The 115,002-nt window shown below is 65.0% G+C and carries 102 protein-coding genes, 1 other RNA gene and 1 riboswitch (2 of these 104 cut by a window edge); of the genes, 49 read left to right on the top strand and 54 right to left on the bottom strand.

The window, feature by feature from the left end; translation table 11 throughout:
- Positions 1-1,565: the 5' portion of an ABC transporter substrate-binding protein gene (locus KW832_RS02310; RefSeq protein ID WP_121422332.1), read on the bottom strand. The gene continues 16 nt to the left of window position 1, outside the view; 1,565 of the gene's 1,581 nt are visible here — the first part of the coding sequence; its start codon is at positions 1,563-1,565; its stop codon lies off the left edge, out of view.
- A gap of 361 nt (positions 1,566-1,926) precedes the next feature.
- A complete protein-coding gene (locus tag KW832_RS02305; RefSeq protein ID WP_176888350.1) occupies positions 1,927-3,015 on the bottom strand; it encodes a porin in 1,089 nt (362 codons plus the stop codon).
- A 315-nt stretch (positions 3,016-3,330) separates the two neighbouring features.
- Between KW832_RS02305 and coq7 the strand changes: the two genes are divergently transcribed.
- Positions 3,331-3,948 (top strand): 2-polyprenyl-3-methyl-6-methoxy-1,4-benzoquinone monooxygenase, encoded by a 618-nt coding sequence (coq7, locus tag KW832_RS02300; protein WP_218298783.1) that lies wholly within the window; start codon positions 3,331-3,333, stop codon positions 3,946-3,948.
- Positions 3,949-4,124: 176 nt separating this feature from the next.
- On the opposite strand, the gene KW832_RS02295 is transcribed toward coq7, so the two are convergent.
- Complete coding sequence (locus tag KW832_RS02295; RefSeq protein ID WP_218298784.1) at positions 4,125-4,574, bottom strand: OsmC family protein; 450 nt, start codon at positions 4,572-4,574, stop codon at positions 4,125-4,127.
- 354 nt (positions 4,575-4,928) lie between these two features.
- Between KW832_RS02295 and ilvA the strand changes: the two genes are divergently transcribed.
- The 3 genes from ilvA to KW832_RS02280 all read left to right on the top strand — a co-directional run bounded on the left by ilvA (position 4,929) and on the right by KW832_RS02280 (position 7,952).
- Positions 4,929-6,491 (top strand): threonine ammonia-lyase, biosynthetic, encoded by a 1,563-nt coding sequence (ilvA, locus tag KW832_RS02290; RefSeq protein WP_218298785.1) that lies wholly within the window; start codon positions 4,929-4,931, stop codon positions 6,489-6,491.
- Between the two features lie 82 nt (positions 6,492-6,573).
- Positions 6,574-7,380 carry an adenosylcobinamide-GDP ribazoletransferase gene (gene cobS / locus KW832_RS02285; RefSeq protein ID WP_218298786.1) on the top strand — a complete coding sequence of 269 codons (807 nt, stop codon included), beginning with the start codon at positions 6,574-6,576 and terminating at the stop codon, positions 7,378-7,380.
- Positions 7,371-7,952, top strand: coding sequence for a histidine phosphatase family protein (locus KW832_RS02280; protein ID WP_370628625.1), 582 nt, complete (start codon positions 7,371-7,373; stop codon positions 7,950-7,952). Before cobS ends, KW832_RS02280 begins: the two co-directional genes overlap by 10 nt.
- Before the next feature lie 31 nt (positions 7,953-7,983).
- Here KW832_RS02280 and KW832_RS02275 read toward each other — a convergent pair whose 3' ends face one another.
- Positions 7,984-8,439, bottom strand: coding sequence for a type II secretion system protein N (locus KW832_RS02275; RefSeq protein ID WP_218298788.1), 456 nt, complete (start codon positions 8,437-8,439; stop codon positions 7,984-7,986).
- Between the two features lie 72 nt (positions 8,440-8,511).
- Here KW832_RS02275 and gspG point away from each other — a divergent pair, with 72 nt between their 5' ends.
- The 10 genes from gspG to KW832_RS02225 all read left to right on the top strand — a co-directional run bounded on the left by gspG (position 8,512) and on the right by KW832_RS02225 (position 18,519).
- Entirely contained in the window at positions 8,512-8,952 is a 441-nt protein-coding gene (gene gspG, locus KW832_RS02270; protein ID WP_121422325.1) for a type II secretion system major pseudopilin GspG, read from the top strand.
- 31 nt (positions 8,953-8,983) lie between these two features.
- Positions 8,984-9,499: a prepilin-type N-terminal cleavage/methylation domain-containing protein gene (locus tag KW832_RS02265; protein WP_255484830.1), complete on the top strand. Its 516-nt coding sequence runs from the start codon at positions 8,984-8,986 to the stop codon at positions 9,497-9,499.
- A complete protein-coding gene (gspI, locus tag KW832_RS02260; protein WP_055398542.1) occupies positions 9,496-9,882 on the top strand; it encodes a type II secretion system minor pseudopilin GspI in 387 nt (128 codons plus the stop codon). Before KW832_RS02265 ends, gspI begins: the two co-directional genes overlap by 4 nt.
- Positions 9,883-9,964: 82 nt before the next feature.
- A complete protein-coding gene (locus KW832_RS02255) occupies positions 9,965-10,642 on the top strand; it encodes a type II secretion system protein J (RefSeq protein ID WP_370633120.1) in 678 nt (225 codons plus the stop codon).
- Between the two features lie 128 nt (positions 10,643-10,770).
- Entirely contained in the window at positions 10,771-11,757 is a 987-nt protein-coding gene (gene gspK / locus KW832_RS02250; RefSeq protein WP_255577465.1) for a type II secretion system minor pseudopilin GspK, read from the top strand.
- An 82-nt stretch (positions 11,758-11,839) separates the two neighbouring features.
- Entirely contained in the window at positions 11,840-13,108 is a 1,269-nt protein-coding gene (gene gspL, locus KW832_RS02245; protein ID WP_218298791.1) for a type II secretion system protein GspL, read from the top strand.
- Positions 13,105-13,662, top strand: a complete 558-nt coding sequence (gspM, locus tag KW832_RS02240) for a type II secretion system protein GspM (protein ID WP_055398546.1) — start codon at positions 13,105-13,107, stop codon at positions 13,660-13,662. The genes gspL and gspM overlap by 4 nt, the downstream gene beginning before the upstream one ends.
- A 28-nt stretch (positions 13,663-13,690) precedes the next feature.
- Complete coding sequence (gene gspN / locus KW832_RS02235; protein ID WP_370628604.1) at positions 13,691-14,500, top strand: type II secretion system protein N; 810 nt, start codon at positions 13,691-13,693, stop codon at positions 14,498-14,500.
- A gap of 4 nt (positions 14,501-14,504) precedes the next feature.
- Positions 14,505-17,117, top strand: a complete 2,613-nt coding sequence (gspD, locus tag KW832_RS02230; protein WP_218298792.1) for a type II secretion system secretin GspD — start codon at positions 14,505-14,507, stop codon at positions 17,115-17,117.
- Positions 17,118-17,130: 13 nt separating this feature from the next.
- On the top strand, positions 17,131-18,519 hold the full coding sequence (locus tag KW832_RS02225) for a GspE/PulE family protein (RefSeq protein ID WP_218298793.1): 1,389 nt from the start codon (positions 17,131-17,133) through the stop codon (positions 18,517-18,519).
- A gap of 248 nt (positions 18,520-18,767) precedes the next feature.
- Here the strand turns inward: KW832_RS02225 and KW832_RS02220 are convergent, their stop codons facing one another.
- The 4 genes from KW832_RS02220 to lpxC form a co-directional block, all read right to left on the bottom strand.
- On the bottom strand, positions 18,768-20,423 hold the full coding sequence (locus KW832_RS02220) for a methyl-accepting chemotaxis protein (protein WP_055398550.1): 1,656 nt from the start codon (positions 20,421-20,423) through the stop codon (positions 18,768-18,770).
- A gap of 197 nt (positions 20,424-20,620) precedes the next feature.
- The gene (gene thiC, locus KW832_RS02215) at positions 20,621-22,513 is read right to left on the bottom strand and encodes a phosphomethylpyrimidine synthase ThiC (protein ID WP_218298794.1); all 1,893 of its coding nucleotides are present in this window, start codon (positions 22,511-22,513) and stop codon (positions 20,621-20,623) included.
- Positions 22,514-22,628: 115 nt separating this feature from the next.
- Positions 22,629-22,752, bottom strand: a riboswitch (TPP riboswitch).
- Between the two features lie 42 nt (positions 22,753-22,794).
- A complete protein-coding gene (locus KW832_RS02210) occupies positions 22,795-22,971 on the bottom strand; it encodes a hypothetical protein (RefSeq protein ID WP_218298795.1) in 177 nt (58 codons plus the stop codon).
- A gap of 7 nt (positions 22,972-22,978) precedes the next feature.
- Positions 22,979-23,902 carry a UDP-3-O-acyl-N-acetylglucosamine deacetylase gene (gene lpxC / locus KW832_RS02205; RefSeq protein ID WP_055398552.1) on the bottom strand — a complete coding sequence of 308 codons (924 nt, stop codon included), beginning with the start codon at positions 23,900-23,902 and terminating at the stop codon, positions 22,979-22,981.
- Positions 23,903-24,117: 215 nt separating this feature from the next.
- Between lpxC and KW832_RS02200 the strand changes: the two genes are divergently transcribed.
- A complete protein-coding gene (locus KW832_RS02200; protein ID WP_218298796.1) occupies positions 24,118-25,905 on the top strand; it encodes a methyl-accepting chemotaxis protein in 1,788 nt (595 codons plus the stop codon).
- A gap of 122 nt (positions 25,906-26,027) precedes the next feature.
- Here KW832_RS02200 and ftsZ read toward each other — a convergent pair whose 3' ends face one another.
- The 20 genes from ftsZ to KW832_RS02100 all read right to left on the bottom strand — a co-directional run bounded on the left by ftsZ (position 26,028) and on the right by KW832_RS02100 (position 50,320).
- On the bottom strand, positions 26,028-27,269 hold the full coding sequence (gene ftsZ / locus KW832_RS02195) for a cell division protein FtsZ (protein ID WP_055399554.1): 1,242 nt from the start codon (positions 27,267-27,269) through the stop codon (positions 26,028-26,030).
- Between the two features lie 235 nt (positions 27,270-27,504).
- The gene (gene ftsA, locus KW832_RS02190; protein WP_008903721.1) at positions 27,505-28,734 is read right to left on the bottom strand and encodes a cell division protein FtsA; all 1,230 of its coding nucleotides are present in this window, start codon (positions 28,732-28,734) and stop codon (positions 27,505-27,507) included.
- A gap of 107 nt (positions 28,735-28,841) precedes the next feature.
- On the bottom strand, positions 28,842-29,657 hold the full coding sequence (locus tag KW832_RS02185; protein ID WP_121422313.1) for a cell division protein FtsQ/DivIB: 816 nt from the start codon (positions 29,655-29,657) through the stop codon (positions 28,842-28,844).
- The gene (locus KW832_RS02180) at positions 29,657-30,646 is read right to left on the bottom strand and encodes a D-alanine--D-alanine ligase (protein ID WP_055399558.1); all 990 of its coding nucleotides are present in this window, start codon (positions 30,644-30,646) and stop codon (positions 29,657-29,659) included. Before KW832_RS02180 ends, KW832_RS02185 begins: the two co-directional genes overlap by 1 nt.
- Positions 30,643-32,076 (bottom strand): UDP-N-acetylmuramate--L-alanine ligase, encoded by a 1,434-nt coding sequence (murC, locus tag KW832_RS02175; RefSeq protein ID WP_218298797.1) that lies wholly within the window; start codon positions 32,074-32,076, stop codon positions 30,643-30,645. Before murC ends, KW832_RS02180 begins: the two co-directional genes overlap by 4 nt.
- Positions 32,073-33,137: an undecaprenyldiphospho-muramoylpentapeptide beta-N-acetylglucosaminyltransferase gene (gene murG / locus KW832_RS02170; RefSeq protein WP_218298798.1), complete on the bottom strand. Its 1,065-nt coding sequence runs from the start codon at positions 33,135-33,137 to the stop codon at positions 32,073-32,075. Before murG ends, murC begins: the two co-directional genes overlap by 4 nt.
- Positions 33,134-34,408: a putative lipid II flippase FtsW gene (gene ftsW, locus KW832_RS02165; protein ID WP_055399564.1), complete on the bottom strand. Its 1,275-nt coding sequence runs from the start codon at positions 34,406-34,408 to the stop codon at positions 33,134-33,136. The genes murG and ftsW overlap by 4 nt, the downstream gene beginning before the upstream one ends.
- Entirely contained in the window at positions 34,405-36,429 is a 2,025-nt protein-coding gene (murD, locus tag KW832_RS02160) for a UDP-N-acetylmuramoyl-L-alanine--D-glutamate ligase (RefSeq protein ID WP_218298799.1), read from the bottom strand. Before murD ends, ftsW begins: the two co-directional genes overlap by 4 nt.
- Entirely contained in the window at positions 36,426-37,604 is a 1,179-nt protein-coding gene (mraY, locus tag KW832_RS02155) for a phospho-N-acetylmuramoyl-pentapeptide-transferase (protein ID WP_121507542.1), read from the bottom strand. Before mraY ends, murD begins: the two co-directional genes overlap by 4 nt.
- A 51-nt stretch (positions 37,605-37,655) precedes the next feature.
- The gene (gene murF / locus KW832_RS02150; protein ID WP_218298800.1) at positions 37,656-39,119 is read right to left on the bottom strand and encodes a UDP-N-acetylmuramoyl-tripeptide--D-alanyl-D-alanine ligase; all 1,464 of its coding nucleotides are present in this window, start codon (positions 39,117-39,119) and stop codon (positions 37,656-37,658) included.
- Positions 39,116-40,621 carry a UDP-N-acetylmuramoyl-L-alanyl-D-glutamate--2,6-diaminopimelate ligase gene (locus KW832_RS02145; protein WP_218298801.1) on the bottom strand — a complete coding sequence of 502 codons (1,506 nt, stop codon included), beginning with the start codon at positions 40,619-40,621 and terminating at the stop codon, positions 39,116-39,118. Before KW832_RS02145 ends, murF begins: the two co-directional genes overlap by 4 nt.
- Positions 40,618-42,363 (bottom strand): penicillin-binding protein 2, encoded by a 1,746-nt coding sequence (locus KW832_RS02140; RefSeq protein WP_176888333.1) that lies wholly within the window; start codon positions 42,361-42,363, stop codon positions 40,618-40,620. Before KW832_RS02140 ends, KW832_RS02145 begins: the two co-directional genes overlap by 4 nt.
- Entirely contained in the window at positions 42,360-42,680 is a 321-nt protein-coding gene (gene ftsL, locus KW832_RS02135) for a cell division protein FtsL (protein WP_055399574.1), read from the bottom strand. Before ftsL ends, KW832_RS02140 begins: the two co-directional genes overlap by 4 nt.
- Position 42,681: 1 nt before the next feature.
- Positions 42,682-43,608: a 16S rRNA (cytosine(1402)-N(4))-methyltransferase RsmH gene (rsmH, locus tag KW832_RS02130; RefSeq protein ID WP_218298802.1), complete on the bottom strand. Its 927-nt coding sequence runs from the start codon at positions 43,606-43,608 to the stop codon at positions 42,682-42,684.
- An 8-nt stretch (positions 43,609-43,616) separates the two neighbouring features.
- On the bottom strand, positions 43,617-44,045 hold the full coding sequence (gene mraZ / locus KW832_RS02125) for a division/cell wall cluster transcriptional repressor MraZ (protein ID WP_008903734.1): 429 nt from the start codon (positions 44,043-44,045) through the stop codon (positions 43,617-43,619).
- Between the two features lie 253 nt (positions 44,046-44,298).
- A complete protein-coding gene (gene hslU / locus KW832_RS02120) occupies positions 44,299-45,624 on the bottom strand; it encodes an ATP-dependent protease ATPase subunit HslU (protein WP_176888331.1) in 1,326 nt (441 codons plus the stop codon).
- 107 nt (positions 45,625-45,731) lie between these two features.
- Positions 45,732-46,298 carry an ATP-dependent protease subunit HslV gene (gene hslV / locus KW832_RS02115; protein WP_218298803.1) on the bottom strand — a complete coding sequence of 189 codons (567 nt, stop codon included), beginning with the start codon at positions 46,296-46,298 and terminating at the stop codon, positions 45,732-45,734.
- Between the two features lie 181 nt (positions 46,299-46,479).
- Positions 46,480-48,243: an STAS domain-containing protein gene (locus KW832_RS02110; protein ID WP_218298804.1), complete on the bottom strand. Its 1,764-nt coding sequence runs from the start codon at positions 48,241-48,243 to the stop codon at positions 46,480-46,482.
- A gap of 42 nt (positions 48,244-48,285) precedes the next feature.
- A complete protein-coding gene (gene dksA, locus KW832_RS25835) occupies positions 48,286-49,083 on the bottom strand; it encodes an RNA polymerase-binding protein DksA (RefSeq protein WP_082437502.1) in 798 nt (265 codons plus the stop codon).
- Positions 49,084-49,264: 181 nt separating this feature from the next.
- Entirely contained in the window at positions 49,265-50,320 is a 1,056-nt protein-coding gene (locus KW832_RS02100; protein WP_218298805.1) for a GTP-binding protein, read from the bottom strand.
- A gap of 219 nt (positions 50,321-50,539) precedes the next feature.
- Here KW832_RS02100 and KW832_RS02095 point away from each other — a divergent pair, with 219 nt between their 5' ends.
- The 3 genes from KW832_RS02095 (at position 50,540) to KW832_RS02085 (ending at position 54,749) form a co-directional block, all read left to right on the top strand.
- The gene (locus KW832_RS02095) at positions 50,540-51,463 is read left to right on the top strand and encodes a helix-turn-helix domain-containing protein (protein WP_218298806.1); all 924 of its coding nucleotides are present in this window, start codon (positions 50,540-50,542) and stop codon (positions 51,461-51,463) included.
- Between the two features lie 171 nt (positions 51,464-51,634).
- Positions 51,635-52,618 carry a Bug family tripartite tricarboxylate transporter substrate binding protein gene (locus tag KW832_RS02090; protein WP_218298807.1) on the top strand — a complete coding sequence of 328 codons (984 nt, stop codon included), beginning with the start codon at positions 51,635-51,637 and terminating at the stop codon, positions 52,616-52,618.
- A gap of 25 nt (positions 52,619-52,643) precedes the next feature.
- The gene (locus KW832_RS02085; RefSeq protein WP_218298808.1) at positions 52,644-54,749 is read left to right on the top strand and encodes an acetoacetate--CoA ligase; all 2,106 of its coding nucleotides are present in this window, start codon (positions 52,644-52,646) and stop codon (positions 54,747-54,749) included.
- A 43-nt stretch (positions 54,750-54,792) separates the two neighbouring features.
- On the opposite strand, the gene KW832_RS02080 is transcribed toward KW832_RS02085, so the two are convergent.
- Together KW832_RS02080 and KW832_RS02075 are read right to left on the bottom strand one after the other, a co-directional pair.
- A complete protein-coding gene (locus KW832_RS02080) occupies positions 54,793-56,028 on the bottom strand; it encodes a class I SAM-dependent rRNA methyltransferase (RefSeq protein ID WP_218298809.1) in 1,236 nt (411 codons plus the stop codon).
- 18 nt (positions 56,029-56,046) lie between these two features.
- The gene (locus KW832_RS02075; RefSeq protein WP_218299116.1) at positions 56,047-56,259 is read right to left on the bottom strand and encodes a hypothetical protein; all 213 of its coding nucleotides are present in this window, start codon (positions 56,257-56,259) and stop codon (positions 56,047-56,049) included.
- A 45-nt stretch (positions 56,260-56,304) separates the two neighbouring features.
- Here KW832_RS02075 and KW832_RS02070 point away from each other — a divergent pair, with 45 nt between their 5' ends.
- On the top strand, positions 56,305-56,757 hold the full coding sequence (locus KW832_RS02070; protein ID WP_255577464.1) for a chemotaxis protein CheW: 453 nt from the start codon (positions 56,305-56,307) through the stop codon (positions 56,755-56,757).
- 49 nt (positions 56,758-56,806) lie between these two features.
- Positions 56,807-58,591 carry a methyl-accepting chemotaxis protein gene (locus KW832_RS02065; protein WP_218299090.1) on the top strand — a complete coding sequence of 595 codons (1,785 nt, stop codon included), beginning with the start codon at positions 56,807-56,809 and terminating at the stop codon, positions 58,589-58,591.
- A 225-nt stretch (positions 58,592-58,816) separates the two neighbouring features.
- On the opposite strand, the gene KW832_RS02060 is transcribed toward KW832_RS02065, so the two are convergent.
- Both KW832_RS02060 and KW832_RS02055 read right to left on the bottom strand, forming a co-directional pair.
- Positions 58,817-59,554, bottom strand: a complete 738-nt coding sequence (locus tag KW832_RS02060) for a response regulator (RefSeq protein WP_218298811.1) — start codon at positions 59,552-59,554, stop codon at positions 58,817-58,819.
- Between the two features lie 8 nt (positions 59,555-59,562).
- Complete coding sequence (locus KW832_RS02055) at positions 59,563-60,276, bottom strand: response regulator (RefSeq protein ID WP_218298812.1); 714 nt, start codon at positions 60,274-60,276, stop codon at positions 59,563-59,565.
- Between the two features lie 76 nt (positions 60,277-60,352).
- Between KW832_RS02055 and KW832_RS02050 the strand changes: the two genes are divergently transcribed.
- Genes KW832_RS02050 through KW832_RS02030 form a run of 5 tightly spaced genes read left to right on the top strand, consistent with a single transcriptional unit; the run spans position 60,353 to position 66,575 of the window.
- Positions 60,353-60,739 carry a response regulator transcription factor gene (locus tag KW832_RS02050; RefSeq protein ID WP_055399596.1) on the top strand — a complete coding sequence of 129 codons (387 nt, stop codon included), beginning with the start codon at positions 60,353-60,355 and terminating at the stop codon, positions 60,737-60,739.
- On the top strand, positions 60,736-61,503 hold the full coding sequence (locus tag KW832_RS02045; RefSeq protein ID WP_370628605.1) for an HD-GYP domain-containing protein: 768 nt from the start codon (positions 60,736-60,738) through the stop codon (positions 61,501-61,503). Before KW832_RS02050 ends, KW832_RS02045 begins: the two co-directional genes overlap by 4 nt.
- Entirely contained in the window at positions 61,500-62,303 is an 804-nt protein-coding gene (locus KW832_RS02040) for an ABC transporter substrate-binding protein (RefSeq protein ID WP_218298813.1), read from the top strand. Before KW832_RS02045 ends, KW832_RS02040 begins: the two co-directional genes overlap by 4 nt.
- A gap of 10 nt (positions 62,304-62,313) precedes the next feature.
- Positions 62,314-64,809, top strand: a complete 2,496-nt coding sequence (locus KW832_RS02035; RefSeq protein WP_218298814.1) for a PAS domain S-box protein — start codon at positions 62,314-62,316, stop codon at positions 64,807-64,809.
- A complete protein-coding gene (locus KW832_RS02030) occupies positions 64,806-66,575 on the top strand; it encodes an ATP-binding protein (RefSeq protein WP_255577463.1) in 1,770 nt (589 codons plus the stop codon). The genes KW832_RS02035 and KW832_RS02030 overlap by 4 nt, the downstream gene beginning before the upstream one ends.
- Positions 66,576-66,637: 62 nt before the next feature.
- On the opposite strand, the gene KW832_RS02025 is transcribed toward KW832_RS02030, so the two are convergent.
- The 5 genes from KW832_RS02025 to dapF form a co-directional block, all read right to left on the bottom strand.
- Positions 66,638-68,386 carry an IPTL-CTERM sorting domain-containing protein gene (locus tag KW832_RS02025; RefSeq protein ID WP_218338449.1) on the bottom strand — a complete coding sequence of 583 codons (1,749 nt, stop codon included), beginning with the start codon at positions 68,384-68,386 and terminating at the stop codon, positions 66,638-66,640.
- Between the two features lie 231 nt (positions 68,387-68,617).
- Positions 68,618-69,289 (bottom strand): signal peptidase I, encoded by a 672-nt coding sequence (gene lepB / locus KW832_RS02020; protein ID WP_218298816.1) that lies wholly within the window; start codon positions 69,287-69,289, stop codon positions 68,618-68,620.
- Between the two features lie 192 nt (positions 69,290-69,481).
- A complete protein-coding gene (locus KW832_RS02015) occupies positions 69,482-70,459 on the bottom strand; it encodes a tyrosine recombinase XerC (protein WP_218298817.1) in 978 nt (325 codons plus the stop codon).
- 45 nt (positions 70,460-70,504) lie between these two features.
- Positions 70,505-71,194, bottom strand: a complete 690-nt coding sequence (locus KW832_RS02010) for a DUF484 family protein (RefSeq protein WP_055399608.1) — start codon at positions 71,192-71,194, stop codon at positions 70,505-70,507.
- Complete coding sequence (dapF, locus tag KW832_RS02005) at positions 71,191-72,072, bottom strand: diaminopimelate epimerase (RefSeq protein WP_218298818.1); 882 nt, start codon at positions 72,070-72,072, stop codon at positions 71,191-71,193. Before dapF ends, KW832_RS02010 begins: the two co-directional genes overlap by 4 nt.
- Positions 72,073-72,188: 116 nt before the next feature.
- Here dapF and KW832_RS02000 point away from each other — a divergent pair, with 116 nt between their 5' ends.
- The 6 genes from KW832_RS02000 (at position 72,189) to KW832_RS01975 (ending at position 78,804) form a co-directional block, all read left to right on the top strand.
- Complete coding sequence (locus KW832_RS02000; protein ID WP_218298819.1) at positions 72,189-72,893, top strand: glutathione S-transferase N-terminal domain-containing protein; 705 nt, start codon at positions 72,189-72,191, stop codon at positions 72,891-72,893.
- Between the two features lie 126 nt (positions 72,894-73,019).
- The gene (locus KW832_RS01995) at positions 73,020-73,217 is read left to right on the top strand and encodes a hypothetical protein (RefSeq protein ID WP_055399614.1); all 198 of its coding nucleotides are present in this window, start codon (positions 73,020-73,022) and stop codon (positions 73,215-73,217) included.
- Positions 73,218-73,312: 95 nt separating this feature from the next.
- The gene (locus KW832_RS01990) at positions 73,313-74,986 is read left to right on the top strand and encodes an MBL fold metallo-hydrolase (protein WP_218298820.1); all 1,674 of its coding nucleotides are present in this window, start codon (positions 73,313-73,315) and stop codon (positions 74,984-74,986) included.
- A 158-nt stretch (positions 74,987-75,144) separates the two neighbouring features.
- Positions 75,145-75,930, top strand: coding sequence for an rRNA pseudouridine synthase (locus KW832_RS01985; protein WP_218298821.1), 786 nt, complete (start codon positions 75,145-75,147; stop codon positions 75,928-75,930).
- Between the two features lie 370 nt (positions 75,931-76,300).
- Positions 76,301-77,569, top strand: coding sequence for a YjgN family protein (locus KW832_RS01980; RefSeq protein ID WP_370628606.1), 1,269 nt, complete (start codon positions 76,301-76,303; stop codon positions 77,567-77,569).
- A gap of 2 nt (positions 77,570-77,571) precedes the next feature.
- A complete protein-coding gene (locus KW832_RS01975; protein ID WP_218298822.1) occupies positions 77,572-78,804 on the top strand; it encodes a M48 family metallopeptidase in 1,233 nt (410 codons plus the stop codon).
- A gap of 111 nt (positions 78,805-78,915) precedes the next feature.
- On the opposite strand, the gene rnpB is transcribed toward KW832_RS01975, so the two are convergent.
- An RNA gene (gene rnpB, locus KW832_RS01970) (RNase P RNA component class A) lies at positions 78,916-79,255 on the bottom strand.
- A 327-nt stretch (positions 79,256-79,582) separates the two neighbouring features.
- Here rnpB and KW832_RS01965 point away from each other — a divergent pair.
- Complete coding sequence (locus KW832_RS01965) at positions 79,583-80,248, top strand: peptidoglycan recognition family protein (protein ID WP_158603839.1); 666 nt, start codon at positions 79,583-79,585, stop codon at positions 80,246-80,248.
- Positions 80,249-80,250: 2 nt separating this feature from the next.
- Entirely contained in the window at positions 80,251-80,592 is a 342-nt protein-coding gene (locus tag KW832_RS01960; protein ID WP_218298823.1) for a hypothetical protein, read from the top strand.
- Positions 80,593-80,704: 112 nt separating this feature from the next.
- Here the strand turns inward: KW832_RS01960 and rtcR are convergent, their stop codons facing one another.
- On the bottom strand, positions 80,705-82,363 hold the full coding sequence (gene rtcR / locus KW832_RS01955) for an RNA repair transcriptional activator RtcR (protein ID WP_218298824.1): 1,659 nt from the start codon (positions 82,361-82,363) through the stop codon (positions 80,705-80,707).
- Between the two features lie 700 nt (positions 82,364-83,063).
- Here rtcR and KW832_RS01950 point away from each other — a divergent pair.
- From KW832_RS01950 to KW832_RS01900, 11 genes are all read left to right on the top strand, one after another.
- The gene (locus KW832_RS01950; RefSeq protein WP_218298825.1) at positions 83,064-84,203 is read left to right on the top strand and encodes a slipin family protein; all 1,140 of its coding nucleotides are present in this window, start codon (positions 83,064-83,066) and stop codon (positions 84,201-84,203) included.
- A gap of 9 nt (positions 84,204-84,212) precedes the next feature.
- Positions 84,213-85,019, top strand: coding sequence for a hypothetical protein (locus KW832_RS01945; RefSeq protein WP_218298826.1), 807 nt, complete (start codon positions 84,213-84,215; stop codon positions 85,017-85,019).
- Positions 85,020-85,046: 27 nt separating this feature from the next.
- Positions 85,047-86,267: an RtcB family protein gene (locus KW832_RS01940; RefSeq protein ID WP_218298827.1), complete on the top strand. Its 1,221-nt coding sequence runs from the start codon at positions 85,047-85,049 to the stop codon at positions 86,265-86,267.
- A 5-nt stretch (positions 86,268-86,272) separates the two neighbouring features.
- Positions 86,273-86,773: a DUF4275 family protein gene (locus KW832_RS01935; RefSeq protein WP_218298828.1), complete on the top strand. Its 501-nt coding sequence runs from the start codon at positions 86,273-86,275 to the stop codon at positions 86,771-86,773.
- A gap of 75 nt (positions 86,774-86,848) precedes the next feature.
- Complete coding sequence (gene rtcA, locus KW832_RS01930; protein WP_218298829.1) at positions 86,849-87,913, top strand: RNA 3'-terminal phosphate cyclase; 1,065 nt, start codon at positions 86,849-86,851, stop codon at positions 87,911-87,913.
- A gap of 255 nt (positions 87,914-88,168) precedes the next feature.
- The gene (gene cysK / locus KW832_RS01925) at positions 88,169-89,086 is read left to right on the top strand and encodes a cysteine synthase A (protein ID WP_176888302.1); all 918 of its coding nucleotides are present in this window, start codon (positions 88,169-88,171) and stop codon (positions 89,084-89,086) included.
- Between the two features lie 219 nt (positions 89,087-89,305).
- Positions 89,306-90,079: an endonuclease/exonuclease/phosphatase family protein gene (locus KW832_RS01920; RefSeq protein ID WP_121507563.1), complete on the top strand. Its 774-nt coding sequence runs from the start codon at positions 89,306-89,308 to the stop codon at positions 90,077-90,079.
- Positions 90,076-91,314: a cardiolipin synthase ClsB gene (gene clsB / locus KW832_RS01915; protein WP_218298830.1), complete on the top strand. Its 1,239-nt coding sequence runs from the start codon at positions 90,076-90,078 to the stop codon at positions 91,312-91,314. Before KW832_RS01920 ends, clsB begins: the two co-directional genes overlap by 4 nt.
- A 21-nt stretch (positions 91,315-91,335) precedes the next feature.
- Positions 91,336-92,412 carry a lysylphosphatidylglycerol synthase domain-containing protein gene (locus KW832_RS01910; protein ID WP_218298831.1) on the top strand — a complete coding sequence of 359 codons (1,077 nt, stop codon included), beginning with the start codon at positions 91,336-91,338 and terminating at the stop codon, positions 92,410-92,412.
- 177 nt (positions 92,413-92,589) lie between these two features.
- Positions 92,590-94,308, top strand: coding sequence for an NAD(P)/FAD-dependent oxidoreductase (locus tag KW832_RS01905; protein WP_218298832.1), 1,719 nt, complete (start codon positions 92,590-92,592; stop codon positions 94,306-94,308).
- Positions 94,308-94,847, top strand: a complete 540-nt coding sequence (locus KW832_RS01900; protein WP_218298833.1) for a VUT family protein — start codon at positions 94,308-94,310, stop codon at positions 94,845-94,847. Before KW832_RS01905 ends, KW832_RS01900 begins: the two co-directional genes overlap by 1 nt.
- 30 nt (positions 94,848-94,877) lie before the next feature.
- Here KW832_RS01900 and KW832_RS01895 read toward each other — a convergent pair whose 3' ends face one another.
- Positions 94,878-96,221 (bottom strand): amidohydrolase, encoded by a 1,344-nt coding sequence (locus KW832_RS01895; RefSeq protein ID WP_218298834.1) that lies wholly within the window; start codon positions 96,219-96,221, stop codon positions 94,878-94,880.
- 126 nt (positions 96,222-96,347) lie between these two features.
- On the opposite strand from KW832_RS01895, the gene KW832_RS01890 reads away from it, so the two are divergent.
- A complete protein-coding gene (locus KW832_RS01890; RefSeq protein ID WP_218298835.1) occupies positions 96,348-97,427 on the top strand; it encodes a GlxA family transcriptional regulator in 1,080 nt (359 codons plus the stop codon).
- A gap of 91 nt (positions 97,428-97,518) precedes the next feature.
- Here KW832_RS01890 and KW832_RS01885 read toward each other — a convergent pair whose 3' ends face one another.
- The 6 genes from KW832_RS01885 to KW832_RS01860 form a co-directional block, all read right to left on the bottom strand.
- Positions 97,519-99,087, bottom strand: coding sequence for a methyl-accepting chemotaxis protein (locus tag KW832_RS01885; RefSeq protein WP_121422284.1), 1,569 nt, complete (start codon positions 99,085-99,087; stop codon positions 97,519-97,521).
- A gap of 195 nt (positions 99,088-99,282) precedes the next feature.
- Positions 99,283-100,164, bottom strand: coding sequence for a protease HtpX (gene htpX / locus KW832_RS01880; protein ID WP_010462430.1), 882 nt, complete (start codon positions 100,162-100,164; stop codon positions 99,283-99,285).
- A 195-nt stretch (positions 100,165-100,359) separates the two neighbouring features.
- Positions 100,360-101,130, bottom strand: coding sequence for a DUF3025 domain-containing protein (locus KW832_RS01875; protein WP_218298836.1), 771 nt, complete (start codon positions 101,128-101,130; stop codon positions 100,360-100,362).
- Complete coding sequence (pyrC, locus tag KW832_RS01870; RefSeq protein WP_370628607.1) at positions 101,115-102,182, bottom strand: dihydroorotase; 1,068 nt, start codon at positions 102,180-102,182, stop codon at positions 101,115-101,117. The genes KW832_RS01875 and pyrC overlap by 16 nt, the downstream gene beginning before the upstream one ends.
- 98 nt (positions 102,183-102,280) lie before the next feature.
- Entirely contained in the window at positions 102,281-103,270 is a 990-nt protein-coding gene (locus KW832_RS01865; RefSeq protein WP_218298838.1) for a tripartite tricarboxylate transporter substrate binding protein, read from the bottom strand.
- A gap of 46 nt (positions 103,271-103,316) precedes the next feature.
- Entirely contained in the window at positions 103,317-104,498 is a 1,182-nt protein-coding gene (locus KW832_RS01860; protein ID WP_218298839.1) for a M20 family metallopeptidase, read from the bottom strand.
- Between the two features lie 99 nt (positions 104,499-104,597).
- On the opposite strand from KW832_RS01860, the gene KW832_RS01855 reads away from it, so the two are divergent.
- Positions 104,598-105,518 (top strand): MurR/RpiR family transcriptional regulator, encoded by a 921-nt coding sequence (locus KW832_RS01855; protein WP_218298840.1) that lies wholly within the window; start codon positions 104,598-104,600, stop codon positions 105,516-105,518.
- Positions 105,519-105,624: 106 nt separating this feature from the next.
- Here KW832_RS01855 and KW832_RS01850 read toward each other — a convergent pair whose 3' ends face one another.
- The 6 genes from KW832_RS01850 to KW832_RS01825 all read right to left on the bottom strand — a co-directional run bounded on the left by KW832_RS01850 (position 105,625) and on the right by KW832_RS01825 (position 110,971).
- Positions 105,625-106,362: an amino acid ABC transporter ATP-binding protein gene (locus tag KW832_RS01850; RefSeq protein WP_055400819.1), complete on the bottom strand. Its 738-nt coding sequence runs from the start codon at positions 106,360-106,362 to the stop codon at positions 105,625-105,627.
- A 40-nt stretch (positions 106,363-106,402) separates the two neighbouring features.
- The gene (locus KW832_RS01845; RefSeq protein ID WP_055400821.1) at positions 106,403-107,068 is read right to left on the bottom strand and encodes an amino acid ABC transporter permease; all 666 of its coding nucleotides are present in this window, start codon (positions 107,066-107,068) and stop codon (positions 106,403-106,405) included.
- A 1-nt stretch (position 107,069) separates the two neighbouring features.
- A complete protein-coding gene (locus KW832_RS01840) occupies positions 107,070-107,828 on the bottom strand; it encodes an amino acid ABC transporter permease (protein WP_055400823.1) in 759 nt (252 codons plus the stop codon).
- A 108-nt stretch (positions 107,829-107,936) separates the two neighbouring features.
- Positions 107,937-108,836 carry an amino acid ABC transporter substrate-binding protein gene (locus tag KW832_RS01835; protein WP_121507575.1) on the bottom strand — a complete coding sequence of 300 codons (900 nt, stop codon included), beginning with the start codon at positions 108,834-108,836 and terminating at the stop codon, positions 107,937-107,939.
- Positions 108,837-108,949: 113 nt separating this feature from the next.
- Positions 108,950-109,846 (bottom strand): amino acid ABC transporter substrate-binding protein, encoded by an 897-nt coding sequence (locus tag KW832_RS01830; protein WP_121422279.1) that lies wholly within the window; start codon positions 109,844-109,846, stop codon positions 108,950-108,952.
- A 192-nt stretch (positions 109,847-110,038) separates the two neighbouring features.
- Positions 110,039-110,971 (bottom strand): LysR family transcriptional regulator, encoded by a 933-nt coding sequence (locus tag KW832_RS01825; RefSeq protein WP_055400828.1) that lies wholly within the window; start codon positions 110,969-110,971, stop codon positions 110,039-110,041.
- Between the two features lie 261 nt (positions 110,972-111,232).
- Here KW832_RS01825 and KW832_RS01820 point away from each other — a divergent pair, with 261 nt between their 5' ends.
- The 3 genes from KW832_RS01820 to KW832_RS01810 are packed head-to-tail and all read left to right on the top strand — an operon-like array spanning position 111,233 to position 114,163.
- The gene (locus KW832_RS01820; protein ID WP_218298841.1) at positions 111,233-111,790 is read left to right on the top strand and encodes a TRAP transporter small permease; all 558 of its coding nucleotides are present in this window, start codon (positions 111,233-111,235) and stop codon (positions 111,788-111,790) included.
- Complete coding sequence (locus KW832_RS01815; protein ID WP_218298842.1) at positions 111,787-113,085, top strand: TRAP transporter large permease; 1,299 nt, start codon at positions 111,787-111,789, stop codon at positions 113,083-113,085. The genes KW832_RS01820 and KW832_RS01815 overlap by 4 nt, the downstream gene beginning before the upstream one ends.
- A 40-nt stretch (positions 113,086-113,125) precedes the next feature.
- The gene (locus KW832_RS01810) at positions 113,126-114,163 is read left to right on the top strand and encodes a DctP family TRAP transporter solute-binding subunit (protein WP_121422276.1); all 1,038 of its coding nucleotides are present in this window, start codon (positions 113,126-113,128) and stop codon (positions 114,161-114,163) included.
- 147 nt (positions 114,164-114,310) lie between these two features.
- Here KW832_RS01810 and KW832_RS01805 read toward each other — a convergent pair whose 3' ends face one another.
- Entirely contained in the window at positions 114,311-114,667 is a 357-nt protein-coding gene (locus KW832_RS01805) for a nucleotide pyrophosphohydrolase (RefSeq protein ID WP_218298843.1), read from the bottom strand.
- A 71-nt stretch (positions 114,668-114,738) separates the two neighbouring features.
- Positions 114,739-115,002, bottom strand: partial view of a 2-hydroxyacid dehydrogenase gene (locus KW832_RS01800; protein ID WP_218298844.1) — the 3' end only. Its footprint extends 669 nt past the window's final position; the window shows 264 of its 933 coding nt (coding positions 670-933); its start codon lies off the right edge, out of view; the stop codon is at positions 114,739-114,741.

The raw sequence follows: 115,002 nt of genomic DNA, 5'->3' as shown, positions 1-115,002 counted from the left end.
GTGCGCATGTCCACGCGGTTATCCGCGCGGTGAACCAGTTCAATGTTCTTCTTCACGGCCCATGGGATCACCTGGTCATGCAGAGGAATGTGGGACACGGTGTCGTTGGACAGTTGCAGCGCTTCCGTCAGCATGCGGGCGCGCACGGGTGCATCGGTTTCTGCCTTGATGCGGTCCACCAGATAGTCCATGCGCTGGTTGCTGTAGCGGCCCACGTTGTAGTTACCGTCACCACCTTGGCCCACAGTGCGGACCAGCGATTGCAGGCTGTACAGCGCATCGAAGGTCGGCACTCCCCAGCCCAGCATGTAGATGCTGGCTTCGTAGCGCTGGATCATCGGGAAGTAATTGACCAGGGGCAGCGTGCGCAGCTTGGCCTTCACGCCCACACGCGACCACATGGCAGTTACGGCCTGGCAGATGGCTTCGTCATTGATGTAGCGGTTGTTGGGGCAGGCAAAGTCCACCTCAAAACCATCGGGGTAACCAGCCTCGGCCAGCAGCTTCTTGGAGGCTTCAACGCTGTAGGGGAAACGCTTGCCAACGGCCTCGGTATAACCCGCCACCTGTGGGGCCACGATGGTGCCCGTGGGCTTGCCCAGGCCACGCATGATGTTGCGGGAAATGGTTTCTGCGTCAATCGCCTGGTACAGGGCCTTGCGCACGCGCACGTCCTTGAGCGGATTTTTGCCCTTGATGTTGGAGCCTGGCAGTTCGTCGCGGAACTGGTCCATACCCAGGAAGATGGTGCGGTTCTCAATGCCGTCAATCACCTTGAGGTCGGGGCTGGCGCGCAAGCGGCCCAGATCCTGGGGAGTGGGGTCGAGCACCATGTCCACTTCGCCCGACAGCAGGGCTGCAATGCGTGTGGCAGCAGACTTGATCGGGGTGTAGACGATTTCGGTCACGTTCCCGTCCATCTTGCCCCACCAGTTGGGGTTACGCTTGAACACCATCTTCACATCAGGCTGCCAGGATTCCAGCGTGTAAGGACCGGTGCCCATGGCATTGCGGTGGGCAAAGTTTTCGTCGGTACCCTTGATGTCTTTGGGTTCGACCGACTTGTTCTTTTCCGCCCAGGCCTTGCTCATCATGCGCAGTTCGGTCATCTGACGCAGCAGCACAGGGTTGGGAGCGGTCAGGATGACGTCGATGGTTTGCGCATCCACCTTGTTGATCTTGCTGATGCCCTGGATGTAGGGGGTGAAATTCGATGTCTTGGCCATCGCGCGCTGCAGCGAATACACCGCATCGTCAGCGGTGAAGGCCGAACCATCATGGAACTTCACGCCTTGGCGCAGCGTGAACCGCACCTGCGTGGGGCTGATTTCTTTCCAGGCCGTTGCCAGCACGGGTTCTACGTCAAAGGTCTTGCTGTTGTAGTAAACCAGGCTTTCATACACATTCGCATGGATGCCATTCTGGAGCGCGTTGTTCTGGGAATGGATATCCCAGGTCGCGATTTCCCCCTGGCTTGCCCATTTGAAGGGCTTGGCATGCAGGGCTGGTGCTGCAAGCAGTGCAGCAGCCGCAGCCACCGACAAAAGACTGTATTTGAGTTTCATGGAACCCTCTTGAATAAAAGTTTTACTATGCAGTAAAGGTTGCTCTATAGCCAACGGGAAATCCCTGAATCCCGGGCACTACGAAGGGCCTCTAAGGGCTGATTTTGTATGGAAGCAGCACGCAAGGATGGTGCCAAGAATCTGCACCAAAGCAAACAGGAGGAAGAAACCTCGGAGACAGTGCGAAGGACGCCATTGCCCGACGTCAACCGACCGATCCGCATTGCGGATGTACCCGGAGTTACATACAGGAAGTCCGCACAACCAACCACCAAGCACAAATCAGCAGACAAAAAAAAGCCGCCCGAAGGCGGCTTTTTTAGCTTTGATACCGGTAACTGGCCAGAAGCCAGTCTCGATATTAGAAGCTGTGACGGATACCGAAGTCGTAGCCGTTGGAGTTGTCGTTTGCCGAGGTCAGCGAAGCGCCGTTCAGAGCAGTACCAGCACCGTTCTTGTTGCTCACGTGAGCGTACGTAGCGTACAGAGCCGTGCGCTTGGACAGGTTGTGGACATAACCCAGAGCAAGCTTGTTCGTGCGTGGGTCAGCACCAACAACTTCTGCCTTGTAGGTGGAGTAAGACAGACGAACTTCGCCAGCGCCCACTGGAATCAGGCCACCAATCAAGAACCCCTTGCCGTCTGCACGGTCTGCACGGTTGTTGTTGTCTTGGTTGTAGTGGGCCATGATCTTGGCAACGCCCAGATCGTACTGACCACCGATGTTCACCGTTTTGATGTTGCCGAGCGCAACATTCTTCGTGTCAGAGAAAGCCAATGCAACATTGATGGGACCGTTGGCATAACCAGCGCGCAAGGCCAAGCCATTGCCGTCCTTCTTGGTGGCCGTACCGCTCAGGTTTTCACCCATGTAGTACTGAACTTGGCCGTAGAAGCCACCCAGATTGCCGGGCAAAAAGTAGCCAATGGAGTTCGAAGCGCGAACGTTCGTGTATCCGCCGCCAGCGTAAGCTGCGGGAGTAGCGATAGAGCCAATACCCATAGTTTGGGTGGTGCCAACGCCATTCGTGCCAAACGGATCAAAAACGGTCAGGTTCCAGAATTGGGGGGTGTAGTCACGACCCAGACGCACTTCACCGAAGCCGCCGTTCAGGCTGACGGTCGAACGACGGTTGAAGGTCAGGCCGCCACCGCCAGTGGAGCCGCTAGCTTGGTTGTTGGTGCTGGTGTTAGCGCCGGAACCGTTGTCATTGTTCACGCCAGCTTCGAGCCAGAACGAAGCGGACATGCCGCCACCCAGATCTTCAACACCGCGGAAGCCCAGACGGCTGCTGTTGTAGCCGGAGTTCGTCAGTTGGGACTTATTGCCGGCACTACCGGAACCGTATGCGTAGGTAGCGTCAACGATACCGAACAGGGTTACGGACGATTGAGCCATTGCAGCGCCGGAAGCAGCCAGCACAGCCAGGGCAATCAGGGATTTTTTCATTGCGAGTTACTCCAAGGTTAAACATCGGGCTCCGGTACGGGGGGTCTATGGTGAAAGCACCTGCACAGTCCCGCCGGTTCCCCGGGCCAACCTCCTGGTGGGGAAGTTGCTCTTATTGCACCAGACCCGGCCAGGTTTCGCAAAGGAATTCACCCACAATCGACCCGAAAGGGAAAAATCGTTGCAGTGTTGCAACATTTCCATGAACCCCGGCAAAATCGATCTGCTGCGCCTTGTGGCGGCTCCTGCCAGCGCCTGAGATTTGTATCCAAGTGAAAATTGTGTTTCTGCGCTCTTGCCAACCTGAAAGCCTCCATGGACTCTTTGCTTATTGCGGCTGACACCGCACTGCGCACACTTTTTGCAACACCCCGCGCATCCGAGCCCACGCCGGCGCGCGGCATGGACGAAGGAGCGCTCGACCCCACCCAGAAGAAGCTGGCGGGGGCGCTGATGCGTGTCAACCACGTGGGCGAAGTCTGCGCACAAGCCCTGTACACCGCGCAGGCAGCCATCACGCGCGACCCCGCGCTCCAAGCCCACCTGCTGGAGGCCGCCCGCGAAGAAACAGACCATCTCGCCTGGACCCAGCAGCGCCTGGACGCGCTGGGCGCCCGGCCCAGCCTGCTGAACCCCCTTTGGTTTGCGGGCGCCTTCGCGCTGGGGCTGGTCGCCGCCAAGGTCAGCGACCGGGCAAGTCTGGGTTTTGTGGCGGAAACGGAAAACCAGGTGGCGGCGCACCTGCAAAGCCACCTCGCACGGCTTCCCGCACAAGACCTGCCCTCGCGGGCCGTGGTGGCCCGTATGAAGGACGACGAGGAGCGCCATGCCGCCCAGGCACGGGCATCCGGAGCGCTGGAACTGCCGGCCCCCGCCCGGGCGGCGATGAAGGTAGCAGCCAAGGTGATGACCACCACCGCGCACTACCTCTGAGCACTGGCCGCACTGCGCACGCACTGACCGCGTGCGCCAGGGGGCATCGCGCGCGTGACGACCTCAAAAACTGGCGCAGCCCAAGCCAGCAGACGCCGTGGAACTGGCTTTGCCAGGCCACTGGCGTCGTCCCCCTGGGGGGAAGGCGCCGCAGGCGACCCAGGGGGAGGTCTACCTCATGCTTCGACCACTTCAAACCCGGTGGTGATCTCCGCCGTCTTGCCCAGCATGATGCTGGCCGAGCAGTATTTGTCATGGCTCATGGCGATCGCGCGCTCTACCGCAGCGGGCGGGATACCCTTGCCGGTCACGGTGAAATGCATATGGATCTTGGTGAACACCTTGGGGTCCGTCTGGGCGCGTTCGGTGGTCAGCTTGACGCTGCAGCCGCGCACATCGTGACGGCCCCGCTTGAGGATGAGCACCACGTCGTAGGCCGTGCAGCCGCCTGTGCCGGCCAGCACTGTCTCCATGGGCCGGGGCGCCAGGTTCAGCCCGCCGTTGGCCGGATTGGCGGCATCGGGCGCGCCATCCATCGTCAAAACATGGCCGCTGCCGGTCTCGGCCACAAAGCCCATGCCAGAACGGGTTCCTGCGCCTCCGGTCCAGCTGACTGTGCATTCCATGGTCTATCTCCTTTTTGGTGCGTGGTTTTTTTCGCACGGAATGGCCCGGCGAAATAAAAATTTGGTGTTGATTTTGCTGCAATGCAACAAGACTCGCGCTAAACTTCCACCAAGCGCTGCTTTTTCTGGATGGAAAAGGCAGATGGCAAGAAGCCCGGTTTCCGGCACTTGTCCCGCACCGATTGTCTCCTCCATCTCCTCAAAGGATGGATTAGCCCCAGGCCTCACGGCCCGGGGCTTTTTTTTGGCTGAACCGGCCTCGATGCGCCCTCCCGCTGCGAATCAGCCCCAAAAAACCGACCCCCTATGATGTGGACCCCCGCCGCTGCCCCGTGGCGGCCCACCTGCCCTGCCATGACCCAGCACCTCACCCCCGCCGACTACCTGAAAAAAATCCTGACCGCCCGCGTGTACGACGTGGCGGTGGAGTCGGCGCTGGAGCCCGCCAAGAACCTCAGCCGCCGCCTGCACAACAAAGTGCTGCTCAAGCGCGAAGACCAGCAGCCCGTGTTCAGCTTCAAGCTGCGGGGTGCCTACAACAAGATGGCGCACCTCACGCCCGAGCAGTTGGCACGCGGGGTGATCTGCGCCTCGGCCGGCAACCACGCGCAAGGCGTGGCCATGAGCGCCCACAAGCTGGGCACGCGCGCCGTCATCGTGATGCCCACCACCACGCCGCAGCTCAAGATCGACGCCGTGAAGACGCTGGGCGGCGAGGTGGTGCTGTTTGGCGAGAGTTATTCCGATGCCTACGGCCATTCGGTGAAGCTGGAGAAGGAACAGGGCCTGACCTTCGTGCACCCGTTCGACGATCCGGACGTCATTGCCGGCCAGGGCACCATCGCCATGGAGATCCTGCGCCAGCTGCAAAGCCTGGGCAGCAACCAGCTCGATGCCGTGTTTGTGGCCATTGGCGGCGGCGGGCTCATCTCGGGCGTGGCCAACTACATCAAGGCCGTGCGGCCCGAGATCAAGGTGATCGGCGTGCAGATGAACGACTCGGACGCGATGATCCAGTCCGTCAACGCACATGAGCGCGTGACGCTGGCCGACGTGGGTTTGTTCTCGGACGGCACCGCCGTCAAGCTGGTGGGCGAGGAGACCTTCCGCATCGCCCACAGCGGCCTAGTGGACGAATTCATCACGGTGGACACCGACGCCGTCTGCGCCGCCATCAAGGACATCTTTGTGGATACGCGCAGCATCGTCGAACCCGCAGGGGCTCTCGCCGTGGCGGCCATCAAGCAGTACGTTGCTGAAAAGAAAACCAAGGGCGAAACCTATGCCGCCATCCTGTGCGGCGCCAACATGAACTTCGACCGCCTGCGCTTTGTGGCCGAGCGCGCCGAGGTGGGCGAGGAGCGCGAGGCGCTGCTGGCCGTCACCATCCCCGAAGAACGCGGCAGCTTCCGCCGCTTTTGCGAGGTGGTGGGCGGCCTGCCGGGTGGCCCGCGCAACGTGACCGAGTTCAACTACCGCATCAGCGATGCCGCCCAGGCCCATGTGTTCGTGGGCATCACCACCAATGGCAAGGGCGAGTCGGAGAAAATCGCCAAGAACTTCGGCCGCCACGGCTTCGAGGCACTGGACCTGACCCACGACGAACTGGCCAAGGAGCATCTGCGCCACCTGGTGGGCGGGCATTCGGCCCTGGCGCAGGACGAGCGGCTGATGCGCTTCACCTTCCCCGAGCGGCCCGGCGCGCTGCTCAAGTTTTTGAGCCTGATGCAGCCGACCTGGAACATCAGCCTGTTCCACTACCGCAACCAGGGCGCGGACTATGGCCGCATCCTCGTGGGCATGCAGGTGCCACCCGAGGACGCCGCCACGTTCGACGCCTTCCTGGCCACGCTGGGCTATCCGTATGTGGAAGAGACGCTGAACCCGGCCTACCGGCTGTTCCTGCGATCCAAGTAACCAAAATATGGGCCAAATTGGCCTCCAGCGCTATCCATCAAGCGCTGGCAGCTATCAAATCTGACATAGCCCTAGCCAACCCATGCAAGCCCTGCGCCACTATCTGCTGGCCGTGCAGTTTTTCACCCGCATCCCGGTCACTGGTCGGCTGGCAGACTGGGTCGGCTACAGCCCCGCCATGCTGCGGGCCAGCGCGGCGCACTTTCCGGGCATTGGCTGGCTGGCCGCGCTGCTGTCCACGGGCATCTATGCCGCATTGCACTGGGCCCTGGCGCCCAACCCGCTGGCCCCGGCAGTGGCTGCCGTGTTCTGCACCATCGCCACGGTGCTGATGACCGGCGGCTTTCACGAGGATGGGCTTGCCGATGTGGCCGATGGCCTGGGCGGCAGCGCCGATCGCGAGCGGGTACTCGACATCATGAAGGACTCGCGCATCGGCGCCTTCGGGGCCATGGCGCTGGTGCTGGCGCTGCTGGCCAAGCTCAGCCTGCTGGCGCTGCTGGGGGCCCACAGCCTGCTGGCTGCCGTGGCCGCGCTGGTGGGGGCGCATGTGCTGTCGCGTTTCTGGCCGCTGCTCATCGTGCGTAGCCTGCCGCATGTGGGCGACACCGCCCGGTCCAAAAGCAAACCGCTGGCCGACCAGATTTCGGGCGGCGCGCTGCTGTCGGCATTTTTGTGGTGTTTTATGCCGCTAGCGCTTGTCTATCAAGCGCAATCAGCTATTTATTTTATAGCATCTGTACTCTGCAGCGCCCTTGCCGCCGCCTGGATGGCCCGCTGGTTCGCGCGCAGGCTGCAGGGTTTTACCGGCGACTGCCTGGGTGCCACGCAGCAGGTCAGCGAAATTGGCTTTTACCTGGGCGCGGCGCTGGCCTTGCGCTGGATGTGACCGGCGCCCCCCCCAAAACTCGCCTTTGGCTGGTGCGCCACGCCCAGCCGCTGGTGGCCCCCGGCACCTGCTACGGGGCGCTGGACATCCCCGCCGACCCCGCCGCCACGCGCGCTGCCGCAGAACACCTGGCCGCCGCGGTGCCACCCCAGGCGCGGGTGATTCACTCCACGCTACAAAGATGCGAGCAGCTTGCGCTAGAGCTTCAAGCGCTGCGGCCCGATTTGGCATCAAAACCCGACGCCCGCCTGCGCGAAATGGACTTTGGCAGCTGGGAGGGGCAGGCCTGGGATTCCATTGCCCGCAGCGACATCGACGCCTGGACGGCCGCCTTCGCGAGCTACCGCCCTGGCCTGGGGGAAAACCTGGCGGCGGTGCTGGCCCGCGTGGCGGCTGCGCTGCAGGACCACGACCCCGGGGCCACACAGGATGTGGTGTGGATCACCCACGCGGGGGTCATCCGCAGCGTGGCGTGGCTGAGGGCGCACGGCAACGGCGTGCTGCCGTGCTCGGAAGAATGGCCCGTTGCCGCGCCGGGCTGGGGCCAGTGGGAGAGGATCGAACTGGGATAGGAGCCGGAGCCCCCTGCCCCGGCATCAAGCATCAACGCTTGAGCGGCATGTCCAGCGTCAGCGTGGCGGGGCCATCAGCATCGCGCCCCAGTTGCGCCTGGCGTGGGCCCAGCGCCTGCAGCACCAGCCCTTCATCCACCGCGGCGCCCACGCGGAACGGCTTGGCGGGTTTGCCATCCACCGCGATCAGCGCGGCGCCGCCCCCGCTGTTGCGGCCCGAGAGCACTCCGATCAGTGCGAAGCGGCTGGCCAGTGTTGCCACCGGGGCGGCTGCGACCACCCCCGGGGCAGCGGGCGCAGCCCCCAGCAGCCGGGCCAGAGCCTGCGCATCGGGCGCCACGGGGGGTGGCAGCACCACGGGCGCAGCCGCTCCGGTCGCAGGGGCCGACAGGCGCAGCCCCCAAAAAACCACGCTGGCTCCTGCGGCGGCCCATAGCGCCAGAGTCCCCAGGCGGACGCCCCATTTGCTGTACGTATTGGTCACCATGCGGGGATTATGATTCACGCGATTCGACCATCCGAGAGACCGCCAGCAGTGAACACTTCTTTCCCCCTCCTCTTGCGCTCCGCCCGCCACCGCCTGGCCACGAACGTGGCCCGTGGCTTCACCCTCATCGAGCTGATGGTGGTGCTCGTCATCATCGGCGTGCTGGCCGCCCTCATCGTGCCCAATGTGCTGGAACGCGCTGACGACGCCCGCGTGACCGCTGCCCGCACCGACATCACCAACATCATGCAGGCGCTCAAGCTGTACCGCCTGGACAACCAGCGCTACCCCACGGCCGAGCAAGGCCTGCAATCGCTGATCGTCAAGCCCAGCTCGGGCCCCGTGCCCAACAACTGGAAGCTGTACCTCGAAAAACTGCCCAACGACCCCTGGGGCCGTCCGTACCAGTACCTGAACCCTGGCATCAAGGGCGAGATCGACGTGATGTCGTTCGGCGCCGATGGGCAGTCGGGCGGTGAAGGCAAGGATGCTGATATTGGCAGTTGGCAATGACGACCGGCTCTTCGCGACAGACCCCTGCTCCATGAAGCTGGCGCTCCCTCGGCCAGGGATGTCGTGGAACTGGCTTCGCCAGGCCATCGGCATCTCCCCCCCGAAGGGAAGCCGCGCGGCGGCTCAGGGGGGCTTCACCCTCCTTGAGTTGCTGGTGGTCATCAGCATCATTGCCCTGGCCACCGCCGGTGTGAGCATCGCCATGCGCGACAGCGGGCAGACGCTGGTCGAGCGCGAGGCAGCCCGGCTGGCGGCGTTACTGGAATCTGCGCGTGCGCAGTCGCGCGCCGGGGGAATGCCCGTGCGCTGGCGTGCCGATGCCGGAGGGTTCCGGTTCGAGGGCCTGCCGCCCAGCGCACTGGCGGCGATGCCCGGCCAGTGGCTGGATGCGGGCACCACGGTGCGCGCGCCCACGCTGCTGGTGCTGGGGCCAGAGCCCCTCATTGGCCCCCAGCAGGTGCTGATCACCCACCAGGCCTATCCCGAGCGCACGCTGCGCATTGCCACCGACGGGGTGCGCCCCTTCACCGTCGAGACCGTCCAATGAAGTCAACCCTGCCCCCCCAACGCCGTTGCAGGCGGCAGCGCGGCTTCACGCTGGTGGAGGTGCTGGTGGCGCTCAGCATCGTGGCTATTGCACTGATGGCGGGGCTGCAGGCCACCACGGCGCTCACACGCAACGCGCTGCGCCAGTCAGACATCGTGCTGGCCCAGTTGTGTGCCGAGAACGAACTGGTCTATGCGCGCCTGTCGCGCCAGATGCCCAGCGTGGGCGACAGCCAGGTCACCTGCGAACAGGCCGGGCGCCAGCTCACCGTGGCCCTGATCGTGCGGCCCACGCCCAACCCGAGCTTTCGCCGGATGGACGCGCAGGTGCTGGATGGCGACAACTCGATCCTGCGCATCTCGACCATCATCGGAAGGTATTGACCAGATGTCCCCCCTGAGTCGCTTCGCGCCCTCCCCCCTTGGGGGGGACGCACCCGGTGGCCTGGCAGAGCCAGTTCCACGGGTGCACTGGCCTCGCGCCGCGCCGGTTTTGAAAGGCGCGCGCGGCTTCACGCTGGTGGAGCTGCTGCTGGCCATTGCGGTGATGAGCCTGCTGGCCATCCTGAGCTGGCGAGGGCTGGATGGAATGGTGCGGGCGCAGGAGATCACGCGCCAGCGGGCCGACGAGATGCTGGTGCTGCAGTCTGCCCTGGGCCAGTGGGGCACGGACCTGGATGCACTGCTGCCCATTGCCAATACCACGCCGCTCGACTGGGACGGCCAGGTGCTGCGTTTGACGCGGCGCACCAGTGCAGTGCCCGACGAGGGCGCCCTGGTGGTGGGCTGGACGCGCCGGGGCGGCCAGGGTGTGGGCCAGTGGATGCGCTGGCAGTCGCCCCCGGTGCGCACGCGCGCCGAATGGCAGGAGGCGTGGCAGCTGGCCGCGCAGTGGGCGCGCAGCCCGGGCGACGCCGAGCGGCGCCATGAGATGACGCTGCTGCCGCTGGAGGACTGGCAGATCTTCTACTACCGGGGCGGTGCGTGGTCCAACCCGCTGTCCAGCAGTGGCACCACCCCGGTGGGCACCTCGGCCATCCCAGACGGCGTGCGCCTGCAGATCACCCTGCCGCCCGGTCAGGCCCTGGTGGGGCGGCTCACACGCGATTGGGTGAACCCCGTGCTGGGTGGGGGTCGGACATGATCAGCCCCCCCCTGAGCGGCTGCGCCGCCTCCCCCCAAGGGGACGCCACCGGTGGCCTGGCAAAGCCAGCTCCACGGTGGCACGGGCCTGGGCCGCGCCAGTTTCACAGCGCTCCAGGGGGACGCCACATGGGGCCGCGCCCGGTCCGCAGGGAACGCGGTGCGGCGCTGCTGCTGGCCATGCTCACGGTCACCCTCGTGGCAACCTTTGCAGCGGCGTCCATGTGGCAGCAATGGCGCGCGGTCGAGGTCGAGACGGCCGAGCGCGGCCGCGTGCAGTCCACCTGGATTCTGGTCGGCGCGCTCGACTGGTCGCGCCTGATCCTGCGCGAAGACGGGCGCTCGGGCGGTGCGGACCACCTGGCCGAGCCCTGGGCCGTGCCGCTGCAGGAGGCACGGCTGTCCACCTTTCTCGCGGCCGACAAGAACGTCAGCCAGGTGGACGACGCCACCACCGACACCACCGAGGCCTTTTTGTCGGGGCAGATCTCGGACATGCAGGGCCGCCTGAATCTGACCAACCTGGTCGACAACGGCAATGTTCAGACCTTGGCACTGCGGCAGTTCACGCGGCTGTTCGAGCGCCTGGGCCTGCCGCTGCAGGAGCTGAGCCTGCTCACCGACGCCCTGCGGCGCGCGCAGGCCACCACCGGCACCGACAGCACGAACGCCCCGCTGCTGCCCCCCACCATGTCGCAACTGGGCTGGCTGGGCCTGGCGCCCGCCACCGTGGCCCGCTTGGCGCCCCACGTGACTCTGCTGCCCGTGCGCGCGCCGGTCAACCTCAACACCGCCGACATCGACGTGCTGCTGGCCGCCATCGACGGCCTGGACATGGCCAGCGCCCAAAAGATGCTGCAGGCCCGCGAGGCCCGGCATTTCCGCACGCTCAGCGAGGTGCGCGACCTGCTGGGTGCCAGCATCGACATCAATGAAGGCGCCCATGCCGTGGCCTCTTCGTACTTTGAGGTGCGCGGCCGCCTGCGCCTGGGCGATGCCATGGTGGACGAGCGATCCCTGGTGCGCAAACAGGGCATCGAGGTCACCACCCTGTGGCGCGAACGGGGTGCTTTTGACCGCGAAACCGCCCCGGGCGCTCGGGAGGCGCAGCGCTGAAATCTGACACATCTGCAACACATCCGCAGGTTCGGCCCGCACTGTCAAGCCCGCCCCCTAAAATGGCCCGCAAAACCTGTCCATGAGCACCCTCATCCTTTTCCTGCCGCCGGCCCGTCCGGGGCCGGCCACCGAGTACAGCTACACGCTGACGGCGGACGGCCACACTGCCCTTCGCCACGCCACTGCCCCGGCCGCGCTGCTGCCCGAACCCACGCGCCCCGGCGGCGAAGTGGTGGCCGTGGTGCCCGCCCGGGCGCTGTCTTGGCAACGGGTGCAACTGCCGCCCGGCCTGGCACTGGGCGCGGGCCAGCAGACACCGCGCCTGCGGTCGGTGCTGGAGGGCCTGCTTGAAGACCGCCTGCTCGACGACGCATCGCAGCTGCACTTTGCCATCCAGCCGGATGCCAATCCCGGAGAACCCGTGTGGGTAGCGGTGTGCGACCGCACCTGGCTGCGCGACAACCTGCAGGCCCTGGAAGCCGCTGGTCGCCGCGTGTCACGTGTCGTGCCTGAATTCGCCCCCGGCCCCACCCAAAGTGGCCGCCCCGAGCTGTGCGCCCTGGGCACCCCCGAAGACGCCTGCGTGGTGCTGACTGGGCAGGGCGCCGACCACGGCGTGGCCGTGTTGCCCCTGTCCATTGCCTCCGTGATGCTGGCCCGTGCCGGGCTCCCCCAGGATGCGGCCACGGACGGAGACGATGCGCCCGTGGTGCGCGCCGAGCCTGCGGTCGCGGCCCTGGCAGAGCGCACGCTGGGCCAGCGCGTGGCTCTGCACACGGCCAGCCAGCGGGCGCTGGACGCCGCGCGCGGCGACTGGGATCTGGCCCAGTTCGATCTGGCCAGCACCGGCCGCACCCGGGCGCTGCGCAAGGCAGGCAGCCTGGCCAGCGCACTGCTGAACGCCCCGCAGTGGCGCGCAGCGCGCTGGGGCGCGGCACTGCTGGTGGTGGCGCATCTGGTGGGGATCAATGCCTGGGCCTGGCAAGAGCGCAAGGCGCTGGCCGCCAAGCAGGCGGCCGTGCGGTCCACGCTGACCCAGACCTTCCCCAAGGTGCAGGTGGTGGTGGATGCCCCGGTGCAGATGGAGCGCGAACTGGCCCAGCTGCGGCAAGCGGCCGGCGCTGTCTCCGCCCGCGACCTGGAGCCCCTGCTTGCCGCCGCCGGAGCCTCCCTGCCCAGCGGCCGCCAGCCCACCGGCATCGAATACGCCCCCGGCGAGCTGCGCCTGCGCGGCGTCACGCTGGCCCCCGATGAAGAAACCGTGCTCTCGGCACGCCTGCAGGCTGCGGGCTACCGGGCCCGGCTGGACGACGGCAGCCTGCTGCTGCGCGCTGAAGGCACACCATGACTGTCATCACCTCTCCCGCCCTGCGCGCCCGCTGGCAGGCCCTGGCCCCCCGTGAGCAGACCCTGGTCCTGGCCGCAGGTGGCCTCGTCGCGTTTGCCCTGCTGTGGTGGCTGGCCGTGGCCCCGGCCCTGTCCACGTTGCGCGCCGCACCCGCGCGCCATGCCGAGCTGGACTCACAGCTGCAGCGCATGCAAGGCCTGCGCGCCGAAGCGCAGCAGCTGCAGTCGGCCCCGCGCAACACGCGCGGCGATTCCGTCGGTGCGCTGCGTACCGCGCTCACACAGCGCCTGGGCAATACGGCCCAGCTCAATGTGGTGGGCGACCGCGCCACCGTCACGCTCAAAGGCGCTCCCGCCGATGCGCTGGCCCAATGGCTGGCCCAGGCGCGCAGCAACGCCCGCGCCGCCCCGGTGGAGGCACGCCTGACGCGCAGCGCTGCCCCTGCAGGCTCCGCGCCCAACGCCCCGGCACCGGTCAAACTGGGCAACGCGGCCACGGCGATGCCGCGTTGGGACGGCACCCTGGTGCTGGCCCTGCCGCCTGCCCAGCCCTGAATCAGCCCCCGCACAGACACTCTCTCCCGTGGCCACCTCCTCACGACACCGAAAACCCGTACCCCGCACTCCCCGCAGCGCATGGGGCTGGGCGCTGGTCGGCGCTGTGGCGGGCGTAGTGCCTGCCGTGGTGGCGTTTGCACCCGCGCACTGGCTGGCACAAAGCGTCGCCAGCGCAACGGGCGGACAGGTACAGTTGCTGCAGGCACGCGGTACGGTCTGGACAGGTTCGGCCCAACTGGTGCTGACGGGGGGCTCGGCCAGCCAGGACAGCGCCGCCCTGCCCAGCCGCCTGGACTGGCGCATCCGCCCCGGCTGGGGTGGCTTGCACGCGCAACTGAATGCCAGCTGCTGCACCCCTACACCCCTGCGACTGCAGGCGAGTGCCGGCTGGTCCGGTATGAGCCTGACCATCATCGACGGCGAGAGCCTGTGGCCGGCCTCCGTGCTGACCGGGCTGGGCACGCCCTGGAACACGCTGCAGCCCCAGGGCCAGCTGGCGCTGCAGACCCGTGGCTTCACCATGCGCTGGAGTGCCGGACGCATGTCCCTGGCAGGCCAGGTGCAGCTGGATGCACGGGCCATGTCGTCCCGCCTGTCCACCCTGCGCCCCATGGGCAGCTACCGGCTGGCGGTGCAGGGCGGCGAGGCGCCCACGCTCACGCTGAGCACGCTGGACGGACACCTGCAGCTCAACGGCACCGGCCAGTGGGTGGGCAACCGCCTGCGCTTTGCGGGCGAGGCCAGCGCCACCCCCGAGCGCGAAGCCGCCCTGTCGAATCTTCTGAACATCATTGGACGGCGCAACGGCGCGCGCTCCATCATCACCGTGGGTTGAACCTATGAACTCCTTGTTGTCACCACGTCTGGGTTTTGCTCTTAAAGCAATAGCAGCTAGCGCACTACTGGCGTGCGCCAGCGGCCAAATTATTGCCCAAACCGCAATTGATACCGGCACCGGCAGCGTGCGCGCCGGCGAGCCCGTCACCCTGAACTTCGCCAACGCCGAAATCGAAGCCGTGGCCCGCACCATGGCCACCATCACGGGCCGCAACGTGGTGGTCGACCCGCGCGTGAAGGGCCAGCTCAACCTGGTCACCGAACGCGCCGTGTCGCCCGCCGCCGCCTTCCAGCAGTTCCTGGCCGCGCTGCGGCTGCAGGGCTTTACAGTGGTGGAGGCTGCAGGCCTGTACAAGGTGGTGCCCGAGGCCGACGCCAAGCTGCAAGGCGGCAGCGTGAGCGTGGTGCAGGGCAGCTCTGGCAGCGCGCCCGGTGGCGGTCAGATCGTCACCCAGATCTTCAAGCTCAACTTTGAAAACGCCGCCAATCTGGTGCCCGTGCTGCGCCCGCTGATCAGCCCCAACAACACCATCAACGTGAACCCCGGCAACAACTCGCTGGTGATCACCGATTACGCGGACAACCTGCAGCGCCTGGCGCGCATCGTGGCGGCCATGGATGTCTCCAACGCCAGCGATGTGGAAGTGATCCCGCTGCGCAACGCCGTCGCCACCGACCTTGCACCCCTGGTGGCGCGCCTGATCGACGGGGGCAGCGGTGCCGCGCCGGTCGCCGCACAGGGGCAGGCGGACACCTCGTTCAAGACCACGCTGATTGCCGAGCCGCGAAGCAACGCGCTGATCCTGCGCGCCGCCAACCCGGCCCGTGTGGCCCAGGTGCGCGCACTGGTGGCACAGCTGGATCAGGCGCCTGCGCCCGGCAGCAGTGCGTCCACCGGCAACATCCATGTGGTGTACCTGAAGAACGCCGACGCCACCAAGCTGGCCACCACGCTGCGTGCCGCCATGGCAGCCATGGGCGGCACCGGCAACACGGGCGGTGGCAGCGCGGGCGCGAGTGCCGCACCGGCCGCGCCCAGTGGAGGCCTGGGCGGTGGCGGCACCAGCGGCAACATGCTGTCCACAGGCAGCGGTCTATCAGGTGGCAGCAGCGGGGGACTGGGCTCGGGAAGCAGCGGCATGGGCACCAGCAGCACCAACAACAACCAGCCGTCCACGGGCGGCCAGATCCAGGCTGACCCCACCACCAACTCGCTCATCATCACGGCGCCCGAGCCACTGTACCGCCAGTTGCGTGCTGTGATCGACAAGCTCGACGGACGCCGCGCACAGGTGCTGGTGGAAAGCCTGATCGTGGAAGTCTCGGCCAACAAGCTCGCCGAGTTCGGCATCCAGTGGCAAGGCATCCTGGGCAAACAAGGCGATGGCACCGTGGGCGTGATCGGCACCAATTCCGGACAGGCGGGCGCCAACATCCTGGGCATCACTGCGGCACTGGCGACAGGAAATGCATCCAGCATCGCAACGGCGGCGGGCACGCTGGGTCAGGGCATGAACCTGGCGCTGGCGCCACGCATCAACGGCCAGTACTACCTGGGCGCACTGGCCAACTTTTTGCAGAACAGCGGCGATGCCAACGTGCTCTCCACTCCCAACCTGATGACGCTGGACAACGAGGAAGCGCGAATCATCATCGGCAACAACGTGCCCTTCGTCACCGGCTCGTACGCCAACACCACGGGCAGCAGCACCGTGAGCCCGTTCCAGACCGTGGAACGCAAGGACGTGGGCCTGATGCTCAAGGTGCGTCCGCAAATCAGCGAAAACGGCACGGTGAAGATGGCGATCTACCAGGAGGTGTCCAAGATCGACACCGCCACCCTCAGCAATGCCAACGGCCCTAGCACCAGCAAGCGCTCCATCGAGTCGAACGTGGTGGTGGACGACGGCAGCATCATCGTGATCGGCGGCCTGCTGGAAGACAGCTACCAACAAGGCCAGGACAAGGTGCCGGTGATGGGCGACCTGCCGGTGGTGGGCAACCTGTTCCGCAGCGAAACCCGCTCGCGCAACAAGACCAATCTTATGGTCTTCCTGCGCCCCATTGTGGTGCGCGACAACGCCACCAGCGATGCACTGATGATGGACCGCTACGAAGCGATCCGCGCGCTGCAGCAGGCCACGCAGCCAGCCGCCAGCACCGTCATGAAGTCGGTCTCTGGCGCCCCCATTCTTCCCTCGCTGCCCGAGCGGGCGCCTTCGGTCGCCAGCCCCATGCCTGTGCAGCCCGCCGCGCCGGTGCCCGTTCCCATGCAGCAGCTCACCCCTGTAGCGCCCCCCCCCACCACACCGGGTACCGCTCCCCAAAGCAGCGTGCCTCTGGAGCAGTCCAGCCCCACGGCCCAGGCGCAGGTCCCTGCGCCGCTGTACTACGTGAACGTGGGCGTGTTCGGCAAGGACGCGGAATCGCGCAGCGCCATGACCAAGCTGCGCAGCACGGCACTGCCCCTGTCCATCCAGGCGGTAGACACCAACCGGGGCACGCTCACCCGCGTGCGTGTGGGCCCCTACAACACCGAAGACGCGGCCAACGCCGCTGCCGCCACCGTGCGCAGTCTGGCACTCAACGCCACGGTCTCGCCCAAGGCGCTCTGACGGACCCACGCCCATGCGCCACCCCCTGCCCTACGCCTTTGCCCGCACCGCCCAGCTGCTGCTGGAGGACGACGGCCACCAGCTGGTGCTGTGGCATGGCCCCAACCCCGACGCCGGTGCGCTGTCCGAAGTGCTGCGCAAACACCCGGTGCAGCAATTGCTGCCGCTGGACGCCCCGGCCCTGGCCCAGCGCATCAGCGCCGTGTATTCGCACAGCGAATCGAGCGCCGCCACCGTGGTGAGCGAGGTCGAAAGCGACGCGGACCTCTCGCGCATGATGCAGGAGCTTCCCGCTGTCGAGGACTTGCTCGAATCCGCGGGCGATGCACCCATCATCCGCATGCTCAACGCCCTGCTCACGCAGGCCGCGCGCGATGGCGCGAGCGACATCCACATCGAGCCCTACGAGCGCCATTCCAGCGTGCGTTTTCGCGTGGACGGCACCCTGCGCGAGGTGGTGCAACCCAACCGCGCGCTGCACGCCGCGCTGATCTCGCGCCTGAAGATCATGGCCGACCTGGACATCTCTGAGAAACGCCTGCCGCAGGACGGCCGCATCAGCCTGCGCCTGGGCACCCGCGCCATTGACGTACGCGTTTCCACCCTGCCCAGCGCCCATGGCGAGCGCGCGGTGCTGCGCCTCTTGGACAAGAGCGAAAGCAAGCTGAGCCTGGAAGCCGTGGGCATGCAGGGTGAGACGCTGCGCCGCTTCGAGGGCCTGATCAGCCAGCCGCACGGGATCATTCTGGTGACGGGGCCCACGGGTTCGGGCAAGACCACCACGCTGTACGCGGCGCTGGGTCGGCTCGATGCCACGCGCAACAACATCATGACGGTGGAAGATCCCATCGAGTACGAGCTGCCCGGGGTAGGGCAAACGCAGGTCAACAGCAAGATCGAGCTGACCTTTGCCAAGGCCCTGCGCGCCATCCTGCGCCAGGACCCGGACATCATCATGATCGGCGAAATCCGCGACTTCGAAACCGCACAGATCGCCATCCAGGCCTCACTCACGGGCCACCTGGTGCTGGCCACGCTGCACACCAACGACGCAGCCAGCGCCGTCACGCGGCTGACCGACATGGGGGTGGAGCCGTTCCTGTTGTCGTCGTCCCTGCTCGGCGTGCTGGCCCAGCGGCTGGTGCGCAAATACTGCAGCCATTGCCACGGCAGCGGGTGCGAGCACTGCGGCCAGACGGGCTACACGGGCCGCACCGGTGTGTTCGAGTTGCTGGTGACCACCGACGCGATCCGCGCGCAAATCCACAACCAGGCGTCCGAAGCCGACATCCGCACCGCCGCGCTGGCCGACGGCATGGCGCTGATGCGCGAGGATGGGGAACGGCTGATTGCAGCAGGCATCACCAGCCGCGAGGAAGTGCTGCGGGTGACGCGGGACTAGCCAGCCGCAGAGGCCAGTTTGATATTATTTTGATAGCAACTAGCGCTTAATAGATAAGCGCTAGGGATCCTCTGCACGAATCGAGCGGCAAGTGTGCGCTGCGGATCGTGATGGGCTGCAAGGCGCAAAACGCAGCAATAGCCGTAGCTATTGCGAGGTTTTGCAACGCCGCAGACCGCCCGAGACCGCAGATGCACACGGCGCGGTGATTCGTGCAGAGGGTCCCTAGCGGTCAAAAATGCTCAAAATTAACGTATGCGCAGCGCAGGCCTGCGCTGCGCCTGGGCCACGGCTGGCGCAGCGGGCGCCGCTGCCGCGCTGAAGACCGAGGGTGCAGGAGCCCCGCCGTCCTGCAGCTTGAACTGGCTGACCGCACTGCTCAGGTGCAGCGCCTGTTCGCGCAGCGATTCAGAGGCAGCGGTGGACTCTTCCACCAGCGCGGCGTTCTGCTGCGTCATCTGGTCGAGCTGGCTCACGGACTGACTGATCTGGCCGATGTTGTCACTTTGCTCGGCCGACGAGGCTGTGATCTCGGCAATGATGTCAGACACCCGGCGCACGCTGCTGACAATCTCGGTCATGGTCTGCCCGGCCTGGCTGACCAGGCGCGATCCATCTTCGACGCGTTCCACCGACGAACCGATCAGACCCTTGATCTCCTTGGCCGCCTCGGCGCTGCGCTGCGCGAGGTTGCGCACCTCGCTTGCCACTACGGCAAAGCCCCGGCCCTGTTCACCGGCGCGAGCAGCTTCCACCGCCGCATTCAATGCCAGGATGTTGGTCTGGAAGGCAATGGAGTCGATGACACCGGTGATGTCGGCAATCTTGCGCGAGCTGGTCGTGATCTGGTCCATGGTGGTCACCACCTGCGACACCACGGCACCACCGCGTGCGGCCACTTCGGCGGCCGACGAAGCGAAGTCGCTGGCCTGGCGGGAGGACTGGGCGCTTTGCTGCACGGTGCTGGTCAGCAACTCCATGGACGAAGCGGTTTCCTCCAGATTGGCCGCGGTCTGCTCGGTGCGGTGGCTCAGGTCATGGTTGCCGCTGGCGATCTCGGAACTGGCGGTGGTGATGTTGCCTGCCGCGTCCTGCACCTGGCGCACCAGGCCCCGCAAGGCGTCCTGCATGCGGCCCATGGCCGACACCAGCTGGCCCACCTCGTCCTGGTTCATGGCCGCCACATCGCGAGAGAGGTCACCACTGGCAATGCGGTCGGCCAGTTCCTGCGCCTGCCCCAGCGACTTGGTGATGGAGCGCACGCTGAAGAAGGTGAGCGGAATCAGCACCGCCAACCCCAGCACCAGCCCGATGCCAATCAACGCCGACATGGTGGAAGTGCGCGATTCAACCCCCGCACGGGCCTCGTCCATCTGCGAGCGGGCCGCGCTGGCCAGGCTGGAGAACAGCTTGTCGGTGGCCTCCATGTGGACCTTCAGGCGGTCGGCGTAGGCACCGCCCCCCGCACCATCGAGCTGCGCGCCCTCGATCTTCTCGAAGATGGGGGCAATGCCGGTTTCGTACTGCTTGATCTCGTCCAGGGATTTGTCGATGGAGGCCACAAACTCTGCATCGCCCGACTGCACCTGGCGCACCTCGGCCAGGCTCTTGCGCAGGGCAGCCAGGGTCTTGGCCCAGGACTCGCGCAGGGCAGAGACCTCGACCGAGTTGTTGAAATTGATGATGATGTCTTTTTCGGTCCGGCGCAGGTCACCCAGGGTCGTGCGCAGGTCGGACATATCGGTCAGGGTTTGCACCCGCTGCGAAAACAGCTCTTGCAATGTGCCCCGGGTGCGGTCCAGGGCCACGTAGCCCATGGCGCCAATGACGATCAGAAGAATCAGCGAAAAAACGGTTCCGAAGTAAAGACGTGTGCGGATAGAGAAGCGGCCGAGAGCATTCATGGCTCTTCCTTACATTTTTTAACAGGTAACTCAGCATAGCAAATTTAGTGCCACACGCCCTTCCTCCCGGTCTTCTGAACCGGGGGTGGGCGGGACTATATGCCGGGCGGGGCTATCCACCGCACAGGGTAAGCACGGCCCCGAGGCCCTGTTTCAGGGAATCCTCGGGGCCAGTAGCTGCGCTTATTGCACTGTTCTCAAACGGGCTTCAGGGGGATGTACAACTCGCCCCCGCTCTTCTGAAACTCTGCCGCTTTGGTCTGCATGCCCTGGGCCAGGGCTTCAGCCTCGGCCACACCCTTTTGTTTTGCAAAGTCACGCACTTCCTGCGTGATCTTCATCGAGCAGAACTTGGGGCCGCACATCGAGCAGAAATGCGCCACCTTGGCCGAGTCCTTGGGCAGGGTTTCGTCGTGGTACTCCTTCGCTGTTTCCGGGTCCAGGCCCAGGTTGAACTGGTCCTGCCAGCGGAAGTCGAAGCGCGCCTGGCTGAGCGCATCGTCGCGCGAGCGGGCGCCCGGGTGCCCCTTGGCCACGTCGGCCGCGTGGGCGGCGATCTTGTACGCAATGATCCCCTGCTTCACGTCGTCGCGGTCGGGCAGTCCCAGGTGCTCCTTGGGCGTCACGTAGCACAACATGGCCGTGCCCATCCAGCCGATCATGGCCGCGCCAATCGCGCTGGCAATGTGGTCATAGCCCGGTGCGATGTCGATGGTCAGCGGGCCCAGGGTGTAGAACGGCGCTTCGTGGCAGGTCTTGAGCTGCTCGGTCATGTTGGCCTGGATCATGTGCATGGGCACATGGCCGGGGCCTTCGATCATGGTCTGCACGTCGTGCTTCCAGGCCACCTGGGTCAGCTCGCCCAGCGTGTGCAGCTCGGCAAACTGGGCTTCGTCATTGGCATCGGACGCGCAGCCGGGACGCAGGCCATCGCCCAGGCTGAACGACACGTCGTACGCCTTCATGATGTCGCAGATGTCCTCGAAGTGCTCGTACAGGAAGCTCTCGCGGTGGTGCGCCATGCACCACTTGGCCATGATGGAGCCGCCGCGCGACACAATGCCCGTGCGCCGCTGCGCCGTGAGGTGGATGTAGGCCAGGCGCACACCGGCGTGGATGGTGAAGTAGTCCACGCCCTGCTCGGCCTGCTCGATCAGCGTGTCGCGGAAGATTTCCCAGGTCAGGTCTTCGGCCACGCCGCCCACCTTTTCCAGCGCCTGGTAGATCGGCACCGTGCCAATCGGCACGGGCGAGTTGCGCACGATCCAGTCGCGTGTGGTGTGGATGTTCTTGCCGGTGGAAAGATCCATCACGTTGTCGGCACCCCAGCGGATCGCCCACACGAGCTTTTCCACCTCTTCTTCAATGCTCGATGTGACGGCCGAGTTGCCGATGTTGGCGTTGATCTTGACCAGGAAATTGCGGCCGATTGCCATCGGCTCCACTTCGGGGTGGTTGATGTTGGCGGGGATGATGGCGCGGCCCCGGGCCACTTCGTCGCGCACGAATTCGGGCGTGATGATGCACGGGATGCTGGCACCCATCGGGTTGCCCATCAGGCGCTGCTCGCGGCCTGCGTCAGCCATGTACTGCTCCATCCACTCGCGCTTGCCGTTTTCGCGGATGGCCACGTACTCCATCTCGGGCGTGATGATGCCTTTCTTGGCGTAGTGCATCTGCGTGACGTTGGCACCGGCCTTGGCGCGCAGGGGCTTGCGCTGCAGGGCGGCGGCCTCGGCGCGCAGCTGGGCCAGGCGCGTGGCGTCTTCGCTCTTTTGCCCATCGTCCAGCGCCACGGGAGCGCGGCCTTCGTAGTGCTCCACATCGCCACGGCCGGTGATCCAGCCCCCGCGCACGCTGGCCAGGCCCTTGCGCACGTCGATCACGGCTTCAGGGTCGGTGTAAGGGCCGGAGGTGTCGTACACGCTGACCAGCTCGCCGTTGGTGAGCGCGATGTCGCGCACGGGCACACGCAGGTCGGTGTGCAGTTGGCCGGGGATATAGGCTTTGCGCGATGCGGGGAAAGGCTCGCGCGTCAGCGCCAGCAATTCAGCAAACTTCTCGCGAGCGATGGGATCGGGGGCGTTCATGGGCAGGTCTCCTGGTTCCGGTGGGCGGTGGGGTCTGCTCCGGAATGGACCTGTGCGCCCCCCAGGGGCGGCAGCGCCTGGGGCATGACGTGCCCACAGGGACTGGGGGCACGGGGACAAGGAGGTCGGCTCTTCTTCCGCCGGTATGAACCGGATCAAGTTCGTCGGGTTCGCAAGCTGGTCTGAATTTCTTCAGGCCTCTTGCATCTCAGCGCATCAGCACACCCCGGAGCAGGCGCGAGTATAGGCCAGAGAAAAAACTGCGTTGCAGAGCCCGCGCATCACGCGAGTCGGCCAATGAGGATCACCGCAAAGAAAAAGACGGCGGCAATCACCGTCCACTTGAGGATGATGAGCCCCAGGCGCTTGTAGCGCGCCTGCCCCGTACCGGCATAAAACGCAAACGACACGGCAGCCGCCAGAAGCAGCAACATGGTCAGCCAGCGAAAGATCAACATGTGCGTGCTACCAGGCGCGCGCAGGTTGCGCGAAGCCGGTGGGGGCCTGGCGCTCATCCTCGAAGGTGACCACTTCCCAGGCATCACGCTGGGCCAGCAGCTCGCGCAGCAAGAGGTTGTTCATGGCGTGGCCCGAGCGGAAAGCGCTGTACGCAGCCAGCAGGGGCTTGCCAATGAGGTACAGGTCGCCCATGGCATCCAGGATCTTGTGCTTCACGAACTCGTCGTCGTAGCGCAGGCCGTCGCTGTTGAGCACCTTGTAGTCGTCCATCACGATGGCGTTATCGAGCCCGCCGCCCAAGGCCAGGCCGTTGGAGCGCATCATCTCCACATCGCGGGTGAAGCCGAAGGTGCGGGCGCGGGCAATGTCGCGGCTGTAGTTGCCTTGCCCCAGGTCAAACTCCACACGCTGGCCGGTGGAGTCCACGGCCGGGTGGTCAAAGTCGATCTCGAAACTGAGCTTGTAGCCGTGGTAAGGCGTCAAACGTGCCCATTTGGCATTGGCGCCCTCGCCCTCGCGGACCTCCACCGGCCGCAGGACGCGGATGAAGCGCTTGGGCGCGTTTTGCAGCTCGACCCCTGCGCTCTGGAGCAGGAAAACGAAAGATGCGGAAGATCCGTCGAGGATAGGCACCTCTTCGGCCGTGATGTCCACATAAAGGTTATCCAGCCCCAGCCCCGCACAGGCCGACATCAGGTGTTCCACCGTGTGCACCTTGGCATTGCCGACCGCGATGGTGGATGCCATCCGGGTGTCCGTCACGGCCTCGGCGCGGATCGGGATGTCCACGGGCTGTGGCAGATCCACCCGCCGAAAGACAATCCCCGTGTCCGGCTGTGCTGGCCGCAGGGTCAACTCGACCCGCTGGCCGCTGTGCAGCCCGACGCCTACGGCGCGGGTCAGTGTCTTGAGGGTGCGTTGCTGGAGCATCCCGCCATTTTAGTTTCTGGCGCCCTGTCCCGCACCGGCTGAGGTCTTGCCTGCCTTGCAGACGCCATGCCCGGAGCGCTTGGGGCCCGTACGTAGAGCTACCGCCGCGTTTTCACCTACTGCGCAGGCCCCCGGGTTCGCCGCACAATTTGGGGCCAGAGGGCCTTGAAAAGATACAACATGAACACACCACAGATGCCCCCCAGGAGACTCCCATGAGCAAGCTCAGCTTCAAAATGAAAATCATGCTCATGATCGGCACTGCGCTTGTCGCGCTGCTGATCATGGCCGTCACCTCCCTCCTGCAGGAGCGACGACTCATCACCGAGTCCCGAAAAGAGCTGCTGACCACCGCCGTCCAGTCCGCCCACAGCATTGTGGCCGCCTACCAGGCCAAGGCCGCCAGCGGCGCCATGCCCCAGGAGGAGGCCCAAAAGGCCGCCAAGGACGCCCTGCGCATTGCGCGCTATGGCGGCCCCGAGGGCAAGACCGAGTATTTCTACATCTGGACCACCGAGGGCGTGGGGGTGATGCACCCCTTTAAACCCGAGTGGGATGGGCAGAACATGCTGGGCAAGGTCAAGGACGGCTCGGGGGTGGACATCATCGCCCTGCTGGTGAACGGCATGCGCAGCAGCAAGGATGGCAAAGCGTTTGTCCCCACCATGTTTGCCCGCCCCAACCAGACCACCCCGGTGCCCAAGCTGCAGTACATCGTCCGTGTAGACGGCTGGAACTGGATGGTGGGCTCGGGGCTGTATACCGATGACGTGGACATGCTGCTGCGCAAGGCCCTGCTGTCGAGCCTGGCCATGGTGGTGGTGGTGATTCTTGTGGTGGGGGCCATCGGCCTGTTCGTATCGCGCTCCGTGCTGCGCCAGATCGGGGGAGAGCCTACTGACGCCATCGCGATCATGTCGGAAGTGGCCGAAGGCAATCTCGATACACACATCCCCACGGCCCACCCAGGCTCGATGCTCGACGGGCTCGCCCACATGGTCACTTCGCTGCGCAAGCTGGTCACCGACGTGCGCGCCGCCACCGACAGCATCGCCACCGCGTCGAGCGAAATCGCGCAGGGCAACAACGACCTGGCCCACCGCACCGAAGACACCGCCAGCAACCTGCAAAGCACGGCCAGCAGCATGGAGGAGCTGACCAGCACCGTCAAGCAGACCTCGGACTCCGCGCAGACGGCCAACCAGATGGCCACATCAGCCGCTGCGGTCGCGGCACGTGGGGGTGAAGTGGTGTCCCGGGTGGTGGCCACCATGCAGGACATCAACGCCAGCAGCAACAAGATCAGCGACATCATCGGCGTGATCGATGGCATCGCCTTCCAGACCAATATCCTGGCCCTGAATGCCGCCGTCGAGGCGGCCCGCGCTGGCGAGCAAGGCCGGGGCTTTGCCGTGGTGGCCAGCGAGGTGCGCAGCCTGGCCGGACGCAGTGCCGAAGCCGCCAAGGAGATCAAGGCCCTGATTGGCGCGTCGGTCGAAAAGGTGGAATCGGGCACGCAGCTGGTGGGCAATGCGGGCGCCACCATGACCGAGATCGTGGAAAGCGTTCAGCGCGTGACCGACATCATTGGCGAAATCCGCTCGGCCACGTCCGAGCAGAGCCAGGGCATTGCCCAGGTCAACACGGCCATGAACCAGCTCGACCAGATGACGCAGCAGAACTCTGCCTTGGTGGAGCAATCCACTGCCGCCGCAGACAGTCTGCGCGAGCAGGCCATGAAGCTCACCCAGGTGGTCGCGCTGTTCCGGGTCAATGGCAGCAATGCCCCAGCACCGTCCCCGGCAAACCGGCCCGCCCCTGCGGCCACACCCCGCCCCACACCCGCTCCCGTACGCACTGCCGCACCACGCCCCGCACTGGCCAAGGCCGCTGCATCCCGCCCTGCATCGCCCGCCAAGGCCCCGGCAGCGGCGCTGCCGCCCAAGGCCAGCAGCCCCAAACCTGCAGCGGACAACAACAACGACGACTGGGAGTCCTTCTGACCCCAAGGGCCTGAAGCAACACAAGCACAGCGCAAGCAAACCTCGCTGCCAAAAAAGAAGCCCTGCCAGCTTGTGCTGGCAGGGCTTCTTGTCTTGCGGCCCATGGAAGAGCCCGTTGTCGATCAGTCGGCTTGCTTGCGCAGGAAGGCCGGGATCTCCAGGTCATCCATGCCACCCGAGGACAGCGCGTCCACACGGGCCGCAGCCTGGGTGCGGTTGGTGCGCCACACGCTGGGCACCGACATGCTGCCGTAGTCGGCTTGCGCGCTGCCCGTGTGGCCGCCTTGCACACCCACAGCCCCCCCCAGCGTTCCCACACCGGCCATGGGCATCTGGTAGGCCATATTGTCCGTGCCCGTGCGCAGGCCACCTTGCACCACCGAGATGGGCTGGCGGCGTGCGTTGGCACGCGACAGGCCTGTGGCCACCACGGTCACGCGGATCTCGTCGCCCAGGGTTTCGTCGTAGGCAGCGCCGAAGATCACATGAGCGTCGGTCGATGCGTAGGCATTGATGGTGTTCATGGCCTGGCGCGACTCGGACAGCTTGAGGCTGCCCTTGCTCGCGGTGACCAGCACCAGCACGCCCTTGGCACCCGACAGGTCGATGCCTTCGAGCAGCGGGCAGGCAATGGCCTGCTCGGCAGCGATGCGGGCGCGGTCGGGGCCGCTGGCAGTGGCCGTGCCCATCATGGCCTTGCCGGGCTCGCCCATCACGGTGCGCACGTCTTCGAAGTCCACGTTCACCTGGCCGTATTCGTTGATGATCTCGGCAATGCCGCCCACGGCGTTCTTGAGCACATCGTTGGCGTGTGCAAAGGCTTCGTCCTGGGTGATGTCATCGCCCAGCACATCGAGCAGCTTTTCGTTGAGCACCACGATCAGCGAATCCACATTGGCTTCCAGCTCGGCCAGGCCTTCGTCGGCGTTCTTCATGCGGCGGCCACCTTCCCAGTCGAAAGGCTTGGTCACCACACCCACGGTCAGAATACCCATCTCCTTGGCGATGCGCGCGATCACCGGGGCCGCCCCCGTGCCCGTGCCACCGCCCATGCCCGCCGTGATGAACAGCATGTGCGCGCCCTGGATGGCGTCGCGGATGTCTTCCACTGCCGCTTCGGCTGCATCGCGCGCCTTTTCAGGCTTGCCGCCTGCCCCCAGACCACTGCCACCCAGCTGGATGACACGGTGGGCCGAACTGCGCGTGAGCGCCTGCGCGTCGGTATTGGCGCTGACAAACTCCACGCCCTGCACGCTGCGGGAAATCATGTGCTCGACGGCATTGCTGCCGCCACCGCCCACACCGATCACCTTGATCTGGGTGCCCTGGTTGAATTCTTCGGCTTCGATCATTTCGATGGTCATCTTGGAGCTCCTGTTTCTAAATTCGTAGGCAATTGCCATATGGGGAAGGGGGTACTGGTGGCTGGAGAACGAGGCGGTCCTGTACATCGCCATCGCTCTCGCGCAGTGCCGTGTGGGCTACCACGGGCTAACCACAAGGCCCCCACGCTTGCCACTGCGTGTGCTGCGCTGCCCCCCAAGGGGGCCTTCGCACCTTGGGGCGGCCCGGCGGCGCTCATTCCTGGGTATTTCATGGTCAGAAATTCCCCACGATGAAATCTTTGAAACGGCCGAACGCCGTCTTCATGGACCCGCTCTTTTGCGCCACCTTGAAGCCGCGCAAACGGGCCAGCCGGGCCTCTTCGAGAAGGCCCATGACGGTAGCAGCACGGGGCTGGGCCACCATGTCAGACAACGCGCTGGAATACTTGGGAATGCCTCGGCGCACGGGCTTGAGGAAGATGTCTTCCCCCAGCTCGATCATGCCGGGCATCACCGAGCTGCCGCCTGTGAGCACGATGCCCGACGACAGCACTTCTTCATAGCCCGACTCGCGCACCACCTGCTGCACGAGCGAGAAAATTTCTTCCACCCGCGGCTCGATCACACCGGCCAGCGCCTGCTTGCTCAGCATGCGCGGGCTGCGGTCGCCCAGGCCCGGCACTTCCACCTGCGCCTCCGGGTCGGCCAGCAGTTGTTTGGCGTAGCCGCTTTCCACCTTGATGTCTTCAGCGTCCTTGGTGGGCGTGCGCAGCGCCATGGCGATGTCGCTGGTGATGAGGTCGCCCGCAATCGGAATCACTGCCGTGTGGCGGATCGCGCCGCCGGTGAAGATGGCAACATCCGTCGTGCCCGCGCCGATGTCCACCACCACCACACCCAGCTCGCGCTCATCGTCGGTCAGCACGGCCTGGCTGCTGGCCAGCGGGTTCAGCATGAGCTGCTCGACCTCCAGGCCGCAACGGCGTACGCACTTGATGATGTTTTCGGCCGCGCTCTGCGCACCGGTCACGATGTGGATCTTGGCCTCCAGGCGGATGCCGCTCATGCCGATGGGCTCTTTCACATCCTGCCCATCGATCACAAACTCTTGCGGCTCCACCAGCAGCAGGCGCTGGTCGCTGCTGATGTTGATGGCCTTGGCCGTCTCGACCACGCGCGCCACGTCGGCCGAGGTGACTTCCTTGTCCTTCACGGCCACCATGCCGCTGGAGTTGAGCCCCCGGATATGGCTGCCGGTGATGCCGGTGTACACACGCTGGATCTTGCAGTCGGCCATCAGCTCGGCCTCTTTCAGGGCCTGCTGGATGCTTTGCACGGTAGCGTCGATGTTCACCACCACACCGCGCTTGAGACCATTGCTCGGGGCTACGCCCAAGCCTGCAAGCTTGAGCTCGCCATTGGGCAGGACCTCGGCCACCACGGCCATGACCTTGGCGGTGCCGATATCCAGCCCCACCACAACGTCTTTGTATTCTCTTGCCATATCAGTCTCTGCCCTTCTCTGTTCTGTCCCGCCGCCCCACGGCCCCATTCACGAACCCACCTGCGTCCCGCTCCACATACCAGCGCTGTTGCTGTTGCTGCATGCCATTACCTCCTGCGCACGGCACTGGCCGAAGCAGCCGCCGCTGCGGTATCGGTCACCACCGTGGTCACACCGCGCATGCGCAGGGCGTAGCCCCCGGCATGCCGCAGATCGGCGGACTCCAGGGCATCCACGCGCCGCCCGTACTGCGCAGCCACCTGTGTCAGGGTGCGCGTGAAGCGTTGCGTGCGCTGCACCACCTCCTGCGGCGTGCCGCCGCCCAGCTCCACCACGGCGTCGCTGTCCAGCGTGGCCCGCCAACCGCCCCGCCCCGTCAGCTCCAGCGTCTCGACCTCCAGCCCGAGCGGTTTGAACACCGGCTGCAGCAGGCCAAACATCTGCAGCACCTCGGGGGAGCTGCCCGCAGGTCCCAGCAGGCGCGGCAGGCCGTCCTGTTCCACATCACCCACGTTGGCCTCGAACACTTCGCCCTGGCTGTTGACCAGTGCAGAGCCGGTGTCCGGCCCCCAGTACGCCACGGCGTCATGCTCCTGCAGTTCCACGCGCAGGCTGCCGGGGTACACCCGCCGCACCTGGGCGCGGCGCACCCAGGGCACTTGCTCGAAGGCCTCGCGCGCGGCACGCAAATCCACCGTGAAGAAATTGCCCACCAAGTGCGGCGCGACATTGGCCCGCAAGGTCACCGCGTTGTTGTGCACCAGCTCGCCCTGCACCACGATGCGCGCAATCGCAAAGCCCGGGTAGCGCAGCACCCACCAGGCCCCCGCCGCCAGCACAAGCAGGACGCAGCCCACGAACAAGACCGATGCGGTCAGGTTCATGAGCTTGACGTCCAGCGGTGCGGGCAACGTTTGGGTCATCAGTCGGCCTTCGACCTTGTCGGTGTGTCCAAGGCGGCATCGGCCAGGATGCGCAGGCACAGCTCTTCGTAGCTGATGCCCGAAGCCCGTGCGGACATCGGCACCAGCGAATGCCCGGTCATGCCGGGGGACGTGTTCATCTCCAGCAGGAAGGGCTTGCGATCGCTGGCGCGGATCATCAGGTCGGCACGGCCCCAGCCCCGGCAACCCAGGGTGCGGTAAGCCTCCAGCACGATGCGCTGGATCTCGCGCTCCTCAGCCTCGGGCAGGCCGCTCGGGCACTGGTACTTCACGTCATCGGTGAAATACTTGTTCTGGTAGTCGTAGGCGCCATCGGGCGCCACGATGCGGATCACTGGCAGCGCACGGGCACTGGCGCCCTGGCCCAGCACGGGGCAGGTCACTTCTTCGCCTTCGATGAACTCTTCGCACAACACATCGGGGTCGTACTGGGCAGACAGCTGCACGGCCTCCTGCATGTCCGAGTAGCCACGCACCTTGGTCACGCCGATGGAGGAGCCTTCGCGCGGCGGCTTCACGATGAGGGGCAGGCCCAGCTCATCGGGCACGGTGCGCACCACCTCGCGCTGCTGGCGGTCGGGCGCCAGCCACACGTAACGTGGTGTGGGCAGGCCCTCGGCCAGCCACACGCGCTTGGTCATGACCTTGTCCATGGCGATGGCCGAGGCCATCACGCCCGGACCGGTGTACGGGATGCGCAGCAGCTCCAGTGCGCCCTGCACCGTACCGTCCTCGCCATGGCGGCCGTGCAGCGCGATGAAACAGCGCGCATAGCCGTCGCGCTTCAGGTCACCCAGTGCGTTCTGCGCGGGGTCGAAGGCATGGGCATCCACCCCGCGCGAACGCAGCGCCTGCAGCACGCCGCTGCCAGACATCAGCGAGACCTCGCGCTCGGCCGAGTCACCGCCCATCAGTACGGCAACCTTGCCCAGGGATTTCACATCAAAATTGGAATCAAAAACGGTCATAGCGCGCTCCCTTCAAGCGCTGATAGCTCACTATTTTGTAGCATCTCCACCACCTTGCCAGGTACGGCGCCAATCGACCCTGCGCCCATGCACATCACCACGTCGTCGGCCTTCGCGTTGTCGGCAATGGCCTGGGGCAGGTCGGCCACGTTGTCGATGAACACCGGCTCCACGCGGCCCGCCACGCGCAGCGCGCGGGCCAGCGATCGACCATCGGCGGCCACCACAGGCGCCTCCCCAGCGGCATACACCTCGGTGAGCAGCACGGCATCGGCATTGCCGATGACCTTCACAAAATCCTCGAAGCAATCGCGCGTGCGGCTGTAGCGGTGCGGCTGGAAAGCCAGCACCAGGCGGCGCCCCGGGAAGGCACCCCGTGCGGCAGCCAAGGTGGCCGCCATCTCCACCGGGTGGTGGCCGTAGTCGTCGATCACGGTGAACTGGCCGCCGTCCTTGGCGGGCAGGTCGCCATAACGCTGGAAGCGCCGGCCCACGCCCTTGAAGCCCGCCAGCGCACGCTGTACGGCTTCGTCCGGAATGTTCAGCTCCACGGCCACGGCAATGGCCGACAGCGCGTTGAGCACGTTGTGCTCGCCCGCGAGGTTGAGCACGATCTCCATGTCGGGCAGCGTGACGCCGTTGCGCCGCTGCACGGTAAAGCGCATCTGGCCCGCCTCGGCCCGCACGTTGATGGCGCGCACCTGCGCGTCTTCCGAAAAGCCGTAGCTGGTGATGGGGCAGGTCACGCTTTGCAGGATGTCGCGCACGGCCGGGCTGTCCACACACAGGATGGCCGTGCCGTAGAACGGCATGCGGTGCAGGAAATCGACAAACGCGCCCTTGAGCCGGCCGAAGTCGTGGCCGTAGGTCTCCATGTGGTCGGCGTCGATGTTGGTCACCACGGCCATCACGGGCAGCAGGTTCAGGAACGATGCGTCGGACTCGTCGGCCTCGACCACGATGTAGTCGCCGCTGCCCAGCTTGGCATTGGCGCCTGCGCTGTTGAGCTTGCCGCCGATCACAAAGGTCGGGTCCAGGCCCGCCTCGGCCAGCACGCTGGTCACGAGGCTGGTGGTGGTCGTCTTGCCGTGGGTGCCTGCAATGGCGATGCCCTGCTTCAGGCGCATCAGCTCCGCCAGCATGAGCGCGCGGGGCACCACGGGAATTTTTTTCTCGCGCGCGGCCAGCACCTCGGGGTTGTCGGGCGTGACGGCGGTGGAGGTGACCACGGCATCCGCGCCGTCGATGTGCGCGGCTGCATGGCCCAGGCAGGTCTTGATGCCCAGCCCCTCCAGGCGGCGCAGCGTGGCGCTGTCGGCCAGGTCCGAGCCCGAGATGCGGTAGCCTAGGTTGAACAGCACCTCGGCGATGCCGCTCATGCCCGCGCCGCCCAGGCCCACAAAATGGATATGGCGAATCGCGTGTTTCATGCCAACTCCTCGCAGGCAGTCACCACTTCGCGGGTTGCGTTGATTTTTTGCATGTTTTTGGCCTTCAGCGCAATATCTACAAGCGCAGGGCGCTCCAATTTCAATAGCATTTTCGACAGCCCCTCGGGCGTCAGGTCGCGCTGCTGCACCAACCAGCCGCCACCGGCATCCACGAGGAACCTGGCATTGGTGGTCTGGTGGTCGTCCACCGCCGACGGGAACGGCACAAACAAGGCAGCAGCGCCCACGGCAGCGATCTCGGTGACCGTGCTCGCGCCAGAGCGGCAGACGACGATGTCGGCCGCCGCAAACGCGCTGGCGGTGTCATCGATGAAGGGCGTGCACTCCGCCTCGACCCCTGCAGCCGCATAGTTGGCCCGCAGGGCGTCGATCTGCGTGGCGCCGCTCTGGTGAATCACCTGCGGGCGCTGGTCGGCAGGCATCAGGGCAATAGCCTTTGGCACGATCTCGTTGAGTGCGCGCGCCCCCAGGCTGCCACCCACCACCAGCAGGCGCAGCGGACCGGTGCGCCCCGCAAACCGCTCGGCCGGGCCGGGCTGCTGCGTGAACGGCGTGCGCAGGGGGTTACCCACCCACTGGCCTTGTTTGAACACGTTGGGGAAGGCGGTGAACACCCGGTCGGCCACACCGGCCAGCACCTTGTTGGCCATGCCCGCCACCGAGTTCTGCTCGTGCAGCACCAGCGGCTTGCCTGCCAGCACCCCCATCATGCCGCCCGGAAATGTGATGTAGCCGCCCAGGCCCACCACCACATCGGGCTTGACGCGCCGCACCACCTGCAGGGCTTGCCAGAAGGCACGCAACAGGCGCAGCGGCAGCAGGGCCAGCGTCACGATGCCTTTGCCGCGCACGCCCGAGAAGTCGATCAGTTCGAGGGCGAAGCCGTGCGTGGGCACGATGCGCGACTCCATGCTGCCGGGCGCGCCCAGCCAGTGCACACGCCAGCCATGCGTGCGCAGCTCTTCGGCCACCGCAAGGCCCGGAAAGATGTGGCCGCCGGTGCCACCGGCCATGATCAGAGCAGTTTTCTGCGCGCTCATACGCGGCCCCCTCTCATGAGGAGCTTGTTCTCGTAGTCGACCCGCAATACCACCGCAAGCGCCACCAGGTTCATCAAAATCGCAGACCCCCCAAAGCTCATCAACGGCAGCGTGAGCCCCTTGGTGGGCAACGCGCCCAGGTTCACGCCCATGTTGATGAAGGCCTGAAAGCCGATCCAGATCGCCACGCCCTGCGCTACCAGCCCGGCGAACACGCGGTCCAGGGCAATCGCCTGGCGGCCGATGTGCATGATGCGACGCGTCATCCACAAGAACAGCACGATGAGCGTGACCACGCCCACCAGGCCAAACTCCTCGCCAATCACGGCGAGCAAAAAGTCGGTGTGCGCTTCGGGCAGCCAGTGCAGCTTTTCCACGCTGCCGCCCAGCCCCACACCGAAGATCTCGCCGCGCCCGATGGCGATGAGCGAGTGCGAGAGCTGGTAGCCCTTGCCCAGGGCGTGCTCCTCGCTGAAGGGGTCGAGATAGGCAAACACGCGTTCGCGCCGCCAAGGCGAGCTGGCGATCATCACGCCAAAAGCCGCCACCAGCACCCCGGCGATGAGAAAGAACATGCGGGCGTTGACGCCCCCCAGGAACAGAATGCCCATGGCAATGACGGCCACGACCATGAACGCGCCCATGTCGGGTTCGGCCAGCAGCAGCACGCCCACAATGCCCACGGCAGCGCCCATGGGCAGCACGGCGCGGAAAAACCGCTCCTTCACTTCCATCTTGCGCACCATGTAGTCGGCCGCATAGATGAGCACGGCAAACTTGGCCACTTCAGAGGGCTGAAAGCCAATGGGTCCGATGGACAACCAGCGCCGCGCGCCGTTGACGACCTTGCCCACGCCGGGGATCAGCACCGCGATCAGCAGCAGCAACGCGACCACGAACAACCACGGCGCCGCACGCTCCCACAGCGCCATCGGCACCTGGAAGGCCAGCAGCGCCACCACAAACCCGATCACCAGATACATCGCGTGGCGGGTCAGAAAATGGGTGGAGGCATAGTTGGCAAAACGCGGGTTGTCCGGCATGGCAATCGAGGCCGAATACACCATCACCAGCCCCCAGGCCAGCAATGCAACCACCACCCACAGCAGGGCCTGGTCGAAACCCAGCACGCTGGCCGGTGTGCTCGACGACTGGCGGTACTCGGTGCCACCCACGCGCACCGGCAATACGTCGGCCGCCTTGCCGGGCAGGCCGCCAAACCAGCCGGTCACCCGCTGCAGCAATGTGGAATTGCGCACGTCGGCGGTCATGCCATGCCCTCCAGGGATTGCCCGGCATCGTCTGCCAGCGTGCGCACCGCGTCGCAGAAGACCTGTGCGCGGTGTTCGTAGTCCTTGAACATGTCAAAACTCGCGCAGGCGGGCGACATCAGCACGGCATCGCCCGCATGGGCCCGCTGCGTGGCCAGAGCCACAGCCTGAGGCAACGTCTCGGCATCCAGCAGTACCACGCCGCAGTCCTGCAGCGCAGCGCGGATCTGCGGCGCATCGCGCCCGATGAGCACCACAGCGCGCGCATAGCGCGAAACCGGCGCTGCGAGCGGCGAGAAGTCCTGCCCCTTGCCTTCGCCACCCAGGATGACCACGATGCGGCGCTCTGCGCCCAGGCCGGTAAGGGCCGCCACCGTGGCGCCCACGTTGGTGCCCTTGCTGTCGTCAAAGTACTCAATGCCGTTGATGATGGCCACGGGCTCCACGCGGTGCGGCTCACCCCGGTATTCGCGCAGCCCGTACAGCAGCGGGGCCAAGGTGCAGCCTGCGGCCGAGGCCAGGGCCAGCGCAGCCAGCGCGTTCACCGCATTGTGGCGGCCCCGGATGCGCAGCGCATCGGCGGGCATCAGGCGCTGGATGTGCAGGTCTTCCGCCACTTCGTTGCGGCCGCGCTTGCGGGTTTCATCCGCGTCCATCGCGCGTACCAGCCAGGGCATGCCGCTCACGACCTCAATGCCAAAGTCGCCGGGGCGCCGGGGCATGTCGGCGCCAAAGGTCAGGTGCTCACGCACCTGGGGCTTTTGCAGCTTGACCTTGACCGGAGGCGGCAGCATCTGCATCACGGCCACGTCTTCGCGGTTCAAAATCATGAGCCCCGTCTGGCCAAAGATGCGCGCCTTGGCCGCCGCGTAGGCCGCCATGTCACCGTGCCAGTCCAGGTGGTCCTGCGTGATGTTGAGCACGGTCGCCGCAGTGGGCTCAAAGTTGGTCACACCATCGAGCTGGAAGCTTGATAGCTCCAGCACCCACACCTCGGGCAACGTGCCGGCGTCGATGTGGCCCGCCAGGGTATCGAGCAACGTGGGGCCGATGTTGCCAGCCACGGCCACGCTCTTTCCCGAACGCTCCACGAGCTGGCCCGTGAGCGATGTGACCGTGGTTTTGCCGTTGGTACCGGTGATCGCCAGCACCGCCGGTGCGTAGCCATGGGATGCCCGCAGCGCGTTCAGCGCCATGGAATACAAACTTAGTTCGCCCCCAGCGCTTACTCCACAGGCACTAGCAGCTATCAAAACAGGAGCTATTGCCTCAGGACTCAAACCGGGAGAACGGTAGACCGCGTTCAGGCCTTGGCCTTCCACCAGGCTGGCATCAAAGGCACCGGCGACAAAACGCACCTGGGGCAGCTCCTGCTGCAGCAGGGGCAGCTGTGGCGGCGCAGCGCGGGTGTCGGCCACGGTGACCTCGGCCCCGCAGCGCACGCACCAGCGGGCCATGGCCAGGCCCGAGGCGCCCAGCCCCAGGATAAGGATGTTCTGACCTTGCAGCAGTTGGGCCATGGCTTCGCGCGGCGCGACCTGCGGCTCGGCCTCTGCGCCGGATGCACCCGGGGCGTCAACGTCTTCAACGTCGACACTGTGCTCGACGGGCGCGGCCTCGGGCGCCGATACGTCGGCAAAGATCTGCGCCACGAATTCGGCGGCAGCCTTGGCAGCCGAGATGGCGGGCACGGCTTCAGGGTCCCAGGTATGGCCCTTGGCGGGTGCGTTCCCGGCTGCAGGGGTTACGTCCGGCGCGGCCATTTCAGGCGGCACTGCAGCGACGGGTTCGCCAGCTCGGGACGACGGCTCAGCCGCAATGCCCACGCTGGGCTGCTGCGCATCGGTGTTCAGCGCCTCGGTATCGGCATCGACAGTTTCCGTGGGGTCCGGTGCAAAAAAGTCGTCACCGGCGGGCGCGTTCACGTCGGCGTCCGCACCCGGCCCTGCCAACGGCCGCGCGGCATCGGGCGCCCCGGGTTCGGCGGGCGTGGGACGGATGAGAGGCTCGTCAGCGTTCATCGCAGTTTCAAGGTGGACAGGCCGATGAGGCAAAGCAGCATGGTGATGATCCAGAAGCGCACGACCACCTGCGTTTCCTTCCAGCCGCTCTTTTCAAAGTGGTGGTGCAGGGGCGCCATCTTGAGCAGGCGGCGGCCTTCTCCGTAGCGCTTCTTGGTGAACTTGAACCAGGTCACCTGCAGCATCACCGACAGTGCTTCAACCACGAAGATGCCGCCCATGATGGCCAGCACGATTTCCTGCCGCACGATGATGGCGATGGTGCCCAGCGCAGCACCCAGCGCCAGTGCGCCCACGTCGCCCATGAACACCTGGGCTGGATGCGCGTTGAACCACAGGAAGGCAAGGCCCGCCCCCGCCATGGCGGCGCAGAAGATCAACAGTTCGCCCGCGCCCGGAATGTGCGGGAAAAACAGGTACTTGGAGTACACCGAGCTGCCCGTGACATAGGCAAACACGCCCAGGGCCGAACCCACCATCACCACCGGCATGATGGCCAGGCCGTCCAGGCCGTCTGTCAGGTTCACGGCATTGCTGGAGCCGACGATGACGAGGTAGGTCAGGATCACGAAGCCCAGCACGCCCAGCGGGTAGCTGATCTCCTTGAAGAACGGCAGCTGCAAGCCTGCCTTGGGTGGCAGGTCCAGCGAGAAGCCCGACTGCACCCAGCCCACGAACAGCTCCCACACCTTGGCGTTGGAGCTTTCGGAAATGCTGAACACCAGATACAGCGCAGCAATCAAGCCGATCACCGACTGCCAGAAATACTTCTCGCGCGAGCGCATGCCTTCGGGGTCCTTGTTGACCACCTTGCGCCAGTCGTCCACCCAGCCGATGGCGCCAAAACCCAGCGTGACGATGAGCACGATCCACACAAAGCGGTTGGACAGGTCGAACCACAACAGCGTGGAAATCGCAATCGACAGCAGGATCAGCACGCCACCCATCGTGGGCGTTCCGCTCTTGGACAGGTGCGTCTGCATGGCATAGCCCCGGATAGGCTGGCCGATCTTGAGCGAGGTGAGCACACGGATCACCTTGGGGCCCGCAATCAGGCCGATGAGCAGCGCCGTCATGGCGGCCATCACCGCGCGGAACGTGAGGTACTGGAACACGCGGAAAAAGCCGAACTCGGGCGACAGACCCTGCAGCCATTGCGACAACATCAGCAGCATGTGGCCTCCCCCGCTTGCACGGCCTTGGGTACCGCCACCACACGGGTGACTTCAGAGTGTTGCGCCATGGTGTCCCTCCGGTGCCCGGTTCTGCTTTTGTTGTTGTTCTTGCGGCTGCGCTGCGGCGGTTGCAGTGGCGGCAATCGCCTCCACCACCTGTTCCATCTTCATGAATCTCGATCCTTTGACCAGCACACTGCCCACGGTGGACAGGGCATCGCGCACTGCCACCAGCAGCGCACTCATATCGTTGAAATGCCGGGCACCTCCATAGGCCGTGGCGGCGTGCACCGACTGCGCGCCCAGCGCGAACACCAGGGGGATGCCTGCCGCACGCGCATGGGCACCGGCCTCGGCGTGGAACTGCGGGCCCTGGTCGCCCACCTCGCCCATGTCGCCCAGCACCAGCAGTTGCGGGCCGGGCAGCTCGGCCAGCACGTCGATGGCGGCGCGCATGGAGTCGGGGTTGGCGTTGTAGGTGTCGTCCACCACGGTGATGTCGCGGCCCGCGCAGTGCACGCTGAAAGCGCGCGAGCGGCCCTTGACTGGCACAAAGTCATTCAGCCCTTGGGCGATGGCGACCAGGGGCGCCCCCGCCGCCAGCGTGCAGGCAGCGGCTGCCAGTGCATTGGTCACGTTGTGGCGCCCCGCAATGTGCAGGTGGGTGGCCACTTCGCCTTGTGGCGTGGCCAGTGTGACGGCCCAAGCGCCCTGGCCCCACGCAGCCCGCGTGCAGGCCACATCGCCACCGTCGCCAAAAGTGACAACGCGGCGCCCTGCCGCCAGCGAGCGCCAGAGGCCCGTGTAGGCATCCCCCGCAGGGAACACGGCCACACCGTCGGAAGGCAGACTGGCGAACACCGAGCCGTTCTCGCGGGCCACGGCTTCCACCGTGTGCATGAACTCCAGGTGCTCACGCTGCGCGTTGTTGACCAGCGCCACCGTGGGCTGCGCCATGGCGGCCAGCGTGGCGATCTCGCCCGGGTGGTTCATGCCCATTTCGATCACGGCGGCGGCGTGGCTGGCCTGCAGGCGCAGAAGCATCAGCGGCACGCCGATGTCGTTGTTGAAATTGCCCTGCGTGGCAAAGGCAGCGTCACCCTTCCAGGCGCGCAGGATGGACGCAATCATCTGCGTCACCGTGGTTTTTCCGTTGCTGCCCGTCACGCCGACCAACGGAAGGCTGAACTGCGCCCGCCACGCTGCAGCCAGCGCGCCCAGCGCTGCCAGGCTGTCCGGCACCTCGATGCCCGGCAGGCCTGCGGCGGCAAGGCCGCCATGGGCGATGGCAGCGGCGGCGCCACCAGCGCGGGCGTCGGGCAAGAACGCATTGGCGTCAAACCGCTCGCCCTTGAGCGCCACAAACAGGTCGCCCGCCTGCAGCGTGCGCGTGTCGGTGTGCACGCGTGCGAGCGGCGTAGCGCCATCGCCCACTAGGCGGGCGGCGGGAATGCGCGGCTGAAGCAGCGCAAACGCCTGCGCCAGGGTCATCATCACCCCAGGGGTGGCGGTCATGGACGGGCTCCTCGGGCCTGCAGCGCGGTCTGCGCATGGGCCATGTCGGAGAACGGCAGGCGCACACCGGCCGTCTCCTGGGTGTCTTCGTGGCCCTTGCCGGCGATCAGCACCACATCGGCGGGCGCTGCATCGGCAATGGCCAGCGCAATGGCGGCGGCGCGGTCGGGCTCGGCGCGCACGGTGTTGCCAGCGATGGTGCCTTGCAGAATCTGGTGCAGGATTGCCGCAGGGTCTTCGCTGCGCGGGTTGTCGCTGGTCACCACCACCCGGTCGGCGTGGTGCTGGGCGACGGCGCCCATCAACGGGCGCTTGCCTGCATCGCGGTCGCCGCCACAGCCAAAAACGCACCAGAGCTGGCCACCGCGCTCCTGCGCGATCGGGCGCAGGGCTTGCAAGGCCTTGTCCAGCGCATCGGGCGTATGGGCATAGTCCACGGCCACCAGGGGTTGGCCAGGGTGGTGGATCTGCTCCATGCGGCCCGGCACCGGGGAAAGCTGGGCGCAGGCATAAAGCGCGTGCTGCAGCGGCACGCCCAGCGCGCGCAGCCCGGCCAGCACGCCCAGCAGGTTGGAGACGTTGTACTGCCCGATCACGCGGGTCTGCAGCACATGCGTGTGCACACCTTCGGCCACGGTGAAGCGCAGCCCGCCTTCGCCCATGCTGATGTCGCGCGCCGCCAGACGGGCGGGGCCGGTGATGGACACACTCCACAGGTCCAGCAGCCGGTCTGCCAACGTGGCATGCAGCTCGGCGCCGCGTGCATCGTCGATGTTGACCACCGCAGCCTGCAGGCCCGGCCAGTCAAAGAGCACGCTCTTGGCCTGCCAGTAGGCCGCCATGCCGGGGTGGTAGTCCAGATGGTCCTGCGTGAAGTTGGTGAACAAGGCAACACGGATGCGTGTGCCTGCCATGCGGTGTTCGGCCAGGCCGATGGAAGAGGCCTCTATGGCGCAGGCCGTGCGGCCCGAGTCGGCGAACCGCTGGAACGCGCGCTGCAAGCGCACCGGGTCGGGGGTGGTCATGCCCGTGCTGGTGAGTGCAGGCGGCGTTCCCATGCCCAAAGTGCCTACCAGCGCGCATCCGCCTTGCGCAGTAAGCTCATGTTTTGATAGCACATTGAGGGCTTCGGCCAGCCACCAGCTGGTGCTGGTCTTGCCGTTGGTGCCCGTCACGGCCAGCACGTCCAAGCGCTGCGTGGGCTGGTCGAACCAGTCGGCCGCAATCAGGCCGGTGGCGGCCTTCAGGCCATGGAGTGCCGCCACGGGCAGACCTTGCAGCGCAAAGGCCTCGACACCCTCGTGCTCCACCAGGCAAGCCACAGCACCCCGCGCAAACGCATCGCCGACGTGGGCGCGGCCGTCGGTGGCAGCGCCTGGCCAGGCGATGAAACCATCGCCGGGACGGATCTGGCGGCTGTCGGTCTGCAGGGTGCCGGTCACCCGCTCGCGCAGCCAGGCCACGGCATCGTGCACCGATTGGAGCAAAGGCACCGTCGTCATAGCGATTCCTCCACCGCGTTGGCCACGATCTGTGGCTTGACCGCCATGTCGGGCTGCACGCCCATCATGCGCAGCGTCTGCTGCACGACTTCGCTGAACACCGGTGCAGCCACGGCACCGCCGTAGAACACGCCATTGCTGGGCTCGTCAATCATCACGGCCACGATGATGCGGGGCTTGTCGATGGGCGCCATGCCGGTGAACCACGCGCGGTACTTGCCCGAAGCGTAGTTCTTGCCCACCTGCTTGCGCGCCGTGCCCGACTTGCCGCCCACCGAGTAGCCCACGGTCTGGGCCTTCTGGCCGGTGCCACCAGGGCCTGCAGCCATCTGCAGCATCTTGCGCACCTGGTCGGCCGTCCGCTCGGAAAATACCGGCACGCCCACGGCGGGCTCGGCTGTCTTGAGCATGGTGGCGGGAATCACCCGGCCACCGTTGGCAAACACCGTGTACGAGCGCGCCATCTGGAACAGGCTGGCCGACAGGCCGTAGCCATACGACATGGTGGCCTGCTCCACCGGGCGCCAGGTCTTGTACGGGCGCAGACGACCCGTCACCACACCGGGGAAATGCAGTTGCGGCTTCTGGCCAAAACCAGCGGCTGAGAAGGTCTCCCACATTTCGCGTGCAGGCATCTGCATGGCCAGCTTGGTGGTGCCCACGTTGCTGGACTTCTGGATCACGCCTTCCACCGTCAGCACGCCGTAGTTGTGCGTGTCGGAGATGGTGGAGCCGGTAATGTTGATGCGCCCCGGTGTGGTGTCCACGATGGTTTCGGGACGCACGCGGCCCGTCTCCAGTGCCAGGCCGATGGTGAAGGGCTTCATGGTCGAACCGGGCTCGAACACGTCGGTCAGTGCGCGGTTGCGCAGCTGTTCGCCCGTGAGGTTCTGGCGCCTGTCGGGCACGTAGCTCGGGTAGTTGGCCAGCGCCAGCAGCTCGCCTGTGTGCGCATCGAGCACCACCACACTGCCCGCCTTGGCTTTGTGCGCGGCCACCTGGTCGCGCAGCTTCTGGTAGGCAAAGAACTGCACCTTGCTGTCGATGGACAGCTGCATGTCCTTGCCATCGACCGGCGGCACGGTTTCGCCCACGCTTTCGACCACGCGGCCCAGGCGGTCCTTGATCACGCGGCGCGAGCCCGGCTTGCCCGCGAGCTCCTTGTCGAACGCCAGTTCCATGCCTTCCTGGCCATGGTCTTCCACGTTGGTGAAGCCCACCACGTGCGCAGCGGCTTCACCCTCGGGGTACTGGCGTTTGTATTCCTTGCGCTGGTAGATGCCCTTGATGTCGAGCGCAGCAATCTGCTGGCCCACATCCCAGTCGAGCTGGCGCTTGATCCAGACAAAGGTCTTGTCTTCATCCGCCAGCTTTTTCTGCAGCTCGGCCTGCGGCATGTCGAGCAGTTTGGCCAGCTGCTTGAGCTTGGCGCGCACCTCGGGCCTGTCCTGGTCCACGTCTTCAGGGATGGCCCAGATGCTGGCCGCCGGCACGCTGGAGGCGAGGATCAATCCGTTGCGGTCCACAATCTTGCCGCGGTTGGCGGGCAGCTCCAGCGTGCGCGCAAAACGCACTTCGCCCTGGCGCTGAAAAAACGCGTTGCCAAACACCTGCACATAGGCAGCGCGCCCCGCCAGCCCCAGAAAACCCAGCGCAATCATCGCCACGATGAACTTGCTGCGCCAGACCGGTGTCTTGCTGGCAAGCAGCGGGCTGGAGGTGTAGAGCACGCTGCGGCTCATGGCTGCACCCCTGCCGGTTGCGATGCGGCCGCTGCAGCCGCCGCCGCAACACCCTGTGGGTCAGACACATACTGTGTGATGGCCGGCGTGGCCGTGCGCATGTTCAGCTGGGCACGCGCGATCTTCTCCACCCGCAGCGGCGTGGCCTGGGCGCGCTTTTCCACCTGCAGGCGCTGGTGCTCGGTTTCCAGACGACGGGCCTCGGCCACAGCGCGGTCCAGCTCGGTGAACAGGCGGCGCGATTCATACTGGGTGTGCACCAGATAGATCGCGCTGGCCAGCACCGCCAGCAACAGGACCACGTTGAGCCTCGTCATGTCAGACGACCGCCGTGCGCTCGGCCACGCGCATGATAGCGCTGCGTGAGCGGGGGTTGGCGGCCACTTCGGCAGCACTGGGCTTGATGCGGTCCAGCGCGATGAGCTTCATGGCCTGCGGCGCGGCAAACGGCGCACGGCGGTCATAGACCTCCTTGGAGTGTTTGGCGATGAACTGTTTGACGATGCGGTCTTCGAGCGAGTGAAAGCTGATGACTACCAGCCGCCCGCCCGGCTGCAGCACCGAGAGGCTGGCCTCTAGCGCCTGTTGCAGCTCTTCAAGCTCGGCGTTGATGAAAATCCGAAGAGCTTGAAATGTGCGCGTTGCAGGGTTCTGGCCCGCTTCGCGGGTTTTGACCGCGCCAGCCACGAGATCGGCAAGTTCTGCGGTGGTTGAAAGAGGACCCCGTTCTTCGCGCCAAGCAACAATCGCCTTTGCAATGGGGCCAGCAAACCGTTCTTCACCGTAGTCACGTATCACCTCCGCAATCTGACCGACTTCGGCCGTGGCCAACCAATCGGCCACGCTTTCGCCGCGCGTGGTATCCATGCGCATGTCCAGCGGGCCGTCAAAACGGAAACTGAAGCCCCGCTCGGGGCTGTCGATCTGGGGCGAGCTCACCCCCAGGTCCATCAGCACGCCCGCAGCACTGGCGGGCGGCAGATCGGCCAGATGGCGGAAACCCTCGTGCCGAATGGAAAAACGCGCATCGGTGATGCGCGTTGCTTCGGCGATGGCTTCGGGGTCCTTGTCGAAGGCCACAAGGCGCCCCTGCGGCCCCAGCCGAAGGAGGATGAGGCGAGAGTGCCCACCGCGCCCAAAGGTCGCATCGACCCAGGTGCCCGCAGGCTCAGGGCTTGCGCCGCCCAGGAGAGAATCCACGGCCTCATTGAGCAGGACGGTGGTGTGTTGCAGGGGGGATGTCACAGCGCGCCTTAGAAGGAGAAGTCCTTGAAGACATCCGGCATCTCGCCCTGCATGGCCTTGGCCTCCTGCTCGTCGTAGGTGGCCTTGTCCCAAAGTTCGAAATGGTTGCCCATGCCCAGCAGCATGGTGTCTTTGGAGATACCGGCTGCTTCACGCAGCTCGGGCGAAACCAGCACGCGGCCCGTGGCGTCCATGTCCACATCCATGGCGTTGCCCAGAAAAATGCGCTTCCACCACTGGGCGGACATGGGCAGCTGGGCAATGCGCTCGCGGAACTTCTCCCACTCGGGGCGGGGGAACACCATCAGGCAGCCGTGCGGGTGTTTGGTGATGGTGAGCTGACCGGATGCCGTGGCCGCCAGGACGTCACGATGCCGGGTCGGCACAGACAGCCGACCCTTCGCATCGAGACTCAGCGACGAGGCACCTTGAAACACGGACAGATTTCCAATTCGGTTTTGCGCCTCGGGGGTCCGTGCAATGGACCTTGAGGGCACTTTTCACCACTTAATTGCACTTTTTTGCACTGTAGCAGGAAAAGCACACCGAACAAGAGGGTGTCCAACAAACTTTTGTAATGAAATCAACGACTTAGACGCGACTTTGCAGAGATTAAAAAGCCAAAAGTCGTTGAAAAATAAGCACTTAGAGAGGCCTATGAAAGTGACCTCTCAAGGCTTGACCGAGTGGTCACAGGATGTAGCGTGAAAGGTCCTCGTCCCGGCTCAGTGTCTGCAGGCGGGCGTCCACATAGGCAGCGTCAATGGTGATGGTCTGACCCGATAGGCGAGTCGCATCAAAACTCACCTCGTCCAGCAAGCGCTCCATCACCGTGGACAGGCGGCGTGCACCGATGTTCTCCGTGCGCTCGTTCACCTCAAAGGCGATGTGCGCCAGGCGCGTGATGCCCTCGGGTGCAAATTCGAGCGTGACGCCTTCGGTGGCCAGCAGGGCCTGGTACTGCTTGACCAGGGACGCATGGGTCTGCGTGAGGATGGCCTCAAAGTCCTTGACCGACAGCGACTCCAGCTCGACCCGGATGGGGAAGCGCCCCTGCAGCTCCGGGATCAGGTCGCTGGGTTTGGACAGGTGGAACGCCCCGGATGCGATGAACAGGATGTGGTCCGTCTTGATCATGCCGTACTTGGTGGACACCGTGGTGCCCTCCACCAGCGGCAGCAGGTCGCGCTGTACGCCCTGGCGCGACACGTCGGCACCACTGGTTTCCTGGCGCGCAGCCACCTTGTCGATCTCGTCGATGAAGACGATGCCGTTCTGCTCGGCATTGGCAACGGCGCGGGTCTTGATCTCTTCCTCGTTGACGAGCTTGCCCGCCTCTTCGTCGGTGATGAGCTTGAGGGCCTCGGCAATCTTGAGCTTGCGGGTCTTGCGCTTGTCCTGCCCCATCTGGCTGAACATGCCACGCAACTGCTCGGCCATTTCTTCCATGCCCTGGGGGCCCATGATTTCGAGTTGCGGGCGGCCTTCGGCGACATCGATCTCGATCTCCTTGTCGGCCAGCGCGCCTTCGCGCAGTTTCTTGCGAAAGACTTGGCGGGCCGTGTTGTCAGCCGCGGGCTCGGTGCCCGCGGCTGCGCGGGCCGGGGGAATCAGCACGTCCAGGATGCGCTCCTCGGCAGCATCTTCGGCGCGGGTGCGCACCTTTTTCATCTCGGACTCGCGGGTTTGTTTGACAGCCATCTCGGCCAGGTCGCGGATGATGGAATCCACGTCCTTGCCGACATAGCCGACCTCGGTGAACTTGGTGGCTTCGACCTTGATGAAGGGCGCATCGGCCAGCTTGGCGAGGCGGCGCGCAATCTCGGTCTTGCCCACGCCGGTCGGGCCGATCATGAGGATGTTCTTGGGTGTGATCTCCTGGCGCAGGCTGCCTTCGACCTGCTGGCGGCGCCAGCGGTTGCGCAGCGCAATGGCCACGGCACGCTTGGCGCTGGCCTGGCCCACGATATGGTGGTCCAGCTCGGAGACGATTTCCTGGGGGGTCATGGACGACATGGCGAAAATTCCAGTCAAATTGGGCTCTAGCGCTTATCTATCAAGCGCTAGCAGCTATCAAAAACGTATCAAATGCGGTCAAGACCGCCCTGCAAAAAACACCCGACCTACAAGGTCTCGATGGTGTGGTTCATGTTGGTGTAGATGCACAACTCGCCGGCAATCTCCAGCGACTTCTTGACGATGTCCTGCGCAGAGAGGTCGGTGTGGTTGAGCAACGCCTTGGCCGCCGAGTGCGCGTAGGCCCCGCCCGATCCAATGGCCACGATGCCCTGCTCGGGCTCCAGCACGTCGCCATTGCCGGTGATGATGAGCGAGGCCTCCAGATCGGCCACGGCAAGCATGGCTTCGAGGCGGCGCAGCACGCGATCGGTGCGCCAGTCCTTGGTGAGTTCAATGGCTGCCCGCACCAGGTGGCCCTGGTGTTTTTCGAGCTTGGCTTCAAAGCGCTCAAACAGGGTGAAGGCATCGGCCGTGGCGCCCGCAAAACCGGCCAGCACCTTGCCGTGGTGCAGCTTGCGCACCTTGCGCGCCGTGCCCTTGACCACGATGTTGCCCAGGGTGACCTGGCCATCCCCGCCAATGGCCACTTGAACGCCCTGGGGCGTCTGGCGGCGTACGCTCAGGATGGTGGTGCCGTGGAACACCGGGAGGTTGTCGTTTGATGAGTCCATAGCTGCGGCAGTTGAGGGCACGGGCAGCGCTTTCAAGGCGAAGCCGAACGCTAACTGCCACGAGCAGCCAGCGAATCTGTGGCCCTGCAGCCCACCCAAAAACTATGCAACGGTCACAGCCCGCACCCAGCCGCCGCGCAAGGGTTGCTCCGCCGCGCTGGTGGTACGCCCCATGGAGGTTTCAGTTCTTTCGGGGTACCACCCAAGCGTGCTCGTTGATACCGATCACGTTGAAGAAAATTGCCACCAGCCGCTGCAGGTTCTGGAACTGGATCACATGGCCGTGGCCCTGCTGCTCGGCCGCCCAGTTGAGCACCGAGCCCGCAGCCGCGAAGTCCACACGAATGAGCTTGTCGCAGGCAATGGTCAGCGGCACACCCGGGCGCAGGAAGGCCTGGAAAGGCTCCAGCAGTGGCGTGGCATCACCATCGATATAGCCGCTGAGCTGCGCCACGGGGCCCGCCTCCAGCGGAGCGGGGGCGGACAACTCACCCAGGTCGGAGGCCATGAAGTCGCTGTCGGCCGCCAGAGGCGCCGAGCCCGAAGACACACCCTCGTTGTCCGAATACCCGCAGCGCGGCGACGCCCACGACGGCGGTGAGACTTCGTAGGTGACGCAGTAATCCAGCGCCACCAGCTCGAACTCATCTGGCTTGCCCATGAGCCGCAGCGCCGCCATGCGCAGGCGCCACCACTCGGGGCTGGTGGCGCGGTCGCCAGACTGGGTTTTGGCATCCAGCAGGGCGTTGAGCTTTTCTACCCCGGAGAACACCAGTTGCACATCACGCTCGGCCCACTGGGTGAACTGGTCCGCCAGCAAAGGCACGGCAGCGTCATCGATAGCGCCCAAGCGGGCCCAGGACAGGGTCCAGGGCGACGCGGCGCGTGCCAGCGAGGCCTGGAGTGCGGCCACCGAAGACACAGCCAGCGTGGGCGGCGCGTTCCAGCTGAAATCGCGGCGCACCGCGCCTGCCGGTGCGGCTGCAGCCGTTCCAGGCGCAGCCGCTGCGGCGGGCGGTGCCATGCCCAATTGCTCGGGCATGGAAAACCACAGCGGTGCGGAGCGGCTGTACTGGGCGGCGAAGTCGATGGCCAGGGTGTCAAACCGGTCGTGCTGGCCCGTTGCACGGTACAGGTCGAACAGTGTCATCCAGATTTCGAGCTGGTCGTCGGGCGCATCCTGCTGGTGCTGGGCCAGCACATCGAGCAGGCCGGACTCAGCCCCGGCGTGGTCGCCATTGGCAAACCGGATGGCAGCTTCTTCTAAATCGGGTTCGTGCACGAATTCCTCCGGTTCGGATGCGGGCGCTGGCGTTACCGCAGTAGCTGCCGCAAGGCTGAAGGACGCTTCGCCAGGACCTGCACCCGCGAGCATTTGCGCATCGGTGCCGCCAAACCGGCCAATGGCCATGCTGTCATCGGCAAACAGCGGCTGGACACCGGCCTTGTTTTCGAGGGGCGCTGGCAGGCTGCCGGGTGCCGTGGGCGCATACGCCCTTGCGTGGGCGGAATCAGAGGACGCAGCTGCGTCGGCAGCAACAGGCATGGCGCCGGGTTGCGTGGGAGCCTCTGCGCCTTGCTTACTCTTCCACCACTGCTGCGACATCTGCGCTTCGATCTCGTCAATCTTCTTGAGCGTGACGGCCCGCTCGTCGGGCGAAGCCATGCTGCTCTGAAAGAACGAGGGGCGCCCTGCGGCGTCTTCCACACGCTGGCCTTGCAGCACCTCGCGCTGACGCAGCTTGCGCAACTGATCGAACTCGCGGCGCCGCACGAAATCGTTGCGGCGCTTGCGCTCGATCATCTCCTTGAGCATCTGCTTGCTGTACTGGCTCTCCCGGTCGTCCTGGATGGAGTCCAGCTCGGTCCAGTTCACCGTCGGGTTCTTCACGAACCGAACCACCTTCGACAGCAGGCCTCCGGGGGTGGTTTCTTCCTTGCTCATGGCTCAGGGTGCGCTTGGGGTTGATCAGGCCAGACGGCCCGGTCAATCACCAAACATCTTCTGCTTGAGTTCGCGGCGCTGTTGTGCTTCGAGGGACAACGTGGCAGTAGGACGCGCGATCAGGCGGCCCACACCAATGGGTTCGCCGGTTTCGTCGCAGTAGCCATAGTCACCTGCGTCGATGCGGGCAATGGACTGCTCGATCTTCTTGAGCAGCTTGCGCTCGCGGTCGCGGGTGCGCAGCTCCAGGGCGTGTTCCTCTTCGATCGTGGCGCGGTCGGCCGGATCGGGCACCACCACGGTGTCTTCACGAAGGTGTTCGGTGGTTTCACCAGCGCTGTTGTGGATCTCCTGCTTGAGCTGCACCAGCTTCAGTCGGAAGAAGGCCATCTGCTTGTCGTTCATGTACTCGTCGTCAGGCATGGCCATGACTTCGGCATCGGTCAACTCAGCGGCGGACTTGGTTTTCCAGTTGTTCGCCAGCTTGGGGTCTTTTTTGGCAGCCGTATACGTAGGCTGTGCTTGCGCGGTCGTGGGCATGGTATGTAGATAACTGGCTTTGGCAGCGGTCGAAGCCACTGTCTGTGCCATGGATGGTACGGTCAATTGGGCCAATCGTGAAGAAGGCCGGGTTGTGCGCACGGGTACCTGCGAGCCTGCTTGCAGCACGGGTGCCGGAGCAGGAGCCGCCACGGCGGGGGGGGCGGCCACCTTGGGCGCCGCAGCAGCCTTGGCAGTGGCCTTCGCAGCAACTTTGGGTGCCGCTGGGGCGGCGGCGCTTTTCGCCGCGGCAGGGGTTGCCTTGGTGGCCCCCTTGGATTTGCTGGTGTCGGCTTTCACTTCCTGGTCTCCTCGCAGTACGGGCGGGCCCTAGCTGCATTCGCAGCCAAGGGCGGGTGGCAAGCCTTCCGGGGTTTTACCGGGGCGCGATTGTATCGACCTGGGCTGACGCAAACGAAAACGTTGCAGATACAACACAAACACGCCGTTCTCCCCTGGGCGGCACAGGCCCCGGTGAGGGTCAGACCAGGCTTTGTTCCAGCCCCTGCAGGAAGATGTCCTTGGGCAGGTCAATGCCAATAAAGACCATCTTGCTCGTGCGCGTCTCACCCTCGGCCCATTGGGGTCCCAGATCGCTTCCCATGAGCTGGTGCACCCCCTGGAAGATCACCTTGCGTTCAGTGCCCTTCATATTAAGCACACCTTTGTAGCGCAGCATGCGCGGGCCGTAAATATTCACGATGGCCCCCAGGAAGTCCTCCAGCTTGGCCGGGTCGAATGGCCGGTCGGAGCGGTACACAAAACTCTTCACATCATCGTCGTGGTGATGGTGGTGACCATGTTCATGCTGGTGCGAGGGGTGGCTGCAGTGCTCGCCATGTTCGTGGTCATGATCATGGTGGTCGTGCCCGTCCCCTTCTTCCTTCAGGAAGTCTGGGTCGATATCCAGCTTGGCATTGAGGTTGAAGCCGCGCAGGTCCAACACCTCCTTGAGCGGCACTTCGCCAAAATGCACGGCCTTGATGGGCGCGCGCGGGTTCATGTGCTTGAGGCGATGGATCAGCGCCTCGGTCTCGTCCTTGGACACCAGGTCGGTCTTGGACAGGAAGATCTGGTCCGCAAAACCCACCTGGCGGCGCGCCTCCTGGCGGTCATTGAGCTGCTGGGGTGCGTGCTTGGCGTCCACCAGGGTGATGATGGAGTCGATGAGGTAGGTCTCGGCAATTTCTTCGTCCATGAAGAAGGTTTGCGCCACGGGCCCCGGGTCGGCCACGCCGGTGGTCTCGATCACGATGCGGTCAAAGTCGAGCAAGCCCTTGCGCTTTTTGGCCGCCAGCAGTTGCAGCGTCTCGCGCAGGTCTTCGCGGATGGTGCAGCAGATGCAGCCATTGCTCATCTGCACGATCTGCTCCTTGGACTCGGTCACGAGGATGTCGTTGTCGATGTTTTCTTCGCCGAATTCGTTCTCGATCACGGCAATCTTCTGGCCATGGGCTTCGCTCAAGAGGCGCTTGAGCAACGTCGTTTTGCCCGAGCCCAGGAAGCCGGTGAGGATGGTGACGGGGATCAGTGCCATAAATCTGTCTTTCAAGGGAATCAAATACTTGCGCTGCATGGCGCAGTGCCCCACCCAGGGGCATCTTTTTCAGTGTACCGAGGCTGTCAAGCCCCTGCTGGCACTTGGCCACACCTGAGCGCGGTCCGACCACCGTCCAGCCCGGCGGGGAACACAGGTAGCCAGGACCTGGAACCCTCTACGATAGGCCGCTGGTGGCAATCCATTGCCATCTTCACCATGACGCCACCCCTAACCGCCCGCCACACTCCGCTTGCCATCGAAGGTTTCGACACGGCGCACTGGCGGGCGCTGGCCGACAAGCGCTTGGACCACCCCTGGCAGGCGCTGCCGGACCACGTCCACCGCTCCAGCGCCGGGCGCCCCTGGCAGGGCCTCGCGGTGTGGCACCAGGTGGGCCCCGTGGGCGACCTGTACGTACCCGCCCACAGCAACTGCGTCATCCTGGTGCGCCGGGGCAACCCCACGCAGCTGCTGCAACGCCATGGAGACCTGGTGGGGGAAAGGCTCTGGCAGCGCGGCGAGTCCGTGATCCTGCCCGGCGACACCCCGAGCTTCTGGCGCAGCTCGGCCGTGCGCGACAACATCCACATCGACCTGGCCCCCGCTTGGCTGCATCGTGCCGCAGGCGGCGATGTGGCGCTGGGCCAGTGTTTCGGCCGCAAGGACCCGGTGCTCGCGGCCTTTGCCGACCTGCTTCTGGCGTCGCTGGACAACAACGCCTCACTGCAACCCGCGTTTGGCGAACACATCGCGATGGGCATTGCCATCCACCTCGTAGAAAACTACGCACTGCCCGGCGAGCGCCCGCGCACCGGCGCCACGCTCACCTCGCGGCAGATGCGCCAGTTGACCGAGGCCGTGATGGCCGGCCTGCACGAGCCCTGGCCGGTAGCCCGCCTGGCGGGCATCGCGGGGCTCAGCCCATTTCACTTTGCGCGCGCCTTCAAAATGTCGTTTGGCGCCACACCCCACGCCTGGGTGCACTTTCAGCGCATGGAGCTGGCCGCACGGCTGGTGCGCGATTCGCGCAAGCCCCTGCTGGAGATCGCCTTGCTCACCGGCCACCCCTCGGCGGCCCACTTCAGCCACGCCTTTCGCCGCCACTGGGGCGTAACGCCTTCGGACTATCGCCGCTCGTAGCGTGCCCAGTCGCCCCGGGGGGTCTCACCCCACCGCGCGCGATGCCCAGGTTTTCCCCTAGGTCCGCAGCTTTGCGATACCCACCGCAGTAATTGGAAAGCAGCCCCTGCGCCCTTGCGGCACAGTCGCACCGCACCACCGCAGTGGCACACCAAAACCAGGAGACAAACCATGACTACCCGCCGACAGTTCGCTGTCCAATTCGCCAGCCTGGCCGCGCTGGGCACGGGCATCGCCCCAGCCGCACACGCGCAGCAACCACCCGACCTGGCCCGCCTGCTGGTGGGCTTTCCGCCCGGGGGCAGCACCGACAACGTGGCACGGCGCCTGGCCGAGAAGCTGCGCGGGACCTATGCCGCCAACGTGCTCGTGGACAACAAGCCCGGCGCGGGCACCCAGATTGCTGTGAGCGCCCTCAAGGACGCCGCGCCCGACGGCACCACGCTGCTGCTGTCGCCGCCCTCCCCGTTCACCGTCTACCCCTACACCTACCGCAAGCTGCCCTATGCGCTGGAGGACGTGGCGCCCGTGTCCATGGCCTGCACCTTCCCGTTTGCGCTGGCAGTGGGGCCGGCTGTGCCCGACAGCGTGCGCACGCTGCAGGACTTTGTCGCCTGGGCCAAGGCCAACCCCGGCAAGGCCAGCTTCGGCTCGCCGGCGTCGGGCTCCACGCCGCATCTGGTGGGCAGCGTGCTGGGCAAGATGGCGGGCATCGACTTCACCCACATTGCCTACCGCGGCGATGCACCCGGGCTGCAGGACCTGATGGGGGGACAGGTGCCGGCCTATTCGACAGTGCTGGGCAGCTACCTGCCGCATCTCAAATCCGGCCGACTGCGCCTGCTGGCCGTCTCGGGCACCGAGCGCAGCGCCTTCGCGCCCGACCTGCCCACTTACCGCGAACAGGGCTTTGCGCTGGACATGACCGAATGGTTTGGTGTCTTCGTGCCCGCGCGCACGCCAACCGCCACGGTGCAGCGCGTTGCCGACGCCATGCGCGCTGCCGTGGCCCAGCCGGACTTCGTGCGCGGCCTGGCGGAATTCGGCATGACGGCACGCTCGTCCACACCGCAAGAGCTAGCCACGCGGCTGCGCGCCGAGGCCGAGCAGTGGCGGGTGCATGTGAAGAACATCGGCTTCACGGCGGACACCTGAGAAGAGAAGGCGAAAGAACCGTTTCATGACCACCCTGACAGCCTTGCCCCCAACAGCCTCGCCCCCTGTTGAAACCCCGGACACCCCGCTCTGGCAACCCAGCGCTGCACGCCGCGAGCGCGCCCTCATCACCGCCTTGGAGGCCTGGCTGGCGCGCGAGCGAGGCCTGCACTTTGGCGGCTACGAAGCCCTGTGGCAGTGGTCGGTGGACAAACCCGAAGCGTTCTGGAGCGCACTGCTGGCCTTCTTCGACGTGCCCATGGCGCAAGCCCCACGCCGCATGCGCTCGGACGACCCGATGCCCGCCACCCAATGGTTCGAAGGCGCGCGGCTGAACCTGGTGGACACCCTTTTGCGCCACACGCCCGGAGGCACGCAGCCCCATACACCGGCCATCGTGTTCGAGGACGAGTCCGGTGGCGCCGGAGAAATCTCGTGGCCCGAACTGCGCCGCCAGGTGGGCGCGCTGTCGCACACGCTGCGCACATTGGGCGTGCAGCCGGGCGACCGGGTGGTGGGCTACCTTCCCAACATCCCGCAAGCGGTGGTGGCCTTCCTCGCGGCCGCCAGCATCGGTGCGGTGTGGGCACTGTGTGCGCCCGACATGGGCCCCGTGAGCGTGAGCGATCGCTACCGCCAGATCGAGCCCAAGGTGCTGGTCGCGGTGGATGGCTACCGTTACGCGGGCAAACCGTTTGACCGCCGCGCTGCGCTGGGCGACATCCTGGACCAATTGCCCACGGTGAGCCACGTGGTCTGGGTACCCTGCCTCGACCCGGCGCCTGCGCCCCCCGTGCAGGCGCAGGCGCGCACCGTGGTGCACTGGGCCGATGCCGTGGCGGGCAACGCACCGCTTGAGCCGCTCGCACTCGCACCCGACCACCCGCTGTGGACGCTGTATTCATCCGGCACCACGGGCCTGCCCAAGGCCATCGTGCACGGCCACGGTGGCGTGCTGGCCAACAGCCTGGTGGCCATGGTGCTGCACAACGACCTGCACCCCGGCGACCGGGTGCTGTGGGCGGTCAACACCTCGTGGATGGTCTGGAACGCGCACGTCATGGGCTTGCTGGGTGGGGCCACCATCGTGCTATACGACGGCTCCGTCACCGGTGCGGCCGGCGGGGGCGCCGACCCCGACTGGGCCTATCTGTGGCGCCTGGTAGGCCGCCTTCGCGTGACCACCTTCGGCGTGGGAGCCGCCATCCACCACGCCTGCCTGAAGGCCGGTGTGGTGCCCCGGCAGGTGGCCGACCTGTCGGCCCTGCACACCGTGTGCTCCACCGGATCACCGTTGTCGCCCGAGGCCTACCGCTGGCTCTACTACGATGTCAAGGACGACTTCTGGCTCAACGTAGTCTCCGGCGGCACCGACATCGCAGGAGGTTTCCTGGTAGGCCTGCCCACGCTGCCCGTGCACCTGGGCGAGATGCAATGCCGCGCGCTGGGCGCCAGCGTGCAGGCCTGGAACGAGGCAGGCCAGCCGGTCATCGACGAGGTGGGCGAGCTGGTCTGTACCCGGCCCATTCCGTCGATGCCGCTGTACTTCTGGGGCGACGCCGACGGCACACGCTACAAAGAGAGCTACTTCGACACCTTCTACGACGCCGAGCAGCGCCCCGTGTGGCGCCAGGGCGACTGGCTGCGATTGGTGGCCCGGCCCGAGGCTGTGGGCGGCATCATCTACGGCCGCTCGGATGCCACCATCAACCGCCAGGGCGTGCGCATGGGCACGGCCGAGCTGTACCGCGTGGTCGAGGGGCTGGACGACGTGCTCGACAGCCTGGTGGTGGATCTGGAATACCTGGGCCGCCCGTCCTACCTGGCGCTATTCGTGCAGTTGCGCGCAGGCACCACACTCGACGAGCCGCTGCGCCAGCGCATCCGCCAGGCGCTGCGCACCGCGCTGTCGGTGCGCCACGTGCCCGACGAAATCCTGCAGGTGCCGGTCATCCCCAAGACCGTGACAGGCAAGAAGCTGGAGCTGCCCATCAAAAAGCTGCTTCTGGGTCACCCGGCCGAGCGGGTGCTCAACCGCGACGCGCTGGCGCAGCCCGAGAGCATCGACTGGTTTGCGCAGTTCGCCTCAGACTACCTGGCACGCACTGCACCCGATGCACTATCAATTTGATAGCTATTAGCGCATAAAATATAAGCGCTAGAGGCCAAAAACATCAAGATTTTCGCATCACCACCAGCCCCTTGAGGTACTCGCCCTCCGGAAACTCCAGCGTCATCGGGTGGTCGGGCGCGCCGCCCAGGCGCTCCAGGATGTAGCCGTCCACCCCTGCATCCGCTCCGGCCGAGGCCACGATCTTGTGGAACAGGTCGGCGCTGATGCCGCCCGAGCACGAGAAGGTGAACAGCACCCCGCCGGGCGACAGCAACTGCAGCGCCAGCCGGTTGATGTCCTTGTAGGCGCGCGCAGCCCGCTCGGCGTGGGCCGCCGTGGGGGCGAACTTGGGCGGGTCCAGGATGATGGCGTCAAAACGCTGGCCTTCCTTGAGGAACTGGCGCAGTGAAGCGTTCACGTCGGCATCCATAAAGCTCGCGCGGTTCGGGTCGAAGCCGTTGAGCGCCACGTGCGCACGGGCCCGCTCCAAGGCGGGACCGGACGAGTCGATGGACGTCACATGCCCATCGGCCACGGTGCCTGCAGCACGCATGCCCGCCAGTGCCGCCACGCTGAAGCCGCCGGTGTAGCAGAAGCAGTTGAGCACATGCTTGAAGCCCAGGCGCTGGGTGTAGTCGGCAAACCGCTTGCGGCTGTCGCGCTGGTCCAGGTAGAAGCCGGTCTTGTGGCCCTCGGCGATGTTGAGCGTCAGGCTCCACTGGTGTTCACGGATCGTGAGTTCAAGCGGCGGCCCTTCGCTATCGCCCGCCGTGCCCGTGGGCCCGCCGCGCAGCCAGCCCGTGGCGGGCTCCAGACCTTCCAGCGCACGCACGCTGGCGTCTGAGCGCTCGTACAGCTTGGTCAGGCCCGTCTCGCGCAGCAGCGCGTCGGCGATCACATCCTTCCAGCGCTCGGTGCCCGCGCTGGTGAACTGGGCCACCAGCGTATCGCCATAGCGGTCCACGATGAGCCCCGGCAGACCGTCGGATTCACCGTGCACCAGACGCACGCCATCGCTTTGCACATCAAATCGGGCTCTGGCGATTATGGATCGGGCGCAAGAAGCTATAAAAAAAGGAGCATCAATGCGCTGTGCTTCGTCAAAGCTCCACACCCGTGCGCGGATGCGCGAGGTCGGACTGAAGGCGGCCCAAGCAAGGAACTGGCCTTCGTGCGACTCCACACGCACGGTCTCGCCGCTATCGCCGCCGCCCTTGGCGATGGCCGATTCAAAGATCCAGGGGTGGCGGCGCAGGAGCGAGCGCTCCTTGCCAGGGCGAAGGCGAAGGGTTTTCATGCCCCGGATTGTGCGGGCTCACCGCTGCTGTCTAACCATCATCCCTTGAAAAACAGCATGCGCGGACCCCGCAGCAAGCCCGCCCATTTGCACAGAAGAACGCACCACAGCGCTGGTGATGAAATCATATCTATCACTTTGAAAATCATTTATTTGACAAATGTGATTGAATCTTCTTAGAATTCGCACAACTATCATTTTTATCAAAAAGACATGCCAGCGAATCTTCACACCCTATCCAGCCTGGGTTCTATCCCTGATGCAGCCCCAACGGTCTTGACGGATCTTCGCGAGTTCCTGGCATTCAAGATCGGCAACGAGGAGTACGGCGTAGATATCCTGCGGGTGCAGGAGATCCGTTCGTACGAAAAGCCCACCACCATCGCCAACGCCGCTGCCGACCTGAAGGGCGTGGTCAACCTGCGCGGCGTGATCGTGCCCATCATCGACCTGCGCCTGAAACTGGGCTTGCCAGAGGCTCGCTATGACCATCTGACCGTGGTGATCGTGCTCAATATTGGTCAGCGCGTCGTGGGCGTTGTGGTGGATGGCGTGTCTGATGTGCTCACGCTGGAGAGAGAGCAATTGCGCCCTGTCCCCGCACTCGACATGGACGCGGATCGGGACCACCTGCTGGCCATCGGATCGGTCGATGACCGGATGCTCATCCTGCTCGACATTGAAAAGCTCTTGGCACCCTCGCTGCCTTCGCCCCTCACCGTGCAATGACACGCTGTCGCATTGCCACGAAACACAACCACACCTACACGGAATCCCTATGAACTTCTTCAGAGCATTCGGCATTGCGAAACGCCTGCACCTGCTGTCCTTCGCACTCATCAGTGGCCTGACCCTGGTCGCGCTTCTCGCATGGTTCAACCTCTCCGAGGTCACCGCCCAAACCCGAAAGGTCGCCACAGAGTCCGTTCCCCACCAGTTGCGGCTGGCAGCCATGGAACTCAACGTCACACGATCATCTCTCCAGTTGCGCCATGCGCTGCTGGTCAGGACACCCAGCGACGTGAAGGCCACCTTGGCAGACATTGCGGAGAAAAAGAAGCTGATCGACACCGACCAGTTGGCGCTGGAGAAAACTGCTGTCACCACCACCGAAAAGACTGAATACGCTGCACTCGTTCAGGCGCTGGGCACGTTCTGGCAGATCGCAGGGCAAAACATCCAGTTGATTGAGCAGGGCAACAAGGAAGAAGGCTTCGACTTCCTGGTCGCCAAGACGATTCCTGCCCGCAACGTGGTGCTCGAAATGCTGAGCCAACAAAAGCAGCGCCAGAACACATCGCTGACCGAGAGCATTGGAAAGATCGAGTCAGATGCGAAACAAACGCTTTACAGCCTGGTGGCAGCCGTCGCGGCGATTGCAGCCGGTTTGATGGTGTTTTCCTGGTATGTCGGCAGCGTCCTTCAGCGCCGGGTGTCAGAAGCGCAAGTGATCGCAGCCCGCGTGCGCGATGGCGACCTGACCGGAGAGGTCATTGACAACGCCAACGATGAATTCAGCCCGCTGCTGCAAGCGCTCTCCGACATGCAGACATCGCTGACACAGGTTGTCTCGCAGGTACGCCAAGGCTCCGACAGCGTGGCCACTGCCAGCGCGGAGATATCGGCGGGAAACAGCGATCTCTCGGCACGCACCGAAAACCAGGCCAGTGCACTGGAAGAAACCGCAGCATCGATGGAGGAGCTGAACTCGACGGTTCGCCAGAACGCCGAGAACGCCCGCCAAGCCAATCAGCTCGCGCAGAACGCGTCGAACGTGGCAAGCCAAGGCGGCGAAGTTGTCGCAGACGTGGTCCGCACCATGAAAGACATCAACGACAGCTCCCGAAAGATCTCGGACATCATCGGTGTCATTGACGGCATCGCCTTCCAGACGAACATCCTGGCCCTGAACGCCGCCGTGGAGGCCGCCCGTGCGGGTGAACAAGGCCGGGGCTTTGCGGTGGTTGCGAGCGAGGTTCGTAGCCTGGCAAGCCGATCCGCAGACGCCGCGCGCGAAATCAAAGTGCTGATCGGTGCCAGTGTGGAGCGGGTAGAAGCCGGCTCCGCCCTCGTGGACCGGGCAGGCCAGACCATGAGCGATGTGGTCTCGGCGATTGGCCGCGTTACCGACATCATGGCGGAGATCAGCGCAGCCAGTTCCGAGCAGAGCCAGGGCGTGGACCAGGTGAACGAAGCTGTCACCCAGATGGACCAGGCTACCCAGCAGAACGCAGCACTGGTGGAGGAAATGGCAGCAGCAGCCAGCAGCCTCAACACCCAGGCAGCGGAGCTGGTCAACGTGGTTTCCTCCTTCAAGATTTCGCCCTTGGCTTTGGAAGAGCGCCCTGCGTTGGTGCCCGCACAAGGAGCGCTCAGCACATCCACCACATACGCTTCACGGCCTCCGATGACCCGGAAAGCCCCAAACCAGCGATCAGCGACCTCCGCCATCAAGGCGGCTGTCCGAAGTGTGGCAATGGCGAAATCGGGCGTAGCGCATCTGCCTTCGGCAAAACTCGTGACTGCCGCTCCACATGCAGAGAAAGAGTGGGAAAACTTCTAGGAACCCGCCGGACTTGGAAAACGTCTGTTGCAAGTTGCCCCCCAGGGGCAACTTTCGCTATCGACACTCCAAGCCCGACAGCCTCAAGGCCAGACGCCAGACGCCAGGCGTCAGCTGTTGAAGTCCCCTTGGAATGACCACCTTCGGGTGGTTTTTCTATTGTTCAGAAGCTGTGAAATGATCCACGTACCGGCAATAGGCTGCCGTTTGCGAGATGCAAAGGATTCAATTTTCGCCTTGAACAGAAACCACACGCAGCACCTGCTGCCGCAACTGTCGCCATCCCTGTTGCATAAGGTCAGAATCGCCCCCTGCAGCCCACTCCTCGGTGCTTCGCGCACACTGGGCAGCTGGCGCCTCACCCAGCATCGTCAACACTGACTTGAGGTTGTGCGCCACGCGCCGCAGCGCCTGTGCATCTTGCGCCGCCACGGCCAGATCGCCTTCCATCACATCTTGAGGAAATCGGGCCAGGCATGCCTGTCGATAAGCTTCGTAAAGCGCTCGGTTGCCGCCGAAAAACTCGGCCACTGGATTGTGTTGAGCAACGGTGACGACGGCGGAATCGGCCTGCGCCCCCAAGTCGAGGCTGGCCAGAGTCTCAGAAACACATGCCATCAGCGCCCCCACGGAGGCGGGTTTGTGCAGAACGCGCCAGACGTTGAGCAACTCCAGCGTGCACTGCGTGGCTGGGTCAATCCCACCACTGAACACCACGGTGCGGCAGGCCGCTCCCTGAGGCAAAAGATTTGTCTGCATCCAAACCAGTAGATCAAGGCCGGAGCCATCGGGCAGGGTCAGATCCGTGAGGACCAGGGGTGCCACTTCGGTGGTCAGCGCCTGCTTCGCCTCGGCGAGCGTGGCGCATGGCACCAGATTCACGCCGAGGGGATCGAGCGCCATCTGGACAAACCGGCGCACTGACGGATCGTCCTCTACCAACAGCACGCGCGGCTGCGTCACGACGGCGCTCAGGCCTTCTCGGCCACAGGACGTAGGAACCCCGCCAGCAACGCAGGCAGCTCCTGCACCAAGCGGGGCTTGTGCACCACAGGCAGCCCGGCCAGCGCAAAGGCGTAGGGGCTGCGCTGCTCTTCGTCGAGCGAGGTCACAACGATCAGACGGCTGCGCTGGAACTGGGGATGCGAGCGCAGACGCGCAATCAGCGTTGCGCCATCAATGCCAGGAAGAAGGATGTCCACAATCAGCACATCCGGCTGCAGTTCGCCCGCCATCGCCAAGCCAACGATGCCGTCGTCTGCCACATGCAGTTCCACTTGCGGGAAATCGTGCGCCATCAACAACTTCACCAGGGTCTGGAAATGTGCGGAATCCTCGATCAGCAACACCCGCTGGCCGTGTGTACCCGCTGGTTCGCGAGAAGCACCGACCTGCTCGGCGCGCCTGGGAGCAGCTTTGACCACCCCATCGTCTGGCGCGACCACCACACCAGACACGGCAACTTCGGCAACCGGTACAACGGGCTGGCCCTGACCCTGCCGCTGGGCCAGCCAGCGCTCGACCGATGCCTTCGCGATGCGCCGATGACCTCCTGGTGTTTTCCAGGCCTCCAGCTCACCCCGGTCCACCATCAGCTGAACAGAACGAACCGCCATGCCCAGCACCCGCGCCACATCACGGGTACTGCAATCCACCGGCAGCGAAGAGAGAAGACTGAGTTCCATAGTGGCGAATTTTATCACTTCAAAAAATCACTTTTGTGATAAAATTGATAAAACCAGTTACAGCAAGTACCCAACCATGAACAAACGCATTCTGATCATCGAAGACCATGCGGATATCCGCCGACTGATCCGCATGACCCTGGAGTTCGAAGACCACGACATCCATGAAGCCGTCAACGCCGACGAGGGCCTGGAGGCCGTGCGAACGCTGCGTCCCCAGTTACTGTTGCTGGACATCATGATGCCCGGAAGCATGGACGGACTCGATCTGTGCCGCCTTGTCAAAAGCGACCCGTCGCTGGGAAAACCCTGGGTGGTGCTCCTGACGGCTCGCGGGCAAAGCCAGGATATCGAGGCGGGGATGATGGCCGGGGCCGACGCCTATCTGCTCAAGCCCTTCAGCCCCCTCAAACTGATCGAAACCATCAACCACCTGGGCACAACCCCCGGCGAGGCGCCATGAACATGGTTGCAGCTGCACGCGAAAATACCCAGTTCAGCCCTGCGGCGGCTGACCAGATGGAGAAGATCGTCTTCGATCTGGGGCGCATGTACCAGGAACGCAACGAGGCGTTGCAGGAAGTGGCTCGCGCCCACCACGAGGCGCTGTTTCTGCTGTCCATGGCGGCGGAATACAAAGACGGGGACACGGGCATCCACATCGTGCGCATCGGATTCCTGGCCGAGGCCCTGGCACTTTTTTTGGGCGAGTCCAAGGACTACGCCCTGATGCTGCGCAAGGCGGCCCCCATGCATGACATTGGCAAGATCGGCATTCCTGACGAAGTGCTGAAGAAACCCGGCGCCTTCACGCCCCAAGAGCGCGCGATCATGAACCAGCACTCCGCCATCGGTGCAGATATCCTGGGCAAATCGCGCATCGCGCTGTTCCAGATGGCGGCCGAAATTGCGCTCGCACACCATGAACGCTGGGATGGCACGGGTTACCCGAACCAATTGGCAGGCCACGCCATCCCCCTGTCGGGGCGCATTGTGACCATCGTGGACTTCTACGACGCCCTGACCATGGACCGCGTCTACCGCCCGGCCTTCAGCCACGAGAAAGCGCTGGATATGCTCCTGGCAGAACGGGGCAAGGCCTTCGACCCGGACATCGTGGACTGCTTCCTGCGCAACAGCGCCGCCATTTCGGCCTTGCGTGAGCAAGTCACGGCCGGACGCATGACCTTCGCCGACCTGATCAACCGCAAGCAGGAGGCACCATGATCGTTCGTACATACCGAGTGCAGGCTGCGGTGCTCATGCTCCTGGCTACCGCTCTGGCCTCCTGGGGTGCCAGAGCAGGTGAGGTTCAGGACCGCGTTCAGGCCCGGGGTGAAGTCAGGGTCTGTATCTGGCCCGCGTACCAGCGCATCTCGTTTCGGGACCCGCGCTCCGGCCAGCTCAGCGGCCTGGACATCGATCTGGCTACGGCACTGGCGTCTGATCTGCGCGTCAAGCTGCGATTCGTGGACTCCTCCTTTGTCACCTTGGTGCAGGACCTGCAGGCAGGCACATGCGATGTAGCGATGTTCGGCATCGCCATGCTGCCGCAGCGCATGGAGCAACTCCAGTTCTCCACGCCCTATTTGCAAAGCGATATCTATGCCGTAACCACACGCACCAGCCGCATCGTGCGGCAGTGGAGCGACATCGACCAACCCGGCGTGCAGGTAGGCGTGCAGGCTGGAACATTCATGGAGCCAGTCATGCGGCAACGCCTCAAGCATGCAGGTCTCGTCTCCATCCACCTGCCACAGACACGCGAACGCGAGCTCATTGCGGGCCGCGTGGACGTCTTCATGACCGATTACCCCTACGGTCGTGCACTGATCGAAAGCACGGAATGGGCCGCACTGGTGGCCCCCCCCAAGCCGTTCTATACGCTCCCCTACGCCCATGCCAGCAAACCGGGCGACGTCGAATGGCGAGCCGTGCTCAACGCTTTTGTCGCCCGGATTCGGCAGGACGGCCGCCTGGAAACGGCGGCACGGCGCCACGGACTCGAAAGCATCCTTCTGAACTGATGCCCCTGCCATGAAACGATCCATTCCCTTTGCCAAGCTCAGCTTGCTGGAAGTTGCCAGCAGCAGGGCGCTCTTCGGGGGCACGCTTCTCATGCTGGCCGTAATCGTCGGCACCGCATCGCTGATGTGGCTGGAGTTCCGCCGCACAGAAGCTCAGGACCGCAAGCAGCTCGAACTACTGGCCAGCGTCATGGAGTCGCACGCCAGCCAGGTTTTCGACAACACCAAGCTCACCCTCGACAGCCTTGCGAAAAACCTGACCACCGAGAACCACACTCCCGCGCAGCTCGAAGCACAGCAGTCTTACCGCTTGCAAGGCCTGCCTTTTCTGCGCAGCATCGCCATCGTCAGCTCCGATGGGCACGTACTGGCCTCCACGACCGCCTCGGACCGGGGTGGCAAGGTGGATCTGCAGCGCCTGCCTCCTTCATCAGCGACCGATGAGCGGGTGGTCATTGGAGCCTGGGTGCATGGCCGCACACTCACCCAAGATATGCGCAATGCAGCCGTGCCAGCGGGCCTTGGCTACATTCCCATGGTGCGCCTGGTTCGCCTGCCATCGAACGCTGTGGTGACGTTGGTGGCACAGATCAATCCCGACGCCCTGGCCACCTACCAGCGGCAGTTGATGGAGGCAGGCCACCCTGGCACACAGGTCATGCTGGCATTGGACAACGGGACCTTGCTCACCCAGGTGGGCAACGACACCTTGAATCTTGGAAGCAGCCTGGGCACCCACCCTTTGTTCCAGGGTTTGCTGCCAGCGCACAAAGGAACTTACGGCCCGCTGCAAACCTTTCAGGCCCGTAGCCTGGGCGCCTGGCGCAGCTCCAATAGCCAGCCTCTGGTGGCTTTTGTAGAGCAACCCTATGAAGCCACGACCCAGCAGTGGCTGGACGCAATGCGAGGACCGCTGCTGTTCATGGGGGTGGCCTTGGCGCTGATAGGACTTCTCACCCATGCGTCCTGGCGCAATGCCCGCGCAAAAGAAGTTGCGCAACGTGAACGCGATGAGGCCCAGCAAGAAACCGCACGGCGCGAACAAGAGCTGTCGGTCCTGTTCCGAAGTGTTCAGGAGCTGATCTTCCGCACCGATGCCCAAGGGACCATCCGGTTCGTCAATCCCCGCTGGCATGCCATTACCAGCCAACCACCCGAATCGGCCCGAGGCCAGCGTCTGCGGGACGTCGTCCACCCCGAGTGCCGCGATGGCGTGGATGCCCTGTTCGACGCCACCCAGCCCCCGGGCGTGCGCATGGCGCAGGTCCGCCTCACGGGACCCGCGGGAGAAACGCGCGCGCTGGACATCTCGGTGGTTCCGCTGCGTGACCGGTCGGGTCAGTTGCGCGGCTTTGCGGGCAGCGCGGTGGATGTGACAGCCCTGCTGGCCGCCCAGCAAAGCCTGCAAGAGCAGTTGGCCCTCACAAGCCAGGTGCTCGAATGCAACCCGTTGCCCATCTGCATGACCGACACCGAAGGACGTCTTCTCTCGGTCAACCAGGCCTGGGAAAGTTTCATGGGGCTGTCGCGCAAAAGCGTCCTGGGGATGCGCAACATCGACTTTCTGCCCAAGCAGGAGGCGCAGGCGTACTGCGCACACCAAGAACAACTGTTGCGCGAGGGCGGTCGTGTCCGCTACGAAGAGCGCATGCGCCGACCCGATGGCAGCTTCCGGGATGTGCAGGTCACCAAGGTGCTCGTCACCACCAACGGCAAGCAGCCCATCGGTATCCTGACCGCCAAGATGGACATCACGGAATTCCGGGCCGCACGCGATCTGGCCGAAGAGGCGTCGCGCTCCAAGTCGGAATTTGTGGCCAACATCAGCCACGAGTTGCGCACGCCCCTGCAATCCATCCTGGGCTTCTCCGAACTCGGACTGGCGCGGGGCCGCCATCAATCCAAGCTGGCGTCCATGTTCAGTGACATCCACGACGCGGGCCAGCGCATGCTGGTGCTGGTCAATGACCTGCTCGACATCGCAAAGATCGAGAGCACGGTTGGAGCCTTCCAATTCGAGCGCGCCGACGTGCGCGATCTCATCGAGGAAGTGGCGGCAGAGATGGAGTTGCTGCTGGACCGCAAACGCCTGGGCCTGGGCTTGCGACTGGGCCGCATGCCTCTGATCGCCAAAGTGGATCCATCGCGCTTTCAGCAAGTGGTACGCAATGTCTTGAGCAACGCCATCAAGTTCTCGTCCGAAGACAGCATCATCGACATCACCGCCGGAGTCTCGGACGACCACAGCATCCACATCCAGGTGCGCGATCAAGGCCCGGGCATACCTCCCGCAGAGCTGGAGACCGTGTTCCAGGCCTTCGTGCAATCGAGCAAGACGCGCGATGGCTCCGGCGGAACGGGCCTGGGCCTGGCGATATGCCGCAAGATCGTCGAAGCACATGGGGGGCGCATCCATGCCACCAACGGGCCCGACGGCGGTACCATCTTCCATATCATGCTGCTCACCGCAGGCTACACGGACACGATGCCAGCCCCGCTCACATGAACAGGAAGCCCAGCACGCCCCAATCCTCCGACTGGCGTAGCAGCCCGGCGCTGATGTACTTTGTGGTGGCCTGCGTTTTCAGCGCTGTAGTGCTGCTGGGTGCCTGGGCCACCATGGCCGCCATGCTGCGCTGGCAGTGGAAAGAAACCCTGGACGCAGAGATGCGCCAGAACACCAACACCGCCCTGGCACTGAAGGAGCACACGCTGCGCATCCTGGACACGGTGGACCAGGCAATGTGGCGTTTGCAGCATACCGCCGAAGACGGACCACTCAACGGCGAGGACCTGGCAACCATCGCCAATGAAACCGGCATGGTGCCGCACATCCTGACGCAGTTGTCCTTCGTGGGCCCCGATGGCCGCTTTCAGGGCAGCAACCTAGACCCCGACGGCTCGCGCAGCAACCATGTGAGCCTGATGGACCGCGACCATATCCGGGTGCACTTGCTGCCCGCCGAAGCGGCCCCGCCCAGCTCTGGCATGCTGCACAACGGCCTTTTCATCAGCAAGTCCCTGCTGGGCAAGGTGTCGGGGGTATCGACCATCCAGCTCTCACGCAAAGTCACGGCCGCTGATGGGCGCGTGCTGGGGGTGGTGGTGGCGTCACTCAATCCACGCCATTTCGCCGACGTGTACCGGGGCGTGCAACTGGGCAGCGACGGCGGTGTGGGACTTGCGGGGCTTGACGGAGTGATCCGCGTGCGTGTGTTGGGGGGGGCCAGCACAGAAGTTGGGATGCAGCTGCCCGCACCCCTCCTGCAAGCACTGCGCAGCCAGGACAGCGGGGCCATGTTGTCGCCATCGTCCGACGCCAGACTGCGCATTATTGGTTTCAGCCGTGTCGGAAGTTACCCGCTTGCCGTACTGAGCGGCACCTCAGAAGAACACTCTTTCGCCCGCTGGCGCACCACACGCAATACGATCCTGTGGTTGACGGCACTGTTGAGCCTGGCGGTTGTGGCCTTTGTCGCCGTATTTCTGGGAAGCATACGCAGGTTGGCAGTCAGCCACGCGGCACTGACCCGCAGCGAGGCCGAAGCCCAGCGCGCCAACCAGGCCAAAAGCGAATTCCTGGCCGCCATGTCGCACGAGCTGCGTACTCCGCTGACAAGCATCCGCGGCTTTGCCGAACTCATGGAGCTGCGCAGCAACGATCCACAGACCCGGGAGCAATCGAGCCTTATCCGCCAGGGCGCTGAGCACCTGAACGCTCTGCTGACGGAAATCCTCGACCTGGCGCGGATTGAAGCGGGTGCCATGCCAACGCACCCCGAGTCCGTGGAACTGCCCGGTCTGCTGCACGATGTGATCGAGCTGTTCCGTGTCAGTGCAGTGGCCAAATCGCTGGCGCTCACGTCGACCACGGCCGCCAACGTCCCGAACTCTCTGCTAACCGACCGCCTCAAGCTCAAGCAGATCCTGAACAATCTCTTGTCCAATGCCATCAAATTCACCCCGTCGGGCACCGTGTGCCTGGCCGTGGATACCAGCGCAGACGGTCACCATGTGCAGTTCCATGTCACAGACACAGGCCCGGGTATCCCGGAAAACCTGCACGAGGTCATTTTCGAAAAGTTCAGCCAGGGCCACGCCCGCGTCAGCTACCAACACGGGGGCACCGGACTGGGGCTGTCGCTGTCTCGTGCGCTTGCCCAACTGCTGGGCGGCACGTTAACCGTCAAGTCCCGGGTGGGCGAGGGCTCCACATTTACGCTGTCGCTGCCTCTGCAAATTCCGCCGAAAGCCGCCCCGCCGTTCGTATAAGCCGCATTGCTTACCACTGCGGGGCCGATACACCGACACCGCAGTAGTTCATTGGTTGTGCATCAGCGGCGACGGCGTGCAAAGGCCGTGGTGAAACAGCCCATCAGAATCGACAAAATGATCATCCCCCACTGGGACAGCGTAGGAATGGGTGACGCAAACCCGATCTGGCTTGCCGGCGAACACACTTCCAGACCCGGCGTGGCCCCGGTCGCGGCCACTGGCGTCACACAGAAAAACAGGAAGTTGCCCATATCGCCTGCCACCGGGGTATACCCCATCGTTGTGGCGACATTCGTTCCTGCCACCACGCTGTTGCTGGGGCTGCGCACCCAGCGGAAGGTGGACGCACCCTGCACGTCTGCATTGGCGTCCGTGTAGGTGTAGTTGCCTGTGGCGGGTTGCCCAATGGTCGGCACGCCCGCAACGGACACGGACAGGGCCACAGGGGGCACCTGCGCAACCACCGAGATTTGCACCGTCGCATCGTCACAAAGAGCCGCGTTCGGAGCAGGCAGGCACACCCGGTAGGTGAATGTGTCGGTCCCGCTGAAGCCAGCATTCGGCGTGTAGGTATAGGCACCCGTCGCGCTGTTCAGATTCAGGGTGCCGTTGGCAGTGCTCGCGAGCACCGCGTACGTGGAACCCACCGGGGCGGAATCATTGCCTGTCACCGAAGCATTGAACGGCACCCCTTGGGTGGCGGGGCCTGCATTGTCATCTACCGCATTCGGGCCGACGGTCACTGTGACCGTAGCGGGGACGCAGGTTGCCTGATCAGGTGCTGGCTTGCACTGTTGATAGGTGAACGTATCCTGGCCTGAAAAACCAGGTTGCGGCGTGTAGGTGTAGGCCCCCGTGGATGGATCGAGCACCACAGAGCCGTTGGCGGGTGTCGCAACCACGGCAAAAGTGGAGCCAGCCACGGTCGTGTCGTTGGTGGCCACATTGCCCGGCACAGGGGTGTTGAACGGGGTGGTGGCCGTGTCGTCCACAGCGCCGATGGCTCCAGGCGGCAAGGTCACCGTCACGGTTCCAACATCCACCCAGGTGCCTGGCACCGTGGCTGCATCGGTCACGGCCAGGTTGTCCAGCTCGAAGCCCCCTCCTCCAGCGTGGCGGACAACGATGGTCCTGAAATTGACGCTGGCCCCCCGCAGCAACAGGTTGATGTAGCCATAGGGCTCTCCTGTATTGCGACCCGCAGGCGGGTTGGGGTTGCCAAAGTAGTCCGCCTTGGCGTACGAATTGCCGTCGATCGCCGTGATGTTGCCGCCCCCACCCAGCAGCGTTGTCAGCGAGTTCGTCGTGAACTGCGCCAACAAGGTGTTGGTGTCGTCATAGAACTCGATGGTGTTGCCGGCGTTGCCCGCCGACCACCAGAATCCAACGTACTTCCGGTCGCCAATCAGGGTGATGGTGACCTGGTTGCCGTTTCCTATAGCAAGGTAGTTCCCTGTCCCATCTGCGCCACCGTACTGGTCCGCCGCAGTGCGGTTGACACCCCCGGTGGCACCCGTCCAAGCCCCGATGGCAAAACTCCCCGTCGCACCAATTGCCCCCGCTGCATCCGAGAAGGTTTCAACAATGGCGCCCGATCGCGTCGTGTTCTGTTCGCCGGGCGGTGAAAGGTATACGTCCAGAGTCTGAGCGCCAGCGTTGAAGCCACTCAGCAAAGAAGCCGCGCCAATCAGCACGGCAGACAAGGTCGGGGGACGCAGCAGAGAACCGGGGAAGCGCATAGATCGGGAGAGGCTCAAAAGTGTGGCCGCGATCATAGGGGGGCTGTTACGCAAAGCGACAAGCGCCACAGAAATGCAACATTTGTTGACAATCTGCCACCTGCTGCGGCCGCGAGCTCCAGAGTGACTCCCTCTGAATGCGGGGTCAGCAGCCCCCCGTCCCTCACGCCTCAAGCGAGCTCAACCCCCACGCTTGCATGCGACTGATCAAGGCGAAAGTGAAGCGCTGCCCGAGTAGCGGATGTGGCCACAATGCCTCTCAGCGCCCACCGCACAACGCGGTTCAGCGCTCACGCCGTATCAAAGCGCGTGACCGAAACGCCCAAGCCGCGGGGCCCAGTTGGCAAGGATGTCTGCCGACACCAGCACCCGGCGCGCTTGGCCGATGAGCAGGTGGCGCGGCACAAACCCGATGTAGCGCGAGTCGGCGCTGTTGTCGCGGTTGTCGCCCAGCACCAGGTACTCGCCCTCGGGCACCGTCACCGGGCCGAAGCTGCGGTGCGCGGTCACGCCCTGCAGCCACTGCACACGGCGCTCGTGGCCCCGCAGGTGCTCCGTCCAGCGGGTGGCGGGCACCTGGGCGCCCCATTCCAGCAGGGTTTCGGTCACCGCTTCGGGCGTGTCATAGCGCGCCGCCTCGCCGTTCAGGTACAGCACCTCGTCGCGCATTTCCACCGTGTCGCCGGGCAACGCCGCAATGCGCTTGATGAGCCGCGTGCCATCGCGCGGCGACGAGAAGGTGACCACATCGCCCCGCTCGGGCTCGCCCAGGCGGGCGAGCACCACATCGGTCAGCGGCAGCTTTAGATCGTAGGCCAGGCGGTTGACAAAAACGACGTCGCCTTCGAGCAGCGTGGGGCGCATCGAACCCGAAGGGATGGGGTTCCAGTCGGCCACCGCCGTGCGGAAGATGCCGAAACACAGCAGCAGCACGATGAACCCACGGTTCGATTTGATCCAGTTCAGCAGCATGACGACAACTCCAAGTAGCTTCAAAGCAAGCGCTCTGCTCGGATGCGCCCTGTTGCAACTTGGTTCCGTGAGACAGGCCATTGCGAATCTCCTTCAGCACTTGCTGTGAACGCAGCCAATTCCAGTGCACCCGTGGAACCGGCTTTGCCGGGCCAGGGGGTGCGTCCCCCTTGGGGGAAGCGGCGAAGCCGCTCAGGGGGGCTTCTTTCTAGCTCGGGGATGCGCCGCGTCATACACCTTGGCTAGGTGCTGAAAATCCAGCCGCGTATAGACCTGCGTGGTCGTGATGTTGGCGTGCCCCAGCAGCTCCTGCACGGCGCGCAGGTCGCCGCTGCTTTGCAGCAGGTGGCTGGCAAACGAGTGGCGCAGCATGTGCGGGTGCACGGGCGTGGTCAGCCCCGCCTGCTGGCTGCGCTGGCGCAGGCGCAGCCAGATCGACTGCGCCGTGAGCCGCTTGCCGCGCTGGCCGACGAACAGTGCGGTGTCAAGCCGCGCCGATCCTTCACCGCCGAAGGGCGTCGCCCGCAGTAGCAACCAAGTCTGCAGCGCTGCGGTGGCCGCGCGCCCCACGGGCACGCTGCGGCGCTTGCTGCCCTTGCCGAACACATGGGCCTCACCCGCTTGCAGGTCCACCCAGCCCCGGCCCTGGCGCTGGGTGTCGGCATTGGGGATGGCGTCGAGCCCCGCGAGTTCACCCACGCGCAGGCCGCAGCCGTAGAGCAGCTCGACCATCGCAGCATCGCGCGCCTCCAGCCAGGGGTCGGCGCCGGTGTTGTCGAATTCGGCCAGCCGGACGGCGTCATCCACGCCCAGCGCTTTGGGCAGGGGCTTGGGCGCCTTGGGGGCGCGCACGTCCTGCACAGGGTTGTGCGGAATCAGCCCCTGCCGCCCCGCCCAGATGAAAAAACCGCGCCAGCCCGAGAGGATGAGCGCAATGCCGCGCCCGCTGCGCCCGCCGCTGTGCATCTGCGCCACAAAACGGCGGATGTGTGCGGTCTGCAGCTGCAGCAGCGGCACGCTGACCGCCGCCGCAAACTGCGCGAGCTTTTCAAGGTCCAGCGCGTAGAGCGTGAGCGTGCGCGCTGCCAGCCGCTTTTCGACGCGCACGTGCTCCAGGTAGCGCAGGACGTGGGGGTCGAGCGTGGTAGGCGCAGTGGGCGTGTCAGACATGGTTGCCGTGGCTGATCCGCCGCAGAGTGGCCGCTGGCCGTCTGGCTACTTCAGACGAAGCAATGCGGCGCTGGCCAGCTCGGCCATGCGCGACAGAAATTCGGTGCCCATCGTGGCATCAAAACGCTGCGGGTCTTGCGAGCCCAGCACCAGCAGGCCAAAGGCGGGCGTGGCGCTGTCGATGGCGCCTGCGCGCAGCGGCAGCAGAGCCAGCGACTGGGCGGGCTCGCCCGCCTCGTTGGCCAGCCAGGCGGCGGGCTCGAAACCCAGGTTGGGGCCGCAGAACGGCATGGTGAGCGACGAGGCGAACGCGCGAGCGTCTTCGCTGGCGCCCTGGGTGAAGTCGGCGTCGATGTACGGCGCGGCCACCTCCCACACGCGGACCGCCGCCTGGGGCACGTCGAAAAGGGTGCGCACACCATCCACCACAGCCTGGGGCAGGTCGAACGGGTCGCGCACCTGCAGCAGGCTGCCGGTCCATTGGTGGACCTTGTTGGCAATGGCGGCGTTTTCGGTGCTGTTGCGCACCATTTCCATGATGCGCTGCTCCAGGCCCTTGATCTTTTCACGCAGCATTTCGGCCTGTCGCTCCTGCAAGCTCACGGCGCGCGCGCCGTGGGGGCTGGTGATCTGCACGCTGGCCAGCACCTCGGCATGGCGTTCGAAAAAGCCCGGCGTGTTGGTGAGGAACTGGGCGATGTCGTCTTCGGTGATCGGTGGGATGTGGGACGTCATAGGAGGGTGTCAGGAATGTCGATCTGGCCTTCGAACACCGTGGTGGCGGGGCCTGTCATGAAAACGGAATCGGTGTCGGCACCGCTCCAGGCAATGGTGAGGCGTCCGCCGCGCGTGTCCACATGCACCTCGTTATCGAGCAGGCCGAGGCGGATGCCGGCCGACACGGCGGCGCAGGCGCCCGTGCCGCAGGCCAGGGTCTCACCAGCACCGCGCTCGAACACGCGCAGCCGCACGTGGGTGCGGTCCACGATCTGCAAAAAGCCTGCGTTCACGCGCTGCGGAAAGCGCGCGTGGCGCTCGATCAAAGGGCCCGCTTCGGCGACGGGGGCGGTATCCACGTTGTCCACCAGTTGCACGGCATGGGGGTTGCCCATGGAGACCACTGCTATCAAAACAGTAGCTGCCAGCGCTTTACCATCCAGCGCTAGAGGCCATTTTTGCCCTGATCCTTGCTCTACAGGGCTCAGGCCGCTGGCATCGAACGGTACCTGCGCGGGATCGAACTGCGGGCGGCCCATGTCCACGGTGACACGGCCATCGGGCGTGAGACGGGGGGCGATCACGCCGCTTTGGGTCTGCACCCGCAGGGTGTCTTTGCCCGACAGGCCTTTGTCGTGCACAAAGCGCGCAAAGCAGCGGGCGCCGTTGCCACACTGCTCCACCTCGCCGCCATCGGCGTTGTGGATCACGTACTCGAAGTCGATACCGTCAGCGGGCGAAGGACGCACGGTGAGGATCTGGTCGGCCCCCACGCCGAAGTGGCGGTCGGCCAGAAAACGGTATTGGGCGGTGCTGAGCCCCAGGCGGCCCTGGGTTTCGTCGAGCACCACGAAATCGTTGCCCGCGCCCTGCATTTTGGTGAAGCGAATCTGCATCCGCCAGATTATCGTCGGTGGGCAACCAATAACCTCAGGCAGCGCCGGTTTCACGGCCCCATTAGGCTTGCGCTCTTTGGGCGCCGCTCTGGCTGCCACCCGCCAAGGACTCTTTGATGCCCGATCTTTCCGCCTTCGCCATCACCCACAAATGGCCCGCCCAGCACCCCGACCGCCTCCAGCTGTATTCGCTGCCCACGCCCAACGGCGTGAAGGTGTCGATTGCGCTCGAAGAGCTGGGCCTGCCGTATGAACCCCACCTGGTGAGCTTTGACGCCAACGACCAGACTTCGCCCGAGTTCCTGTCGCTCAACCCCAACAACAAGATCCCCGCCATCCTCGACCCGAATGGCCCGGACGGCCAGCCGCTGGCATTGTTCGAATCCGGCGCCATCCTGTTGTACCTGGCCGAGAAAACCGGCCAGCTGATCCCGCAGGAGGCCGCTGCGCGCTACGAAACCATCCAGTGGGTGATGTGGCAGATGGGCGGCCTGGGCCCGATGTTCGGCCAGCTCGGCTTCTTCCACAAGTTTGCGGGCAAGGACTATGAAGACAAGCGCCCGCGCGACCGCTATGTGGCCGAATCCAAACGCCTGCTGGGCGTGCTGAACCAGCGCCTGGCAGGCCGCCAGTGGGTGATGGGCGACCAGTACACCATTGCCGACATCGCCATCCTGCCCTGGGTGCGCAACCTGATTGGTTTCTACGGCGCGGGCGACCTGGTGGAGTTTGGCCAGTTCACCGACGTGCAGCGCGTGCTGGACGTGTTTGTGGCACGCCCTGCGGTGGTCAGGGGTCTGGCAATTCCGGCACGCGGCTGAGCGAGGAGAGGGTGCGCGCTGGCGCTTTCTTTCTCGCCCGCCCTTGATATTGATCATGCCGGCCAGCCCGCCGCACGGCCGCCGCGCACCTACGATGGACCTCCTTAAAAAAACAGGGAGTACCTCATGGGATTAACCGTCAACGTTCTGGACGATCTGGGCGCGCACAACCTTCAGGCAGCTGCCCAGGCGGCACTGCAGGAGACCAACGCCATCGCGCTGATCGAGCTGCTGGAGATGCTGTGGAGCTGCGACGTGGAAGGCGCCAACGCCGTCATTGATGCGGTGCTGCTGCGCCTGCAGCAGCTGCGGGCGTTGCGCTGAGTGGGCGACCCCAGCACATCCGCCGTAGTACGGCCCATGGGCCGTACCGAAGTGGGACGTGTGCACACGGCGCGCCTCCCCTCGATAATGGCCCGATGCCCCGCACCAGCCAACAACTGCACCCCTACCGCGAACCTGTAGCCACCCGCCTTGCCGCCACTGTGCTGCTGCTGCGCGATGCACCCGGCAATGCGGGAGGCATCGAAGTCCTCATGACCCGGCGCTCCGACAAGGCCAGCTTTGCACCGGGTGCCTATGTGTTCCCGGGCGGGGGCATCGATGCGCTGGATGCGCAATCACACACCGCCGCCGACCGCCGCCCCACACAAAGCGATCTGCACCTCACCCAGGCCATCGCCGCCATCCGTGAGAGTTTTGAAGAACTGGGTGTGCTGCTGGCCCGCCATGCCGACGGCCCCCGCAAGGGGTTGATGGCCGATGCGCAGGACATCGCCGCCATCGACCGCCACCAGCCGTTTGTGGCGCAATGCACCGCGCGCGGCCTGCGGCTGGCGGCCGACAGCGTTTTCATGCTGGCCCACTGGATCACCGACCGCGACCTGCCGCGCCGCTTCGACGTGCCATTTCTCGTCGCCCGCATGCCCGAGGGCCAGGAGCCTGTGGCTGACGAGGCCGAGCAGTTCGAGCCCGTCTGGGTGCGCCCGGCCGATGCGCTGGCACGGCATGAGGCGGGGCAGTTCTTCATGATCTTTCCAACCATCCGCACGCTGCAGCGGCTGGCCACGTTTGCCACCACCCAGGCCGTGTTTGACGCGCTGGCCCACGAACTGCCCCTGTGGACCAGCTGCCCGCGCGCGGGCACGCTGGCGGGCAAGGAAGCGCGATACATGGAAAGCGACATGCCCTACGGCGAGCTGGCCCTGGTGTGCCCCGACGGCCAGATCGTGCACCCGCTGGACTGGCAAACCGAGCGCCCCGTGCCGCTGCTGCGCAACGTACAGCGGTTGACCGCCCCCAACCCCGGCGTGATGACCGGCCCCGGCACCAACAGCTACCTGGTGGGCGACCCCGCCACGGGCTATATCGCCATCGACCCCGGCCCGGCAGACCCCGAACACCTGGACAAGCTCTGGCGCGCGGCGGGCGGCGACATCCGCATGATCGTGTGCACCCATTCGCACCCCGACCACTCGCCGGGCGCCGCGCCGCTGCAGGCACTGTGTGTGCAGGCGGGCAAAGCCCGGCCCCCCATCCTGGGCCTGCCCTCGGCGCCCACCGCGCGCACGGCCAGCACATTCACACCCGACAGATCGCTACAAAATAATGAGCTACTCGCGCTTGATGGACAAGCGCCAGAGGGCAATATTACCCATACTTTGCGGGTCATCCACACCCCGGGCCACGCCGCCAACCACCTGTGCCTGCTGCTGGTGGAAGACGCCCTGCTGTTCAGCGGTGACCACATCCTGAACGGCAGCACCACGGTGGTGGACCCACCCGACGGCAACATGGCCGACTACCTCGATTCGCTGGACAAGCTCGACGCCGTGTGCGCCGAGCATGGCGTGGAGTTCATCCTGCCTGCGCACGGTTATGTTCTGGGCGATGCCCGTGGCGCCATCGCCAAGCTCAAGGCCCACCGCCTGGCACGCGAGGCCAAGGTGCTGGCCGCCATGCAGGCGCTGCCCCAGGGCAGCATGGAAGACTGGGTGCGGCACGCCTACGCCGACGTGCCGCCGCGCATGTGGCCCGTTGCGCAGCGCTCGCTCCTGGCGCATGTGGAGCGAATAAGAATGTTCGCCCCCTGAGTCGCCTGCGGCGCCTTCCCCCATCCGGGGGACGACGCCCTCGCTGCGGGGCGGCCCTTGCTTGGCGTCCCTGGCGGAGAGCGCGCCCGCTGCACGCGCCACGAACAACAAGAGGCGTGCCCACACAATCCATCCAACAAAGAAAGCCGCCCCAACCCATGAATGACAAAAACCCCGACCCCTCCCACATCCGCCTAGCCAAGCGTGTGGCCGACCAACTGAACTGCTCGCGCAGCACGGCCGAGCAGTTCGTCGAAGGCGGCTTTGTGAGCGTGGACGGCCAGGTGGTGGAAGCCCCCGGCGCACGCGTGCGCCCCGACCAGGCCGTGACGGTGGCGCCAGACGCCAGCCTGCTGGAGTTGACCCCGGTGACCTTGCTGCTACACAAGCCAGTGGGGTTTGAAGCGGGCCTGGGTCTGCCCGCCGGGCAGGCGGCCCATGCCAGCCGCAGCCAGGGCGCCACTGCGGCCACCACCCTGCTGGGCCCGGCATCCCACCTGCCTGAGGACGCCTCAGGCATCCGTGTGCTGCAGCGCCACTTCAAGCAGCTGGAATGTTTCACCCCGCTGCCCACCGAGGCCAGTGGCTTGGTGGTCTACACGCAGGACAAGCGCATCGCGCGCAAGCTGGCGGAAGACATCGAGTCGCTGGAGCAGGAGTGCATCGTGGAGGTAAAAGGCGACATTGCACCGAACGGGCTGCAGCGCCTGTGCCACGGCCTCTCGTTCAACGGCCGCCCGCTGCCGCCCATCAAGGTGAGCTGGCAAAACGAGACCAAGCTGCGCTTTGCCCTCAAGGGCATCCGCCCCGGCCAGATCCCGGCCATGTGCGGGGCCGTGGGCCTCACTGTGGTGGCCTTGAAGCGCATTCGCATTGGCCGCGTGCCGCTGGCGAAGGTGCCTGAAGGGCAGTGGCGGTATTTGCAGCCTTGGGAAAGATTTTGAATCCCCCCTGAGTCGCCTTCGGCGCCGCCCCCCCGGGGGACGCCACCTGTGGCCTGGCAAAGCCAGTTCCACGGTGGCACTGGTCTGGCCGCGCGCCCCGTGGCCACGTCGGTGCGACCGTCCGCTTGGCGACCCTCCCGACGGGTTCGGTATCAGCCCAACCCAAACCGTTCACGCTGAGCTTGTCGAAGCACGGCGCCAAGCTTGGACATGCTCGGCCCGAACGGTGGGCCCCAGCTTCCAAGCGACAAGTTTGAAGCTATCAAATTCATAGCTTCCAGCGCTTGTTGTAAAAGCGCCAGAGGCCAATTCGGCATAAACTTTTCTTCCACAGCCGCTGCTACACTGCGCGGCAAACAGGAGGGAGTTCATGAGCCAAGTTTCATCAGACAGAGACAGCGCTGCGGGGCCGATGTCTACGTTCATGCCGCAGAACATCGATGCACACCCGATGGAGTTCACGGGCAGCGGGGGCGAATACTTCCGGGTGTGGATCGTCAACGTGCTGCTGTCCATCGTCACGCTGGGCATCTACACCCCCTGGGCCCGGCGCCGCACGGCGCAATACTTCTACAGCCACACGCTGGTGGCGGGCAGCCCGCTCGAATTCACTGCGCAGCAGCGCAAGATGGTGATGGGCTTCGTGCTGCTGATGCTCATCACCCTGGCCTACAACATCGCGGCCAACACGGGGCAGGATGCTGCCGTGGGCGTCTTGCTGCTGACGGGCGCCGTGCTCTCGCCGCTGATCTGGGGCAGTGCCATGCGCTTTCGGCTGGGCGCCACGCGCTGGCGCGGCCTGCGCCTGCAGTTCACCGCCCACTGGAAAGAGGTCTACCTCGCGAGCTGGCCCCTGTTCGCGCTGGCGCTGGTGTGGTTCGGCGTGTTTTTTGGCATGCAGATCCTCTCGCCCGAACTGGCCGACGTCTTGCAGGAGGTGGAGGACGAAGCCGCCAACCCCAAGATGCCTTCGTTCACCCCGGCCATGGGCGCCCTGCTGCTGCTGGGCCTGGTGCTGACCGTGCTGTGCTTCATCCGCCTGGAATACAACTACAAGAGCCTGCTGGTGCTCAAGGCCCAGGTAGGCGCCGAAAAAGGCCGCTGGAAGCCGGTGTACATGGATTTCGTCAAGGTGTGGCTGGCCACGGTGGCCGTTTTCGTGCTGACCGTGGTGGGGTTCTCGGTGCTGATTGGCGTGCTGGCGGGCAGCTCCATCGCCCTGTTCGCCGGTCAGAGCAGCCGCATGGGCCTGTGGATGATTCTGGTGATCATCGTGTCCATTGTGGCGGGCATCTTCATGCTGATCCTGGCTTCGGCCCCCGCCCGCGCCTACCGGGAGGCGCGCATGTTCCAGCTCATGTGGAACAACATCGGCGTGAGCCATGTGGCACGGTTCAAGTGCCATCTCAAGAGCGGCAGCTACGTGGGGCTGCGCATCAAGAACATGCTGCTCACCCTGCTCACGCTCGGCCTCTACCGCCCGTTTGCGCGGGTGAGTGAATACCGCATGAAATGCGAATCCGTCACCCTGCACGTCAAGGGCGGCGTGGAACAGGTGGCGGGCGCCATGGTGCGCCAGCAACAGGGCGGCCTGGGCGATGCGCTGGCCGATGCGGCAGGCCTGGACCTCATCGGTTGAGCATGCCCGCCCCCGTGAACACAGACCTGCTCCAAGGACGCTGGTTCGACGGCCAGAGCAGCAGAGCCCGCCCCGTGATGGTGAGCCTGCGGCCCACGCCGCAGGGCCCGTCGCTGGTGCTGCACCCGCTCTCACAGCCGGGCGCCGAGCCGGTCGTGTTCGCCTGGAAGGACGTGGGCTGGCCGGAGGCCTGGAACGAACACAAGCCCCAGCCCCGGGTGGTCGTGGACCTGCGGGACCACGGCAGCCTGGAGGTCGATGCCGTGAGCGACTGGCGTGCCGCCCTCGCAGCCGCTGGCGAGCGCCCCGGCCTGGCCCAGCGCATGCAGACCCGCTGGCCCGTGCTGCTGGGTGTGACAGCCGCCGCCGTCATCGGCCTCACGCTGTTCTACCGCTATGGCACGCCCTGGGCCGCCACACAGCTCACCCGCTTTGTGCCCCTGGGCTGGGAAACCAGCGTGGCCGAGAACGTGCTCAAGCAGATGGACGACGGCACCTTGAAGCCCAGCAAGCTCCCCAAGGAGCGGCAGGAGCAGCTCAAGGCCCGCTTTGACGCCCTGGTGCAGCAGACGCCCACAACCATGCACCGCTACCCCGACTACCGTCCGCCGCTGTCGCTGGAGTTCCGATCAGGCATGGGCGCCAATGCGTTTGCCCTGCCCGGTGGCAAGATCGTGATGACCGACAGCATCGTGAAAGCAGCGACTGACCAGGGCCTGCCCGACGACGCCCTGGTGGGCGTGCTGGCCCACGAGATCGGCCATGTGGTGTACCGCCACACTACGCGCATGGTGGTGGAACAAGGCGTGCTCAACATGGGCCTGGGCCTGGCGCTCGGGGACGTGTCGACGGTGGTGTCCACAGGCGCATCGGTGCTCACCGGCCTGGCCTACAGCCGCAGCCACGAACGCGAAGCCGACTGCTACGCCATCGCCCTCATGAACCACACCGCCCTGCCCACGGCGCCCATGGGCAAGCTGCTGCTGGCCATTGCCCACGACGAAGAGGAAGAAGAAGAAAACAAGAAGAAAGAAGAAGAGAAAGCGGGCCAGAACCAGGCAGCCGCACCCACGGCCAAGCCTGGCGCCAGCAGCCCCGAACGCACGCGCCAGCGCAAGACGGCCGAAGAGATGGCCTCCCATCCCGTGTGGTCGCTGCTCAGCAGCCACCCCGACACCGTGGCGCGAGCCAGCGAGCTGGAAAAGGGGCATGCGCCCCATTGCACGAAAAACTGAGCCAGCCCCCGCCCCCTTGCTGGGCAATGCTGGCTTCCTCCCGCCATCGTCAGAGCTTGAGGCGCGAAGGGGCTGGGAACCGCGGTGGGGAAACCGGGGATGGGAAATAAAGTGTGAAGCGCGCCGATAAGCCGGATTCTGTGCACCACGGTTGCCCGCAGTGTGACCGCCATTAATCTGGGCCGGGTGTCGCCACCACGGCTCGGTGCTACCTACCCGCCAACTCTGCGGAACCACATCAACGTTGGCCTACTTGGTATTGCTGCGCGTAGAGATTGCCCGTTTCACCCCCGGTGGTTTGCCTTGCGGCACTCCCCCGGGACTCGTCTCTGTTGCTCTGATCCTCACCTCACGGTGGGCAGCCGTTAGCTGCTACGCTGTCCTGTGCAGTCCGGACGTTCCTCCAGTGCCTGGTTTCCCAGATTGCACCAGCGGCGGTCTGGCGCGCTTCACGCTGTCGATTATCGCATCGCCCCGGGCCACTGCGCACTGCGCTGCGCCATCCGCCAGCTGCACCTGTCTCAAAAATCTACTTAGTGCGCCCCGGTAGGCCGGTGGCCACTTGTTGACCTGCCTGAGTCGCTTTCCGGCTTTGCGTGCATAAACGGTATGCAGCCATTGAAAACGGGTCCTAGATCGTGACAGGCCGTGCAATGACTACTTACAGGATGAAACCAGAAACACTGTCTCACTGGTAATCACACATATGGCGCCATGGGTTCTCAATGGGCACACTGGCCCCGCACCGTTTACCACAGCAACATCAGGAGGAATGCCAATGAACGTGACTGCAACGACCCATGCGGGAGGAGTTCCGGGTGGCCACGGGGTCAATGAAGATTTGATCATCAAGGACGGCTTTATCGTCGACCCACGCGTAGTCGATAAACGCGTTGCGGCACTGGAACACGGCGCCATGACCAGGGTCGATGCCATCGTGCTGCACCAAACCGACAGCAGCACCATGAATCTAGAACACGCCAAGACCGACGGGATCGGCGCGCACTTCTACATCGAAAAAGACGGCACCATTTACCAAACTGCGCGACTGGACCAGAGCGTCTACAGCGTCGGGAAAATCCGCTCCCGATGCGATGACAGCCGAACCTGCAGCAAAGAAGAGAAAACGGCGATCGACACGCTCATGAACTCGTCTGCAAGCTACGGCGCCAAAGTCAAAGCGCTCAACACCCGGGAGCAGGCCAAGGCCTACCCCGATCGATATCCAACCAACGGTGACTCCGTGGCCATTGAAGTGGTAGCCAAATTCGACCCAAAGACAAAACTGTTCGAGCGCCCCACGGCAGAGCAGACCGAATCGCTGAAATGGCTGACGCAGGCATTGGGTAGCCACTACGGGCTCGACTTGCAAACGGACGTTTACCGTCACTCCGACATCTCTTACAAACAGGCCGATGAGGCCAAGAGCCTGGTGTTCCAATGAGGGTGGCGCTGATCACCCTCTTGTCTTGTTGGGCCTGCGGGTCCGCAGTGGCACAGCCATCCAACCTTCATTGGGTACAGAGTTTCGCCGTCAAAGAAGGCACACGTAACCGCTGCGATGCACCGCGCTTCAGTGAAGCCGAACTAAGGACGTACTTTCTGCACGAAGCCAAGCGCGTCCCGGAAGAAGGGTTCGCGCAACGTGACTGGTCTGGCTGCTACGCGGAAGGGTTCGCAGTAAACGCTCGGGGCGAACGCCAACTTCGCTGGCAACTCGACCTGCTGGGAACAGGAATCATCACCTGGACAGATGGCCAGACTCACCATTTCGCGCGCGAGCAGTGAGACGTTTCCCGCATCACCGCCCTGCTGCGCGGCTGGGCGCTGCCCCGCCAGCCATCGCAGGGCGGCCGCCGAGGCTTGCGCTGCAAACACCGCGCGGGACCACGCACTGTGTCTAATGGCGTCGTCCCAACCATGACGGGAACGACGCCGTAGTCAACCGCTCCCAGTCGAGCCCAAAACGCGCCAGGTACTTGCGCAACCGGTCCGCGTCGTTGACCACCGTGCGCTGCGCACGCGACGCCTGGAACAGTTGCCGCCCAGCGTCCGACAGGGTGCGGGCGTTGCGGCACACCTGCAGTACCGCCGCCAGTTGCAGCTGATCAAACAGGTCCATGGTTCCCACCGCTTCCTCACCCAATAGGTCTGCAAGATCGTCACGGCCCAACACGCCGGGTGTGGGCGCCAAACCGTTGCGCGCATCGCTGGCGGGTTGCCAAAGCCAGCGCAGGCGGGCCATTTCGGCCTCGACCAGGGACAGGCCAATGCGGCCGCTGTCGGCCAGCGTGGCCAGGCGCGTCACGCTGGCCGAAAGGTCGCGGAAGTTGCCGGTCCACAGGGCCTCCGGCGACTGGGCGTAGCGCAGGTAGGCCGCGCGCGCCTCGTTGGAAAAGCGCACGCTGCGGCCCAGCTCGGTGCCTGCGCGGGCCAGCTGGTGGTCCACATTAGGTTCGATGTCTTCAGGCCGCTGCGCCAGGCCGGGCAGCACATAGCTCCAGAGGTTGATGCGCGCATACAGGTCTTCGCGAAAGCGCCCGGCCGCCACCTCGGTGCGCAGGTCGCGGTTGGTGCCGGCGATCAGCTCGAAGTCGCTGGCCACCTCGCGGTCGCTGCCCATGGGGTAGAAGCGCTTTTCCTCCACCGCCTTGAGCAGCATGGCCTGCTCGTCCAGGCCCAGTTCGCCAATCTCGTCGAGGAACAGCACGCCCTTGTGTGCCATGCGCAGCAAACCCGCACGGTCGGCTGCCGCACCCGTGAAAGCGCCCTTTTTGTGGCCGAACAGCGTGGATGCCGCGCCGTCGCCATGCAGCGTGGCGCAGTTCACCTCCACAAATTCGCCCTCGACCTGGTGGCGCGCCTTCTTCAGCTCGTACATGCGCCGCGCCAGGTGCGACTTGCCCGCGCCCGTGGGCCCGGTGAACAGGATGGGCGCGCGCGAGCGCACCGCCACGCGCTCCACCTCGTCGATCAGCGCGTTGAAGCGCGCGTTGCGCGTGGCAATACCGCTTTTGAGGAACTGCACCGCGTCCTGCTGCTCGGCGCCAAAGCGCTGCGCGATCACGTCGTAGCGCGAGAGGTCCAGGTCGATCAGCGTGTAGCTGCCCGGGTCGCCCATCTGCTGGCGCTTGGGCGGCGAGGTCTGCGCCAGCACGCCCGGAATGCGGCGCGACTCCACCAGCAGGAACAGGCAGATCTGCGCCACGTGGGTGCCGGTGGTGATGTGGGTCCAGTATTCCTCGCGCTCGGTGTCAAAGCGGTAGCCCCGCGCCCAATCAAAGAGCTTGGCATACACCTCGCCAAAGTCCCACGGGTCGGCAATGGGCAGGGGTACCAGATTCACCGTGGTCTCGGGGGACGCGATCACCATGTCCGCGCGCACCTGTTGCGCCAAGTCCTGGTGAGGCGGTGTGTAGAGAAGCTCCAGCCGCTCGATCACCACGTCCTCATGCTGCACCAGCGATACGGTGGGGCGCCACTTCTCCCACCGCCCCGCGCCCCGGCCGGAGTCGAGCTGGGTGCCAAGGAAACCGATCACGACTTTGTTTTTGCGCATGCTGTTTATCTATTTAGCTAGCTTTAATTCTATTAATTTTATATTCACCTAAGAAGCAAAAAATCTTACGGATGAATTTCTCTATACAAATCAACGACTTGAAGGAATTCAACCGACAAAACTCAGGCTGGCACACATCTGGCAATAGATAAGGCATCCAGCGCAAGCGGTGACCGCTCACAGGCCGGGGTTAGGACCAACGTTCGCCCCGCCGGTGCAGGGAATCCGGGCCATCAAGGCCTTGTCGATTCCCCGCATGCCGCACACCGCAAACGCTGGGTAACGGCAAGGTCGGGTGACGCCTCGCAAGAGGACGTGCCGGGTTCGACTCCCGGCTTGCCACCACTGGTAGCTCAGTCTGGTAGAGCCCCCCGAAAGGGGTTGTCGCAGGTTCGATTCCTGCCCATGGCCGCAAGGCCTTGTTTGGAAGTACCGGTCGAAAGACCACCCGCCGAACGCGGGGGGTTGCCCCAAGGTGGCGTTTTTGGACGCAACCGCAAGGCAAGGCCCCGTCAGCCGGTGGCGGTTTGTGCCAGCACCCGGCACAGCCCGCGCCCGCAGCCAGCCACGCTGCCGCCCTGCTTGCAGGGCAGCAACCACGGCGCACTGCAGGGCCCTGGCTGTGCCCCCTGGCACCCCGCCATTGCTGTAACGGCACCCTGATTGCAACGACAACGACAGAACAAGGAGAAGAAAAATGATGAAGCTGATCGAACGAGTGACCGTGAAGAAAAACGAACGCGCCCTGCTGCTGCGCAACGGCAGCTTTGACCGCGTGCTCCAAAGCGGCACCTACTGGTTGTTTGCGGGCATGGACCAACTGCGCGTGGAAACCTTCGCCCTGGAACAACCCGCTTTCACCCACGGCCTGGCCGACTACCTGATGGCGCAGGAGCCTGCCGTGGTGGCGGCAGAGTTTGTGCAAGTGAACCTGTCGGAGCAGCAAGTGGGCCTGCGCAGCGAAAACGGCGTGCTGGTCGAGGTGCTGCCGCCCGGCACACGCCGCCTGTATTGGAAAGGCCTGGTGGAGGTAAGCGTGCAGGTGATCGACCTCGACGCAGGCCCCGAGCTGCCCGCCGCCCTGGTGGCGCGCCTGACGCACACACAACTGCGCCAGCGCAGCGTGACCGGATTGACCGGCGTGCTGCAAGTGCAGGTGCCCGAAGGCCTGTGCGCACTGCTCAGCATCGACGGCAAAGTGGACCGGCTGCTGCCTGCGGGCGCCTATGCGTACTGGAAGTACGGCCGCACCATCGCTGTGGAACTCGTGGACCTGCGCCTGCAGGCCGTAGAGGTCTCAGGCCAGGACATCATGACCCGCGACAAGGTGAGCCTGCGGTTGAACCTCTCGGCCACCTTTCGCTACACCGATGTGCTGCGCGCCTTTGCCCAGTTGCAAAAGCCCGCCGACCACCTGTACCGCGAGCTGCAGTTTGCGCTGCGCGCCGCCGTGGGCACCCGCACGCTCGATGAGCTGCTGGAGAACAAGACGGTGATCGACGACGTGGTGACCGCGCACATGGCTACCAAGCTCATGCCTTTTGGCATGGTGATGGAAAGCGTTGGCGTGAAGGACATCGTGCTGCCTGGCGAGATGAAAACCATCCTGACCCAGGTGGTGCAGGCGGAGAAGCAGGCCCAGGCCAACGTGATCCGCCGCCGCGAAGAGACTGCCGCTACGCGCTCACTGCTCAACACGGCGAAGGTGATGGAGGACAACCCTGTTGCCCTGCGCATGAAGGAGCTGGAGACGCTGGAGCGGGTGGCTGAACGGGTCGACAAGATCTCGGTGTTTGGCGGACTGGATCAGGTGCTGAACGGCCTGGTGAAGATGCGCTGAAAGAGAACCATGAAAAAGAAACCAACGACTGCTGCAATGCCTCTGGAAGACGCCACACAGGCGGTCTACCAGACCTTTGCGAAATACCAGGCACCGCATGGGCTGCTGGATGTCTGCACCGGCTGCTGCATGGATGCCGAACTGGAGCGCGAGATGCGATGCCTGCCGCTGCGCCAACTGACGCGGGAACACTTTTATCAATACAACGACTCTGCCAAGAGCCAGGTACAGCCCGCGGACGAGATCAAGTACTACCTGCCTCGCATGCTGGAATTGCTGGCGCAAGGAGCCCGATTGCACCACTCCACCGAGATCTATCTCGACCGGCTGGGGCGTTGCCTTGCCGATGCCTACTCATCTGACGAGAGGGCTGCCGTGCTGGGTTATGCACGGGCATTCTTCGCCGAGGGCCTGGCGCAGTGGGAGCCGGACAGCGAAGGCCTTTTCCAGGGAGAGCACGCATTCAGCATCCTGCTGATGTGGGACTACGCCGGAGTATCCATACAGCCCTTGCTGGACGACTGGTTAGCAGACGACCGCGAAGCGGCGACGCTGAACTTTGTAGATTCCTACTACTGGGAATACTGGACGAACGGCGGAGCGATCTCCAACGCGTTTGCCGAGGCGCCCTTTCAGGCCGCCATGCAGGCATGGCTGAATGATCCGCACGTCAAAGCCGCGTGGGCACACAAGCTATTGAAGCTGACAGAGGACGGGCCACCCGCCGACTGGCGCCCGGCATGCGCCAAATGCGGCCAGATCCACTACCCGCTGACCGAACGCATTGCAGCTGTCTTTGATGCAATGGCCAGCTGAAGATGAACAACAGAACAGGAAAGTAAGATGAACAACTACGAACAATATGAAGTCCCCAACGGCGTCCCAGTGAAGATGTGGACCAACGGCGTGCCCGTGGAAGAAGAAGCCCGGAACCAACTGCGCAACATCGCGCGCCTGCCCATCGTGTTCAAGCATGTGGCGGTGATGCCCGATGTGCACCTGGGGATTGGCGCCACCATCGGCTCGGTGGTGCCTACCCTCAAGGCCATCATTCCCGCTGCGGTGGGGGTGGACCTGGGGTGCGGAATGATGGCGTGCAAGACCACGCTGACGGCCAGCGACCTGCCCGACAACCTGTCCGGCGTGCGCGCCGCCATCGAACGCGCCGTGCCGGTGGGGATGACGCCCAAACGCATGGGCCGCGACAAAGGCAGCTGGGATACCCCGCCCGCCGAAACCGACCGCGCCTGGGCGGGGCTGGTGGACGAGTTCGAGGAAATCTGCGAAGCGCACCCACGCATCAAGAACACCAACAACTACAAGCACCTGGGGACGCTGGGAACGGGTAACCACTTCATCGAAATCTGCCTGGACGAACACCAGTCCGTGTGGGTGATGCTGCACTCGGGCTCGCGTGGGGTGGGTAACGCCATCGGCACCCACTTCATCGAGCTGGCCAAGAAGGACGCCGAGATGAACCAACGCAACCTGCCGGACAAAGACCTGGCCTACTTCGAGGAAGGCGCACAGTATTTCGGCGACTACGTGAAGGCCGTGGGGTGGGCGCAAAAGTTTGCTGCCGCCAACCGCGAAGTGATGATGGGCCGCGTGATTGCCGCGCTGCGCCAGGTGATCACCAAGCCGTTCGAGACGCACATTGAGGCGGTGAACTGCCACCACAACTACGTGCAGCGCGAGACGCACTTCGGGCAAGAGGTCTTCGTGACCCGCAAGGGTGCGGTGAGTGCCGAGCAAGGCAAGCTGGGGATCATCCCGGGAAGCATGGGGGCCAAGAGCTTCATCGTGCGCGGAAAAGGTAACCCCGAGAGCTTCAACAGCTGCAGCCACGGCGCGGGCCGCACCATGAGCCGTACCAAGGCCAAGAAGATGTTCACGGTCGCGGACCAGATCAAGGCAACCGAAGGCGTGGAATGCCGAAAGGATGCCGACGTGATCGATGAGATTCCGATGGCCTACAAGAACATTGACGCGGTGATGGCGGCGCAGCAGGACCTGGTGGAGGTGGTTTACACGCTCAAGCAAGTCGTCTGCGTGAAGGGGTGAGCGCCATGACGCACAAGAACGGCCTGCACGGCCGTGGCCTGTCGGTGCAGCCCGGAACTGTCATCCATGAATACACCAAGGATGAAGCTCGGCAATGGGCTCAGCGCTGGCTGGAAGTTTATGCTCCCGGCGAGCGGGCGCCAGGGCTGAAACAATACCTATGGCACACGTTCAGCTACGAGGCCTATCCGAGCGTGTCCGGCAGCGATGCCGACCGGTGGTACGCGGATCAGGATGGCTCAGAGGTCGTGGTCCTGTCCAACAACAGGAACGCAGCCCTGCTGACCAACGCACTGCCCACCCAGTGCAGCGCGCCGGATTTTTGCGTTTTCCCAACCGATCTCGCTTGGACCATGGCGTTTACCCACGAGGACGGTTGGCTTGGCCCTTACTTTGCGAAGCACCCGGACTATGCGGCACTGACAGAGCGCGCAACACAACAAAGACTGGCCACGCTCCGCAAGATGCAAGAGATGGAACGCGCGAGACAGAAGGGCTGGCTGTAATCCAGCACCAACAATTTGGTCAATTCCTTTTGATAGCTACTGGCGCTTTTCAGACAAGCGCCACAGGCACTTTTTATGCTTTATTTTGAATCTACCCTCACCCTCGACGGCTCCACCGGCGAAGGCGGCGGCCAGATCCTGCGCACCGGCCTGGCCCTTGCCATGGTCACCGGCCGCCCGCTGCACATCACACGCATTCGCGCCGGGCGGCCCAAGCCGGGGCTGATGCGCCAGCACCTGGCCTGCGTGCAGGCGGCGGTGGCTGTGTGCGGCGGCGATGCAGAAGGCGCGGAACTGGGGTCGCAAACGCTGCTGTTCACGCCCGGCGCCGTGCGCGCAGGCGACTACCGCTTTCAGATCGCGACGGCGGGCAGCTGCCTGCTGGTACTGCAAACTGTGCTGCCTGCTTTGATGCTGGCGGAGGGCGAAAGCCGCGTGCAACTCTCGGGAGGCACGCACAACCCGATGGCGCCGCCATTTGATTTTCTGGAGCGGGCGTTTGCGCCGCTGGTGCGGCGGTTGGGTGTGGGGCTGGATCTGCAACTGCAACGGCGCGGCTTTTACCCCGCCGGGGGTGGCGAGGTGCTGGCACACATCACGCCCGCAGCGCTGCCGTTCACGCCTGTGGACGTGCTGGAGCGCGGCCCGTTGCAGGACGCCTGGGGTGAGGCACTGGTGCCGGGCCTGGCGCGCAACATTGCCACGCGGGAGCTGGATGCGCTGGGCCAGCGCATGGGCTGGACGTTTGAATCCGGCCGACTGCGCCAGCCCCCTACGTGCCAGAACGAAGGCCCGGGCAATGCGCTGCTTGCCACGCTGGAGTACGAGCACATCACCGAGGTGTTCTGCCAGCTGGGCGAGCGCAGCCTGTCGTCCGAGCAGGTTGCCAAGCGGCTGGTGGAGGAGGTACGCGACTACCAGCGCAGCACGGGCGCCCTGGGCCCGCACCTGGCCGACCAGTGGATGCTGCCGCTGGCCCTGGCGGTGTGGCGCAGCGGGCAGGCAGCGCGCTACACCTGCACCGAGGTGACGCAGCACACGGCCACCAACGCGCAGACGATTGCGCTGGGGCTGCCGGTGCAGGTGCAGATCACGCCAGTCAAGCAGGCCATGCTGGTGGAGATCCTTCCGCGGCCGTGAGGCGGGCCAGCGCAGCCCGGCCTCTGATATGGCTATATCCATATCACCCGGGCTGCAGAACAACTGGTTCAGAATGCGCGTGAGACCGCCATGCCAGTGCGCGAATCGCGTTTACCCCGGGCTTGTCGAATGGCTTGCGCCGTGCCTTGGCTTCGACAGGCTCAGCCCGAACGGATATTTGGGTAATTTGGATATTTGCGAACTGACCGGGAGGCTGCATCCCTCTCCCCCCTTTTTCACCTCATAGGAGACGCCATGAAAGTTGACAACATTCTGCAAACCATCGGCAACACGCCCCACGTGCGCATCAACCGCCTGTTTGGCCCGGCGGCCAACGTGTGGGTGAAGTCCGAGCGCAGCAACCCTGGCGGCTCCATCAAGGACCGCATCGCACTGTCGATGGTGGAAGACGCTGAAAAGTCCGGCGCACTCAAGCCCGGCGGCACCATCATCGAGCCCACCAGCGGCAACACCGGCATCGGCCTGGCTCTGGTGGCCGCCGTCAAGGGCTACAAGCTGATTCTGGTGATGCCCGACAGCATGAGCATCGAGCGCCGCCGCCTGATGCTCGCCTATGGCGCGCAGTTTGACCTGACCCCGCGGGAGAAGGGCATGAAGGGCGCGATTGCCCGCGCACAAGAACTGCAGGCGCAGACACCCGGCGCGTGGGTTCCCCAGCAGTTCGAGAACCCCGCCAACATCGATGTGCATGTGCGCACCACGGCGCAGGAGATCCTGGCGGACTTCCCCGATGGCATCGACGTGCTGATCACCGGCGTGGGCACGGGCGGCCACATCACCGGCGTGGCACGGGTGCTCAAAGCCAAGTTCCCCAACCTCAAGGTGTTTGCGGTGGAGCCCACGGCGTCGCCCGTGATCTCGGGGGGCGCACCGTCGCCCCACCCCATTCAGGGCATTGGCGCGGGGTTCATCCCCAAGAACCTCGACACCAGCCTGCTCGACGGTGTGATCCAGGTCGATGCCGAACCGGCGCGCGAATACGCACGCCGCTCTGCGCGCGAAGAGGGCATCCTGGTGGGTATTTCGTCGGGCGCCACGCTCGCCGCCATTGCGCAAAAGCTGCCCGAGCTGCCTGCGGGCGCCAAGGTGCTGGGCTTCAACTACGACACGGGCGAGCGTTACCTGTCGGTCGAAGGGTTCCTGCCGGCGTAGGCGCCGCTGCCGCCTGCGGCAGCACTTTGCAGAACGAAATGGGGCTATCAGGCCCCATTTTTTTCGTCCCCAGCAGCACAAAACCACGGCCAGCCGTCCTACAGCGGCAAGGCAGTGCAGCCCAAACAATCAAGTCATCCCTCGGCCTGCCCCTGGTGGCCATTGCGCACACCGCGGCGGCTTCGCGGGGGCCCCACTCCAAAGATTGTTTGACTGCCCATGGCCACCACCGCCGCTACCGATCCCCAGCCCATCGCGTTCAAGGTGCTCACCGTAAACGTGCACAAGGGATTTACCACCTTCAACCGGCGTTTCATGCTTCATGAGCTGCGGGATGCCGTGCGGGATGTGGCAGCCGATCTGGTGTTTCTGCAGGAGGTGCTGGGCACGCACCACCGCCATGCCAGCCGGTTCGCCAACTTTCCGCAGGTGCCGCACTACGAGTTTCTGGCGGACACCATCTGGTCGCAATACGCCTACGGGCGCAACGCGGTGTATGACAACGGCGACCACGGCAATGCGCTGTTGTCCAAGTTTCCGATCACACACTACGAGAACCACGATATCTCCATCAGCGGGCCCGAGCGGCGCGGCATGCTGCATTGCGTGTTGCAGCCGCCGGGCCACCACCTGCCGGTGCATGCGGTCTGCGTGCACCTGGGCCTGCAGGAATCCCATCGACAGCGGCAGCTGCTGCGTGTGTGCGATCTGCTGCGCAGCTTCCCAGCCAACGAGCCCGTGGTGCTGGCGGGGGATTTCAACGACTGGCGCAACCGCGCGCACGACATCCTGCACCGGGAAGCGGGCCTGCAAGAGGTGTTTGTGCAGGCCTTTGGCCGTGCGGTGCGCACGTTTCCAGCCTCCATGCCGCTGCTGGCGCTGGACCGCATCTACGTGCGCAACGCCGCTGTGCATGCGCCGCTGTCACTGCCCAAAAAACCCTGGGACAAGCTCTCGGACCATGCCCCTTTGGCGGCGGAGATCCTGCTATGAAGCGCCCTGCTTTCAGCCTGCCACGCTCATCCCGCTGGGTTCCGGGCAACCACTTCGAGTTGCTGGAAAACGGCGAGGAGTTCTTCCCGCGTGTGTTCAACGCCATTGCCCAGGCCCGGCGCGAGGTGATGCTGGAGACCTTCATCCTGTTCGAGGACAAGATCGGGCAGGAACTGCATGCAGCCCTGCTGGCCGCAGCGCAGCGCGGGGTAGAGGTGCATGTGCTGGTGGACGGGTTTGGCTCGCCCGATCTGTCGGACCAGTTTGTGGGCAGCCTGGTGGATGCAGGTGTGCGCTTTCGGATTTTTGACCCGGGCCGTCGCTTCCTCGGGCAGCGGCTGAACGTGCTGCGCCGCATGCACCGCAAGATCGTGGTGGTGGACGGCCAGCTGGGTTTCATCGGCGGCATCAACTATTCAGCCGACCACATGGCCGACTTCGGCCCCGAGGCCAAACAGGACTACGCCGTGCAGGTGCGCGGCCCGGTCGTGGCGCAGATGCACCGCTTCACGCGCGAGGCGGTGCTGGACCGCAGCGCGCACCAACGCCCCCACGCCACAGACATTACCGGCCGCCCCCACGCAGGCACAGCCAACGCCATGTTTGTGACGCGCGACAACCAGCAGCACACCAGCGACATTGAGCGCCAGTACCGCGTGGCCCTGCGCGCGGCGCGCAGCCGGGTGGTGATTGCCAATGCCTACTTCTTCCCGGGCTACCGCTTCATCCGCGAGATGCGGCGGGCCGCCAAGCGGGGCGTGGACGTGCGGCTGATCCTGCAAGGCCAGCCCGACATGCCCATCGTGAAGACGGCAGCCAGCCTGCTGTACGACCACCTGCAACGCGCGGGCGTGCGGGTGTACGAATACTGCGACCGCCCGCTGCACGGCAAGGTGGCGCTGGTGGATGAGGACTGGTCCACCGTGGGCTCCAGCAACCTCGACCCGTTGAGCCTGTCGCTGAACCTGGAGGCCAACGTGATCATCCAGGACCGCGCCTTCAACGCCCACCTGCACCGCCGCCTGTCGCACCTGATGGACACCAGTTGCAAGCAGATCGAAGCTGCAGCGCCCAGCCATTGGAATGGACTGCGTCTGCTGCGCAGCTATGCGGTGTACCACCTGATGCGCTGGTTCCCGGCGTGGGCAGGCTGGCTGCCCCACCACGAGCCCACGATCACGCTGGCCAGCCCGGGCACGTCGTCGGCCGAGCCCGCCAGCAGCGCGGCCACCTGACGGCGCCCCGGAGCCCCCGCCATGGCCACCTCCACACTGCCCGCGGACACCCAGACGGGCACCTCCGACGCCATGGCATCACCTGCCCCCAGCAGCACCAGTAGCAGCAGCCCACGCGGCTGGCGCCACTGGCCGGAGCAGGCCTGGTGGCCATGGGTCACCCGAGGGTTCGCTGCCGCTTTTTTTGCGGTGGTGGCCGGGCTGATCTTTCGGCAGGCGCGCACCGTGGACTGGCCCGCGGTGCTGCAGGCGCTTCGCGACCTGCCCACCACCGCATTGGCCGTGGGCGGTGCGCTGGCGCTGCTGAGCCACTTCACCTACGGCAGCTTTGACTGGGTGGGCCGCCATTGCAGCGGCCACCGCTTGACGCGCACCACCACGCTGGCCATCGCCATGACGAGCTACCCGTTCACGCTCAACCTGGGCTCGCTGATTGGCGGCGTGGGCGTGCGCTACCGGCTGTATGACCGGCGTGGCGTGGACCCCGGCACGATCGGTCAGGTGGTGGGCACCAGCATCGTGACGAACTGGGTGGGTTACCTGTTGCTGGCGGGCGTGCTGGCGTGGACGTGGCAGCCGCCTGCGGTCGCGGGGTGGGCCGTGACGCCGTGGCAATGGCGCCTGGGCGGCACCGTGCTGGGTTGTCTCCCGTTGGCCTATGTGGCTGTGTGCGCATTGCGCAGCGGGCGGGCGCTAACGTTGCGAGGACACGAATTTCCGCTGCCGCACTGGCCCGTGGCGCTGTGGCAAGTGGCCGTGTCGGCCGCCAACTGGATGCTGATGGGCGCCGCGCTATGGACGGTGCTGCAACACCAGGTGAGCTACCCTGCCGCGCTGGCCACCGTGTTGCTGGGGGCGGTGGCCGGGCTGGTGCTGCGCGTGCCTGCGGGCCTGGGTGTGCTGGAGGCCGTGGGCGTGGCGCTGCTGGCCACCCAGGCGCTGGGGCAGGAAGAAGTGCTGGCGGCCCTGCTGGCCTACCGGGCGCTGTATTACTTTGGGCCACTGGTGCTCGCGGCCATAGCCTTTGGTGTGGCAGAGCTGCGCTGGCGCCAGCAGTCGGGCAGCGATGATGAAGTTCCAACAGCTCGAAAAATATGATTCAAAAGTGCCTCTGTCGCTTATCCATAAATCGCTAGAAGCTATTGATTTGATAGCTTTTTAGGCACACGGCTCCACACCCCATGCACGCCAGGGCTTCCGTGGGTGGCGAGCACCCCGTATCATCGCTGCCCCACGCCATTGCAACCCGCCCGATCGACACGGGCCCGCAAGAACATGATCCGACTCTCCGAAATCCGGCTGCCCTTCACCGTGGCCGAAGCCCCCGAGGCGCCCCTGCGCGCCGCTGCCTCGCAAATCCTGGGCCTGGCGGACACCGACATCGCCCAACTGCACGTCTTCAAGCGCAGCTTTGATGCGCGCAAGGCCGACCTGCTGGCGGTCTACATCGTGGACATCACCCTCGCGCAGCCCGCGCGCGAAGCCGCCCTCCTGGCCCAGTTTGCGGGCAACCCGCACATCCAGCCCACGCCCGACATGGCCTGGCACCCCGTGGGCCAGGCGCCTGCCGAGCTGCCCTTGCGCCCCGTGGTGGTGGGCTTTGGCCCCTGCGGCATTTTTGCTGCGCTGGTGCTGGCGCAGATGGGCTTCAAGCCCATCGTGCTGGAGCGCGGCAAGACCGTGCGCGAGCGTACCAAAGACACCTGGGGCCTGTGGCGCAAGCGTGAGCTGCACGCCGAAAGCAACGTGCAGTTTGGCGAGGGCGGCGCCGGCACGTTCAGCGACGGCAAGCTCTACAGCCAGATCAAGGACCCGCGCCACCTGGGCCGCAAGGTGATGAACGAGTTCGTCAAAGCTGGTGCGCCCGAAGAAATCCTGTATGTCGCCCACCCGCACATCGGTACCTTCAAGCTGGTGAAGGTGGTGGAAAACCTGCGCGAACAGATCATTGCGCTGGGCGGCGAGATCCGCTTTGAGCAGCGCGTGACGGACGTGATCATCGAAGGCACAGGCGGTGCGCGCTACCTGCGCGGCCTGAAGGTGCTGAACCAGGCCACGGGCGAGACGACTGAGCTGCGCGCCGACCACGTGGTGATGGCGCTGGGCCACAGCTCGCGCGACACCTTTGCCATGCTGTACCAGCGTGGCGTGGCCATGGAGGCCAAGCCTTTTTCCATCGGTTTCCGCATCGAGCACCCGCAGGGCGTGATCGACCGCGCCCGCTGGGGCCGCCACGCAGGCCACCCGCTGCTGGGCGCAGCCGACTACAAGCTGGTGCACCACGCCGCCAACGGCCGCGCGGTGTACAGCTTTTGCATGTGCCCCGGTGGCACGGTGGTGGCCGCTACCAGCGAACCCCACCGCGTGGTGACCAACGGCATGAGCCAGTATTCGCGCAACGAGCGCAATGCCAATGCGGGCATGGTGGTGGGCATCGACCCCCGCGATTACCCGCAGGACGCGCAGGCGTTTGAAACCCACCTGGGCCAGACCTACGGCGTGGAGGCCCTGCCCGCCGGGCAGTTCCACCCCCTGTCGGGCAGCGTGCTGCAGCGCCAGCTCGAATCCAACGCATTTGTGCTGGGCGGGCGCGACTACAGCGCGCCGGGCCAGCTGGTGGGGGAGTTCATCGCGGGCAAGCCATCTACGCAGCTGGGTGAAGTGGAGCCCTCGTACAAGCCCGGCGTGCTTCTCACCGACCTGCACGCCGCCCTGCCCGGCTACGCGATCGCGGCGCTGCGCGAGGCGCTGCCCGCGTTCGGCCGCAAGATCAAGGGCTTTGACATGCACGACGCGGTGCTGACGGGCGTGGAGACGCGCACCTCATCGCCCCTGAAGATCGGGCGTGGCGAGAACCTGCAAAGCCTGAACACGCCGGGCCTGTACCCGGCGGGCGAAGGTGCCAGCTACGCGGGCGGCATTCTGTCGGCGGGCGTGGATGGCATCAAGGTGGGTGAGGCGGTGGCGCGCAGCCTGCTGGGCATTGCCGCGTGATGTGGTCCTCCAAACGGCCGCCATTCGCAGCGGCCACGCTGGCCATGGCCGCCGTGGTGCTGGCGTCCAACATCCTTGTGCAGTTCCCCATCAACAACTGGCTCACCTGGGGTGCCATCACTTACCCGGTGGCCTTTCTGGTGAGCGAGCTGGTCAACCGCGCCCACGGCCCGCAGCAGGCGCGGCGGGTGGCGTGGGTGGGGTTTGGGGTGGCGGTGGCCGCCTCGCTGGTGTTGGCGCCTGCGCGCATTGCCATCGCGTCGGGCGCAGCCTTTCTGCTCTCGCAATGGCTGGACATTGCCGTGTTCGACCGCCTGCGCCACGGCGTCTGGTGGCGCGCGCCGCTGGTGGCCACGCTGCTGACGGCCATGCTGGACACGGCCGTGTTCTGGAGCATTGCGTTTGGGGGCACCAGCGACCCGTGGATCACCTGGGCACTGGGTGACCTCGCGGTGAAGCTGGGGCTGGGCGTGGCGCTGCTGCTGCCGTTTCGCCTGCTCATCGGCAGCCGACTGGCTTCGCCCCGCCGCACGGCCTGAGCCGCGCGGCGCCCCTCTGCTTTTCGCTTCTTACTTGCGCTGCAGGAAGTCCACGGCCAGTGCGGCCAGGCTGCGTGCGCCGGTCGGCAGCTGGTCTTCGTCGATGTCGAACAGCGCGGAGTGGTTGGGTGGCGCCTTGGCAAATTCCTTGCCCTTGGGCGGTGCGCCCAGGAAGTAGAAGAAACCGGGCACGACCTTCTGGAACTCCGAGAAGTCCTCCGAGCCCGCCACCTTGGGGATCACCATGGTCTTGCCGCCCATGGCCAGGTTCAGCGCGGGCAGCGACGCCTGCGTGAGTTGCGCAGGGTTGGTGGTCACGGGGTAGGCCACGGGGCCAAAACGCACGCTGGCCTTGGCGCCGCTGGCAGCAGCGATTGACTCGGCCGTGGTGGTGATGCGCTTGAGTGCTTCCTGGCGCATGTCTTCGTCAAACGTGCGCAGCGTGCCCATCATCTCCACCTTGTCGGGGATGATGTTGTAGCGGGTGCCGCCCTGGATCTGGCCGATGGTGACCACGGCCGGTTCCTGGCTGATGTTGAGCTGGCGGCTCACCACGGTCTGCAGGCCCATCACCACCTGGCTGGCGGCCACGATGGGGTCGATGGTGGCCCAGGGTGAGGAGCCATGACCACCCCGCCCTTCCACATGGATGGTGATGTTGTCCGACCCGGCCATCAGCGGGCCGCTGCGGTAGCCCACCACGCCGCCGGGCAGGTTGGAGGTGATGTGCAGGCCGTAGATGGCCTGCACATCCTTGAGCGCACCGGCTTCGATCATGGCCTTGGCGCCGAAGCTGGGCACCTTGCCGTTGGCATCGGCCTCCACGGGCGCGCCCTCTTCTGCGGGCTGGAAGATGAACTTCACCGTGCCGGGCAGCTGGGCCTTCATGCCCGCCAGCACCTCGGCCGCGCCCATCAGCATGGCAGTGTGGGCGTCGTGGCCACAGGCGTGCATCACGGGCACTTCCTTGCCCAGGTAGGTGGCCTTGGCTTTGCTCGCAAAGGGCAGGCCGGTGTTCTCCAGCACAGGCAGCGCGTCCATGTCAGCGCGCAGGGCCACCACCTTGCCGGGCAGGCCGCCCTTGAGCGTGCCCACAACGCCCGTGCCGCCCACGCCGGTCTGCACTTCCATGCCCAGCTTCTTGAGGTGCTCGGCCACGAGCTTGGCGGTGCGCACTTCCTGGCCTGAGAGTTCGGGGTGGGCATGGATGTCGCGGCGCCAGCTGACCATCTTGGGCGCCACGGCGCTCACCGCGGCGTCGATGGTCTGCAGGCCCGCGGCATCCAGCGCCTGGGCCTGGGCCGAAGAGACAAAAGTCAGCCCGCTGGCGACGAGGCTGGCGGCAATCGCGATGGCAGAGAGGGGTTTGTGCATGGGCAGATCCGTAGGGAGTGAACAGCCACGAGGGCCTGGGTGGGGAAGCGAAAAGCACGTTCATGCTAAAAGCGCACGCTGCCTTCATGACAAGCGAAAATCGCCATACACAGAGCCAATATCGCCATGCCACCGTCACCTTCGTCCTTGCCTTCGGCGCCGCCCAAGCCCCCGGTGTTCCGCGTGGACATCCCGCTGCTGCCCGAATCGGCCGCAGGCAGTGCCCTGCAGCTCATCGACCTGCTGCGCGGCGCCAACCTGCTGGCCAGCCAGCGGCTGGGTGCACAAGCACCCCGCCTTGCCTGGCGCCTGCTGGACGCCGAGGGCCTGCCCCTGGCACCCTTGCCGAGCCCCCTGGCAGCCTACACATTGCCAGATGACAAGGATGCGGCACTGGCCCCCACCCGGGCGCTGTTCATCCCTTCGTTCCACGCGCCGGACATCCCGGCCATCCGTGCCGTGGCAGCCCGCCACCAGGCGCTGTCACGCCAGCTGGGCATTGCGCTGGACGCAGGGCAAAAGCTGCTCACCATGGGCAATGGCGCCTGGCTGGCGGCGCAAAGCGGGCGGCTGAATGGGCGCCAGGCCTGCCTGCCCTGGTTCTACATCGCGGGGTTTGAACGGGACTTCCCGGGCATCGGCCACAGCCTGGGCCAGGACCTGTCGGACGACGGCCCCTGGCTGAGCTGCGCACTGCCCAGCAACGTGAACCTGCTGGCCATTGCCCTGGTGCGCCAGGCGCTGGGGCCGGAGCTGGCTGCCGCCTGCGAGACCGTGATGACCCCCGACCACCAGCGCGCCCGCGCGGCGCTGCAGGCCAACGCACAGCAGCACATACCCGCCACGCGCGACAGCACACTCGCCCGCGCCATTGCCTGGATGGAGGCGCACCTGGACCAGCCTTACTCGCTGGACCGGCTGGCCGAGGCCGCATCGGTGAGCACGCGCACCCTGCTGCGGCATTTCCAGCAGGAGCTGTCGCAGTCGCCGCTGGACCACCTGCACGGCCTGCGCTGCGCGCGTGCCCGGGTGATGCTGGAGGTGACGCTGGAAAGCGTGCCCAGCATTGCCGTGGCCTGCGGCTACGCCGACCCGGCGGCGTTCCGGCGCATCTTTGTGCGCTACACCGGCATGGCCCCGGCCGAGTACCGCAAGCGCCATGCGCTGCGTGCGCCACGGCGGCGCTGGCGGGTGGAGGTGAAGTAGAGCGGTACGCCCCTGCCCTGCCCTGCCCTGCCCTGCCCTGCCCTGCCCTGCCCTGCCCTGCCCTGCCCTGCCCTGCCCTGCCCTGCCCAGCTCAGCGCAGCGCGTTGCCAGCGGGCAGGCGGAACGCCTCCACCAGCTCGGCCAGTTGCTGCGCCTGAACCCGTAGGCCCTGCGCGGCGGCGGACGATTCTTCCACCAGCGCGGCGTTCTGCTGCGTCATCTGGTCGAGCTGCGAGACCGCCTCGCCCACCTGGCTCAGGCCCGTGGTCTGCTCACGCGCAGCCGTGCTGATCTCGCCAATGATGGTGGCCACCTGCTGCACCGAGTTCACGATCTCGCCCATGGTGCCGCCCGCTGCATGGACCAGCTTGGTGCCTTCGTCCACCTGCCGCACGCTGTCGCTGATGAGGCCCCCAATCTCCTTGGCCGCCGTGGCCGAACGCTGGGCCAGGCTGCGCACCTCGCTGGCCACCACCGCAAAGCCCCGCCCCTGCTCACCGGCACGGGCCGCTTCCACGGCCGCGTTCAGCGCCAGGATATTGGTCTGGAACGCAATGCCATCGATCACGCTGGTGATGTCGGCAATGCGGCGCGACGACAGCGCGATGCCATCCATGGTGCCCACCACGCGGTCCACTGCCTCGCGCCCGCGCTGGGCAACGCTGCTGGCACCGGTGGCCAGGGTGCTGGCCTGCGCTGCGGCGTCGGCGCTGTGGCGCACGGTGGCCAGGAGTTCTTCCATGCTGGCGGCGATTTCTTCCAAATTGGAAGCCGTGTGCTCGGTGCGGGCCGACAGGTCGCTGTTGCCCGCCGCGATCTCGCTGCTGGCACCGGCCACCGAGGTGCTGGCCTGGCGCATGCCCACCACCAGTTCCGCCAGCCGCGCCTGCATACCCCCCAGGCGCGCCAGCAGGGCCTGCAGTTCGTCGCGGCTGCCCGCCTGCGGCGCGGGCACGGGGGAGGTGAGGTCGCCCTCGGCAATGCGGTCGGTCACCTCGGACGCATGGGCCAGCGGCTGCAGGATGGAGCGCGACAGCAGCCAGGCGCAGGCCAGGCTCAGCAGAAGCCCCACCAGCGAGCCTGCGGCCAGCAGCGTGATGCCCTGGCTCTCGCTGCGGGCGGCAGCCTCGCGGGCCTCGGCCACACGCTGGCGCTGGTACTCGGCCAGCTTGTTCACCGAGGCGGCATAGGCATCGGCCGCAGGCCGAAGCTGGTTGGCAATGGCGTCGGGGGGCAGGGCCTCGCCCGCCTTGCGGCGCTTGACAAGGTCGTCCCGCACCGTGCGAAAACCGTTGCCTGCCTTGTCGATGGCATCGAACAAGGCCTGGGATTCCGGGTCTGCCGCCAGCTCGTCCAGGCGCTTGCGCACTTCGGACGAACGGGCCGACGTGGTTTTGCGGTCCGCGTCGATGCGCGCCGCGTAGGCGGGGTTGTCGATCTCCAGCAGCGTTTCGGCACGTGCGGAACTCAGCACCACGATGGCGTGCAGCTCACGCGCCAGCAGCGCGCGCTCGGACGATGCGCCGCCCAGGTCGTCGGCAATGTCCTGCAGCCCCGCCAGCCGCCAGATACCGACGGCGGCCGAGAGCGACATGACCAGACAGACAACGCCAAAGGCCAGGGCCAGGCGGACCGCAACACGTGCGTGGGAGATGGACATAAGGTGTTCTCGTGGGAATAAGGATCGGCAACCCGCTGCTGCCCGCACGGCATGCGGAATTGGGTTTCCACTGGTTATCGACAAAAGGTTACAAACCCTTGAGCCGCCCCACAAGGCCGACAACCCACCCAGAAACAAAAAGGCCGCCGCAGGGGCAACCCCTGCAGCGGCCTTCAAGGGCCAGGTTGAACCGGATCAGCCTTGCTGCTGCGCGTTCTGCAGCGCAGCAATGCGCTCTTCGATGGGCGGGTGGGTGCTGAACAGCTTGCCAATGCCACCGGCAATGCCCATGGCGGCCATGCTCTTGGGGAGCTCGGCCGGGTGCATGCCACCCAGGCGGGCCAGGGCATTGATCATGGGCTGGCGGCGGCCCATCAGTTGCGCCGCGCCTGCATCGGCACGGAACTCGCGCTGGCGGCTGAACCAGGCGACGATCATCGCGGCCACAAAGCCCAGCAGGATGTCGAGCACGATGGTGGTCACGTAGTAGCCGATGCCGGGGCCCGAGCTGCTCTCGTCGTTCTTGCGCAGAAAGCTGTCGACCGCATAGCCGATCACCCGCGACAGGAACACCACAAAGGTGTTCATCACGCCCTGGATCAGCGTCATGGTGACCATGTCACCGTTGGCGATGTGGGCCACCTCGTGGCCGATCACGGCCTCGACCTCTTCACGCGTCATGCCTTGCAGCAGGCCGGTGGACACCGCCACCAGGGCCGAGTTCTTGAACGCGCCCGTGGCAAACGCATTGGGGTCGCCTTCGAAGATGCCGACTTCAGGCATGCCGATCTTGGCTTCGGTGGCGAACTTGCGCACGGTCTCGACGATCCAGCGCTCGTCGGGCGAGCCGGAGCCGTCGATCACGCGCACGCCCGAGGTCCACTTGGCCATGGGCTTGCTGATGAGCAGCGAGATGATGGCGCCGCCAAAGCCCATGACGAGCGCAAAGCCCAGCAGCGCGCCCAGGTTGAGCCCGTTGGCCGTGAGGTAGCGGTTGACGCCCAGCAGGCTGGCCACCACCCCCAGCACGACAACGACGGCCAGGTTGGTCATCACAAACAAAAGGATCCGCTTCATGGAATGGTTTCTCCGTGGGGTAAACAACAACAAGTGTTTGCTGGCTCAGATGGGGGCCGGGTGCTGCGCTTCAAGCACCAAACACCCGCTGCTGGGGCCACTGCACGCCCCTGGCAGCCCCATGGCCGCGATTTCATCGCGCTATGGTAGGTGCAAACCCGCGCACAGGCCTTATCACACAAGCGTTGACGGGAATTAGCCCCCTGACACAGCCCGGGGCCGGCGGAACACCTGGGTGTCGGCATAAAAGTCCGGCGTCTCGTTAGGGGGCCACCAGCCGGGTACGCCCAGCACGGGCAGCGGGGTGAAGGGCTTGGCAGACCACGGCTGCGGCTGAATTTCCTGCGCCAGCCAAGCATCCAAAATTGCTATTGATTCAATAGCTACTGGCGCCTGATACACATGCGCCACCATGGGTTTTCGAGGGATAACCAGCTTTTCAAGCAGCGCGTGCCCGAACACCACCAGCCGGGCCTGCCCCCACAGCGGGCGCAGGTCGATGAACAGGCGCTGCCAGTCTCGCACCCTGAGCGCGGCCCACAGCACGGGCGGCGCTTGCAGTACGGCGCCGTTCTCGTCAAACACCGTGAGCGCATCGCGCAAGGGCCCGCGCACAGCCTGCACACCATCGGCGGCGATGGCCCGGGCCTGCAGCTCGTTCAGGCGCCGCTTGGTGTGCGGAAACTGTTGCCAGACCAGGCCGTTGAAGAAGTCGTGCAGGTTGTCGCGCGTGGGCACCCTGTGGGTGTCCCAGATGTACTGCTCGTAGGCCGTGCCTTCAGGCAGCTCGGACTGGGGCACAAAACCCACCGGCAACGCTGGCGGCGCTGCGGCCTGCAACGCCCGGTGCACTGCAGGATCGTGCTGCAGCTGCTGCGCCACGGGCGGGCCCAGATTGCGCCACGGCGCCAGCCAGGGGACGCTCCAGTCGATGGCGTCGAAGGCTTCGCTTACACCAGCCGCCACGGCAGGGCTTCACCAGCGCGCAGGGGCTTGAGTTCGGCTTCGCCAAACGCAAAGCTGTCGGGCGGTGTCCACGACTCGCGGCGCAGGGTGATGGTGCCGGTGTTGCGCGGCAGGTTGTAGAAGTCGGGGCCGTGGAAGCTGGCAAAGCCTTCGAGCTGGTCGAGTGCACCGGCGTTGTCGAACGCCTCGGCATACATCTCAATGGCGGCGTGGGCGGTGTAGCAGCCCGCGCAGCCGGTGGCGTGCTCCTTGAGGTGCGCAGGGTGCGGCGCGCTGTCGGTGCCCAGGAAGAACTTGCTGCTGCCGCTGGTGGCAGCCTGCACCAGAGCCACGCGGTGCGTTTCGCGCTTGAGCACGGGCAGGCAGTAGTAGTGGGGGCGCACGCCGCCCACAAAGATGGCGTTGCGGTTGTACAGCAGGTGGTGCGCGGTGATGGTGGCGGCAGTGAAGCGGTCGGACTGGGCCACGTAGTCGGCAGCGTCTTTGGTGGTGATGTGCTCGAAGACGATCTTCAGCTCAGGGAAGTCGCGGCGCAGCGGGATGAGCTGCTGCTCGATGAACACGGCCTCGCGGTCGAACAGGTCGATGTCGCTGCTGGTCACTTCGCCGTGCACCAAGAGCAGCATGCCTGCCTTCTGCATGGCTTCGAGCGTCTTGTAGGTCTTGCGCAGGTCGGTCACGCCCGCATCGCTGTTGGTGGTGGCACCGGCGGGGTAGAGCTTGCAGGCTACTACGCCTGCGGCCTTGGCACGCACGATTTCTTCCGGCGGCAGGTTGTCGGTCAGGTACAGCGTCATCAGCGGCTCAAAGCTCATGCCTGCGGGCACGGCGGCCAGGATGCGCTGCTTGTAGGCCATGGCCTGCTCGGCCGTGGTAACCGGCGGGCGCAGGTTGGGCATGATGATCGCGCGGCCGAACTGGGCGGCGGTGTGGGGCACGACGGTGTGCAGGGGCTCGCCGTCGCGCACGTGCAAGTGCCAGTCGTCGGGGCGGGTGATGGTGAGGGTGGTGGGCGCGGTGGGGGTGTGGAGTGCGGCTGTCATGGGCAGCATTGTCCCATCGGCTTATCAACTATTGTTTTGATAGCTGCCAGTGCTTATCCAATAAGCGCTAGCAGCCAAAAACACTCAAAATTCAGAGCAACACCGCGTCATTCGGCGGTGATGCCTGCCTTGCGCACCACGTCGCCAAACTTCACCAGGCGCTCTGCCATCATCTTTTCGAACGCGACGGGTGGCATCTCTTCGGGCACGATCACGCCGCGCTCCTTGAGGTTCGTCACCATGGCGGGCGATGTGGCAACCTGACGCACGGCTTTGTACAGCGTCTGCACCACCGCTTCAGGCGTGCCCGCGGGCGCGGCCAAGCCCGTCCATGAGGTGAGGTTCAGCTCGGGGTGACCGACCTCGGCCATGGTGGGCACATCGGGCAGCTGGGGCAGGCGCTGGTCGGCCGCTACGGCCAGGGCGCGCACCTTGCCCGCCTGGATGTGCGGCAGCATGATGACCAGGTTGTCGAGGATGAACTGCACCTCGTTGCCCAGCACGCCCGTGATCAGCGGCGTGCCACCCCGGTAAGGAATGTGCGTGGTGAACACGCCCGTGGAGACCTTGAGCATTTCCACGTTGAGCTGGCCCATGCTGCCCACGCCACCGCTGCCGTAGTTGAGCTTGCCGGGGTTCTTCTTGGCGTAGTCGATGAACTCCTTAAAGGTCTTGAAAGGCAGGCTGCTGTGCACCACCAGGGCGTTGGGCTGGCGGCCCAGGATGGCGATGTTTTCAAAATCCTTGACGGGGTCGTAGCCAATCTTGGGCTGGGTGAGCGGGTTGGCCAGGTGGCTGCTTTGCGACGACACCACCAGGGTGTAGCCATCGGCCTTGGAGCGCGCCACATACTGCGCGCCCACCGAGCCACCCGCGCCGGCGCGGTTTTCCACCACGATGGGCACGCCCAGCACGCGCGACAGCGGCTCGGAATACTGGCGCGCCATGATGTCCACCGACCCACCGGGTGGGAACGGCACCACGAGCGTGATCGGGCGCGAAGGGAACTTGTCTTGTGCCATGGCGGGCAGCGCGGCCAGGCCGGCAAGGCCCAGTCCGGTAGTCAGAAGGTGGCGGCGGGAAGGTGTGGTGTTCATGGCGGTCAAAGAACTCAAGAAACAGGTTGAAAAGATACGGAAAGAATCAAGGGTGTGACAGCACGGCCAGCGCCACGGCCTGCGCGCGCGGGACAAAGGTGGACAGCTCGCAGTACTCGCGTTCGGTGTGTGCATGTCCGCCCACCGGGCCCGTGGCACACAGCGTGGGCACGCCCACCGATGCGGTCAGGCCGCTGTCGGCCGCACCGCCGGTGAACTCGCCTTGCACCTCAAAGCCCAGCGCGCGTGCACCTTGCTGGTACAGAGCCAGCAAGTCGTCCGGGGTGGGCTTCATGGGCATCGTGCGGCGCGCGGTGATGACACGGCCCTGGGTGCGGGGCACGGACTCTTCTTCGACGATGGCGCGCACGCGCTCCAGCAGCTCGTCGGGGTCGGTGTCGGCGGTGAAGCGCAGGTCCACCTCGGCGCGTGCGTGTGGGGCGACCATGTTGGGCACGATGCCGCCCTGCACCACGCCCACGTTGCAGGTGATGCCCGTGGCCGGGTCGGTCAGCGCATGCAGCGCCAAGGTCTTGCGGGCCAAGGCTTCGATGGCGCTGGCGCCAGCCGCGTGGTTGATGCCCGCATGCGCGGCCACGCCCTGCACCTCGAACTCCACCACCATCGAGCCCTTGCGGCTGGTGACCACGTTGCCGCTCACGCGGCCGGGCTCGGCGTTGAACACGGCACGCGCCCCCCGCACGCGGGCCATGATGAGGTCACGCGTGGCGGGCGAACCGATCTCTTCATCGCACGAGAAGAACAGGTGCAGCGGCGCCTGCAGGCCGCCGCAGCGCGCAAAGGCCTCGGCCACGAACACGTTGAGCACCAGGCCGGACTTCATGTCGGCCACGCCGGGGCCGTAGGCGCGCCCCGCTTCTTCGCGGTAAGGGCGCTTGGCCACGGTGCCATCGGGAAACACCGTGTCCATGTGCCCCATGAGGATGATGGGCGCTCCACCGGCTGCAGCGCCCTCTGCTGGGTTGACCTGCGCATGCAGCAGCACGCCATAGCCAGACACGGGCTCAAACTGCACCGGTACACCGGCCGCCTGCAGGCGCTCGGCCAGGGCATGGGCCACGGCCGTCACGCCCGCCTCATTGCGGCTGCCGCTCTCGATATTGACCACCTTTTGCAACAGGTCTTGCATGGACTGCTGCTGTCTGGCCAGCCAGTCCAGGACCTGCGCACGCACCGGCAGCAGACCTTCGTTCAGGGTATTGAGCATCGTTGTCCTTGGGCAAGCCCCAGGTAGGGGCAAAATTTGGGTCGCAGTGTTGCACGCGACCCGGGCTTCTGCAACGTATTTTGCACGAATGAGAATTTTATGAAATCATCATTGCACGAATCCAGCGCCTTGCTGACCGAGCGGCTGGCCCGCCAGGACGCCGACCTGACCGCCAGCGAACGGGCGCTGGCCGAGGCCCTGGGGCGCGACTACCCCCACGCTCTGCTGGAGTCCGCCACCGCCCTCGCTGCGCGCACTGGCACCAGTGCATCGACCGTGGTGCGGCTGTTTGCCAAGCTGGGCTACGGCAGCTATGCCGAGGTCCAGCGCGAGGCGCGGGCCGAGGTCACCGCCCTGCTGCAAACGGCCGGGCAGCGCGCACCCGTCACCATCGGCACCCGGCGCAGCCTGCAACAGTGCGTGGACGATGCGCTGCTGCACGACCAGCACAACCTCACCACCACGCGCGACGGGCTGGACATGGCGGCCTTCGAGGCCATGGTGGCGCGCATTGCACAGTGCAAGGGACGCATCTTTGTGCTGGCGCAGATCAACAGCGCCCCAGTGGCCGCCTGGCTGGCGCTGCACCTGAACATGTGCCGCCCGGGCGTGCACGAACTGGGGGCTGGCGCGGTGGACGCCACCGACCAGCTGCTGTGGATCCAGCCCGAAGATGCCTTGCTGGTCTTCAGCATCCGCCGCTACGCCAGCGGGCCGGTGAAAGTGGCGCAGCGCTTTCGCGACGCGGGGGCCCAGGTGCTGGCCGTCACCGACAGCGCCGCAGCGCCCTTGGCCGCGCTGTCCCACCACCGGCTGCAGGTGCGCACGTCCAACGCATCGCCGTTCGACTCGTACACCGCTGCGTTCTTCCTGTGCAACGCGCTGGTGTCGGCCGTGGCCCAGCTGCGGCACAAGGCGGTGTCCGAGGCACTGAAGCGGCGCGATGACCTGTGGACGGATTTCGAGTCGCAACTCATCGTGGAAAGTCCCTCGCCAGCCGGTCGGCGGAGCAAGCGCTAGCCTGCGCGCAGCAGTCGTTCAGCCTTGGGGGGCCCCATGAAAAAAGCGCTCCAGAGAGCGCTTTATGAAGCCCCAAACCCCTGCGGCACGGGCGTGCAAGCACCGTTCAGTGCTGCAGGATCTTGTTGAGGAAGTCCTTGGTACGCGGCTGGCGTGCGTCGGGGTTGTTGAAGAAGTCGTCCTTGGAGCAGTCTTCCAGGATCTTGCCGCCCACGTCCATGAAGATCACGCGGTTGCTCACCTTGCGGGCAAAGCCCATTTCGTGGGTCACGCACATCATGGTCATGCCTTCGTTGGCTAGGCCCACCATCACGTCCAGCACTTCACCGACCATTTCGGGGTCGAGCGCGGAGGTGGGCTCGTCGAACAGCATTACGATGGGGTCCATCGACAGCGCGCGCGCAATGGCCACACGCTGCTGCTGGCCGCCCGAGAGCTGGCCGGGGAACTTGTCCTTGTGCGCCATCAGGCCCACACGTTCGAGCATCTTCAGACCGCGCTTCTTGGCGTCGTCCGCGCTGCGGCCCAGCACCTTGATCTGCGCAATGGTCAGGTTGTCCGTCACCGACAGGTGCGGGAACAACTCGAAATGCTGGAACACCATGCCTACGCGGCTGCGCAGCTTGGGCAGGTCGGTCTTGGGGTCGTGCAGTGCAATCCCGTCTACCGTGATCTCGCCCTTCTGGAAGGGTTCGAGCGCGTTGATGGTCTTGATCAGCGTGGACTTGCCTGAGCCCGAGGGGCCGCACACCACCACCACTTCACCCTTTTGGATGGTGGCCGTGCATTCGTTGAGCACCTGCACCGGGCCATACCACTTGGATACGTTTTTGAGTTCGATCATTTCTTTTTCCTCAATCCAATCTCTTTTGCACCAGCATCGATCAGCGGATGATCGCGATCTTCTGGTGCAGGCGCTTGACCGCCCAGGACAGCGCGTAGCACATGATGAAGTACAGGACCGCAGCGGCCAGGTACGCCTCAATCGGACGACCAAAGTTCTTGCCCGCCACTTCAAAGCCCTTGAGCATGTCGTAGGCACCGATGGCGTAGACCAGCGACGTGTCCTGGAACAGGATGATGGTCTGCGTGAGCAGCACCGGCAGCATGTTGCGGAACGCCTGGGGCAGCACCACCAGCTTCATGTTCTGGCCGTACGTCATACCCAGCGCCTGGCCGGCATACACCTGGCCGCGTGGGATGGACTGGATGCCAGCGCGCATGATTTCGCTGAAGTAGGCCGCTTCAAAGGCGATGAAGGTAATGATCGCCGACACTTCCGCGCCAATGGGGCGGCCGATGATGGCTGGCACCAGCAGGAAGAACCACAGGATCACCATCACCAGCGGAATGGATCGCATGCCGTTGACGTAGATGGTCGCAGGAACATCCAGCCACTTCTTGCCCGACAGGCGCATGAGCGCCAGCACCGTGCCGAAGATCACGCCACCGATGGTGGCGATGAGCGTGAGCAGCAGGCTGAAATACAGCCCTTTGAGCACGAAGTTGGAGATCAGCTCCCAGTTGTAGAAGGAGAAATCGATATTCATATCAATGCCCCCCTCCGGCCGCGCCGCTCACGACCATGCCAGGGATGCGTGCGCGTTTTTCGATGAAGGCCATGATGCGGTTGATGGCAAAAGCCGAGATGATGTACAGCGTCGTCACCGCCAGGTAGACCTCGATGCCGCGCGAGGTTTCTTCCTGCGCCTGCATGGCAAACATCGTGAGTTCAGCCACCGACACGGCAAACGCCACGGACGAGTTCTTGAAGATGTTCATCGTCTCGCTGGTCAGCGGCGGGATGATGATGCGAAACGCCATGGGCAGAAGCACATAGCGGTAGGTCTGGAACGTGGTGAAGCCTACGGCCAGACCTGCGTACCGCTGGCCGCGTGGCAACGCCTGGATGCCGGAGCGCACCTGCTCGGCAATACGTGCCGACGTGAAGAAGCCCAGTGCCAGCACCACCAGCGCAAAGCCAGGAACGCCCCTGAGCACCGGAAATAGGCTGGGTAGCACGTGGTACCACAGGAAAATCTGCACCAGCAACGGAATGTTGCGAAACAGCTCGACCCAGGCATTGCCCAAGCGCACGATCATGGGCCGGTCCTGCAAGGTACGCAGCGTCCCGATCAAGGAACCCAACACAAGCGCCAGCACCAAGGCCAGCACCGAAACAGACACCGTCCAACCCCAGGCCGACAGCATCCAGTCCAGGTAGGTGATATCGCCGCCCTTGCCAAAGCAGCTTTGCACGACTTCCCTGTCCATGGTGTCCTGGCAGAACACCTGCCAATCCCAACTCATAGGAGCACCCCTTAAATTCTTGGTATTGCGTTGGGCGCAACCCTTTGCGAGCCCAACAAAAAAGCCCCTTCAAACCGGTTGGCCGAAGGGGCACAAGCGTTCAGAAAATTACTTCTTTGCGTAGTCTTCCATGGGCTTGTCATTGGGCGATGCCCATGCTGCCTTGGTAGCGTCGGACATCGGCAGACCAATCTTGGTGTTGGTCGGTGGCACGGGTTGCATGAACCACTTGTCGTACAGCTTGGCCAGCGAACCGTCTGCAATCTGGCGCTTGATGGAGTCGTCCACGGCCTTCTTGAAGGCTGGATCGTCCTTGCGCAGCATGCAGGCGATAGGCTCCACGCTCAGAACTTCACCGACGATCTTGTAGTCGGCAGGGTTCTTGGACTTGGAGATGTTGGCAGCCAGGATAGAGCCGTCCATCACAAACGCATCGGCGCGGCCGGTTTCCAGCATCAGGAAGCTGTCAGCGTGGTCTTTGCCAAAGACTTCCTTGAAGTCGATGCCGCCAGCACGCTCATGCTTGCGCAGGGTTTGCACCGAAGTGGTGCCCGTGGTGGTGGCGATGGTCTTGCCGTTCAGGTCCTTGATGGACGTGATGCCCGAGTTGGCCTTGACAACGGTGCGCACTTCTTCCACGTAGGTGGTCACGGCAAAGGCAACGTCCTTTTGGCGGGCGGCATTGTTGGTGGTGGAGCCGCACTCCAGATCCACGGTGCCATTGGTCACCAGGGGAATACGGTTTTGCGAGGTTACGGGCTGGTACTTGATATCCAGCTTGGGCAGGCCCAGTTGCTTCTGGATGTCGGCCAGGACGATTTCGCCCATTTCAGTGTGGAAGCCCACAAACTTGCCGTTACCCAGGGTGTAGGAAAGACCGGAAGATTCGCGAACGCCCAGCGTCACGCTACCCGAGGCCTTGATCTTGGCCAGGGTATCGGTGGCTTGAGCGAAAGCGCTACCTGCAGCCAGGGCGGTCACGGCAACCGCGAGCAAATGCTTCTTCATTGGTATCTCCTTGTGTGTGAAGCTAAAAACGGGGGGATTCTAGAGATTCGCCCACGCCAGCAGTGCCGGCAGGTCGCATTCTCCAAAAACAGAAACCTCGACCGGGATATTAGTCAGAACGGAACCTGGTCGGTGGGGTATTTCCAGAAGTCGCGCAACAAGTAGCTGACCGGCAGGTTCAGCACCGTGTTGTTGGGAGGGATGGGTTTGTTAAACCACTTGTCATAAATGGGGTAGATGTCCCGGCTGGTGATCAGGCGGCGCATCTCTTCATCAATCAGCTTTTTGAACTCGGGGTCGTTCTTGGGCAGCATGATGGCCAGTGGCTCGGTGGTCATGAAGCGGCCTACCACCTTGAGCGCCTTGGGGTCAGGCCGCCCGGCGGCCAGGCCATACAACAGCACGTCGTCCATCACAAAAGCATCGGCCTCGCCCTTCTCGACCATCTCGACCGCCTTGGCGTGGTCCGGCGCCTCAACAATGGTGATCCCCATCAGGCGCTCGCGGTTGGCCTGATCGGCGGCCTTGAGCGGTGTCGTGCCCTTGGTGGACACCAGCTTCTTGCCATTGAGGTCTTCCACGCGGTCGATGGGGCTGGAGGTCTTCACCAGCAGCCGCGCACCAGTGATGAAATGGGGGATGGTGAACGCAACCTTCTGGCGCCGCTCGGCGTTGTTGGTGGTAGAGCCACACTCCATGTCGGCTTTTCCCTGCTCGATCATGGCGATACGGTTGGCCGGCGTGACCGCTACAAGCTCGACCTCCATGTCCTTCTTGCCGGTTTTCTTGCGCACCACCTCGGCCAGGCGCAGGCACAGGTCCATGGCATAACCCACCGGCTTGCCGGACTGGGTGTCGATGTACGAAAAAGGCACCGACGATTCACGGTACGCAATCACCAGCTTGCCGCCGGCACCGATGCGCTCCAGCACCGAGGCCTGCGCAGAGGCCGCGAAAGCGCAGCTTGCAGCGGCAAGGCCCCAGGCAATTCCCCAATGCTGAACTTTCATACGGCGTCTCGGTGAGTGGATGGATCGGATTCGCAATGTTCGTGCCACCGTGGGGACTAAGAATCTGCTCTTAGACGGCACACGCTGCGGCAGCCGACCCAGCGATGGCGCCGACTGTACGTGTCGTTACCGTGAAATTCCAATGCCGTTTGCGCGCGCAACTATGCAAACTGTTTATATCCGTATTTACCCTTAGCATGACCCGGCCTGCGCTTGAAGGTACATCCACAGCGCCTGTGCCGTGCCTTTGGGAGCCTCTTTGCCCGCTGGTTTTTCGCGGTAGGCGCGCACATCCATGGTCATCTGCAGGCCTTCGCTATCGACCGGTGCTGCACTGACCAGACGGCGCGAACGCAATTCTTTCTTCACGGCGCTGTGCGGCAGAAAGGCCACGCCATGGCCTTCGAGCGCCATGGCCTTGAGGCCCTCGGCCATGTCGGTTTCGTACACGCGCTCCAGATGGATGGGCGTGCCGGATTCCTTCAGGATCAGTTCGGTCACGCGTCCCAGATAGGCGCCCGGGGCGTAGCCTAGGTAGGGCAGTGGTTGCCCGGCCCGGCCCGGCAGGCGGTGCACGGGTTGTCCGTCGGCGTCGGCCTTGCTGTAGGGGGAGATCACTTCCTGCCCCAGGCTCACCATCTCGTAACGGTCGGCATCCAGCTGGAAGGGCTGCGAAGGGTGGTGGTAGGCAATCAGCAGATCGCACCCGCCCTCCACCAGGCGCATCACGGCGTCGTGCACATTCAACGCAATCAGCCGGCTTTTGAACGGCCCAAACTTGTCGTGCAAGCTCGACACCCAGGCCGGGAAAAACGTGAACGCCAGCGTGTGCGGCACGGCGAACTCGATCATGTCCTTGCCCGCGCTGGTGTGCGCCCGCAGCATGGCACGCGTGTTCTGCAGCGCCTGCAGCACTTCCAGAGACTGGTCGTACAGGGTCTTGCCAGCCGGAGTGAGTCGGGTGGGGTAAGAGCTGCGGTCCACCAGATCGGTGCCAGCCCAGGCTTCCAGCGCCTGGATGCGCCGCGAGAACGCGGGCTGCGTCACATGCCGCAGCTGCGCTGACCGGCTGAAGCTGCGGGTTTCCGCAAGACTGACGAAATCTTCAAGCCACTTGGTTTCCATCGGCGCATTATCCGCGCGGGCGCTGCAACGTGCTGGCACCGGGCATCAGGGTTTCCACAGGCCCGTGCGCCTGCGGCCCTCGGCTCCATGCGCGTCTCCCGGCTGCGCTGCCCCCCGCACCAATGCTGTGCATGCATAGCGAGCGACGCATAATACCCAGCGCGTCTACCCCGCTTCTCCCTCGGTCAACGCCCCAGGTGCACAACGCCGCCGGGCAGCAAGATCGGCATTTGCCCCGTGTTCTTCTGACTCCCCGCGTTCATGTTCACCTCCACTCCCGATGGGCAGCCCTCTGCGCCCATAGTGCCTGCAGCGCCCGCTGCCGCTGACGAACCCCGCTCCCTGCGCCTGGAAGACTGGCTCATCGTCCTGACCATGGCCGCCCTGGCGCTCATCACCTTTGTGAACGTGGTGTTGCGCTATTTCACCGATGCGTCCTTCGCCTGGACCGAAGAAATATCGGTGTTCCTGATGATCGTGCTGGCCATGGTCGGCGGCTCCGCCGCCGTGGCGCGCCAGTTGCACATACGCATCGAGTTCTTTGCCGATGGCGGCTCCGAGCACCGGCGTCAGGTGCTGGCGCAGTTTGGTGCTCTCATGGTGGCGCTGTTGTTTGGGCTCATCACGGTGCTGAGCATCCGCGTGGTGTGGGACAACTACCGGTTTGAAGAGACATCGCCCGGCATCGGTGTGCCGCAGTGGTGGTACACCGTCTGGCTGCCTGTGCTGTGCGCGCTGACCACAGCCCGGGCACTGCAACTGTTTGCCCGCCTGCGGCGTGCATCGGCCGCATCGACCGCACCGAAGGCCCGCCCGTGATCGCTACCCTGCTGTTTGTCGCCTTCCTGGGCATGATGTTTCTGGGCGTTCCGATTGGTGCGGCCCTGGGTCTGGCGGGCGCCACGGCCATTGCCGTGGCCAATGCCGAGACCCCTTGGTTCGGCCTGCTGGCCGTGCCGCAGAACTTTTACGCAGGCCTGGGCAAATACCCGCTGCTGGCCATCCCGATGTTTGTGCTGGTGGGCTCGATCTTCGACCGCTCAGGCGTGGCGCTGCGGCTGGTGAACTTTGCGGTGTCCATCGTGGGCCGAGGGCCTGGAATGCTGCCGCTGGTGGCGATTGCCGTGGCCATGTTCCTGGGCGGCATCTCCGGCTCGGGCCCCGCTACCGCAGCGGCGGTGGGTGGCGTCATGATCGCCGCCATGGCGCGCGCCGGGTATCCCGCTGCCTACTCGGCGAGTGTGGTGGCAGGCGCAGCAGCCACCGACATCCTCATCCCGCCATCGGTGGCGTTCATCGTGTATTCGGTGCTGGTGCCGGGCGCCTCGGTGCCTGCCTTGTTTGCCGCAGGCATGTTCCCAGGCATCCTGGCGGGCATTGCGCTGATCGTGCCCGCCGTGTGGCTGGCACGCCGCCACAAGATGGGTGGCGCTGAAGCCGACATGCCCCGCCCGCCGTTCTGGCGCAGCCTGCGCGAGGCGGCGTGGGGGCTGGCCGCGCCGGTGGTGATTCTGGGCGGCATGCGTGCCGGCTGGTTCACTCCCACCGAGGCTGCCGTGGTGGCCGTGTTCTACGGCCTGTTTGTGGGCATGTGCATTCACCGCACGATCCGTGTGCGCGACCTGTTCACCATCCTGCGCGAAGCCGGTGAACTGTCGGCCGTGATCCTCGTGGTGGTATCGCTGGCTGGCATCTTTGCGTTCTCGCTGTCCACCCTGGGAGTGATCGACCCCATCACCCGCACCATCGTGCAGTCGGGGCTGAGCGAGCAAGGTGTGCTCGGCGCGCTGATCGTCATGCTGCTGATCGCAGGCATGTTCCTCGACGGCATCTCCATTTTCCTGATCTTTGTGCCCCTGCTCATGCCCATCATGCAGCACTACCAGTGGGACGTGGTGTGGTTCGGCGTGGTGCTGACCCTCACGGTGGCCATCGGCCAGTTCACCCCACCCATGGCCGTGAACCTGATGGTGTCCAGCAAGATTGCCGGTGTACGCATGGAGCAGACCACCCGCTGGGTCGTCTGGCTGGTGCTGGCCATGACGCTGGCGATGCTGCTGGTCGTCGTGTTTCCGCAGATTGCGCTCTGGCTGCCCCAGCGGCTGGGCTACTGATTTTTCCTCACCCATTCACCATCCAACAAGGAGACAACCGATGAAACTGCGCACCTTCCTCACCTCTGCCGTGGCCGCCGCAGCCGCCCTGGCCTTCACCGCACCTGCCGCCATCGCACAAACTGCGTACAAGAGCGAATACCGCATGTCGCTGGTGCTGGGCCCCGCGTTCCCCTGGGGCAAGGGCGGCGAGCTGTGGGCCAACAAGGTCCGCGAGCGCACCAATGGCCGCATCAACATCAAGCTCTACCCCGGCGTGTCGCTGATCCAGGGCGACCAGACGCGTGAATTCAGCGCGCTGCGCCAGGGCGTGATCGACATGGCCGTGGGCTCCACCATCAACTGGTCGCCCCAGGTCAAGCAACTCAACCTGTTCTCGCTGCCCTTCCTGTTCCCCGACTACGCCGCCGTGGACGCTGTGACGCAGGGCGACGTGGGCAAGAGCATCTTCGCCACGCTGGACAAGGCTGGTGTGATGCCACTGGCCTGGGGCGAAAACGGCTACCGCGAAATCTCCAACTCCAAGAAGGCGATCAAGACCCCTGAAGACCTCAAGGGCCTGAAGATCCGCGTGGTGGGCTCGCCGCTGTTCCTCGACACCTTCACCGCCCTGGGCGCCAACCCCACGCAAATGAGCTGGGCCGACGCACAGCCCGCCTTTGCCAGCGGCGCGGTGGACGGACAGGAAAACCCCTTGTCCATCTTCACCGCCGCGAAGCTGCATAGCGTGGCGCAAAAGCACATCACTCTGTGGGGCTATGTGAACGATCCGCTGATCTTTGTGGTGAACAAGGAGATCTGGAACAGCTGGACCCCAGCCGACCGCGAGATCGTCAAGCAAGCCGCCATCGACGCGGGCAAGGAAGAAATCGCCCTGGCCCGCAAGGGCGTGGTCGAAGCCGACAAACCTCTGCTCAAAGACATCGCCGCACTGGGCGTGACGGTGACCCAGCTGAGCCCCGCCGAACGAGCCGCCTTTGTGAAGGCCACACGCCCGGTATATGACAAGTGGAAGGGCCAGATTGGTGCCGACCTGGTCACCTCGGCCGAGAAGGCGATTGCGGCCCGCAAGCAATAAGCCAGACGCTGGTTCGCCAAAGCCCCCAACAAAAGCCCCGCTCGCGGGGCTTTTTGCTGTCGCTGGATCCTTGCAGGGCGGGAGCCGGTCGCTTCACTATTGATAGCTATCGACGCTTACCAGTAAAGCGCCAGAGGCACTTTTTATCTAAATTTCACGACCACCCACGGCTGCACCACCAACGCACGGCGCCGGGTGTTTGACGGCGTTCTTGCGCAGCTTGTTCTCCACCGCCTGCGCCAGGTCCACACCCGCGTGGTCTGCCAGCTGCAGCAGGTACAGGAGCACATCGGCAACCTCATCGGCAATGGGCTCCGTGAGCGCCGGGTCATCACGTACCGCCAGCGACTGCTCGGGGGTCATCCACTGAAAAATCTCGGTCAGTTCCGCCGCTTCCACCATCAGCGCCATCGCCAGGTTCTTGGGGGTGTGAAACGGCTGCCACTGCCGCTCGGCGGCAAAGGCGCGCAGCCGCGCCTGCAAGGCATCGACATCCAGGGGCATTGCCAAAACTCCTCATTTGATAGCTGCTTGCGCTTATCCATAAAGCGCTAGAGCCATTTTTCATTCAAATTTCAGAGCGGAGACACCGGCGCCTCGCCTGCCAGATGGCGGCGAGCGTTTTCCAGGAAACGGTCCACCGAAGCCTGCACCGCCTCGGGCGACCAGCCCGCCACATGGGGTGTCAGCACCACGTTGTCCAGGTCCAGCAGTTCAGCCGGGGGCGCGGGCTCGCTCTCGTACACATCCAGGCCTGCTGCCGCAATGCGACCTTCGCGCAGCGCGGCGGCCAGGGCGGCGGTGTCGATCACGCTGCCGCGCGCGATGTTGACCACCAC

The sequence above is a fragment of the Acidovorax sp. sif0632 genome, assembly GCF_019218805.1.
Lineage (GTDB): Bacteria > Pseudomonadota > Gammaproteobacteria > Burkholderiales > Burkholderiaceae_C > Acidovorax > Acidovorax facilis.
This window is presented reverse-complemented; position numbering and strand designations above follow the sequence as displayed.

Coding starts and splice junctions, on each gene's coding strand:
- KW832_RS02305 (WP_176888350.1), bottom strand. CDS start 3,015: ATGAAAAAATCCCTGATTGCCCTGGCTGTGCTGGCTGCTTCCGGCGCT.
- coq7 (WP_218298783.1), top strand. CDS start 3,331: ATGGACTCTTTGCTTATTGCGGCTGACACCGCACTGCGCACACTTTTT.
- KW832_RS02295 (WP_218298784.1), bottom strand. CDS start 4,574: ATGGAATGCACAGTCAGCTGGACCGGAGGCGCAGGAACCCGTTCTGGC.
- ilvA (WP_218298785.1), top strand. CDS start 4,929: ATGACCCAGCACCTCACCCCCGCCGACTACCTGAAAAAAATCCTGACC.
- cobS (WP_218298786.1), top strand. CDS start 6,574: ATGCAAGCCCTGCGCCACTATCTGCTGGCCGTGCAGTTTTTCACCCGC.
- KW832_RS02275 (WP_218298788.1), bottom strand. CDS start 8,439: ATGGTGACCAATACGTACAGCAAATGGGGCGTCCGCCTGGGGACTCTG.
- KW832_RS02265 (WP_255484830.1), top strand. CDS start 8,984: ATGAAGCTGGCGCTCCCTCGGCCAGGGATGTCGTGGAACTGGCTTCGC.
- gspI (WP_055398542.1), top strand. CDS start 9,496: ATGAAGTCAACCCTGCCCCCCCAACGCCGTTGCAGGCGGCAGCGCGGC.
- gspK (WP_255577465.1), top strand. CDS start 10,771: ATGGGGCCGCGCCCGGTCCGCAGGGAACGCGGTGCGGCGCTGCTGCTG.
- gspL (WP_218298791.1), top strand. CDS start 11,840: ATGAGCACCCTCATCCTTTTCCTGCCGCCGGCCCGTCCGGGGCCGGCC.
- gspM (WP_055398546.1), top strand. CDS start 13,105: ATGACTGTCATCACCTCTCCCGCCCTGCGCGCCCGCTGGCAGGCCCTG.
- gspD (WP_218298792.1), top strand. CDS start 14,505: ATGAACTCCTTGTTGTCACCACGTCTGGGTTTTGCTCTTAAAGCAATA.
- KW832_RS02225 (WP_218298793.1), top strand. CDS start 17,131: ATGCGCCACCCCCTGCCCTACGCCTTTGCCCGCACCGCCCAGCTGCTG.
- KW832_RS02220 (WP_055398550.1), bottom strand. CDS start 20,423: ATGAATGCTCTCGGCCGCTTCTCTATCCGCACACGTCTTTACTTCGGA.
- thiC (WP_218298794.1), bottom strand. CDS start 22,513: ATGAACGCCCCCGATCCCATCGCTCGCGAGAAGTTTGCTGAATTGCTG.
- KW832_RS02210 (WP_218298795.1), bottom strand. CDS start 22,971: ATGTTGATCTTTCGCTGGCTGACCATGTTGCTGCTTCTGGCGGCTGCC.
- lpxC (WP_055398552.1), bottom strand. CDS start 23,902: ATGCTCCAGCAACGCACCCTCAAGACACTGACCCGCGCCGTAGGCGTC.
- KW832_RS02200 (WP_218298796.1), top strand. CDS start 24,118: ATGAGCAAGCTCAGCTTCAAAATGAAAATCATGCTCATGATCGGCACT.
- ftsZ (WP_055399554.1), bottom strand. CDS start 27,269: ATGACCATCGAAATGATCGAAGCCGAAGAATTCAACCAGGGCACCCAG.
- ftsA (WP_008903721.1), bottom strand. CDS start 28,734: ATGGCAAGAGAATACAAAGACGTTGTGGTGGGGCTGGATATCGGCACC.
- KW832_RS02185 (WP_121422313.1), bottom strand. CDS start 29,657: ATGACCCAAACGTTGCCCGCACCGCTGGACGTCAAGCTCATGAACCTG.
- KW832_RS02180 (WP_055399558.1), bottom strand. CDS start 30,646: ATGACCGTTTTTGATTCCAATTTTGATGTGAAATCCCTGGGCAAGGTT.
- murC (WP_218298797.1), bottom strand. CDS start 32,076: ATGAAACACGCGATTCGCCATATCCATTTTGTGGGCCTGGGCGGCGCG.
- murG (WP_218298798.1), bottom strand. CDS start 33,137: ATGAGCGCGCAGAAAACTGCTCTGATCATGGCCGGTGGCACCGGCGGC.
- ftsW (WP_055399564.1), bottom strand. CDS start 34,408: ATGACCGCCGACGTGCGCAATTCCACATTGCTGCAGCGGGTGACCGGC.
- murD (WP_218298799.1), bottom strand. CDS start 36,429: ATGAACGCTGACGAGCCTCTCATCCGTCCCACGCCCGCCGAACCCGGG.
- mraY (WP_121507542.1), bottom strand. CDS start 37,604: ATGCTGCTGATGTTGTCGCAATGGCTGCAGGGTCTGTCGCCCGAGTTC.
- murF (WP_218298800.1), bottom strand. CDS start 39,119: ATGACCGCCACCCCTGGGGTGATGATGACCCTGGCGCAGGCGTTTGCG.
- KW832_RS02145 (WP_218298801.1), bottom strand. CDS start 40,621: ATGACGACGGTGCCTTTGCTCCAATCGGTGCACGATGCCGTGGCCTGG.
- KW832_RS02140 (WP_176888333.1), bottom strand. CDS start 42,363: ATGAGCCGCAGCGTGCTCTACACCTCCAGCCCGCTGCTTGCCAGCAAG.
- ftsL (WP_055399574.1), bottom strand. CDS start 42,680: ATGACGAGGCTCAACGTGGTCCTGTTGCTGGCGGTGCTGGCCAGCGCG.
- hslU (WP_176888331.1), bottom strand. CDS start 45,624: ATGTCGTCCATGACCCCCCAGGAAATCGTCTCCGAGCTGGACCACCAT.
- hslV (WP_218298803.1), bottom strand. CDS start 46,298: ATGGACTCATCAAACGACAACCTCCCGGTGTTCCACGGCACCACCATC.
- KW832_RS02110 (WP_218298804.1), bottom strand. CDS start 48,243: ATGAGCAAGGAAGAAACCACCCCCGGAGGCCTGCTGTCGAAGGTGGTT.
- KW832_RS02100 (WP_218298805.1), bottom strand. CDS start 50,320: ATGGCACTGATCCCCGTCACCATCCTCACCGGCTTCCTGGGCTCGGGC.
- KW832_RS02095 (WP_218298806.1), top strand. CDS start 50,540: ATGACGCCACCCCTAACCGCCCGCCACACTCCGCTTGCCATCGAAGGT.
- KW832_RS02090 (WP_218298807.1), top strand. CDS start 51,635: ATGACTACCCGCCGACAGTTCGCTGTCCAATTCGCCAGCCTGGCCGCG.
- KW832_RS02085 (WP_218298808.1), top strand. CDS start 52,644: ATGACCACCCTGACAGCCTTGCCCCCAACAGCCTCGCCCCCTGTTGAA.
- KW832_RS02080 (WP_218298809.1), bottom strand. CDS start 56,028: ATGAAAACCCTTCGCCTTCGCCCTGGCAAGGAGCGCTCGCTCCTGCGC.
- KW832_RS02065 (WP_218299090.1), top strand. CDS start 56,807: ATGAACTTCTTCAGAGCATTCGGCATTGCGAAACGCCTGCACCTGCTG.
- KW832_RS02055 (WP_218298812.1), bottom strand. CDS start 60,276: ATGGAACTCAGTCTTCTCTCTTCGCTGCCGGTGGATTGCAGTACCCGT.
- KW832_RS02050 (WP_055399596.1), top strand. CDS start 60,353: ATGAACAAACGCATTCTGATCATCGAAGACCATGCGGATATCCGCCGA.
- KW832_RS02045 (WP_370628605.1), top strand. CDS start 60,736: ATGAACATGGTTGCAGCTGCACGCGAAAATACCCAGTTCAGCCCTGCG.
- KW832_RS02040 (WP_218298813.1), top strand. CDS start 61,500: ATGATCGTTCGTACATACCGAGTGCAGGCTGCGGTGCTCATGCTCCTG.
- KW832_RS02035 (WP_218298814.1), top strand. CDS start 62,314: ATGAAACGATCCATTCCCTTTGCCAAGCTCAGCTTGCTGGAAGTTGCC.
- KW832_RS02030 (WP_255577463.1), top strand. CDS start 64,806: ATGAACAGGAAGCCCAGCACGCCCCAATCCTCCGACTGGCGTAGCAGC.
- lepB (WP_218298816.1), bottom strand. CDS start 69,289: ATGCTGCTGAACTGGATCAAATCGAACCGTGGGTTCATCGTGCTGCTG.
- KW832_RS02015 (WP_218298817.1), bottom strand. CDS start 70,459: ATGTCTGACACGCCCACTGCGCCTACCACGCTCGACCCCCACGTCCTG.
- KW832_RS02010 (WP_055399608.1), bottom strand. CDS start 71,194: ATGACGTCCCACATCCCACCGATCACCGAAGACGACATCGCCCAGTTC.
- dapF (WP_218298818.1), bottom strand. CDS start 72,072: ATGCAGATTCGCTTCACCAAAATGCAGGGCGCGGGCAACGATTTCGTG.
- KW832_RS02000 (WP_218298819.1), top strand. CDS start 72,189: ATGCCCGATCTTTCCGCCTTCGCCATCACCCACAAATGGCCCGCCCAG.
- KW832_RS01995 (WP_055399614.1), top strand. CDS start 73,020: ATGGGATTAACCGTCAACGTTCTGGACGATCTGGGCGCGCACAACCTT.
- KW832_RS01990 (WP_218298820.1), top strand. CDS start 73,313: ATGCCCCGCACCAGCCAACAACTGCACCCCTACCGCGAACCTGTAGCC.
- KW832_RS01985 (WP_218298821.1), top strand. CDS start 75,145: ATGAATGACAAAAACCCCGACCCCTCCCACATCCGCCTAGCCAAGCGT.
- KW832_RS01980 (WP_370628606.1), top strand. CDS start 76,301: ATGAGCCAAGTTTCATCAGACAGAGACAGCGCTGCGGGGCCGATGTCT.
- KW832_RS01975 (WP_218298822.1), top strand. CDS start 77,572: ATGCCCGCCCCCGTGAACACAGACCTGCTCCAAGGACGCTGGTTCGAC.
- KW832_RS01965 (WP_158603839.1), top strand. CDS start 79,583: ATGAACGTGACTGCAACGACCCATGCGGGAGGAGTTCCGGGTGGCCAC.
- rtcR (WP_218298824.1), bottom strand. CDS start 82,363: ATGCGCAAAAACAAAGTCGTGATCGGTTTCCTTGGCACCCAGCTCGAC.
- KW832_RS01950 (WP_218298825.1), top strand. CDS start 83,064: ATGAAGCTGATCGAACGAGTGACCGTGAAGAAAAACGAACGCGCCCTG.
- KW832_RS01945 (WP_218298826.1), top strand. CDS start 84,213: ATGAAAAAGAAACCAACGACTGCTGCAATGCCTCTGGAAGACGCCACA.
- KW832_RS01940 (WP_218298827.1), top strand. CDS start 85,047: ATGAACAACTACGAACAATATGAAGTCCCCAACGGCGTCCCAGTGAAG.
- KW832_RS01935 (WP_218298828.1), top strand. CDS start 86,273: ATGACGCACAAGAACGGCCTGCACGGCCGTGGCCTGTCGGTGCAGCCC.
- rtcA (WP_218298829.1), top strand. CDS start 86,849: ATGCTTTATTTTGAATCTACCCTCACCCTCGACGGCTCCACCGGCGAA.
- cysK (WP_176888302.1), top strand. CDS start 88,169: ATGAAAGTTGACAACATTCTGCAAACCATCGGCAACACGCCCCACGTG.
- KW832_RS01920 (WP_121507563.1), top strand. CDS start 89,306: ATGGCCACCACCGCCGCTACCGATCCCCAGCCCATCGCGTTCAAGGTG.
- clsB (WP_218298830.1), top strand. CDS start 90,076: ATGAAGCGCCCTGCTTTCAGCCTGCCACGCTCATCCCGCTGGGTTCCG.
- KW832_RS01910 (WP_218298831.1), top strand. CDS start 91,336: ATGGCCACCTCCACACTGCCCGCGGACACCCAGACGGGCACCTCCGAC.
- KW832_RS01905 (WP_218298832.1), top strand. CDS start 92,590: ATGATCCGACTCTCCGAAATCCGGCTGCCCTTCACCGTGGCCGAAGCC.
- KW832_RS01900 (WP_218298833.1), top strand. CDS start 94,308: ATGTGGTCCTCCAAACGGCCGCCATTCGCAGCGGCCACGCTGGCCATG.
- KW832_RS01895 (WP_218298834.1), bottom strand. CDS start 96,221: ATGCACAAACCCCTCTCTGCCATCGCGATTGCCGCCAGCCTCGTCGCC.
- KW832_RS01890 (WP_218298835.1), top strand. CDS start 96,348: ATGCCACCGTCACCTTCGTCCTTGCCTTCGGCGCCGCCCAAGCCCCCG.
- KW832_RS01885 (WP_121422284.1), bottom strand. CDS start 99,087: ATGTCCATCTCCCACGCACGTGTTGCGGTCCGCCTGGCCCTGGCCTTT.
- htpX (WP_010462430.1), bottom strand. CDS start 100,164: ATGAAGCGGATCCTTTTGTTTGTGATGACCAACCTGGCCGTCGTTGTC.
- pyrC (WP_370628607.1), bottom strand. CDS start 102,182: ATGCTGCCCATGACAGCCGCACTCCACACCCCCACCGCGCCCACCACC.
- KW832_RS01865 (WP_218298838.1), bottom strand. CDS start 103,270: ATGAACACCACACCTTCCCGCCGCCACCTTCTGACTACCGGACTGGGC.
- KW832_RS01860 (WP_218298839.1), bottom strand. CDS start 104,498: ATGCTCAATACCCTGAACGAAGGTCTGCTGCCGGTGCGTGCGCAGGTC.
- KW832_RS01855 (WP_218298840.1), top strand. CDS start 104,598: ATGAAATCATCATTGCACGAATCCAGCGCCTTGCTGACCGAGCGGCTG.
- KW832_RS01850 (WP_055400819.1), bottom strand. CDS start 106,362: ATGATCGAACTCAAAAACGTATCCAAGTGGTATGGCCCGGTGCAGGTG.
- KW832_RS01845 (WP_055400821.1), bottom strand. CDS start 107,068: ATGAATATCGATTTCTCCTTCTACAACTGGGAGCTGATCTCCAACTTC.
- KW832_RS01840 (WP_055400823.1), bottom strand. CDS start 107,828: ATGAGTTGGGATTGGCAGGTGTTCTGCCAGGACACCATGGACAGGGAA.
- KW832_RS01835 (WP_121507575.1), bottom strand. CDS start 108,836: ATGAAGAAGCATTTGCTCGCGGTTGCCGTGACCGCCCTGGCTGCAGGT.
- KW832_RS01830 (WP_121422279.1), bottom strand. CDS start 109,846: ATGAAAGTTCAGCATTGGGGAATTGCCTGGGGCCTTGCCGCTGCAAGC.
- KW832_RS01825 (WP_055400828.1), bottom strand. CDS start 110,971: ATGGAAACCAAGTGGCTTGAAGATTTCGTCAGTCTTGCGGAAACCCGC.
- KW832_RS01820 (WP_218298841.1), top strand. CDS start 111,233: ATGTTCACCTCCACTCCCGATGGGCAGCCCTCTGCGCCCATAGTGCCT.
- KW832_RS01810 (WP_121422276.1), top strand. CDS start 113,126: ATGAAACTGCGCACCTTCCTCACCTCTGCCGTGGCCGCCGCAGCCGCC.
- KW832_RS01805 (WP_218298843.1), bottom strand. CDS start 114,667: ATGCCCCTGGATGTCGATGCCTTGCAGGCGCGGCTGCGCGCCTTTGCC.